The organism is Neorhizobium sp. 05N33, from assembly GCF_056397445.1.
Genome location: NZ_JBFTNK010000013.1, coordinates 1 through 114,522 on the forward strand (window position 1 = coordinate 1; position 114,522 = coordinate 114,522).

Here is a 114,522-nt window from a genome sequence, read left to right on the forward strand (position 1 = left end):
CGCAATAAAGCCCGGCAACGCGATCATGGATGAASGAGAAGTCGATCACCGCATCAATCTTGCGAAGCAGGTGATCCTTCGGCACCAGACCCTCGAGCGTCACCATCTCAAGAGCCGTCTGGCAAGGGGCAGGTTTCTTCAACATGTCCYAATGAATCACAAACCCCCGGACCACGCCAGGGGTTTGTCAGCAGTCTGACCGCACTATTGTGCGGTTAATGTCACCGGCCTGAGCAGATCGGTCGGCGCGCAGTCGAACAGATCCTTGAAGCTGCGATTGAAATAGGAAATATCATTGAAGCCGGCCGAATAGGCGACTTCCGCGATCGTCCTTGGGCTTCTTTGATCTTTGATCTGCGCGATCTTTTCACGCACGAGGCGCAACCGCTTGTCACGGATGACCGTGGTGCAGGTCATGCCAATACCTTGAAAATCCTGCTGCAACGTGCGGATGGATACCCCGATCCGTGTCGCCAGCCACTTGGCGCTGAGATCGCTCTCGGTCAGGTGTCGGTCGATCAGTATGTCGACCATTTCCAGCCGCCGCGAAGCGCTGTCGTTGAGAGCGGACATGGCGTCGCCGTTTGAGACGAAGGCCTGTCGCGTTGCATTGAACATCAGGTGCCGCAGATTGGCAGACGCTGCATCCGATGCCGAATTGGACATGATCTTCGCCACCAGCGCACGCAGCATCATTGCCATCGGGTCAAAGGCCTCGAGTTTGCGGGCGATGTCGAAATCGATCGGGCTTTCGGCATACATGATCTGGCGTGGCAGATGCAGCGACAGATGATTACTGAACTGTCCACCGAAATGAAATGTCGTGGGCCGGGTCGAGTCGACGAGAATGCAATCACCGACATCCAGGACTGCCTGGTGGCCGACGTGCTCGAGACCACAGGACCCTTCCAGTTGCATGATGAGAAAAAGGTGTTCATTGGCGTCTCGGCGAATGTCATCCCAATCCCGATGGACGCGATCGAGATCATTGGAAACATGGGCGAACTCCATCCCGCAGACATCGATACGTCGGGCTGCCCCCGTTACGGCCTTGCCGCTCTCCATTGCTTTCGGATTGAAGTTGCCGCAGATCGATTGGAGATCACTGGTCCATTGATCATAGGGAACGGTAGCCCATGCGTGTTGCATCAGGGCCTGATTGTTCAAGAGCTCCAACTCTGCCTCCCAACAGGGTCAGTCAACGACATGTCCGTCTCGCGCGGCTCTCCCACAAGCGCAAAAAGGCGGCAACACCTGAGACCGGTAGATGAAAGAGTGTCGAAGATCGATCGCCCTGTCAATATATTTCACATGTTAACTAGAAGTCGTCATCCCGACTCTTCTCACCAGCTATGTTTTGCCGCCGCCATTCACTGGGCGGCATACCGGTCCGCGCGCGGAAAAAGCGCGAAAAATAAGCGGCATCCTTCAAGCCCACCTCGTAGGCTATGTCCTCGAGCGATCGGATGGTGAAAAGCAACAGCCGCTTGGCCTCGAGCAGACGGCGCTCGGCAATCATGTCCTTGACGCCCTGGCCGAAAGCCATGTGCCCGGCCTTGGCAAGAAGATGCGGCGTGGTGCCGAGGCTCGAAACGTAGCGCGCAACCGGCCAGTTCTCACGAAAATGCCGGTCGATCAGCCGTCGAAGGTCACCAGCAAGCAGGCGTTGTGGCGATTGTGCCAGCATCGGCGCGTCGGACGCCAGGCGTCCGATCTGGGTCAGCATGGCGGCAACCAATGGTGAAAGGATCGTATCGGCCTGGCCTCTCCCCTCGGCGTACTCCTCCAGGATCAATTGCATGGTCCGCCGAAGTCTCTCCCATAGCGCCTCCGCGCCCTGCCCCGTTACCATCACCGGGCGATCCAGCGGCAGCGTCGTCTGACCGGCGATCGACGGCAGCAGACTGTCTGCGATCGACACGACGACCGCGTCTGAAACAAGCGGATCGACGTTGAAGCCGTGGATGACGCCGCTCGGCACGAAGCTGGCGGCAGGCGCCAAAAAGTCCAAACGTTGATCTTCTATGAAATAGGATCCGCTGCCGTTGGTCCAGAAAGTGACCTGTATCATCCGATCATGTTTATGGGCTCGAACCTGGCCGGAATGGAGATTTGCTCGCGCCATCACTGTTTCGACATGAAGAAACCCGATCTCCAAAGGGCGATCCGGCTCGCCGTAGACAAAGAAATTTGGGACGATGTCGTTCATGCTGGCCGCCGTAAAAAGTACAAGTGATTTCCCCATTCTGTCCATGGTGGAAGGCGAATGCAAGGACTAGCATTTGTCTCATATCAAGGGAGGACGACATGCGATCAGAAAATTTCCGGGCCGATACCAAGCGGCCCTTCACCGGTGAGGAATATCTGGCATCCCTGCGTGACGGGCGGGAGGTGTACATCAATGGTGAGCGTGTCAAGGACGTGACCGCGCATCCCTCGATGCGCAATTCCGCCCGCTCGCTCGCCAGGCTTTACGATGCGCTGCATGCGGAAAAGACCAAGGAAAGGTTGACATCGCCGACCGACACCGGCTCGGGAGGCTACACCCACAAATATTTCCGCGTCGCAAAATCCTGCGCTGATCTTGTCGCCCAGCAGGGCGCGATCGCCGACTGGGCCCGAATGTCCTATGGATGGATGGGCCGGACCGCTGACTACAAGGCGGCATTGATGAATACGCTGGGCGCCAATGCCGACTGGTATGGTCCCTTCAAGGACAATGCGCTCGCCTGGCACAAGCGCGCCCAGGAAGCGGCCCTTTTCATGAACCACGCAATCGTCAACCCGCCGATTGACCGCCACAAGCCGTCCGACGCGGTGAAGGACGTGTTCGTTCATATCACCAAGGAAACCGATGCAGGCATCTATGTCTCGGGCGCCAAGGTGGTCGCGACGTCCTCGGCGCTGACACACTACAATTTCCTGGCGCAAAGCTCGGCGACGGTTACGGAAGACCCGTCGCTATCGGTGATGTTCATCGTCCCGATGAATGCGCCCGGCATCAAGATGTTCTGCCGCGTCTCCTATGAGGAAACGGCAAATCGTGTCGGCACGCCGTTCGACTACCCGCTCTCTTCCCGCTTCGATGAGAACGATGCCATCCTGGTTCTGGACAACGTCTTCATCCCTTGGGAGGACGTGCTGGTTCTGCGCGATGCGCCGAAAATCCTGTCCTTCCATCCCGCTTCCGGCTTCATGCACGGCTACTGCTTCCAGGGCTGCACGCGTTTCGCCGTCAAACTGGATTTCCTGGCAGGCCTGCTCGCCAAGGCTTTGCGGGCGACCGGCGGCGATGCCTTCCGCGGCAATCAGGCCGCGCTTGGTGAGGTCATTGCATTGCGTCACATGTTCTGGAGCTTCTCCAACGCGATGGCCTACAATCCGATCCCGTGGGCAAACGGCTCGGTGCTGCCCAATCTGGAGGCGGCTCTTGCCTATCGCACCTTCATGTCGGAAGCCTATCCCCGCGTCATCGAGACGGTGCGCAAGGTCGTTGCCTCGGGCCTGATCTACCTGCCATCCTCGGCCAAGGATTTCGGCAATCCGGAGATCGACCGTTATCTCGGCCAGTATGTGCGCGGCTCCAACGACATGGGCCATATTGAACGCATCAAGATCATGAAACTGCTCTGGGATGCGACCGGAACCGAGTTCGGCGGACGGCATGCGCTATATGAGCTGAATTATGCCGGTGCGCCGGAAGAAGTCCGACTTCAGGTGCTGAAGGGGGCCGAGCGTGGTGGACGGTTGCGCGAAATGGAGGCCCTGGTTGACACCTGCATGAGCGACTACGACGAAAACGGCTGGACCGGCGATACCTGGCTGCCGCCGATCGGTGCTGCAGACCCGTTCAAGTCTGCCGCTGAATAGGAGGCGACCATGGAGGAGGCCTTTTCCAAAACCGAGTTCCGCAACGCCATGGCGCGCGTCTGCGCGCCGGTCAACGTCATCACCACCAACGGACCCGCCGGTCGCGGCGGGTTCACCGCCACGGCCATGTGCAGCGTGACGGACGAGCCGCCGACGCTTCTCGTCTGCATGAACAACCGTTCAGCCCAGACCGCCCTCTTCGTCGAGAACCGCCGCTTCTGCGTCAATGTGCTGACCGGCGAGCACAAGGACCTTGCCGGATATTTCGCGGGCCAGCAGGCCGACATGGAGGCTCGTTATGCCGCCGCGGAGTGGATCAACCTTCGCTCCGGCAACCACGCGCTTGCCGATGCGATTGTTTCCTTCGACTGCCGGCTGGTCGATGCGCGCCTCGTCGGCACCCACAACATCTTCATCGGCGAGGTCGTTGAAATCCGGACACGCAAGGATGGCCATGCGCTTCTCTATTTCGATCGCAACTACGTGCACGTGCCGACCCAGACGGGAAGCTTCGGTGGCTGAGGCGCGCTCGATGTCAGCCGCCCAGCCTGATATCGAGCGAGACCGGGTCCCGGAATTCCCAGCCCTTGACGACCACAGGCCCGACATCGCGAAGGGCGATGTCGGGCGCATTCTCGATAAGATAACGAAGCGCAACGGTGATCTGCTGGCGGGCAAACCAGCGGCCGGCACAGAAATGATGGCCGAAACCAAAAGCGGCGTGCGAACCTTCGGAGTGGCGGATATCGAAGCGTCCAGGATCGGTGAAGCGGCTCTCGCAATGGGACGCCGATGCAAGCACCGCCGCCACCGCCTGCCCGGCCGGGATCGTAACGCCGCCAAGACCGACGTCGTGCGTCGTCTGCCGCGTCTGGGTGCCGATCGGGGTGACCCAGCGCAGGCCCTCGTCGACGGCGCGCGGTAACAAATTGGCAATGTCCGCCTTCACCGCCGCGAACTGTTCGGCATTCTGCAGAAGCCCGGCCATGATCGAGCCTGCTCCGTGCCCGGGCTCCTGCATACCGCCGAGGAGAAGAACCTTGATGGTCGGCAGCAGGAATTCGAGGGCGCGCGTCTCGCCCTCGGGCATACCATCGTGCAGCATATGAGACAGGGCAGAACCGTCCGGCTCTGCGATAATGCGTGCCATGATCGGCTCTACGACCCTGCTGATCTCGGCGCTGACGGCATCGGCGATTTCCTGGCGTTCGGGATCGCACTCGAAATTGATCGCGCCTTGTGCCAACCCAAAGAACCAGCGGCGCAGGGTTTCGAGGTCCACATCCTGCAGACCGAGCGAGCGAGTGAGGCTGAGAATGGAGATCGGTTCGAAATAGTCCGCCATCAGATTGCCGCCCCGGGCTTCGCGCAGGCGCGATAGACGATCCTGCGCGATGGGAAGCACGAGATCATCCATATAGGTGGCGACCCGTTTCGGGTGATATTTTGGATCGACGCCGCTGCGCAGGTTCTTGTGAACCGGACCGTCGGTCGTGAGGATCGTGGGCTTCCCCCAGGTCCGGTCGAGCGGCGAACTCGCCACTTCGGCCGAGAACAGCTCAGGGCTTCTGGAGACCAGCTCGACATCCTTGAAGCGTGTCACGAACCAGAGGTTTACTGCGCGGGAACATAGGCGATCGGTGCCTCCCTTCGCAGTCGCTCGTAGATGGGATAAGGATCGGCCTCCAGTGCCTCAACTGTGATCTCCTTTGCGAATGTCATGGCGTGCTCTCCTCCCCCGAATGCTTTGCTCCGCACGAAGTCCTAGAGCTGGATCCAGGCCGTCTTCAGATTGTGATATTTGCCCATGGCATGCAGCGACTTGTCGTGTCCGTTGCCTGACTGGCGGATGCCGCCGAGCGGCACGGTGTTGTCGGCGCCGCCATAGGTGTTGACGTGGACGACGCCGGCCTTGACCCCTCGCACCATGCGATGGGCGCGCGACAGATTGCCGGTCCACACGGCTGAAGCGAGGCCATAGGGCGTGGCGTTCGCAATGTTGAGTGCATCCGTCTCGTCATCGAACGGGATAATGGCGAGGATCGGCCCGAAAACTTCCTCTTTGGCCAGCGTCATCTCCGGCGTCACGTCGAAAACGGTCGGCTGCATATAGAAACCGCCGGTTTCCTGAAGAATGCGCCCGCCGCCGGTTCTCAGTCTTGCCCCTTCGGACAGCGCCTGGTCGGCGAAACCGAGGTCCTTCTCGAGTTGGATGTCGCTGGAGATGGCGCCGGATTCCGTCGAGAGCAACAGCGGATCACCAACCTTTATCTTCGCGGCAATCGCTGAAACCCGTTCTGCGAAGGCTTCGTGGATCGACCGCTCGACCAGGAGCCTCGACCCGGCAACGCAAACCTGTCCCGAGTTTCTGAAGATGCCGAACGCCGACACCTTTGCGGCCTGTTCGAGGTCCGGAGCATCTGCGAAGACGATATTGGGGGATTTGCCGCCCAGTTCGAGATAGACCCGTTTCAGGTTGGAGCGCGCCGAATATTCGAGTAACCGGCGTCCGACGCCACCGGAGCCGGTGAAGACGAGAACATCGATATCGCCATGGAGGCCGATCGCTTCGCCGGCGACCGTGCCGCGGCCGGTGACGACATTGAACACTCCCTCCGGCAGGTCGGCTTCAGCGCACAGTGCCGCCAGTTTCAGAAGGCTGAGCGATGCGCCTTCGGCCGGCTTCAGCACGACCGAGTTGCCGGCCGCCAGCGCTGGCGCGATTTTCCAGGCGCCAATCATCATCGGGAAATTCCACGGCACGATAGCGGCGACGACGCCAACGGGCTCGCGGTGAATGAGGCCGAGAACACTTTCGGAGGTGGGCGCAATCTCCCCATAGACCTTATCAAGCGCTTCGGCGTAATAGCGGAAGGTGGCGGCCGCGCTGCCGGGCTCGGCCTTCAGGGCCATGCTGATTTCCGTCCCGTTGTCGCGCACGCCGAGCACCGCCAATTCAAGCGCATCGCGCTCTATCAGCTCGGCGATCCGGAAGAGGATTTTCTTGCGCTCGGCGGGCGCTGCCTTCGACCACGTGCCTTTCTCGAAAGCGGCGCGCGCAGCCTTGACGGCCAGATCGACATCGACTGCGCCGGCATCGCCAATGGTCGTCAATTTCGCTCCGTCGATCGGTGAGATGACATCCATTGTCGCGTCGCTTAACGGTGCACGCCATTCGCCGCCAATGAACAGCGATTGCGGCGAGACGACGCCCGAGCGGAGTTGGTCGATCTTGTCCTGCATCTCAATCTCCTCACGAAAGAAAAATGGCGGACCAGCGTCCGCCATCATGATCCTGATATGTCAGGCTTCCTGTCCGGCGCCGAGCCGGGCAAAACCGGCAGCATCTTCCGACTTCAAACGGGCAGCCGCAATCAAGCCGACAATGGCGGCAATCCCCACCAGGCCCGGCAGAAGCACGGCGAGCACGCCGCTTGCGCCGGCGATCGCGCCGAAATTCACAGTGATATAGTAGACTAGTCCCAGAAGGATGATTCCTGTGATCACCGGCAGGACCTTGGTCACCAGAACATTGCCTTCGAGGCCGGGATTGCGGCTGAAGAAGGCGACGATGGCGAATGCGGTGAACGCCATCAGCAGGATGATTGCAAGCGTGCCGACATTGGTGAGCCACGAGAAGAGGGCAAGCACCGGATCCTGCCTGGTAAAGGCGAAGAGCGCGATGACCAGAGCGGCGATAATCGTCTGGATCACCGAACCGACATGCGGGCTCTGGAAGACGGGGTGGGTCACACCAACAGATTTCGGCAGCAAGCCTTCACGACCGGCGACATACATGTAGCGGGCGACACCGTTGTGAAAGGCGAGAACGCCGGCAAACAAGCTGGTGACGAAGAGGACGTTCATGACCAAGACGACCCAGTTGCCGACATAGCGTTCAGCGAGGCCGAACAAGAACGTCGTCGGATCGGCAAGGCCCTGCAGTTCGGGAACGAGCTTGTCGGCGCCGGCGCCGCTCACCATCAACCAGGAGGTCAGCATGTAAAAAAGGCCGATGATCACCACCGAGATGTAGGTCGCACGCGGTACCGTCTTGTGTGGCTCACGGGCTTCTTCGCTGTAGATGGTAGTGGCTTCGAAGCCGATGAAGGCGGCAAAGCAGAAGAGGATACCGATGGCCGGCGTGCCGCTCACAAACGCGGTGGGTGTGAAGGCGGCGGCCGAGAGGCCGCTGTCGCCGCCCTTGAAGAAGATTGCGGCGTCAATGATCAGCACCACGAGATATTCTAGAATGACGAGAACCGTTAGCACCTTGGCCGAAAGATCGACGCGGCGATAGCCGAAAACGGCGACGATCGCGATGCCGATATAGGTCCAAACCCACCAGGGGAGTGTTAGGCCGAGGCCTGCAAAGAGACCCGAAGTCGCTGCGCCGAACAGGCCGAATACGCCGATCTGCATGGCATTATACGCGAGAATGGCGATCAGCGCCGCGGCACCTCCCATCATGCCGCCCAGGCCCTGGGCCGTATAGGCATAGAATGCGCCGGCGTTGCGGATGTGGCGGGCCATGGCAACATAGCCGATCGAAAAAAGCAGCAGGATCAGCGTGACCAGCAGAAAGGTCAGCGGAATGCCCGCGCCGTTGCCTAGCATCATCGACAGAGGCACACCGCCGGCGACCGCCGTGAGCGGTGCTGCGGCTGAAACCACCAGAAACGTCACGGCGCCTACACCGAGACTGTTTTTGCGCAGCTGGTTTTCACCTGCGCCTGTTGAGAGTTGATTGCCCATTTTGCTTAAGTTCCCCTTGTTTCAACTATCCGATTGCGCTTCGGGAAAACGCGTTCTCCCAAAATCGCCGTCATTCGAACCGGACTGATCTGCCGCGTTTTTCTTTTGCTCCTGGCCGCTCGCAGGTCAGCGCATATGAATGGTTCATATATTGAACCAATGCTTCAAATATAGACTTGCAAAAATGCGCTCCACCTGTCAAGTTATTTCGCGTGTTAAGTAGTTTGGCCAGAATGGAGGATCCGGCATCGACGGCGATGACCCGGACAGGTGCCAGTAACGCTGACCGGCATCGAACGACGACCGAGTAAAAGAGGAAACCACATGAGCACCGTCGGAAAAGCACTGTCCTTGCTGGACAGCCTGTCGCAGCTCAACCAGGAAGCGGGATTGACGGACATCGCCCGTCTCTGCGACCTCGACAAGGCGACAGCCCGCCGCCTGCTTGTCGAGTTGGAAAAGCATGGCTTCGTCGAGCAGGATCTCGAGACGCGCAGGTACCGGATCGGTTCAGCGCCGGTTCGTCTGGCGCGGATTCGCGAGGCCCGCTATCCGTTCCTGCGAGTCGCCATCCCTCTCGTAAGGGAGCTCGCTGAAAAGTCTGAGGAAACTGTTCATCTCGCCGAATTCAGCGGCAGCACACTTTCGACGATCCATGTCGAGGACTCACCGCGCGCTCACCGGGTCATCGTCGAGATCGGCACGCGCCTGCCTTTCCACGCTACGGCATCAGGCCTCGCCTATCTGGCTTTCTCCGATGAGAAATACATCGAGTCGGCCCTGTCGCAACCACTGAAAGCCTTTACCGAGCACACCGTGACTGATCCGGCCGCCGTCCGCAAAATGATAGACGAAACGCTCGCGCGCGGATTTTCGATCAGCAGCCAGGGCCTCGAGGTCGGTGTCGTCAGCACTGGCGCTCCCATTCTTTCGCCGACCGGACAACCGATCGGCTCCGTCACCATCGCGGCGCCGCTGGTGCGTGCGCGCGCGGCCACTCTGGCTAGCTTCGGAGCAGCCGTCGCCGACGCAGCCAAACGCATCTCAGAAAAATACTACGGCCCCGAACGGCCTTCAGGAACAAGAACGCAAACAAAGAGGACCGGTTGAATGCGCCCAGCAGAGTCTTTGCCAGAACAAACACGCCTGCCCAGCATCCTTGTGATTGGAACCGGTGACACCAAATCCGACGAGCTTCAGTTCATGGCGGGCATCATCCGCGACGCTGGCGCAAAACCGGTCATGGTCGACGTCAGTATTCTGTCAGATCCGCCTTACACACCTGATTATTCCAGGCACGACATCGCCAAATCGGCGGGAAGTTCGATTGAAGCGATCATCAACAGCGGCGACGAAAATTCAGCGATGGGGCTGATGTCAGCCGGCGCTACGGCTCTTGTTGGAAGGCTGCATGCGACGGGAAAGGCCGATGGCATCATTGTTCTCGGCGGCTCCATGGGTACGGACCTGGCGCTTGATGTGGCGGCCGCTCTGCCGCTCGGCGTTCCCAAATTCGTGGTCTCGACGATTGCCTATTCGCATCTCGTGCCGCCGGAGCGCATTGCTCCGGACCTGATGATGATACTGTGGGCCGGTGGGCTTTACGGATTGAACGATATCTGCCGCGCCGTGCTTTCCCAGGCCTGCGGCGCCGTCGTTGGGGCCGCCCGCTCCAGCGTGAAGCCCAAGGCAGACCGGCCATTGATCGGAGTGACTTCCCTCGGTTCCACCTGCCTCAAATACATGAAACATCTGAAGCCGGAGCTCGAAAAGCGCGGCTATGAGGTCGCAGTATTCCACTCGACCGGCATGGGCGGACGGGCCTTCGAGGCGATTGCCGCGCAGAAAGGCTTTGCCGCGGTGTTCGACTTCTGCATGCAGGAAGTCGTCAACCACCAGAATGGCACCGTGGTCACCTCCGGTCCTGACCGCATGGAAAATGCGGGCCGCGCAGGCATACCGCAGATCGTCGCGCCCGGCGCGGTCGATATGGTGGACCTGCCCGCATGGCAGCCCCTGCCGGCAGCACTTGCCGACCGACCTTATCACGCACACAACCGGCTGATCGGCTCAGTCACCACCTCGCCGGAAGGACGCCGGGCGACGGCTGCGCTGATCGGAGAAAAACTTGGCGGAGCGAAGGCGCCGGTCGCCCTGATCCTGCCGCTTGCAGGCATACAGGAATGGGACCAGCCAGGCGAACCATTGCATGATCCGGAAGGCCTTTCAGCCTTTATCGACGCGATGCGCCTGGCCCTCCCCCAATCCGTCGACTTGCATGAGGTCGATGGCCACATCAACTCCCCCCAATTCTCCACAAAAGCCCTTGCCGTATTCGATGCGTGGGTTGCACAGGGCATCATCCCGGAAGGCAGGCCATGACAGGTGATCGCGCACTCATCCTCGATTTCGGCGGCGTCGTCACCCGCACGCTGTTCGAAACGCACGACGTCACCGAGCGGGCGCTTGGCCTTGCCGCCGGCACACTCACCTGGCGCGGTCCGTTCGACACAACCACCGATCCACTCTGGGTATCGATGCAGAACCGTGAGATCACCGAACGCGACTACTGGATGACACGGACCGCAGAAGTCGGCCGGCTGGTCGGTGAGGATTGGACCGACATGAAGACCTTCGTCCAGCGGGCGCGCGGCGCCGATGCCGATCTCGTGCTGCGTCCGGAGGCGGCAGACGCCATCACCCGCGCCAAGGCCGCCGGCCTGCGGCTCGCCATCCTTTCGAATGAACTCGATCTTTTCTACGGTGTCGAATTTCGCAAGCGCTTCCCGCTGATTGATCTCTTCGACGTTATCGTCGATGCCACCTACACCAAGATCCTGAAACCGGATCCGCGCGCCTATGAACAGGTGATCGCCGAGGTCGGGCTTCCGCGCGAAGCCTGCGTCTTCGTCGACGATCAGCCGAAGAACATTGAGGGCGCCACCGCCGTCAAACTTCCCAACGTCCATTTCGACGTTACTCGCCCCGCGGACGGCTATGCCCGCGCCCTTTCCATGCTTGGACTTTGAACGAAGAGGACTGCGATATGCGCGAAACCAATTTTTTGACCGAAAACAACGCCCGTCATGTCTGGCACCCGATGGCGCACCCGGCCGACATGTTGGCCAACCCGCCACGCATCATCAGGGCGGCTTCCGGTGTCGAAATCACTGATATCGACGGCAAGACGGTGCTCGATGGCGTCGGGGGGCTCTGGAACGTCAACCTCGGCTATTCCTGCGATCCGATCAAACAGGCCATCCGTGACCAGCTCGAGGAACTCCCTTATTATTCCGCCTTTCGCGGCACCACTAATCCGCCGCTGATCGAACTGTCTTACGAACTGGCTGAGTGGTTCAAGGAAGACGGCCTCAGCCGATCCTTCTTCACCTCGGGCGGCTCGGATTCCGTGGAGACGTGCCTGCGGCTTGCCCGCCAATACCACAAGGTCAACGGCCAGCCGGAGCGCACCAAATTCGTGGCGCTGAAGAAAGGCTATCATGGGACCCATTTCGGCGGCGCCTCCGTCAACGGCAATGCCAACAACCGTCGCAACTACGAGCCGCTGCTCCCGGGCGTTTCGCACCTGGCGGCTCCCTATGGCTACCGCAATCCCTTCGGCACCGACGATCCGGCTGAAATCGCCGCGGCCATCGGTCGTCAGTTCGAAGACGAGATCGCCTTCCAGGGCGCCGATACGATCGCCGCCTTCATCATGGAGCCAGTTCTGGGTGCCGGCGGCATCATGGTGCCGCACGAAACCTTCATGCCGCTGATGCGTACCATCTGCGACAGGAACGGCATTCTTCTGATCGCCGACGAGGTCATCACGGCCTTTGGCCGCACCGGCGCCTGGACGGGATCACGCCTGTGGGGCACCAGGCCCGACCTGATGTCGACCGCCAAGGCGATTACCAACGGCTATTATCCCTTCGGTGCAGTAATGATTTCCGACAAGATCGCGGAAGCCTTCGAGGCAAACAAGAACACCGTCGGCACCATCGGCCATGGCTACACCTATTCCGGCCACCCTGTGGGTGCAGCGGCGGCGCTGGCGACGCTCAAGGAAACCAAGCGCCTCAACGTGGCCGCCAATGCAGGCGCACGCGGCTACGAACTGCTGGCCGGTCTGAACAGACTGAAGGAAAAACACGAACTCATCGGCGACGTGCGCGGCAAAGGGCTGATGTGCGCGCTGGAACTGGTGACGGATCGCGCGGCAAAGACCGGCGCGCCGAAGGATGTGGTCCAGCGCCTGCAAGACGCGGCCTACGACGCCGGCGTGATGGTGCGTACCTCCGGCTCCAACGTCATCATCTCGCCGCCGCTTATCATCACCACGGCCGGTGTAGATCGGATCCTCGCCGCACTCGAGGCAGGCCTGACAGCTGCCGCGGGAGGCAAATGACATGGCCGAAAACGCAGCACTTCTCGCCCGTCGCGAGCGCCTTCTTGGCCGAAACATGTCCACCTTTTATGACGAGCCCGTGCAACTGGTGCGTGGAGAAGGTGTCTGGCTGTGGGACGCGGCCGGCCGGAAATATCTCGATTGCTACAACAATGTGCCGCACGTCGGCCATTGCCACCCGCGCGTGGTGGACGCGATCACCCGGCAAGCGTCGACGCTGAATACCCACACGCGATACCTGCATGAGGGCATCCTCGACTATGTCGAGCGGCTGACATCGACGTTCGACAAGAGCCTCGATACTGCGATCATGACCTGCACCGGCAGCGAAGCCAATGACATCGCGTTGCGCATGGCACAGGCGGTCACGGGAAAGACCGGTGTTATCGCGACCAACCACACCTACCACGGCAATACCGCGGCCGTGTCGCAGCTCTCTACCCGTATGCCCCCCGTCGGCGGCTTCGGCGGTCATGTCCGCCACGTGCCGGCGCCCGACAGCTATCGGCCACTGGGTGGCATGCCCGGCGAAGCCTTTGCCGAGGCTTTCGCCGCTGAAGTGGAAAAAGCGATCGCTTCGCTACAGAGCAGCCCGCACGGCTTTTCGGCGCTCATCATCTGCCCGTTCTTTGCCAATGAGGGATTTCCCGACCTGCCCACGGGCTTTCTCGACAAGGCAATCACTGCCGTGCGCAAGGCGGGAGGGCTTGTCATATCCGACGAGGTGCAGCCGGGTTTCGGGCGCACTGGGGGCCATATGTGGGGCCACCAGCGCGCAGGCTTCGTGCCCGACGTGGTGACGCTCGGCAAGCCGATGGCCAACGGCCATCCGGTCGGCGGCGTCGTCGCCAATGCCGACACGCTGAACGCCTTCCGCAAGGCCTTTCGCTATTTCAATACCTTTGGCGGCAATCCGGTTTCCTGTGCTGCGGCCTTGGCGGTTCTCGATGCGATCGAAGATGAAGGGCTAATGGAAAACGCCCGGACCGTCGGCGCCTATGCGCAAGACGGACTCAAGCGCCTGTCCGAGAAACATGACGTCATCGGCAACGTGCGTGGCAGCGGCCTGTTCTTCGGGGCGGAGCTGGTTCTTGACCGTGAGAGAAAGACCCCGGCGCCGGACATCGCCACGAAGGTCATCAATGACATGCGGGCGCGCGGCGTCCTGATGGGCAAGATCGGGGTGCATCAATGCGCGACCAAGATCCGACCACCCATGCCATTTTCGAAGGGGAATGCCGATTTGATGCTTTCCACGCTCGACGACGTTTTGTCCGGATTGTGACGGTGGCCATGTCGGAACATGAATCCATCCCTTTCATGGAGGCGCTGCGTGCGCGCGCATGCGAAGCCCTTGGCAGCTGGGAGCTGGGAGCCCAGACACCCCAGCTCCTGAAATACCGGGAGAATGCGGTGTTCCGGGTGACGCTCAGGAACGGCGAGCCTGCAGCCCTGCGGCTGCACCGGCCCGGCTATCGCAACGAAATTGCATTGGTTTCGGAACTCTCCTGGATGGCAGCCCTAGGCGAGGCGGGCTTGCGCGTTCCGGCACCTGTTCCCACGCCGGATGGACGCCAAATCGTTGCACTTGCGGGAAATTCTGAGTTCGGTGACCAATACGCAGACATCGTCAGCTGGATGACCGGCAGCCCGCTCGGCCAATCGGGTGTTCTTCTAGCACATTCCGCGGAACGCCTCGCCGTTATTTTCCGCCTGCTGGGCGCAGCGATAGCCCGGATGCACGCAGCCACCGATGCTTGGAGACCACCGGCCGATTTCCGACGCCCGGCATGGGACGGCGATGGTTTGCTTGGAGGGCAGCCGCTTTGGGGCCGATTCTGGGATTGTGCGGGACTGTCCCCGGAGCAGGCAATGCGACTATCGGATCTCAGGCTCTTTCTGCGGGAGAAAACCGATGCACTCTGCCATCTCGATTATGGTCTCATCCATGCCGATCTCGTTAGGGAAAACGTCCTCATAGACGGCGATCATGTCGGATTGATCGACTTTGACGATGGTGGCTACGGCTGGCGGATGTTCGACATCGCCACAGCCTTGTTCAAGAATCGCGGCGAGCCGCACTACGAACTCATCAAGGCCGCGCTGATAGAGGGCTATCGCGGCGTGCGGTCGCTGCCGGACAGCGCCCTTGAAACCTTGTCACTCTTCATGGTTGTGCGCAGCATCACTTATATCGGCTGGATCGGCGAGCGAGTTGGCGCGCCGGATGCGGCGAAGCGGCTTCAGCGCTATGTCGCCGATGCTCTGGCGCTGGCAGATGGCCTCGGCGCCAGCAGATAGGAGCGGAGGCCGTGCTATTTATTCAGCCTCGCCAGTTCGTCGAGCATATCGAGCAAGGTATCGATGCGCTCGCGGCCGAACCGCTGCTCAAGCGCGGTATAAATCATCCGACTGTCGGGACTGACCTCGTTGATGATCTTCAGTCCCGCGGCGGTGATCTGCAACAGTATCCGACGACCGTCTTCAGCATCTTTGCTCTTGGTAATGAAGCCGCGCTCCTCGAGAGACCGGATGATCCGCGTCAGGCTCGGAGCAAGGATAAAGGCCCGTTCCGACATTTCCGATGCATCCAGTGTTCCGGCCTCTGCCAGAATGCGAATAACGCGCCATTGCTGTTCCGTCACATCATGCAGCGCCAGCATGGGCCGGAAGTGCCCCATCACCGCTTCACGCGCCCGAAGCAACGCAATCGGCAGCGAGCGGCGTGTATCGCGGGGCAGCAAGGCATCCTGCATTATGCCGTTATTGTCAGGGGATTGTTTGGTCATACGGGTTCTATGGATCAATTTCTTGAATCGCGCAACGTGGCCGCGAGCCGCAATGCTCTTGACAGAGCCTTCAAAATATTTAACATGTTAAATATAGTGAGAACGCCGTGGCGCGGGAGGAACGATGCCGCATTTCACCATGGAATATTCGGCTAATCTCGACGGAAAAGTGGACTTCGACGCACTGTGCCGTGTCGTCCACGCCGAGATTCTCGGCACGGGTCTGTTCGAGACCGGTGCCGTGCGGGTGCGCGCCATCCGGTGCGAAGCCTATGCGATTGCCGACCTGCTTGATGCAAATGGCTTCATCGATATGTCGTTTCGCATTGGAGAAGGTCGTAGCCAGCAAGACAAGCGAAGGACTGGCGAAGCGATCTTTACCGCCGTCACGGAACACCTCTGCAAGCTGTTCGAGACGCCGCACTTCGCCCTCACCCTCGAAATCCGCGAAATCGACCCGGCGCTGAGCTGGAAGAAAAACGCCATCCACCCGCGCCTGCGCAAGACAGACGGTTAGCGCCGCAGTGATTGACCGCAAGCTGGACACATCGGAGAAAAGCATGTCGACACTGGAAGAAAACATCGCAAAGGCCGAAGCCTATTTGGCTCGCTTTCGCAAAGGCGGCGTCCTGAACCATATCGCTGGCGAAGCAATCTCTGCAGCCGATGGCACCACGTTCGACATCATCTCTCCGGTCGATCTGAAGGTCTTGGCAAAGGTGGCACACGGCAAGGCGGCGGATGTGGACCGGGCGGCGCAAGCCGCAAAAGCTGCCTTTCCTGCCTGGGCCGCGATGTCGGGCGACGCGCGCAAGAAACTTCTCCATAAGATTGCCGACGCGATCGTAGCACGTTCCGAAGAGATCGCGTTCGTCGAATGCATGGATACCGGTCAATCGCTGAAATTCATGGCGAAGGCAGCCCTTCGCGGAGCCGAGAACTTCCGCTTCTTCGCTGACCGCGCCGTGGAAGCCCGTGACGGCAAAACGCTGCGTGCGGATGGGCAAGTCAACTTTACCAGCCGTGCACCGATCGGGCCAGTCGGCGTCATTACGCCATGGAATACACCCTTCATGCTGTCGACCTGGAAGATCGCGCCGGCGCTCGCTGCCGGCTGCACCATCGTCCACAAGCCGGCGGAGTTTTCACCGCTGACGGCACGGCTGTTGGTCGAGATCGCCGAAGAGGCGGGCTTGCCGAAGGGTGTCTGGAATCTCGTCAACGGCCTCGGCGAGGACGCCGGCAAGGCGCTGACCGAGCATCCCGCCATCAGAGCGATCGGCTTCGTCGGCGAAAGCCGCACCGGCTCGATGATCATGAAACAAGGCGCCGACACGCTGAAACGGGTACATTTCGAACTCGGCGGCAAGAATCCCGTCATCGTTTTTGCCGATGCCGATCTTGAACGCGCTGCCGATGCTGCCGTCTTCATGATCTATTCGCTGAATGGCGAGCGCTGTACCTCGTCTTCCCGCTTGCTGGTGGAGGAAAACATCTACGACCGATTCACGGCGATGGTCGCCGAGAAGGCCAAGCGCATCAAGGTCGGCCACCCCCTTGATCCAGAAACTGTGGTCGGTCCGCTGATCCACCCGGTTCATGAAAAGAAGGTGCTGGAATATATCGCGATCGGCAAAGAGGACGGTGCCACGCTTGCCGCTGGCGGTGAGAAATTCGATGGGCCGGGTGGCGGATGTTACGTATCCCCCACCCTCTTCACCGGCGCCAACAACCAAATGCGTATCGCGCAGGAAGAAATCTTCGGACCGGTTCTGACCGCGATCCCCTTCAAGGACGAGGCCGATGCGCTGGCGCTTGCCAACGACGTGCAATACGGCCTCACCGGCTACCTCTGGACCTCGGACGTCACCCGCGCTTTCCGCTTCACCGATGCGCTGGAGGCCGGAATGATCTGGGTGAACTCGGAAAATGTGCGCCACCTGCCGACCCCTTTCGGAGGCGTCAAGAATTCCGGCATCGGCCGTGACGGCGGCGATTGGTCCTTCGATTTCTACATGGAGACCAAGAACGTTGCTTTCGCCACCAAGGCGCATGCGATCCAGAAACTCGGCGGCTGAGTGCACCGGACACCCTATTGAATTTGGAGGAGAACCCCATGCCCCTGCCCACCCCCAATCTTTATCCGCCCTTCAACATCGTGCGCCTCAGCCATGTCGAGCTTGCCGTCACCGACCTTGCGAAATCGCGCGCTTTCTACGTCGACACGCTCGGCTTGCAGGTGACCGACGAGACGGCAGACACGATCTATCTGCGTGCGCTTGAAGAGCGCGGCCATCACTGCATCGTCCTGAAGAAAGACGCCGCCGCCGAAGCACGCGATCTCGGCTTCAAGGTTTTTTCCGACGAGGACCTCGACAAGGCCGAGCATTTCTTCAAGGGCAAGGGCCTGCCAATCGAATGGGTCGAGCGGCCCTACCAGTCGCGTACCTTCCGCACGCGCGATCCGCACGGCATTCCGCTGGAATTCTATTCAAAGATGGACCGCCTGCCGCCGATCCACCAGAAATATGCCCTCTACAGAGGCGTAAAGCCACTCCGCATCGATCACTTCAACTGCTTCTCACCGAATGTCGACGAAAGTGTTGCCTTTTACAATGAGATCGGCTTCCGGGTGACGGAATACACGGCCGACGAGGAAACCGGCAAGCTCTGGGCTGCATGGACGCACCGCAAGGGTGGCGTCCACGACATTGCGTTTACCAATGGTCGCGGCCCGCGGTTGCATCACACCGCGTTCTGGGTTCCAACGCCGCTCAATATCATCGACCTGCTCGATTTGATGGCGACCACCGGTTGGCTGCCCAATGTCGAGCGCGGACCGGGCCGGCACGGCATTTCGAATGCTTTCTTCCTCTATATCCGGGATCCGGATGGCCATCGTATCGAGATCTATTGCTCGGATTATCAGACGGTCGATCCGGATCTCGAGCCGATCAAATGGGATCTCAAGGATCCACAGCGCCAGACGCTTTGGGGAGCTCCCGCGCCGAAATCCTGGTTCGAGGAAGGCAGCACCTTTGCCGGCACCGAGGTGCGCGATTCCGTGCTGAAGGCCCAGCCGATCGTTGCACCCTGAGTTTCCCCAACTGGGCGGGCGCGAAAGCGTCCGCCGTCTTTTTAATGCTTGAGGAGCCAGCCATGAAATTGCAAGATCCTTCCCTGTTCCGCCAAGCCGCTCTTGTCGGTGATAATTGGATCGAGGCCGATCCGAACAACGCCATCGAGGTGAACAACCCGGCGACTGGCGAGATCATCGGTCTCGTGCCGAAGCTGGGTGCCGCCGAGACCAGGACGGCCATCGAGGTCGCTCGCCTGGCGCAGAAGGGTTGGGCTGCCCGCACCGCGAAGGACCGCTGCGCCGTCCTTCGTAAATGGTTCGATCTGATGATCGAGAACAAGGAAGACCTCGGCCGCATCCTGACGCTCGAACAGGGCAAGCCGTTGGCCGAAGCGACTGGCGAGATCGTCTATGGTGCAAGCTTCATCGAATGGTTCGCCGAGGAAGGCCGTCGCATCTATGGCGACTTGATCCCCGGCCACCAGCCCGACAAGCGCATCATGGTGATGAAGCAACCAATCGGCGTCGTCGCGGCAATCACGCCGTGGAACTTCCCCAATGCGATGATCACCCGCAAGGCCGGTCCCGCCTTTGCCGCCGGCTGCGCCATGGTCTTGAAGCCCGCCTCGCAGACGCCGTTTTCGGCGATCGCCATTGCGGTTCTCGCCGAGCGCGCCGGCCTGCCGAAGGGTCTCTTCAGCGTCATCACCGGCTCGGCCGCGGCCATCGGCGGCGAGATGACCTCGAACCCGGTGGTGCGCAAGCTGACCTTTACCGGTTCGACCGAAATCGGCACCGAACTCTACAAGCAGAGCGCCACGACCATCAAAAAACTCGGCCTCGAGCTCGGCGGCAACGCGCCGTTCATCGTTTTCGACGATGCTGATCTCGACGCGGCGGTCGAAGGCGCGCTGATTGCCAAATACCGCAATAACGGCCAGACCTGTGTTTGCGCCAACCGTATCTATGTGCAGGACGGCGTCTATGATGCCTTCGCCGCGAAGCTGGTGGCGGCCGTCGGCAAGCTGAAAACCGGCAACGGCTTTGACGAAGGCGTCATCCTCGGACCGCTGATCGACAAGGCGGCCCTTGCCAAGGTCGAGGAGCATATCGCCGATGCCTTGGGCAAGGGTGCGCGTATCCTGCAGGGTGGCAAGCCACATGCGCTTGGCGGCACCTTCTTCGAAGCGACCATCCTGGGCGATGTCACCAAGGACATGGCGGTGGCGCGCGAAGAAACCTTCGGGCCGCTGGCGCCGCTGTTCCGCTTCAAGGACGAGGCCGACGTCATCGAGCAGGCGAACGATACCGAGTTCGGCCTTGCCTCCTACTTCTACGCCAAGGATCTCGCCCGGGTATTTCGCGTGGCCGAGGCGTTGGAATACGGCATGGTCGGCGTCAACACCGGGCTGATCTCGACAGCCGAAGCGCCGTTTGGCGGCGTCAAACTGTCGGGTCTCGGCCGCGAGGGCTCGAAATACGGCATCGAGGAATTCACCGAAGTCAAATATGTCTGCCTCGGCGGCATCGGCTGAACTGAACAGGAAGAAAAACGATGTCGCACCCGAAGTTTGTCAGCTTTACCCGCAACGGCCACAGTGGATACGGCCTTCTTACGGGAGATGGAATTGTTGACCTTTCCGCCCGCCATGGCACGAAGTGGCCAACGCTGCGCGAGGTGATCGCGGATAGCGCACTGTTGAGGCTCGCGGAGGAAACAGCCGGTGTGCAGCCCGATTTCCCGGTGTCGGACATCCGTTATGAAATCCCTGTTCCGGCCCCGGAGAAAATCATCTGCGTCGGCGTGAACTTCCCCGACCGCAACGAGGAATACAAGGATGGGCAGGCCGCGCCTTCCAATCCTTCCCTGTTCATCCGCTTTCCGCGCTCGCTTACCGGCCACGGCCAGCCGCTGATCCGCCCACCGGAAAGCCCGCAGCTCGATTACGAAGGCGAGATCGTCATCGTCATCGGCAAGGGCGGCCGCCGGATTCCGGAAGCAGAGGCGCTATCCCATATCGCAGCGCTGTCGCTCTGCAATGAGGGCACGATCCGCGACTGGGTCCGCCATGCCAAGTTCAACGTCACCCAGGGCAAGAATTTCGACCGCACCGGCTCGATCGGCCCCTGGCTGATCCCGTTCACGGACGAGGCGCAGATCGCCGACATCAGACTCGAAACCCGCGTCAACGGCGAAGTGCGCCAGAGCGACCGCACCAGCCGGATGATCTTTTCCTTCCGCAAGATCATCAACTACATCTCGACCTTCACTACGCTGGTTCCCGGCGATGTGATCGTCACCGGCACGCCGACCGGCGCCGGTGCCCGCTTCGATCCGCCGATCTGGCTGAAGCCGGGCGATGCCGTCGAGGTCGAGGCCGATGGTATCGGCATCTTGCGCAACACGATCGCAGATGAGGTTTGACTGTGTTGACACCCGATGAAATCCGCCAAGCGGCCGAACAGCTTGACATCGCAGAGAGGACACGCGCACAGACCGGTCTTTTGTCGCTGCAATACCCCGGTATGACGATGGACGACGCCTATGCGGTGCAATCGGCCTGGGTCAAGAAGAAGGTTGCGTCAGGTCGCAGAGTGATCGGCTGGAAGATTGGCCTTACCTCCAAGGCGATGCAGTATGCGCTGAATATCGACATTCCGGATTCCGGCGTCCTCTTCGACGACATGCTGTTCGAGGACGGCGCGACGGTACCTGCGGACCGCTTCATCCAGCCGCGGATCGAGGCAGAGATCGCCTTCATAATGAAGGCTCCGCTGAAGGGGCCCGGCGTCACCGTATTCGATGTGCTGAACGCTACCGACTATATCACCCCAGCGCTGGAAATCCTCGATACGCGCATCCTTAGGGCCGATCCCGGAACAAATAAGGCTCGCACCATCGTCGACACGATTTCCGATAACGCGGCCAATGCCGGCATCGTGCTCGGCGGGCGCATGGCGCGACCCGAGACTGTCGACATGCGCTGGATGGGCGCAATTGTCAGTCGCAACGCCGAAGTCGAGGAAACCGGTCTGGGTGCCGGGGTTCTCAACCAGCCGGCGCGCGGCGTTGCCTGGCTTGCCAATCGGTTGGCTGAATATGGCGACCGCATCGAGGCGGGCCACATCGTCCTTGCCGGCTCTTTCGTTCGCCCGATCGAAGCACGCCACGGCGACACCGTCGTCGCCGATTTCGGACCCTACGGCACCGTTAGCAGCTATTTCGCATAGGAGAGATGCCCATGCCGGCGCCCAAAAACACCTTCAAAGCGGCCTTGATGGAAAAGCGTCCGCAGATCGGACTGTGGCTCGCGCTCGCCAATCCCTATACGGCCGAAATACTGGGTGATGCCGGCTATGATTGGCTGCTGATCGACGGCGAGCATGCCCCGAACGATATCCCTCTGATGACGACGCAATTGCAGGCGCTCAAGGGTTCGCCGAGCCACCCGGTCATCCGGGCACCGATCGGCGAGGCTTGGCTCCTGAAGCAGATCCTCGATATCGGCGCACAGACGGTGCTGGTGCCGATGATCGAGAGCGGCGACCAGGCGAAAGCCATGGTGCGCGCGGTGCGCTACCCGCCGCACGGCGTGCGCGGCGTCGGGGCAGCGCTTGCCCGTGCGTCGGCGTTTAATCGCGTTCCCGACTACCTGCAGACCGCCAATGACGAGGTCTGCCTGTTGCTGCAGATTGAGAGCCGCGCTGGACTGGCCGCACTCGATGACATCGCGGCCACCGACGGCGTAGATGGTGTTTTCATCGGGCCGGCTGATCTTGCCGCCGACATGGGCCATCTCGGTCGGCCCGGCGATGCCGAGGTACAACAGGCGGTGGAAGCGGCGCTGATCCGTATCCGGGCGCTTGGCAAGGCCGCCGGCATCCTGACCGCCGATCAGTCGCTGGCCAAACGCTATCTGGGACTCGGCGCCACCTTCGTCGCTATCGGCAACGATGTCGCCCTCTTGGCAAACGGTGCTTCACGCCAGCTCTCCGATTTTCGAAACGCTGGCGCGACCACCGCCGGAAGTTCGGGCGCGGCAAAGGTCTACTAAAGCGCCTCCCAAATCCTCCAAATTCCCTGCTGCCGCTTTAATGTTTTGGTTTTCCGCATGTCGTGATCGAACCGCTGCACGGTTTGAGGGACATGCTTAAGACGCCGCTACCCTCTGGATAAGCCCCTGAAGCGCGACGAACTGTTCTGCGATCAACTGCCGCGTTGCTCGGTCAGTAAGCTCGCCCTGCGCCGAGATCTTGCTGGCTGCATCTGCGATCATGATCTCGGGCCTGTTCAACACGAATGCATCGAGATAGAGCAGCACCTGTCTCAGGTGGTATTGCGCCCGCGCACCGCCGAGCATGCCGATCGAAGCCGTCTGGATTGCCACCGGCTTGCCCGAAAACGGCGCCGGAGACAGCCGTGATAACCAATCGAGCGCATTCTTCAAAACACCGGGGATCGAGTAATTGTATTCGGGTGTGATGAACACAACGGCATCCGAAGACCGGATGATGTCGGCCCAGTCGAGCACAATGGCAGGACAACCCTCAGAGTGGATATCCGCATTGTAGTGCGGAATACGTTCCATGCCGTCCAGCGGACGGAAGGAGATTCCGGTGGGCGCAAGCGCCGAAAATTCCCGTGCGATTGCCGCATTGAACGATCCTTGGCGAAGACTTCCGCAGATTACCGCGATGCTGATTGTTTTAGTCATTTTCCCTCGCTTTATAGCCTGTTCCGGGGTGAGATTGCCTGTTTCGCGCTCTTGCTTTGATGACAGCGTTCATATAAAGAACATATATGTTCAATTAACGGATATTGTAAAGGAGAGTCATCGCATGGAGGTTCGCGTTGTCAGGCTTGGTCACGTTGGGCTCACGGTCAGGGATATCGATCGCACGATCGATTTTTATTCGACGTATCTCGGGATGCGTCTGACGGAAAAGTTCGAATATCCGGAAGAGAAGATCGGCCACGGCGTTGCCGTTGCCGCGGGAGCTTTCCTGCGGTGTGACGTCACGCATCACGAAATGTCGATCTTCCGGATGCGTCGCAACATTCTCGCCGCCGATGCGCCGGATGCGCCGCGCTTTGGCTTCGGGTTGCACCACATCGCGTTCGAGCTGAACACGCCGGAAGACCTGAAGGGGCTCTTTACGAAAATGCGGGACGGGGGCGTCGAGATCGTCAACAGCCGGAAAGGCGGACCCGGTAACCAGCCGCGCTTCTATGCCCGTGACCCCGATGGGAATCTGCTGGAATTCTACTGGGGTATCGACAAGATCGGTTGGGAGGGCGCATCGCGCGCATACGACCCGATCGAGGAAATCGATCTTCTCAACTTCGATTTCGAAGCCTTTGTCGACCGGCGCGAACGCGATGCAGCCGAGGCGCGCAAGGGCATTCGCTCCGGTCTTAATACCTGACCACTGAACAGAGAGCCTCAACGCTTCGCGCGCTTCGCCAACAGCCGGTCATTGTGCCGTCCGTCTCCAGCCATCTCGATTGGGGTTCTTCACGCTGTTCAAGACGGAAACCAAGGCGCCGCTTTCAGAAGACAGCTGGGATGGTGGCGTCGGCGTGTTGCGCTCCAAGGCCAGGCTGGCGACAGCAACACCTGGTGGGACCTGCAAAGGCTGCTTCTGTCGTCAAGGCGGACGCCTACGGCCCGGGCGTGGGCCGTGTCGCTCCGGCACTCTACGACGCCGGGTGTCGAGATTTTTATGTCGCCCATTTCGCCGAAGCGGTGGCGCTGAAACCCTGCATCGGATCGGATGCCCGTATATTCGTTCTCAACGGTTTGCAGCCAGGCAATGAGATCCGATGTGCCGACGGCGGTTTCATTCCGGTATTGAACTCTCTGGAGCAGGTCGCCAACTGGGCATCGGCAGCGCGCGAGCTGGGCCGGCGTCTGCCGGCCGCCCTGCAGTTCGACACCGGCATGTCGCGGCTCGGCCTTTCTCCTGACGAGGCTCGTCTGCTGTCGACGAACAGGGCGCTTCTCGGCGACATCGATCACCTGTTAGGCCAAGCTGATTCTAACCTATCCCGCAGATGATGATGCTGTGCTCTTCTGGTTCAAGCAGGTTGTCGACAAATACGGCTGGGATTATGTCGACGCATTGGCGAAACAGGAGCCGATTTATGTGCGTGGCACGCAGGCTCCGGCAGACATGGTGGAAAGCGGCGCCGCGACCGCTACCTTCTCCACCGATGGCGGTCTGGTGCCATTCGACGGCACGGTCTCTCGTTTCGTGCTGCCCAAGGAAGATCCCTTTGTTGCATGCCCTCAGCAAGCCGCAATCCTAAAGGGCTCTCAGCACCCCCAAGCAGCAAAGCTTTATCTCGATCATAGGTCAGCGGGGTGCTCAACAGGCGAATAGGGTTTGCGATCAGCTTCACGTCGCCAGTCCGTTCGTTCGGTACCTCGACCACCATTTGGCGATGGCGGATCTGCGGGTTGCCAAGCATTTGCGGAATCGTGTTGATGGGGCTGCAAGGAATGTCGGCGGCTGTAAGACCCTCCACCCAATCCGCGACCCGCGCACCCGCGAATGCCTCATCGAGCCGCGGCAACAGCACGGCGCTGTTCGCCATCCGATCGCGGTTGGTGCGGAAGCGCGGATCGTCCGCGACGTCCGGGATATCCAGCACCTCGCAAAGTCGGTTGAACTGCCGGTCGTTCCCGACGGCAATCATGATGTCCACGTCGGCACGCCCGAAGGCCTGCCACGGACACGTGATCTGCGAAGCGGAGCCGGCGCGCACCGGCGCCTCCCCTGACACAAGATAGTTCATCGCAATATGCGACATGCTGGAGACCTGGGCATCGAGAAGAGCAAGATCGATCTGTTGCCCGCCTCCTCCGCGATCACGGTGGCTGAGAGCGGCAAGAATGGCGATCGTCGCGTAGAGACCGGCCGTGATGTCGGAGACGCTGTAGCCGACGAGGTTCGGCCCCGCTCCTGGCAAACCGTCGGGGACACCGGTGATGCTCATGAGACCGCTCAGGGCCTGAAACAACGGGTCGTAGCCAGGCAGATCCGCATTGGGTCCTGTCTGGCCGAAGCCGGTGATAGAACAATAGACGACGTCGGGATTGACCTGGCGGATATCCTCGTAACCGAGCCCGTAGCGCGCCAACGTGCCGACCTTGAAGTTCTCGATGACGACATCGGCGTTCACTGCAAGTTCCCGGACGATCTTCTGCCCTTCCGGCGCCTTCAGATCGACGGCAACTGATTTTTTTCCACGGTTCGTGGCCAGGAAAGACGAGGTCTCTCCGGTTTCGCGACCCTGCGCGTCCTTGCGGTTGATACCGAGATGGCGAACGTCGTCACCATATACGGGATGCTCGATCTTGATCACCTCGGCACCTAGATCGGCCAGGATCTGACCGGCCAACGGACCGGCGAATACACGGCTGAGGTCGAGCACTGTCAGGTGAGAAAGGCAACCGCTCGCTACAGGTGGAGCGCTGGGCGACGGGGCTTCTGTCGTTGTCATAAGCGTCTTTCGTCTCGTCAGGAGGGCAGATCTAGCACCGACCTTGCCAGCACGTTTCGCAATATTTCGTTGGAACCACCGAAGATTGTCGTCGGGCGTGCCATCAGATAGGTCCCGGCGGCATGCAGTTTGGGATCATTTTCAAGAGGTGCCAGCAGGGCCGAACTCGCGCCGCCGATCGCCATCATTTCCTCAGAGACGCGCTGGTAGAGTTCGCTCTGGAAAATCTTCATGACCGAAACCTCGGGGCCGATCGCTTCGCCCTGGCGTAGCTTCTCGACATAGGTCTCGAACAGCGCCGTCAGATCCGCCACGTCGAGCCGCAGCCTGGTGAACCGGTCCTGGAAGTCCGGATCCCGATCGACCCCGACCTTGCAGGCGAGAAGGTGCAGGCGGCTCAGCGCCTGAGCCGAAAGCCGCGGCGCTCCGATGAAGACCCGTTCATGTCCGAGTAGCGCCTTAGCCATGGTCCAGCCCTGGTTGACCTCTCCCACCAGGTTGGCTGCAGGCACCCGGACATCATCGAAAAACACCTCGCAGAACTCGTCGTGCATCTCGAGGTTCTCGATTGGGCGCACGGTGATACCGGGCAGGTCCATCGGCATGAGGATGAAGCTGATTCCGGCCTGCTTCTTTGCGTTCTTGTCGGTGCGGGCAAGAATGAAGATCCAGTTCGCGTCGTTTCCTAGAGTCGTCCAGGTCTTCTGGCCGTTGATGATCCATTCTTCACCGTCCAGCACCGCTTCGGTGCGCACGGCGGCGAGATCGGAGCCCGCATTCGGCTCGCTATAGCCTTGCGCCCAGATGTGTTTGCCGCTCAGGATCGGCGGAAGAAACCTGGCTTTCTGCTCGTCAGTTCCGAACCGGATCAGCAGCGGCCCGAGCATGACAGGCCCGATATCGTTGATGCGCACCGCACCGAAGCGCTCGTTTTCCTCGATCCAGATCAATTGCTTTGTGGCGGAAAGCCCCATGCCGCCATACTCGACCGGCCATGCGGGAGCGATCCATCCCTTCTGAGCTAAGGCCATGTACCACGGTCGGCTTTGGCTGAAATGCAGACGCCTCTGCGAGAAGCGAGGAATGTCGGGATAATTTGCCTCGATGAAGGCGCGGGCTTCGCTGCGGAAGTCCGCATCGCTCATAGTGCGATAAATTTCGTTTCGGGTATTGCAACTCATTTTCTCTCCCGGCGGCTAAGCAGCCTGGACAAAGGGCTGGGTGGCGGCAAAGCGCTTCCGGTGAAAGTTGGCACTGCCGAACTGGTTGGCCCAAACAATCGCCTTGCGGACATAAAGGCCAATATCGTGTTCGTCCGTAAAGCCGATCGCGCCGTGCATTTGCACACCTTCTCTGGCAACGAGCATGGCGGTGTCCGATGCGCGCGTCTTGACCTGCGACACAAGCGCGGCGCGGCGCGGCGCCGGCACACCGGCGTCAAGAGCCGCCGCAGCCATGGCGATGCTGGCGGCAAGCAATTCCACTTGGATCTTCACGTCCGCGGCTCGGTGCTGCAAGGCCTGGAAGCTGCCGATCGGCTTGCCGAACTGATGACRCACCCTCAGATAATCGAGCGTCATTGACAGCGCCGTCTCGCACAGTCCAAGCAAATAGGCGCCGCTCGCGAGAACGGCTTCGTCGAATGCGGCAGCCGGGTCGTCGAGAGGCAAGATCGCGGCAGGCGCGGCTTCTATCACGAGATCGCCGAAATGACCGCCGTCCTGCGTTCCCTCATTGTCGATGCGAAGACCCTGTGCACCCGCCTCGACCAGGCCGGCCTTATCGGCCGCAGTCACCAGAAACGCGTCCGCACCTCCTGCGCCAGGGACGAAACGCTTTCTACCGGATGCCTTGCCGGCTATGAGCTTGATCGTGGCGGCCCAATCGAGGCCGTCCCAATCTTCCTGCCAGGCGGGAAGAACGATACGTCGGCCGGACAGTACGGCCTCATCGGCCGCTTCGCCCATCAGCCTCACGGCGAGCGCCCCGTGGATCAAGGGTTCCGGAACGAGGCCGCTGCCAAGGACGCGGGCCAGTGCACAATAGGCATCCATTCCCAGTCCGAGGCCGCCGGCCGCCTCAGGCAGGCGCAACATCAGCCAGCCCATTTCAGCCATCTGTTGATAGACGTTGCGATCAAAACCTTTATCTGTGAACCGCAATCCGCGGATACGCCGCAGCCCGCTTCCGGCGGGCACAAAAGCGCGCGCGCTATCACGGATCATTTCTATTTCCAAAGGATCGGACACGGCTCTCCTCCCAACCCTATCAATCTATAAATCAACTTATTGCGTTTTATGGGATCGTCAAGGACCGAGGAGTGAGCCTCGCGGCAATCCAACCGGAGGCAGTTGCCGGCCCCGACAACGAGAATCGCAATAGACTTGAATATATCATAGATATAGTTTTATGCTTTTCAAGGCAAAGATGGACCGCTCGCTCGGCTTCGGGCGGTACGGTCAATCGCGACAGAGGAAAATTCGTAATGACATTCCAGCCTTCAGACCGGCTCAGGATCGAGAAGACCGATAAGGTCGCAACGATCACGCTCGACAATCCGCCCGTGAACGTCGTCACCTTGGCGCTCTATCAGGAGCTTGCCGATCTGTTTCAGGACGCAAGCAACTGGACGGACGTCAACTGCATCATCCTGACCGGGTCCGGCAGCAAGGCTTTCTGTGCCGGGCTGGACCTGAACGAGTTTCTAGCAGCCACGGTCGAGGACGACCCCTACCGCGCCCGCATCATACGCCGATGCTTCGAAACCATCCGCAAATGCGGCTTGCCGACGATCGCTGCGGTCAACGGGCCGGCACTCGGTGCCGGCGCGGTCATTGCTTCCGTATGCGATATCCGCATCGCCTCGCAAAATGCTCGTTTCGGACTGCCGGAAATCAATGTCGGCCGCTGCGGTGCGACAGCGCACATGGGACGCCATCTGCCGCAGAGCGTTCTGCGGCGCATGTTCTTTACGGGGCAGCCGATCAGCGTCGAGGAGGCGGAACGCTGGGGCTTTGTCGACCGCATTGTGCCGTTGGAGCAACTGATGGACGAGGCCAATGCGCTGGCCGCGGTGATTGCCACCAAGTCTCCGCTCGGCCTGCGGCTCGGCAAAGAGGCATTGAACGCCGTGGAGTTCATGGTGGTCGAGGACGGCTATCAGTTGGAGCAGGGTTTCAGCACCAGACTAATGATGACGGAGGACGCCCGGGAGGCAACGAGGGCGGTCGTCGAGAAGCGTGCGCCCGTTTTCAAGGGGCGGTGATCGGGCGATGGAGGATCAGATGAAAGCAGATGCCGAAGCAAACTTTGTCGCTATCGAGATCGAGGATGGGGTGCTTGTCGCAACGATCGACAACCCCCCGGTCAATGCGGGCTCCTGGGGTGTTCGCAAGGGGCTCGCCGACGCCATGGCGCGCGCGGCGGGTGACAGCTCCATCGAGGCGGTGGTGATCATCGGCGGAGGCAAGACGTTCATTTCCGGCTCCGACATCCGCGAATTCGGCAAGCCGCTGCGGGAACCGCTGGTTCCGCAAGTCAATGCAGCCATCGAACAATGCCCGAAGCCGGTGGTAGCCGCCATTCATGGCGTAGCTCTCGGCGGTGGTTATGAGATCGCCCTGGCATGCGATCGCCGTATTGCGAGCCCGGATGCGGTGGTCGGCCTGCCGGAAGTCCGGCTCGGCATCATTCCCGGCGCCGGCGGAACACAGCGCCTGCCCCGGCTCACGGGCATGAGCAGGGCGATTGACCTGATCACCTCCGGGCGTCGGGTCCCGGCACCGGAAGCGGCGGAGCTTGGCATGATCGATGCGATCGCGGATGAGGATCTGCTCAGGCACGCGGTAGCGGCGGCGAAGTCGATGGCCGGAGGAAAGCGCCGTCTGCGGGACATGTCACCCCCCGTCGAGCCGGCGGAACCCTTGGATGAGGCCAAGGCGAAGGCGCTAAAAGGCGCCAAGGGACTCAACTCGATCGCGATCGTGCTGGATGTGCTGGACCGCACTGCGTCGATGGATTTCGATGCGGCGCTTGCCGTCGAGCGTGCGGCCTTCGACAAGCTTCGCTGTGGCGAGCAGGCAACCGCGCTACGCTATCAGTTCTTCGCGGAGCGACAGGCGCTGCAGATCCCCGAGATCGAGGGGATTCAGCCAGCGGCTGTCCGGAATGTCGGCATCCTCGGCGCCGGAACGATGGGATCTGGCATAGCGATCGCATTCCTGGATGCGGGCTATGGCGTGACGCTGATCGACAGGACCGATGAGGCGCTGGCCGCCGGCATTAGCCGCATCCGCGAAAACTACAAGAAGTCGGTGGAGGCCGGGCGTATTGCCGAGGGCAAGGCCGCTGCGACGATTGAGCGGCTGACGACAACGATCGATGTGGATACCCTTTCCGGCTGCGATCTTCTGCTTGAGGCGGTGTTCGAGGATTACGACGTCAAATTGCCGGTGATGCGGCAACTCGGCGAACTGGCCGGACCGGGCGCGGTGATCGCATCGAACACATCCTATCTCGATCTTGACAGGCTCGCCGAAGCAAGTGGCCGCCCGCAGGACGTCGTCGGCCTGCATTTCTTCAGCCCGGCACATATCATGAAACTTCTGGAGGTGGTTCGCGGCAGGGAGACCTCGGCTCGTGCGCTGGCGACCGCGCTTCAGATCGCCAAACGTCTGAAGAAAACCGCTGTCGTCGCCGGCGTCGGGGAAGGGTTCATCGGCAACCGCATCTATGCCGCCTACCGGCGACACTGCGAGTTCATGGTCGAGGACGGCGCCTCGCCCGAACAGGTGGATCGCGCGCTCGAAAGTTTCGGCTTTGCTATGGGACCCTTTGCCGTTTCCGACTTGTCCGGCCTCGACATCGCCTGGAAGACACGCCAGCGGCAGGCCGCAAGCCGCGATCCGCGCGAGCGCTATGTTAGGATTGCCGACCGGCTGTGCGAGGCCGGACGCCTCGGCCGCAAAACCGGCGCCGGTTGGTATGCCTATGGGGCGGTGGGCGGACGCCGGACGCCCGATCCCGAAACGCAGCGCGTCATCGAGGCTTGCCGAACCGAGGCCGGCCGTGCCGGCCACAGCTTCGCGGAACAGGACATCGTCCGCAGGGCGTTGGCAGCCATGGTCAACGAAGCGGCGCTGCTGCTGGAGGAAGGTATTGCCCAGCGTGTCTCGGACGTCGATCTCGCAATGGTGAACGGCTATGGTTTTCCGGCCTATCGCGGCGGTCCGCTGTTCTGGGCGGATCGGCAGCCTCGCGCGCATCTCGAAAGCGCTATGGACGAGCTTGCGGAGGCGGCCGGCCACGGTTTCAGGCGGGGCGACCTTGGTCGCGTGCTTAGCCGATAGCAATAGGAAGGCGCAAGCTCGGCTGAAGCCGGAAGTGACGATAGTGTCCTCGGGGAGGAAAATTACAATGAATGATCAGGAAGCCGCTCCGGCCGGTCCACTGGCAGGCGTCCTCGTCGTCGACCTGACGCGGGTGATGGCCGGCCCCTATGCGACAATGATCCTGAATGATCTCGGAGCTCGCGTGATCAAGGTCGAAGATCCGGACGGAGGCGACGATTCTCGCGGCTTCGGGCCGATCCACGGGCACACGTCCACCTACTTCGCCTCGGTCAACCGCGGCAAACAGTCGATTGCTCTTAACCTGAAATCCGAGGCGGACCGAAAGATTCTGTTCGACCTTCTCGCGGGTGCCGACGTGCTTGTCGAAAACTTCCGCCCCGGCGTCATGGACCGGTTAGGCATGAGTACCCGACTACTGAGCGAGCGGTTCCCGCGCCTGATCTACGCTTCGCTTTCCGGATTCGGTCAGACCGGGCCGTACCGCGACCGTGCGGCCTATGACATCGTCGTCCAGGCGATGGGCGGCATGATGAGCGTCACCGGCTTTCCCGATGGACCGCCGGCCCGCATCGGCACGTCGATTGGCGACATAGGTGCCGGTGTCTTCACCGCGCTCGGCATCTGTGGCGCACTTTTCAGCCGGCAGAACTCTGGAAAAGGTTGCACGATAGACGTCGGCATGCTCGATTGTCAGATCGCCCTGCACGAGAACGCGATTACCCGGCATGTGGCGACCGGCGAGATACCGGGGCCGATGGGCAGCAAGCATCCGCTGATCGCGCCGTTCCAGGCTTTTCAGACCGCAGATGCCTGGATCGTGATCGCCGCCGGCAACGACACGCTTTTTGCCCGCTTCGTCCATGCCATAGGCCGGCCGGATCTGTCCGAAAACCCGCTGTTCAACGGCCGGTTGATGCGGCAACGGCATCATCAGGCCCTCGAAATCGAAGTCGAAATCACGCTTGCCCATAAAACCGCGGCGGACTGGTTGTCGTTGCTGCAGGAGGCGGGCATCCCCTGCGGTCCGATCAACACCGTCGCCGACCTGATAAATGATCCGCAGCTTCGGGCGCGCAACATGTTGTGCAGCACTCGCAATAAAGCCGGCGAGTTGTTCACGGTCGTCGGCAATCCGATGAAGTTCTCGGCATTCGCGGATACGGCCGAACGCCAGCCCGTTCCGGAGCTTGACCAGGACCGTGCGGACATCCTCGCGGAACTATACTCGCGGGAGGCTGACCAGAACGATCAGCCTCCCGCGAGTATGCCGCGAACCTGAGTTACTTCGGGAGCGTGTCAGCCCAGTCCGCGATCGCGTCGGCGGTCTCGACCGGCTTTTCTGCGGGCAATGCATGGCTCGCATTCGGGATGACGGCTACAGTCACTCTATCACCGAACTCATCCTTGGCCTCCAACCGCGAGCTTTCGGGTCGAAAAGGGTCCGCCCCGGCCTGCAGATCAAGCAACGGTGCCTTCCCCGCTGCCCACCAGTCGGCCTGGTTGGTGAGCTTGCGGGCCTCGCGCTGAGACTTCGTCACATCCTGGTGCCAGCCTTCCAGCCACTCAGTGGGGTCGTTGCCTTCGGCAAAGAAAGCCAGACGCAATCCGGCCAGTTTCTGTTCGCGCGAGGATGCCGGATCATTGATCATGGTAATGGCATCGGAGAGTTCCTGCGGCCACTTCTTTGCGCCGCCGGCAACAAGAACAACGCCCCGCGCCATCTCGGGGTAGTCCGACGCAATCGTCTTTGCGATCCATTGCCCATAGGCGTGGCCAGCAACCACAGCGCGGCCACCTTCCGCCTTGATCACCGCAGCGAAGTCGCGTGCGAAATCGTGGAACGTCACATCGTTCATGGGGCCGCGCGAGCCGCCGATGCCGCGGGGTTCGGGAAGCGCTACCCTGTAGCCGCGCTTGGCCAGCCGGTCGGCCAATGGCCCAAACTCTGACGTACCACGGCCGGTCGATGCAATGATCACGACGAGCGGACCGTCGCCACGTACCGAATAGGAAATCGTGGCGTTACCGTTGACGACAGTTTTTTCTTCGGCGGCCAATGCAGCCAGATTGCCGCTGAAGACGAATGAACCCGCCATGCAGGCGGCCAGTGCAAACTTTCCAATATTCATGGTGCTCCTCCCGTTGACACGCCCTCAGGCGTCAATAAAGCAATAACATGCTTTATTGATTTATCCAATGCGGCAAGCGCACTATCAGGATGGTAGGAGCACCGAAAAGATCGCTATTTGATCAGTTTCATGTCAATACGCACCATATCGCCGCGGTAAAGGCCGTTGGCGACCAGCAGCAGAGCCCCGTCCTCGTTGACCGCCAGTCTCTGGACCTTGGCGATCGGCTCGGCCAGCCCGATGTCAAGCAAAGTGGCGGTCTCGAGATCAGCGGAATCGATCGTCAATATTTGTCGGGCGTCGACCACTCTGTACCCGGGCAGTTCCGACACTAGCCGCATGGCGGTGGTCTTCGAAAAGTTCTCTTCCGGGATGAGACCCCGCAGCCGCTCGTCAACGAAAACGTCAGCGACAAGAAAAGGCACGCCACCGCGACTGTGAAGGCGGCGGAGATGGCGATAAGCGGGGACGACTTTACCGACATCGAACCCGGACTGGTCGAGGCTCTGATTGGCCACGTCGGAAAGAATTTTGATGTCAGCGTCTAAGCGGGACATCAAGAGCCCGTTCCAATCCGTCTGCACCTCGCACCATAGATCACGGCGAGGTTTCTGGCGCACGAATGTACCCTTGGCGCGAAACCGTTCGATCAGACCTTCCTTCTCGAGAATATCGAGCGCCTGACGAATGGTCATACCGGCAACGCCACATTCTCTTGCCAGCATCTCGACCGTGGGAATCTGGGATCCGACCGGCCATGTCCCGTTTTCCACCCACTTCCGGAACAGGGATGCAAGCTGTATGTAGCGAGCAACGGAACTTTTGTCTAAGGCGGTTGCGGTCTGAGATCTCGAGGTGGCTTCGGACATGTTATCTTTCCTCATACCGATCAAGGTCGGTGACGTCCGGCGTTTCCGTTCCGGGTGAAGTTCAAGCTCATCATATAGAGTTTTGATTTTTTGTCGAAAAGCCTCTTTCGCCTGAATGCCCCTCAGAATATTTGCGCGATGGACTCCTCAACCACAAGACGTTCCACCGCCTGGACAAGATCGGCGACGTAGCGCTCGGTGACGGCGGCCGAGTGCGGCGTCAAAAGGACATTTGCAAGCGTCATGAACCTCCGATCCGGATTTGGCTCATTTTCGAAAACATCGAGCGCGGCTCCCGCTATCTCCCCCCGTGAGAGCGTTCCGATAAGTGCTTCCTCATCGACAACGGAGCCCCGTGAGATATTCACAAGGTAGCCTCGTGGTCCCAAAGCGGAGAGAACCGGCGAGCCTACCAGATGGCGGGTCTCCGGCCCGCCCGGGCATGTGAGCACCAAGAAATCCGACCATTCGGCAAGCCTCACCACGTCCGGCTGGAATTCCCAGATCCTCGCCGGACGTGGGTGGCGCGCGCTGTACGCGATCTTGCAGCCGAGAGCTTCCAGCCTCGCGGCCACCAGCGAACCGATCCGCCCCAAGCCGACAATCCCGACGCGGCTGCCGGCAAGCCGCGGGGTTGGCGTGAAACGCCTCCCGGACCAGTCTCCGGAACGGACGAAACGATCCGCAGCCATGAGGTTGCGTGCAAGCGCCAGTGTTAGCGCCACCCCCATCTCGGCCGCGTCGGAAATGACAACCTCGGCGGTGTCCCTGAGCTTGATGCCTCGCGCTGCCAAAATATCGAAATCATATCTGTCCCGCCCGGCGCCGCAGCTGATGATCGTTTTCAGTGCCGGCAGGCGGTCGAGATCCGCCTGATCCACGCCGCGCATCGCGCTGGTCACCAGCAGGCGGAGCTGCTGAAGGACCTCTGCGGACTGCTCTTCCAGCCCCGGCATAGGAACAACATTTCCAAGCGTATGCAGCAGGTCCCTTACCGCCGGCTGGACCTGATCATAGACGCCAATGGTCAAGGAGTGGCTCATCTTATCGACTCTTGCGCGCTGCCGCTTACGGCGCTCGGTTTTCGGAGCGTTCGCGCGACATCGCCGTGAGAATTTCCTCACGGCGCGCACGCGCTACCTCGTCGATTTGCTGGTAGAGGCTATTGCCTTGAGAATCGATGCCGACTGTCAGGGGTCCGAGCCTTTTCACCTTGAGCCGGACGATGCGGTAATGGGACACGAGTTCCGGCCATGCGACCCCGAGGACCTCCTCCACCGCATCCGTGAGGATCGGTGCCCCGCCGCCCTGGAAGGACACATAGATCCCTCCGGTTTCAGCGAGCGCCGCAGCACTTTCGGGAGCTAGGCCGCCTTTGCCACCCGTTAGTAACAGCTTATGGGCGCGGATCAGTTGCGGCATCAGCGGATCGAAGCGCGTGCTGGTGGTCGGGTTGAGATAATGCAGATGCCAGCCGCCCTCCTTCTCTTCGAGCGAAGCGCCGAGATGGAAGATGCATCCGTCCTGCAGGACGACAGGTGGCTCGATCCCCTCCCGGGCTTCGCGTTCAAGCCGCTGATAGGTGGGCAGCCCGGCGCTCGAAACGATCTCTCCGGTCAGGTAGACGCGGGCACCGACACGAAGATGGAAAAGGTCCTCAGGCCGGACAGGAAGGGTCAGTTCGTAATCGCGGCTCATTCGACCCACTCCACCAGGCCGCCGGGATGGATGCGCACCCGCGACCGGCGGTTGATCCAGCAGTTGAAGGCGACCGCGACCGGCGTGAACCCGTGGCCGGAACACCATTCGACATGGACGCCGAGCGTGGTCGTGTCGCCGCCTGTTCCCATCGGCCCGTAACCGAGCGCATTAATGGCCCTCGTCAGTCGGCCTTCGAGCGCGGCCACTTCCGGCTCGGGATGCGGCTGGCCGAGCGGTCGCAGCGTCGCCTCCTTGGCCATCTTAGCTGCATAGTCAAAAGTGCCGCCGATACCGACGCCGATCGCGACGGGAGGGCAATGCTGGCCGCCCGCCTTGATCGCCACGTCCAGCACATAGGCCTCGATTTCCTCGATGGACGGAAAGGTGAACAGTTCGAGCGCCRCCCAGCGGCCCGAGCCGAGCGCCTTGGGCGAACAGATGATCTCGACCCAGTCTGCGCCGCTCACCTGGTCGAATGTGACGATCGGCATGCCCTTGCCGGTGAGCGATCGCTCCCGCGTCAGCGGATTGGTGACATGCGGCAGGAAAGGCGGATCGACCGTCGCTACCAGCGCCTCGTAGCCCGCCTTCAACGACGCCTTGAAATCGGCGCGGATCGGGCTCTCGGTCCCCAGCTTGACGAAATAGACCGGGATGCCGTTATCGGAACAGACATAGGTATTACGTTCGGCGGCGAGTTCGGCGCTCCGCAACTGCATTGCCAACGTCTTGCGCGCCACTTCCACCTTTTCTCGCTCCATCGCTCCCCGGATCGTCCGTATCGTGTCGTCTGGCACACGGCGAACGGCACGATCCAGGAGTTCACCGCCGAGCTTCTGGATCAGGGCATCATCCGACATTGCTGGCAGTCCTTTCCAACGGCTCCGTGAGGGGACGCATCAGTTCGAAAATCGGCCCCAGGCCCGCATAATCCATGTAGCCGAGGCGCGACAACGGCCGGATCAGCGAGAGATCCACCCTGCCCTCGCGAACAACAGCATCGTCGACATGGATGCCGACGACCTCTCCAAAGATCACCATCGATCGCACGTCGCCGCCTTCGGCGGTCTTCAGTTCGACGATCTCCGACAGCCGGCATTCGAGCGATACCGGCGACTCCGCCACCCGCGGGGCATGGATGAGATTTTTCGCTGGCTCGGCCGTCAGGCCGATCCGCTCAAACTCGTCCACATCCGGCCCAAAGCTGAAACAGCTGTCGTTCAGTTCCGAAACCAGCGCCTCCGTCGCCATGTTGACGACGAACTCGCCGGTCTCCTCGATATTGCGCTGAGTATCCTTCCGTCCGGCCGAGGAGAACATCACGAAGGGCGGCGCACCGGAGACCGCGTTGAAAAAGGAATACGGCGCGAGATTGGCTATTCCTGCGGCCGAACGACTGGAAATCCAGGCGATCGGCCGGGGGGACACGAGCGCGTTCCAAGGATTGTGGGCAAAACCGAATTGCCGCGGATCGTCGCTGCGGGGGTCATAGAACATGTCAGGTTACCGGCAGAACACGACCGTGACGCGGAGCGAAACTGAGCACGACTTCGCTCCCGGGCTCAAATCGCCGATCGGGATTGCTCTCCACCTGCATTATCTGCCCCCCGACCTCGACCACGTAATGAAGGACGTTTCCTAGGAAGCTCACCGAGCCAACCCGGCCGGTCAGGTTGTTGGTGTTTTCGTTCGCAGCGGTTTCGCGCGCACTCGCAAGCGAGATATTCTCCGGTCTGACCGACACCGACACCGTATCGCCTCCGCTCTGGTCCTTGTCTGCGCAACAGCGGATGTTGACGCCCCCGCCGACTTCCACCGTGACCGCCTCGGCGGCGCCGCCGAGGCTTTTTCCGCGCAGGATATTGGTATGTCCGATAAACCCGGCGACGAACTCGTTGGCGGGTCGGCAATAGATGTCCTGCGGTGTGCCGAACTGCTGGACTTTGCCCTTGTCGATGACTGCTATGACATCGGACATGGCGAGCGCCTCGCTCTGGTCATGCGTCACATAGACGGCCGTGATCCCCAGTTCCGATTGCAGCCGTTTCAACTCAATGCGCATGCCTTCGCGCAAGGTTGCGTCGAGATTGGAGAGCGGCTCGTCGAGCAGCAGCAGCTTTGGCCGGTGAACGATTGCGCGGGCAAGCGCGATGCGCTGCTGCTGGCCGCCGGAAAGCTGTGTGGCCGAGCGGGCGCCGTAGCCGCCGAGGCCGACGACCTCGAGCGCCGCGTTGACGGCCTTGTCGATCTCGGCGCGGCTGTAGCGGTGTGTCTTCGAGACCTTGAGCGGAAAGGCAACGTTTTCGAACACGGTCATATGCGGCCAGATCGCATAGGACTGGAAGACCATGCCGATATCGCGCCTGTGCATCGGCACGGAAATATCAGCCTTTCCGTCGAATATCGGACGACCATCAAGCAGGATACGCCCTTGGTCGGGTTCTTCCAGGCCCGCGATGCAGCGCAAGGTCGTCGTCTTGCCGCAACCCGACGGGCCGAGCATAGTGAAGAATGTGCCCGGCTCGAGGTCGAAGTCCGCATTCCGAATGCCCCCGGCATATTCGTTGCGGCCTGCGGGGTAAACTTTGCTGATGTTTTCGAGCTTCAACATGGGGTTCTCCTCCCGGTCGGGTGCAGCTACGCCTTATCTTTGGCGACGATATAGAAAACGAAAGAAAGGCAGGTCATCACGGCTGCCCATATGAGGCCGAAGGCCGCAAGTTCTCCTCCTTGGCCGTTGACCCAGAGGTCGTACATGCTGACCGCCACGACCTGGCTGTTCGGACCGGCCAGCAGCGCCGCGACCGCAAGCTCCTTGGTCGCGATCAGGAAGATGAACAGCCAGGCGGAGATCAGTGCCGGCGACAGCAGCGGCGCCATGACCTTGCGCAGCATGGTGATCGGTCCGGCACCGGCCACGCCGGCGGCCTCCTCAAGCTCCTGGTGTATCTGGAGAACGCCTGCATAACTGTAGCGAAGCCCGTATGGCAGGTAACGGACGGTATAGGTCAGGGCCAGCGCCCACAGCGTGCCGTAGAGCGGCAATGGCATCGACAGGAAAATCATCATAAATGCGACCCCCATGACGATGCCGGGAAAGATCAACGGCGCCGTCGCCAGCTGATCGAGCAGGACACCGCCGGGCTTGCGTCTGGCGCTCAACCAGCCGACGAAGAAGGTCAGGACCACGGCGACAGTTGCAGCGATCGCGCCGACAAAAACCGTGTTGAGCGCCAGCTCGCGGTAATGTTCCGAAGCGAGTACCGTCTGGAAGTTCTTGAGCGACATGACCGGCAAGGCGGAGATCCGGATCGCTCGCATGAAGGGCTGTAACGCAAGCCATAACAGCGCCAACAAGGGTAGTAGAAGAAGCAGGACGAAATTGAAAATGACTAACGCCTCTGCGACCCAGCGATAGGGTCCCAGATTGAACGGCCGCGGGCGAAAGCTCTTGCCGGTGATTGAGCTGTACTTGCCGGCATTCTTGGCGAGCTTGCCGTAGAAATACAGAAGGATGCCGACCACGATGAGAAGGATGACCGAATAAGCGCTGGCATATCCAAGGTCCGGCGGGATTGTTTCCTTGATCGACTTGTAGACGTCGGTGGTCAGCACGTTGATGCCGCCCGGTATGCCCACCATGGCCGGCACTTCGAAAGCCTCGATGGCACGGATGAATACGAACAGGGCAAGCGCGAGTATGGCCGGCATCGACATCTTGATCGAGACAGTCCAGATCGTCTGGAAGATGTTGGCACCGCTCATCCGGGCAGCCTCTTCCAAATCGGCATTGGCAACGCGGAAGGTCGCCGACAGCAGCAGGAAAACCAGCGGCGACCAGAGAAATCCCTCGATCAGGATCATCCCGGTCATGGAATAGACGTCGAGCAGCACGTCCCGCTGGCCCGTAAGGGTCCGATAAAGATCGTTCAGCGGTCCCGCACGGCCCAGCAGAAACAGCCATGCTCCGACATAGAGGATATAGGGCGTTCCAAGGGAAATGATCGTGGTGAGATAGGCAAGCGGCTTGAAGCGCATATTGGTGCGCTCGACAAGCCAGGCCTGCACTCCACCGAACACCAGCGCCACGACGGTCGAAAATGCAGCAAAGACGACCGAATTATAGACACTGGTGAAGACCCCGGACGCGGTCAGGAACCTTGTGAAATGAACGATCGTAAAGCCGCCGAAGCTCGCATCCGGACTGGTAACGGAGAGCGAACGCGCGATCAGGATGACGACCGGAGGCACGACGAGGATAGCCAGAACGGCCCCGATGACGATACTCAGCCATAAGGTCGGATTGCGGGTCGTGCGCCGGGTCGAGATCGTTTTCGAAGGGGTGGAATGTACGCTTGTCTGGTGGGTCATAGCCATCCATCGGGCTCCGGCATGTAAAACGCCGGTCCGGTTCGCTGAGGAACAGGAGCCGGTGCAATGTACTGGGTGCGTGCGGAAGCTTGCCCGCCGCAGGCTGCGATCACATGAAGGTCTTGTTCACGACATCGATCCACTTCTTCAGATTTTTATCAATGGTATCCGGCGTAATAAAATTGATCTTGAAGGGCTGCGGACCGGTCGGAAGCAGCTCGGGGTGGCTGACCTTGGCATTGGGATTGGCGGGCAGATAGCCGGCATCGGCGACCGCCTGCTGGCCCTCAGCCGATTCCATGAAGTCGATGAACAGTTTGGCGGCATTCGGATGCGGCGCGTCCTTCACCAGTCCGATCACGCTGGCGCTTGCGATCAGGGGCTCCATACGGATCCACTCCACCGGAGCGCCTTTTTCCTGGCTGATGGGAACGTGATGGTTGAAGATCATCAGCGCGATGGGGGATTCCCCCAGAATCGTGCGGTCGAGCACCGTGCGCTGGCTGGAGGTGATGTTGGTTATTTTCTGGGTGGCGAGCTTCTTGAGATATTCCATCCCCTTTTCTTCGCCCATCGTCATCAGCATCGTGCCGACGAAACCCGCGGCGCCGGTCGGCTCGGGCGTGACCGCCCATGCCATCTGGCCTTTCCACTTCGGGTCGAGCAGATCCTCGAAGGTTTTTGGCGCTTCTTCTTTGGAAACCAGATCCGTGTTATAGGCTGCCGTCAGATAGTAGAAGTTCTCGGCATGCCAATAGCCTTCGGGATCCTTGGCCTCTGCCGGAAGGCTGGCGGCGGAATCCGGTATGTAGGGGGCGACCATTCCGGCTGCCTTGATCGAAGAATAACTGCCGGTACCATCGAACACGTCGCCGACACGATTGCCGGCCTGCCCTTCGTTGATCACCTTGAGCGCCACGTCACCACTGTTGCCGCGCGAATACTCGACCTTGATGCCTGGGTACCTGGCCTCGAAGGCGGCGGCGATGGGCCGAACGGCCTGATCAACGATCATCGTTGTATACCAGACGACCTTGCCTTCCTTCTTGGCGGCCTCGATGAGTTGGTTACTCGCGGCATTGGCCACACTGCTCCACAACAGGGCACCGGCAAGACCCGTAAACAGCATTGTTCTTCTGCTGGGCATACTCTTTCCTCCTCAAGCGTGTGCGATGGCTCCTCCAGTCGCACAGTTATAAAAGCTATAAACCATGTTTATGATTTATACAAGCTGAGACACCCTCATGCAGCCTGACCGCTGTGGTCTCCCAGAGGCGGCAGGGTGAACACGCCGGCCTCCGAATGCGGCAGTTCGTCGGTCATGCCGTCCGGCAACGGTACGCGATGCGCGTTCAGCGTCATCGCCACCATCGAATAGTATCCCGCTACCGCCGTCAGTTCTACGACACCGACTTCTCCCCAGCGTGCCTGCACCGCCGCATAAGCCGCGTCGGGAACATCGCCCTCGGCTAACAGCAGCCGCACGTATTCGTAAACTGCCGCGGCATCTGCATGATTGGCGAGATCTGGGCGGCGTCCACAGCGGAGATCTTCGATCACGGTCTCCTCCACCCCCGCCCTTCGCGCCTCGTTCGCATGGATGGCGAACTCAGCCAGACTGCTCCAGTGACGTGCAGTCACGAGAATGGCAATTTCTGTCAGCGCAAACGGGATGCTCGTTTCATAGCGAAGCACCTGTCCCAACCTCTGCCAACGGTCGGCCAGGACCGGATTGTGAAGTGCCGCACGTAAGGGCCCGACAAGCGCGCCACGAGGCCCTGAAACGATATCGTTGAAAACGGCAAGCTGATCCTCGGACATTACGTCCGGGGTCGGAAAGCTTATTCTTCCCATACTCATATCTCCTTCTGAAAAATTCCAAGTTCTGCGAGAACGGCCTCCGTATCCGCACCAAGCAAGGGCGGCGCCTTGTTGAAAACGAGCCCGGACCGTTTGAAGCGCAAAGGGGAGACCACCTGGGCAACTTCGCCGACGAGCGGATGCGGCAGCGAGCGCAGCATCTGGCGATGCTTCACCTGCGGTTCCTCGAAAACCATGGGGACGGTATTGATTGGCCCGCAGGGAATCTTTCTTGCGCCGAGGAGGGCAAGCCAGTCGGCAAGGTCACGGCTGAGCAGGCGCTCGGCGATCAGCGGATGCAGGACATCGAGATTGCGAACACGGTCGACATTCTTTGCATAGCGGGGATCGCGCGCCAGTTCCGGCATGTCGAGTGCATCGGCAAAGCGGGCGAACTGTTCGTCATTGCCGACCGCAAGCACCATGTGACCGTCGCGGACCGCGAACACGTCTTGGGGCTGGATGTTCGGGTGCTTGTTACCGCGCCGTTGCGGAGCCTTGCCTGAAACCAGATAATTCATCGCCTGGTTGGCCAGCATAGCGGTCGCGACATCGAGCATGGCCAGATCGATATAATCGCCCTTGCCGCTGGTGTTGCGCTCCGAGAGCGCTGCCAGCACAGATATCGCGGCATACATCCCAGTCATGATGTCGATAATCGGAATGCCGACCTTCTGTGGGCCGCCGCCCTCCTCGCCGTCGGGCGCGCCGGTGACGCTCATCAGCCCGCCCATGCCCTGGATCATGAAATCGTAAGCGGCATCTTCAGCCATTGGACCATCCTGGCCGAAGCCGGTGATCGAGCAGTAGATCAGCCGAGGATTAATCTCCCGCAGTTGAGCCTCGCCAAGTCCGTAACGATCCAGCGTCCCGACCTTGAAATTCTCGAGCACGATGTCCGAGCGCTTCGCGAGTTCGCGAACAACATTCTGGCCTTCCGGCGAGGCAAGGTCGAGTTCGACGGAACGCTTGCCCCGATTGACCGAAAGATAGTAGCCGGATTCGGCGGTCGGATTGCCATTGGCATCGGCCAGATAAGGCGGGCCCCAGCGACGCGTATCGTCACCCTCACCCTTCCGTTCGACCTTGATGACCTCCGCACCAAGGTCGGCGAGGATCTGTCCCGCCCATGGGCCGGCCATGATACGGCTGAGATCCAGAACGCGGATATTCGAAAGCGGACCTGCCATCGTCAAGCCTTTCCAAACGTGAAAACGGCCTGCTGCGCGGCGACCTCTGGAACGGATGCCGGCCCATCGTCAACAACGGCGGTCGAAGCGAAAGACGGGCACGCCTCCAACATCTCGAACCAGGCGGCCAGCCTTGGGAACGCTTGCTTCCAGCCAGTCCCCGGCCAACGGAACTCAAGCTGGCCAAGCGCGCAGAAGACTGCCACCTGGCCGAGCCCGAGGGTCGTTGCCGAAAGCTCTGCCGCTTCCGTTTCCAGGCGCGCCATCGTGGCGCGCACCTTCGTCTCGAAGGCGTCGCAGATGACCGGGTCGGCCCTGTCTCCACGCACGCGCTCGATGCGCCAGAGCAGCAGGATATCGATCAGCCCGTCACCGAGCGCTTCCCAGCGCAACTGGCGGAGCCGAACCGGCGCATCCTCCGGCACCAGCATCCCTGCCCGTTCCGTCAGATAGGCGCAGATGACCCGACTGTCGAACAGCGCCTCGCCGTTCTCCGTCACCAGGACGGGGATCTTGCCAAGTGGATTGTCCGCAAGGACCGAGGGATTGGGCTCCGCGGCCATCGCCACGGCCGAGCGAACCCGCACGACCTGATCGACCAGGCCAGTCTCGTTCAGAACGATCATCACCTTTCGCACGAAGGGCGAACGGGGTGACCAATGCAACTTCATCATGAAAGGCCCCTAAGAAAACTGCTCATAACGGCGTTGAAGGCGTCCGGCCGTTCGAAGCAGGGCACATGACCTGCGTCCGGAACAGATTCGAAACGGCCGTTCGGGATCATCCCGGACAGGTTGCGCATGGTCTCCGGCAGGTTGCCGTCCCTTTCGCCCGCCACCAGCAGTACCGGACAGGCTATAGACCCGAGACCGGCGCTGACATCGAAGTCGGACAGGGCTTGCGCGCAGGCGATGAAGCCCTCCATCGGGGTGGCGGCGATCATCGCTTCCAGCCGGTCGACGACGGGCGACTGCGGGTTCGCCAGCCAGCGAGCGGCGGTACCCTTGGCAAACGCAGCGATCCCGCCCCTGCGCACTACGGCGATCCGCTCCTGCCATTGCTCGCGACCGCCCGACGCCGTCTTGGCCTGGCCGTCAACCAGCATGAGGCCTGTAAAGCGGGCCGGCGCCTGCGCGACTGCGGCAAGTCCCGTCGGAACCCCGATCGACAGCCCGACATAGGCGGCGCGATCGATGCCAATGCAGTCGAGTAGTTCAACGACATCGCCGCCAAGCACGCGGAAATCAACAGGCCGGGTTGGAATTGCGGAGCCACCGTGGCCACGCTGATCGTAGCGAAGTACGTTAAAACGACCTTCCAAGGCGACGACCTGCGCATCCCAGATCGAAAGATCTGTGGCAAGCGAGTTCGAGAACACAACCCAAGGAGCGGAGCGATCAGCGACCGTCAGGCGGACGGTAAGCTCCTGGCCATCGCTCAATTCCACCTGTTGAAGTGCGGCGCTGTCCCACTTTTTTCTCCCATCGGTAGAATCGTCCGCCATCGTCATTCCTGTAAACTTTTCAATCTTGTCACCGTTCACAATAAGCTAGTCTTATGACTTTTCGAAAGCAAGCTGTTTGTGCAGGACCCTGCCGCACAGGCCTTGCATCCAGGGTCCCGAACAAGAGCGGTGCGAAATCGTACGAGGTCTTTATGAACCAAAGACAGCGAAGTTTTTGTAATACAGCGTCTTTCGTGCGACTCTTCGGTCAGCCCGAGGGAGACAACTATGTCTGAAATGGTGCTGGCAATACTTTCCAATATTCGGACAGTTGAAGCCATGGTCGCCGCGTTCCGGGACGAGGAGCATTGCCGCCATTTGCCGGAAGGCATGGTATGGCGGGATGGCAGGGTCTGCCCCGCCTGTGGTTATAAACGCTCGATCAGCTGGCCGCGATATGGGCAAGCGCCGCGCGCGGCCGGGTCTCTATCAATGCTCCGGCGGTGATTGCCGGTTCCAGTTCACGGTGAGAACGCACTCGCCCCTGCACGCCACGAAACTTCCCTTGCGCGTAAGCGTTGCCATATGTGCATCGACGTCGGCATTCTCCGCCCGGAGCGAGGCATGGATACTCTCGGTCATCTCGAATCCGCTATAACCGGCGGCAGAGGCGCTGCCGCATCGCAGCCTGACATCGTCAACAGCGTACGCCCGGGGTCGACCGAATTGGCCGGTCGGGAAGCATCCCTTTTACCGTTTCGGCAGCCTCGCTAAATATCTTGGCACCGAAGGCCTCGAAAACCGGTCCGTGCTGACGCCGGTGCAACAGGAAGTTTATGACGTTGCACGTGGGAAGCAGCTTCCTTTGTGGAAAGCGGACGGCCCACCACTTTTTTCGCATCCACCACCCGCTAGCGGCATGTCTTGGATGGGGCGCCCCACCTTCGCCGATATCGGGCGTGACGGCGGCGATGGCGAGCAAAAGGCGCTCACGCTCCGGCAATAGTCCTCGTGCGGACATGCCGAGATCGAGAACCTTCGCGTATCCGCCAACCAGATGCTCGCCGCGCCTGGCGATGATCAAAATATGCGCAAAGCCGGCTCAGCCTGGCGCGGCTCTCGTACTGCGTGCGTGGGTTGGGGCTCGCGATCCGCGCCAATGAGATCCCCCGAACACGCATGCCGTTGCAAGGCGTCCGGAGAACCACTGGTCGATCACCTGATCAATCTCAAACAGCCGGCACCAATGATCGAGGCCCGCTCGGCTGTCGATCATCGTGGTTGTTCCTTCTTTTTGGTTTGGGATCAAAACATAGTGTTTTGGTTGGCTGCTTCGGCGGGAACAGGCTGCGAGACGTCCCAATGCTCGGCAATGTGTCCGTCTTTCACACGGAAGATGTCCATGATGGCCAGACCTCCGGTGCCGTCCTCTTTGCCCCCTGCATGAACATGCAGCCAGACGAGATCGCCTTGGGCCGCACTGCGTATGATGCGGCCGCTGGCGTGGGGGGTTGCTGCCAGAAGGCCGGTAGCGAACTTCACAAACCCCGCCTTGCCGGTCGCCACCCTCGGGTTGTGCTGAATGTAGTCATCGGCCACGATTTCGCTTGCGCCTGCCACGTCATGCTCATTGAAGACCTGGTTGTAGAAATGGATAACCAACTCGCGGTTCGCTTCCTCAGCCGTGAGATCGCGTGAAGCCGTTTGGGCCAGAGCTGGGGCAGCCGCAGCGAGGGTCACCGCAACGGTTGCAGCGGCAAGCAGTTTGATTGGATCGAACATGAGTTCTCCTTTTGGTTTGACGTCAGTAGCCAACGGTGAAGGGCTGGCGGATGTGCTTTGGGTCTTCGATCTCGTCTGCCATGGCCACGGCGTAGTTCTCTAACGAGTTGCAGGAGCGAACTCGCCGCGCAGGAGCTGGCCCGTCCTTGCTGAGCTGGAATTTGCCGGTGCGTACGATCCACCGAACACGTATGCCATTGCAAAGCGTCCGAAGAAGCACCGGTYGATCACGAAGGTGTCGACTTCTGCTCGCGGAAAATCTGATCGATCTCAAACAGTCGGAACCAATGATCGACTGGCACGGCTCTGACCGCCGGCCAAGCCTCCGCTCAGTTCCCATTCAAGGCTTTCACGACCGATTTGAAGAGATCAACCCGCTTGGGAGGACTGTTGTAGCCGGCAATAACCATAACGGTGCGTGTTTGACGATCGACATAGACACTTTGGCCGCCTACGCCCTGAGCGGCGAAGCCGTCTAGTCCGGGAACCGCCCACCAGAAATAGAAATAGTTCTTTTCCGGAAAGCTGGTACTGGTCGATTCATTCACCCAAGCGGGCGGTACGATCTGCTTGCCGTTGGCCTTGCCGTCGTCAAGCATAATCTGGCCCAACCGCGCAAAGTCGCGTAGCGTTGCTGCAAATCCCGCACCATACCATTCATGCTGGCGTCCGCGTGGCCCTTGCATGATCCAATATCCCGGCGCCTCCATGCCCGCCGGCTGCCAGATCGCCTCGGTCATAAGCTGCGCAATGCTCTTTCCTGTCGCGGCCACTATGACCTTTCCGGCGAGCTCCGTCTCGAGCGTCGAGTAGTTGAACTTCGCCCCTGGATTGGCGACCGGCTTTAGTTCGCGCGCGACATCTTCGTAGTACGACTTTTCTGTGTTGGTGGACGCATCACGAACGCCATCAAGGAAGCTTCCGGGAGAATAGTCTTCCACCCAGGACGTGCCCGTCCGCATTGTTAGAAGGTTACGCAGTGTCACCTTATCGTAGGCGGTTCCTTTGAGATCCGGCAAATATTTGACCACCGGATCGTCGACATGGATCTTCCCCTGTTCCTGCACAATGCCGAACAGCATGGAAGTCCAGGACTTCGACATCGAGAATCCAATGTAGCGGCTGCTCTCACTGCCGCCGTTGCGGTGTACTTCCCGCACGATCTTCCCGTCTCGCATCACAACAATGCCGTTGATGCGCAAATCCTGCAGCGCCGCAAGCAATGTCGTCTCTTTTCCCTCGATTTGGACCGGCGTGTCGTCCGGCAGCTTCAGTGTGGACGATGGCAAGGCCCATTTATTCGGTCCCGGTTCGACGGAACGCGTGTCGAAAAGTTCGTCAAGGTGACGGTAGGTCAGCAAGTTGAACGTGTCGCTGGTCTTGTTACGTCTCGCCTCCACAAGCGCAGGATCGAGCGGCTCCGCCAAGGCCGTAATCGAGCCCGCCGACAGTGCAATTGCCACACCGAGAATTGCGAATCTGGATAGAGAGAACCCGGTTGTCATTTCATTTCCTCCCAGCGATTGTCCAATGCGTTGCAGAAAATTCCAGACATAAAAGTCTATAGATTAGCTTATTAGCACATTACGTTGCACCCGCAGAATTGCAAGTCAAATTTTGCGCGCGATAGGCCCCACGTGCGGCGGCTTGCGGTCAGCAACCCAGGCACAGTATGAACACACCGGCGCGGCATCTTTGTCGTTGCGGAGCAGACAATGACCATCGGAACGACAGCCGAATTGCAGCACATGCCGCTCATCCTTACCCGGCCCACCAATGTCCATCGTCGGGCGATCGAGATTAAGTGATATGCAGCCCCTCAGTCGCGGCGGCCGCCCCCGTTGGGAACCGCCGCGTCCGTTAGCAATCAGTTCTTCAACTGATCAGCCCAGTCGGCGATCGCGTCGGCGACCTCGGCCGGTTTCTCGGCGGGTAACGCGTGGCTTGCCCCCTCGACCACCTTGACGGTTACGCGCTCGCCCAACTCGTCCTTCAGCTCCTGCCGCGACGATGCAGGCCGGAAGGGGTCGGAGCCCCCTTCAAGGTCGAGCATCGGAGCCGTTCCGCCTGCCCACCAGTCTGCCTGGTTCGTCAGCTTCATCGCCGCCCTCTGGCCTTGGGTGACGTCGGCATGCCACCCCTCAAGCCAAGGTGTCGGATCATTGCCTTCCGCGAAGAAAGCGAGTCGCAAGCCTCCTAGGCGTTGTTCACGGGTGGAGGCTGGGTCATTGATCATGACGATTGCATCGCTAAGTTCCTTCGGCCATTTCCTCGCCCCGGCTGCCACCAGCACCACACCGCGCGTCAGATCTGGATGGTCGGATGCGATGGTGCGGGCGATCCAGTTGCCGTACGCATGGCCCGCCACGATTGCCTGTCCACCCTCCTTGCGAATGACGGCTGCATAATCATCGGCGAAGTCATGGAAAGACACCGCCTCCATTGGCCCCTTGCTTGCGCCGATGCCCCGCGGATCCACCCACAGCCCGCGATAGCCACGGGCAGCCAATCGCTCCGCAAGCGCGCCGAACTCTTCAGTCCCCCGGCCCTGCGAGGGAATAAACAGGATAAGCGGCCCGTCTCCTTGCGTGCGATAGCTGATGGTGGCTTTGCCGTTCGTCACGGATTTGATGACCGCCTCCTCCGCATGCGCGGCACTCGCCGCCGAAACGGCCGCAAGGACGAGTGCGATGAGGAGACCTTTTCCCCGGTTCGTCATGTCAGTTCCTCCTTCTTTAGTGGTGAAAGGACATTAAGCTGACCTATTAGCTTTTTCAAGCTAAAGCTGATAGTCTAGCATTTTGACTGATCCGCGCAGCCTGTAGGCCGTGTCGATCCGTTGCAGCGGACTGCAGCAAACTCGTGTGGTGAATTTGTCACCGGCATCGCCAATATTGATGGGTTCAGCACCGGGCTCTCAATGGACTCATGGGTTGGAACATCCAGGTATGCGGAGACACGGAACTCGACGAACTCGATGCCCTTCGGCCTGCCTTGATCCAACGGTCGGTTCAAAGCCGCAGACCGGCAAAGAGGGCATTCACGTCACCCCGCAGGAAGCCGGGACCTTCCGCGTTGGCTACCTCTGCGATCATCCTCTTCAGGTCCTGATCCGCCAGATGCGCCGCCCACCAGACCGGACCGCCGGTCCAGCGCGGAAAGCCGTAGCCATGGATCAGCGCGACATCGATATCCGACGCCCGGCGCGCGACGTCTTCGGCTAGCAGCCGGGCACCTTCGTTCACCATCGCCCCAATGCACCGTGCGCGGATTTCGTCGTCGGTGATGAGGCGGGGACGTATTCCCGCCGACTTTCGCGACGCTTCGAGATAGGCCTCAAGCGCGGTGTCCGCTTTAGCGTGGCCGCTCGCGTAATCATAATAACCTGCTCCCGTCTTGCGAGCGAAGCGGCTCGCCTCGCACAACCGGTCCAGGACGTCGACATATCGCACTGACTGGTCGTACGAAGTTGCCCGCGCCTTGCGCATGCGCCACGCAATGTCGAGCCCAGACAGGTCGGCCACCGCGAAAGGGCCCATCGCCATGCCGAAATCCGTCATGACGAGATCGACTGCCTGCGGCGAAGCCCCGTCCTGGATCAGGAACTCGGCATGACGCCGATAGGCGTTGTAAACGCGGTTCCCGATGAAGCCGTTGGCGTTGCGAGCGATCACGACCTGCTTGCCGAGCCTTTTCGCCAACGCGAGCGCCGTTGCCAGCGTTTGCGCGTCAGATCGAGTGCCTCTGACCACTTCGAGCAGCTTCATGACGTGGGCGGGAGCGAAGAAATGCAGCCCCAGGAAGCGTTCAGGAATGGGAAGAGCCTCGGCCATCTCATCGATGTCGAGATAGGACGTGTTCGTCGCAACGATCGCTTCGGGAGCGATGATAGCGCCGAGATGGCCGAGCAGCTCCCGTTTAACCGCGATATCCTCGAATACGGCTTCGATGACCAAATCCGCGCCAGCAGCATCGGACAGGTTTACCGACGCCGTCAGTGCGGCGGCTTGGCGGGCGGCCGCGGCGTCGTCAATGCGCCTGCGCCTGAGATCGTCGCTGCGCAGTCCCGCGACCCGCCCCACGCCGGTCGTGAGTGCGTCCCCGCTCCGCTCAAGGAGGATCACTTGATAGCCGCTCGAAAGAAGCGCGTGCGCAATCGCGGCGCCCATGGTTCCGCCACCGACGACGCCCACGCAGCCAATCGGCAACGCAACGGCACCGGTGCTTTCCGAGCGGCTCGCATCCCGCTCGGCAAAGAAGACATGGCGAAGCGCGAAGGCTTCAGGCGACATACGGATGTCCTGGAAAGCAGCCCGCTCTTCCGCCAAGGTCTGCCGGAAGGGTTTTTCCGCGGCACACAGGACTAGCTCCGCTGCCTTGACGGCCGCTGGTCTGCGTCGCGCACGGGCGACGATGTTGTCGCGCACCACGCGCGCCTCGCCGCCATCGAAATCCGGTACCGGCATCTCAGCGACGCGGCGTTTGCCGGAACAGCGACGAAGCACCGCCATCGTATCATCGAGCAGGTCGCCTTCGCTGATGGCGTCGATAAATGCCGAATGACAGCGCCTCCTCGGCTTTTACGCGCCGTGCGGAGACAGCAAGCTCCAAGGCGACCGGAACGCCTGTCAGCCGCGGCAAGCGCTGGGTGCCACCAGCGCCGGGAACCAGCCCAAGGCCGACTTCCGGCAACCCAAGGACCGCGTTACGGTCAGCGACGCGAACATCGCAGCCGAGCGCCAATTTAAACCCGCGCCTAGGGCCGCCCCGTGGATGGCGGCCGCAACGGGGATCTCGAGATTTTCGATCGCCTCAATTACAGCCGGGAGCTACGGCTCGGAGAGCGGTTCGCCGAACTCCTTTATGTCCGATCCGGACACAAAGGTTTTACCTGCCCCGATCAGCACCACGCCCTTAAGCGCCGTATCCAACGCGATAGCGGCGATCGCCGCGACCAGCCCCTTGCGCACGGCGTGAGAACCAGCATTCACAGGAGGGTTGTCGATGGTAACAATCGCCAACTCCTCAACTTTTCTCCAACTGATCACGCTAGATAGACCTCTTAGGCCTTTAGGTCTTCGGAGTTGATCGGCAATGTCCGGACACGCTTCCCTGTTGCTAGGAAGATCGCATTGGTGACGGCTGGAAACGCCGCCGAGGTTGCCGCTTCACCTATACCTCCTGGCGGCTCCGCGCTCGGGACGATATACGTTTCAACGTGGGGTGCCTCGTCGATGCGGAGCGGCAGATAATTGTCGAAATTGCTTTGTTCGACGCGGCCATCCTTGAAGGTAATCGCGCCATACAGTGCGGCAGTGAGTCCGTAGAGCGCGCCGCCTTCCATCTGGGCCGCAATCGTGTCGGGATTTACCGTTAGTCCGCAGTCCACAGCTGTGACGATCCGTGTCACCTTGACGGCACCGTTCGGCGCGACAGTTGCTTCAGCAATGATCGCGAGATAGGAGCCGAATGCGAACTGCACAGCGACACCCCTGCCCTGCCTGGCTGATAATGGCCTACCCCATCCGGCCTTTTCTGCAGCCAGCTCCAAGACCTTCAGCGCACGCGGATTTTCCGTCAATAGCCGTTTGCGGTACTCGACGGGATCGATTTTCGCTGCAGCGGCAAGCTCATCCACGAAACTTTCGACCATGAACACGTTATGCGAGGGGCCAACACCGCGCCACCAACTCGTGAGAACACCAGGTGGCTCAACCTGGTTGAATTCAATTTGAATCGCGGGAAGCTTGTACGGTGGATGGGCTGCCCCTTCCACGCCATCGGGATCCACGCCGTTCTTCATTGCGGGTGGGAAGATCCGGGCAAAAATCGACGATCCGGAGACACGATGCGTCTAGGCGACCGGGTTTCCCTGGGCATCAATTCCGCGGCGGCCAAAGCCGCCGCCGACTATATGATTGTTGATTATGATCTTCTCGGGGGCGAGACCGGTGACGGCGGCGGCGGCCTCTTTGGCTGCGGAAAGGTTCTGAGTTCCGACCCAAAGTTCGCACGCATCCTTGGGCACGTGAACCGTGCAGTTCATCGGCTCCATTGCGGCGTGGGAAAGAAAAGGCAATTGATAAACGGCGTCGATCCGCTGCGCGGCACTCGCCAGCGCCGCTATCACATCGCCTTCGCTACGTGCAATGGCGCCGGCTTTGCGGGATTCCTGATCCAGATGCTCGACGATATCGGAGCTGGAAACGTGTGCGTTCGGGCCGTCGTCCCACTCGATCGCCGCCGCCTCAAGCCCTTTGGCAGCTCCGGTGTGATCCGCCACGACCGCTACTGCGCTGTCGGTCTGCACGACCTGATGCACGCCCTTGATCGCCAGCGCAGCCTGCTCATTGACAGACTTCGGCTTGCCACCGAGAACCGGCGAAATGGCGATCGCCGCGATTTTGGTACCGGCAGGGGATGCGTCGATGCCATACTTGAGCGATCCGTCCACTTTGCCTGGTGTGTCCAGACGTTTCGCCGAGGTTCCCAGGAGTTTGAAGTCCTTCGGAGATTTGAGCGTTACGGTTTCCGGTGGAGGTACAGGCAGTGACGCAGCAATATCGACCAACTCACCATAAGCCCGCTTCCGTTTTCCACTCTCATCGATAACGAAGCCATCTTCGGCCCGACACGTTGCGGCGTCTACTTTCCACTCGTTTGCTGCGGCGTGAATGAGCATGATGCGGCCCCTCGCACCGGCGGTGCGCAAGGGTGTCCAGAACGCGCGTATTGAAGTGGAGCCGCCCGTCATTTGACGCCCGAGCATTGGATTAGCATAGAGTGCCTCTTTAAGCGGCGCATGTTCGAACTTTACATCATCAAGTGCGACTTCCAGCTCTTCAGCGAGCAGCATGGCTTGGGCGGTGTAGATTCCTTGACCCATTTCCACTTGCGGCATGACCAGAGTGACAAGCCCTCTCCGGTCGATGCGAACGAATGCGTTGGGAGCGAAGCCCGCGCCTGCCGCAACAGAAAAGTCTGGGCCAAGAGCCAGATTGACGACGAGACCACCGCCAACGACAATGCTTGCCTTCAGGAAGAGGCGGCGGTTCAATTGCGGGCCGTGAGTACAGTTCGACATGACCTGCTTTTCCTTTACGCGCTTGCACGCTTAATGGCGGCCCGAACGCGCTGATAGGTACCGCAGCGACAGACGTTGCCCGACATTGCATTGTTTATCTCGTCGTCGGTGGGTTTTGGCATTTCGTTCAGCAACGCGGCGGCTGACATCAGCGGGGCACTGCGGAACTCAGTTGAGGCCCTTCACGATCTCTGCGGCCGCATCGAGGAGTGGCTTTTGCACGGACAAAAGCAAATGGGCACGTGTACTTGGCACAAGAACGCCAAGGCTTGCTTCGCAACGCCCGCTCCTTTCGAGAAGGGGCGCGGCGATCCCGTGAACGCCCATCTGCAGTTCGTCATGAGAAATGGACCAGCCATCGGCCTTCGTCGTTTCGATCCGCGCCAGGGCCGCAACCAGGTCGTCGGTTTTTTTCAGGATGCGAGTGATCGCCTTTTCGCCCTGGAACGCCAGGATAGACCAGCCGCTGGCTCCTTTGTAGAGCGGGTGGCGCGAACCGGGACTGTGTTCGACGCGGACCAGATGCCGCTGGCCGACCGCCTGGTCGATGACGACGGCCTCCCAATTGTCCAGCCCGTGCAGAACGACAGTCTCGCCTATTTCCGCCGCCAGCCTCTGCATGACGGGTTTGGCGACGCTGCGCAGATCCGTGCCGGTCTGTCGTGCAAGACGGAAGACGGCAGGCCCGACGATATAGCCCTCGTCACTTCGGCGGACATAAGCGCGTTGCGCCAGCGTCACGAGCAGACGATGGGCCACCGTGCGGTTGATGGCGCACATTCGCGCCACGTCGGACGCGCTGACGGGCCCTTGCCCCGCTACCGTTTCGAGAACGGTCAGCATCTGGTCTCCCGTCGATGAGATTTCCGCCAATTTCAACTCCTGTGAAGGTCAAGCCGCACATTCCGCTGCTTAGGTCATACCGGTTTCTGGCCGGAGGTGGCCAAAAGCCTACTACTCCGACACTGATTTTGTAGCAAGCCGATCATTGACGAATATCGCACGATATGATCTAAATACGAACATAAATGTTCATATAACGGAATAGAAAATGAAACTCGTTAGTTACGATGAAAATGACACCCCACGCTTTGGCGCCCTCTGTGGCGATCATGTGATCGACCTTGCCCGCAGCAGTGAACTTTACGCCGCAGGCGACGGGGCGATCGAGCTCATCCCTTCGCGCATCGAGGCGTTCTTCGAGAAGCCGGATGTTTTCTCTGAATCGGCGCGTGCAGTAATTGCTCGTTTCGAAGCGGACCATGTTGCGAACGATACGATCTCGAAGCTGCGTTCGGACGTGAAGTTGCTGCCGCCGATCGCCCGCCCGCCCAAGATCATCTGCATAGCACGAAATTACGCTGAGCACGCCAAGGAAGCCGGCCTCGACATCTCGCCGATTCCGATTATCTTCGCGCGCTTCGCCAACACCTTCGTCGCTGACGGCGGCCCGGTCATCGTGCCGTCCGTCTCCAGCCATCTCGATTGGGAAGGTGAGCTGGCCATCATCATCGGCAAAAATACCAATGGTCGCCGCCTGAAAAAGGAAGAGGCCATGGACTACGTCTTCGGCTACTCCATTTTCAACGACGTGACCGTGCGCGACTATCAGTTCCGGGTTACCCAATACACGGCGGGCAAGAACTTCCGCGCCTCCGGACCTTTCGGCCCGATTATCGTCACGGCCGACGAGATTGCGGATCCGCACAAGCTGGACATCCGCACGACGCTGAACGGCGAAGTGATGCAATTCGCCAACACCGAAACGATGATCTACGACATTCCGACGATCCTCGAGCACATCTCGGACTTCATCGATCTGGAAGCCGGCGACGTGATCCCGACGGGGACACCTGCCGGTGTCGGTTTCAAACGCAAACCACCGATTTTTTTGAAGCATGGAGACCGGATCACTGTTGAAATCCCCGGTATCGGTACATTGTCGAATCCTGTTATCGATGAAGGAACTGCGTAGTGGGACAGGACGTCTTTGAACGGGGCCTCGACATTCGCAAGGCTGTGCTGGGCGCGTCCTATGTCGAGAAATCGCTAAGCGCGGCCGATGACTTCAACCTCGACTTCCAGAATCTCGTCACGGAATATTGCTGGGGCGCCGGCTGGGGGCGCACTGCGCTCAGTCTGCGCGACAAAAGCCTGCTGAACCTGGTCATGCTCGGGACACTCAACCGAAGCACGGAGTTCAAGCTGCACCTGAAAGGCGCGTTGACGAACGGCTGCAGCCGGGATGAAATCAAGGACGCACTGATCCAGCTTGCCATCTATGCCGGCATACCGGCCGGTGTGGAGGCATTTCGTCTCGCACGCGAAGTCTTTGCCGAAATCGAGGCCGCCGGTTGATCGTCTGACGCCGAACACCGGAAGGCAGACGGATTCCAGCAGCTCAACCCAAAGGGAACCACCTATGCAAATGCATAAAGCCAGAGTTCATCCTACGGAAGCCCGGTTGTCCGCGTGGCCCGCCGTGGGCCTGAGGTCGCACTGATGGCGCTTGCAACGGCGAACCAGATCGTCCGCTTTAGCGGGGTCTCCAAAAACTATGGAATCTACAAGGCCATCGACGGGATCGATCTCGATATTGTTCCGGGGGAGTTCATCACGTTTCTTGGCCCGTCGGGATCGGGCAAGACCACGACGCTGATGATGCTGGCGGGGTTCGAAACGCCGAGCGAAGGCACAATCGAGATGGATGGCCGCCGTATCGAGGGGTTGCCGGCTCATAAGCGCAACATTGGCGTCGTCTTCCAGAATTATGCGCTCTTCCCTCACATGTCGGTGCGTGAAAACCTGGCATTTCCGCTCAGTGTACGCCGGGTAGACGCCACAGAAATTCGAAGCAGGGTGGACGCCGCGCTGGCCATGGTGCATCTGGAGGGGTTGGGCGACCGAAAGCCGGTGCAGCTTTCCGGTGGACAGCAACAGCGCGTGGCACTTGCCCGCGCCATCATCTTCAAGCCGCGCCTGATCGTTCTTGACGAACCGCTCGGCGCGCTCGACAAAAATCTACGCGAGCACTTGCAGGCGGAACTAAAGACGCTCCACCGCGACCTCGGCACGACCATGGTTTTCGTCACCCACGATCAATCCGAGGCCCTGACGCTCTCCGATCGTGTCGCCGTATTCAACAAGGGGCGGATCGAGCAGATCGACACACCGCAAGCTCTCTATGAACGGCCTGCGACACCGTTCGTCGCCTCCTTCATCGGCGAAAACAACATGCTGTCGGGCCGCATTGAAGCCAAGGACGGCGATGAGTTTGCTATCCGCTTTTCAGGCGGAGGCCTGTTGCGGGCTCGCTCCCAGACTTCGTGCAGGTCCGGCGACGAAATCATCATCAGCGTCCGACCAGAAAACATTCGCCGTGCCTCAGCGGATGCCGGCCAGCACCTCTCCGCCGCCGTCATAGACATCGTCTATCTTGGCGACCAGAGGCGCATTCTTGTCGAGGCCGACGGCATCGGCCGGCTGGTCTTCAAGACGAGTGCTAGCGACGAAAAACCGATCGCGCAAGGAGAGCGGATCGACATCGAACTCTCGGCCGACGCCTGCCGGGTCCTGCCGAAGCAATAGGCATGGCGACAACCGGTACCGGTGCCGTGCGATCTCAAGTGTGAAAATGAACCAGAAAACAAGGGGAATGCCGCCGTGAAAAAATATTTCATCTGGCCTCACTGGTGGCCGCACTTGCCATACCTGGGATGGTGGTCGCGCGTGACCTGGGCGGCGCAGTAGATGTGGGCCCCTAGTACATCCAGAGCCCGGGGCTTCCATGCGCCAAAGATCCTCCTTATCCGGAGCTGTCTTGCGGCCATTCCCTTGCAACAAAAGCAGCCGATGCCATGAGCGAGACGACGACGACTGGGATTTCCATCAAGGCTGCAGGCCTCCTTCTCGTCCTGCCGCTTGTTCTGTTTTTGCTGGCAGTGTTTTTCGTGCCGCTGGCCGGGATGTTACGGCTGTCGGTGGAGGACAGAGACCTGTCCAGCGTCATGCCTTTGACAGCGGAGGCGATAAAGCAATGGGACGGAAACGGCCTTCCGGCACCGGCTGCCTACGATGCGGTTGCATTGGATTTGATGGTCGCCAAGAAGACACGCACCGCAGGGGTCGTCGCAAGGCGGCTCAACTACGATACTCCCTCGCTACGGACCGTTATCACAGCGACAGCGCGTGGCCTGCCGGAAACAGCCGGCACGGGAGCCGACTGGGCGACCGAACTTCACGTCATCGACCCGGCTTGGGGCAGGCCCGAGATTTGGCAGGCAATTGCCCGGGCACGGGGACCCTGGAGTGATTTCTACCTGCTCTCTGCCTTCGACTTGCGCCGTGACCCCGCTGGTCGAATCCACGCGGCGCGCGATGAAGGCCGCCTCTATGTCGATGTCTTGGTTCGCACTTTTACCATTGCCTTGACCGTCACGGTCATCTGCATCGTCCTTGCCCTCCCTGCCGCACTTCTATTGATGTCGACCGGTGCCGGCGTGTCCAGTTTGCTGATGATCGTCCTGCTGCTGCCCCTGTGGACCTCCGTTCTGGTGCGCTCTGCCGCCTGGATGGTGATTCTGCAGAAAAATGGGCTCATCAACACGCTGCTCATCAACATCGGCCTGATCGGACAGCCGCTGGAGCTGATCTACAATCGGACGGGTGTGTTGATCGCGCTCACCCATATTCTCCTGCCCTATGCCGTCCTGCCGATCCTCGGCGCGATGCGCAACGTTCCCAAAAATCAGACGCTGGCGGCGAACTCGCTTGGCGCCGGCCCAATCAGAACCTTCTTCTCCGTCTACTTGCCTCAAATTCTCCCGGGCATTTCCGCCGGTGGACTTCTCGTCTTCATTCTTTCGCTCGGCTACTATATCACCCCCTTGCTTCTCGGCGGTGCGGGCGATCAGTTGCTGCCCTACTACATCGCGTTCAACACCACCCAGACCGTCAACTGGGGCCTGGCTGCCGCGCTCGGCTCGGTGCTGCTGGCAGCGACTTTCCTGCTCTATGCGGCCTATATCCGGCTGGTCGGCGTCCAGCGCATCGGATTGGGATAGGAACCCGTCATGACCGACAGCACATATTGGTGGAAACTGGCGGGCAAGGCATTTGGCTTCATCGTCTTGCTTTTCCTGATCGCACCGATCATCGCGATCATCCCGCTTTCCTTCAACACGTCGAGCATTCTCGCCTATCCGTTGGAAGGCTTCTCGCTCAAATGGTACGCCAAGTTCTTCGGCGACCCGCGTTGGTGGATCGCCATCAAAAACAGCCTGATCGTCGGGATCGCTACCGTCTGCATCGCCACGCCGCTCGGCACGCTGGCAGCGCTCGGGCTGTCCGTCTCCAGCTTTCGCGGCAAATCTTTCCTCATCGCGAGCATCATGTCACCGATGGTCGTTCCGACCGTGATTACCGCCGTCGGCATCTATTTCCTCTTCGCGCGGCTTGGCCTCGCCAACAGCCTGAGTGGACTGGTGCTCGCCCATACAGCCCTTGCCGTGCCTTTTGTCGTGATCACCGTCAGCGCCGCGCTGAGCCAGCTTGACCGGGTCTTGTTGCGGGCATCCGCCAGCCTTGGCGCCGACGGGTTGACGACATTCCGGCGCGTGACCATGCCATTGATCATGCCCGGTATCGTTTCGGGCGCAATCTTCGCCTTCACCACATCCTTTGACGAGGTGGTGGTGGCGATCCTGCTCACCGGCCCTGAACAGCGCACTCTGCCACGCGCGCTGCTAAGCGGCACGCGCGAGAACCTCGACCCGACGGTCATGGCCGTGGCAACGCTGCTGATTACACTTTCGGTCATCCTGCTTCTGGTTTTCACTGCCCTTCAGCAGCGTGGCAACAGGCTGGTCGACAAAGACGAATAGGTTCTCTGGCCACAGATCTTTTGTTAGCGGCATAAGGGGTGCTGGCGGAAAACTGTCAACCTTCCAGTGCCATGGACGCTGCGGCGTCTCGCAACCTGCCTTCCAGCCCGCCGTTTCTAAAGAAGTTCGGGCGAAGGCGACGGAGAGGAGGTCGACAAATTGTCGCGGGCTCGTAACGGCATCGATCACGGTATGATCGCGATAGGCGAACACGAGGACCAGAGAACCGACCTTCAATGTCGGTCAGGTGCGATGGACCGTAGCCGTTGACCAGGTAAGGTCCATTGAGGCGCCCTCACCGTTGGGTTCCGCCTCGGGTTGGAAGAAATCGGCGTTGCCGCCGATGAAGAACAGGCCGTAGCGGTCACGTCGCCGAAACGCGAGCATCGAGCCCAGCACGATCGTGCAATCGCCGCCGAGTACTCCCCGGAAACTGGCCGGAAATCGGATGAGAGTAGCATTGCTGAGAAGCGCGCGTCACAATCCACTGGCTCTTTTTCGCTCCGCGGCCAGCATCATCTCGATGAATCGTTGCACCTTTGCCGGCCGGAAGCGTGCTGCCGGGAATACCGCATGGATCCCACCGGGCGGCAGTGTCCATTCAGGCACCAACCGCACCAGCCGTCCGGTGGCAATGTCATCTCCCAGCATGTAGTCCGGAAACACGGATACGCCGGCGCCGGCAAGAACGCAGGCGTAGGCGGTAGGGGTCTTGTCGGTCCGAATTGCGGACCGCGCTTCAATGATCTCGGTCTCATAACCAGTGCGCGAAAACATCCAGCGGAGAGGATGACGTAGAACCGCATTCTCGATCCAAGGCAGGAGCCCCACGTCAACTGGCGTCGAGCATTGAGGGAAGGTCAACGCGAGCGCGGGCGCGGCGACGAGATATTGTTCGAAAGTCCCGAGACGCCGTGCCTGGTTGCTGGTATCCGTCAACCAGCCGACCCGGATGGCAAGGTCGAACTGGCCGCTCACGAGATCGATGATATCGTCGTCGAACACAATGTCGACGCACATCTGCGGAAACTGCTTGAGATAGGCGGCGATCACCGGCGCTACCATGGTTGAACCGTAGTCAAGCGGCGCCGTCAGCGTCAGGGTTCCTGAAGGCTCGTTGGTGAGATGCGACATCTCTCCATAAGCTGCCTCCGCCTCCCGGAGAATGAGGGCGCAACGATCATAAAAGCGCCGCCCTTCTTCTGTGGTGTGCAGCCGGCGCGTCGTCCGCGCCAGGAGCGTCACCCCTAGCTCCTGTTCTAGTTTTCCGACCTGATGGCTAATGACGGCCTTGGCCACGCCAAGCCGCTCGGCGGCGGCGGTAAAGGAGCCACTTTCGACGACAGACGTAAAAAAAACCAACCGATTGAGGTTGAGAAGATCGCTCATTCATTTGTCTTATCAGATCAGACAGTCTGTACGATTGGCCGACATTTATCTCCTTTGCAAGCCCTGACAATGTGTATCCGTTCCAATCAAGGAGTGCCGGATGGCGCAGACCGGTTCTATCATCTATCTCTTCGATCCATTGTGCGGCTGGTGCTACGGCGCGGCTCCCGTGCTCGAACGTCTTCGTATTGACGGCTTCCGTGTCGAAGCCTTGGCGACCGGTCTGTTTTCGGGATACGGTGCACGACCGATGGATGCGGCTTTCGCTGCCTATGCCTGGACCAATGATCAACGGATCCACCGACTCAGCGGCCAACCGTTTTCGGCGGAGTATCGTGCAAATGTGCTGAACCGGCCAAATTCGCTGCTCGACTCAAGTGCCGCCACACTGGCCATCACCGCGGCTGGACTGGACGATGCGAATTTGCGTTTCGACGCGCTGAAGATCATCCAGCATGCCCGCTATGTGGATGGGCTCGACGTCACGAGCCCCGCCGTTCTCATCGAACTCCTCGATCAGGCAGACATGACATCGACGGCGGACCTACTGCGGGAGCCCTCCGAGGCTGTCTTCGAGGCCAACCGGGCGCTTGTCGGCAAGGCGCAGCACCTGTTCCGGCAGGCGCGTGCGGACGGCGTTCCCGTGCTGGTTGTCGAATCCGGAGCCGGGCCGCATCTCCTGAATTCGAGCGCGCTCTTCGGCAGTTACGGCAACCTGATGCCTCATCTCGAAGCAGCTTGAAATTTCTCCCAACCGAGGAAAATCCATGATCACAAGACGCGCCACCCTCAAGCTCTCCATCGCAGCCGCAACGTTCGCCTCTGCCCGGTTCGCCCGCGCCGCGGCGAGGCCGATCGAATGGACTTCTTTCCAGGCAGATGAGGCAGGCTTTCGCCGCGCACCCGTGCTGCTGACCGGCGCCAAGGAAGCCATCCTCATAGACGGCGGCTTTACGCTCTTGGATGGTCGCATACTCGCCGACGCCATCCGCAAGACCGGCAAGACCCTGACTACCATTTATGTAACCTGCAACGACCCGGACTATTATTTCGGCCTCCGTCCCGTCGTCGAGGCTTTCCCGGACGCAAAAGTCATCGCCAAGCCGGCGACCGTCGACGCGATCAAGGGCAATGTCGAGGGTAAGCTCGCAGTCTGGGGTCCGCAGTTGAAGGAGAACGGCCCGCAGGCGCTTGCCCATGTCGTCATCCCCACGGCCTCGGATGCAAGCTCGGTCGATCTCGAGGGCAACAGCATCGACATTATCGATGTACCTGACATGCATGACCGCCACTATCTCTGGGTGCCCGCACTCGAGGCCGTTTTCGGCGGCGTGCTTGTCTACTCAGGCATCCATGTCTGGGTTGCCGACGAGGCGACGCCGGAAAAGCGTGCCGCCTGGATCAAAGCGCTGGACGCCATTGCCGCACGTAACCCGAAAATCGTGCTTCCGGGCCATCAGGCCGAAGGCGCTCCTCAAGGGCTAGCGGCCGTCGAGTTCACCCGCGACTACCTCCGCGTATTTGATGAGGAAGCGGCCAAGGCCAAGGACAGCGCAGCGCTGATCGTCGCGATAACCAAGCGCTATCCGGACCTCAAGGATGCCGGCTCGTTGGAACTCGGCGCCAAGGTCGCAAAAGGCGAGATGAAATGGGGCTGAACGGTTCCACCAAAGTTAAACAAGAAAGGAATATTCGATGGCAATCATCGCTCTCATCGGCGCCTCCGGCAATGCCGGCTCGCGCATTCTAAAGGAACTCTCCGACCGCGGTCATACGGTGACGGCCATCGCCCGCAATCCCGAGAAAATCCCCGCACTTCCGGGCGTTACCGCGGTCAAGGGTGACGTTTTCGACAAGGCTTGCCTGGCAGAACTCATCAGCGGGCATGACGCCGTTATCAGCGCGGTCCATTTCACGGCAAGCGACCCTGAGATCTTGATCGACGCGGTGAGGAGTTCCGGCGTTAAACGCTACGTCGTCGTCGGCGGAGCCGGCAGCCTCGAAATCGCGCCGGGCATCCGGCTGGTCACGACGCCGAACTTTCCCGCCGCCTACAAGGCTGAAGCGTCGAAGGGCGCCGACTTCCTCGATCTCTTGAAGACGGTCGATGACCTCGATTGGACGTTTTTGTCGCCGTCCGCCATGTTCGTTCCCGGCGAGCGGACCGGCAAATTCCGCCTCGGCCGCGACCAACTCATCAACAATGAAAACGGTAGCAGCATTTCTTTCGAAGACTACGCGATCGCCCTCGTGGACGAAATCGAACGCCCCCAGCATGTGAAACAGCGCTTCACAGTCGGCTACTGACAGAGTGGTGTCGAGCAGGCGTGTCGCGTCGTCGTATCACTGACCAAACGAGATACATTCCGAGGCCGATCACCAATCTTGAAATATGAAGGCGTCCGCCAGGGAGCAAATGATGCTGATAATCATGGATCACTTGCTCCCTTATTGGCTGACGACCAAGACGATGCCTTCTTGCGAATGCCGCGACGAACACGGACCGCGTGCATAGCCTACATTGCGGCCTTGGAGCCGCTTGCAGAGCAGTGCCAAAAGATTCGACTGTGAGAAAACAGATGACTGACAAGACCTTTCCCGCCCTCGGCCATGTCTACAAAGCTGACTACGGCGACCTCGTTTTTCGCGTCGCCTTCGCCTCCGAGGGCAATTCACTTCGCTGGGCGCCGTTCGCCGCCACGGATTTCAACGCCGAAGCGAAGAGTGAAACCTACCGCGCCACGTTTATTCGCACTGGCGTGTTCATGGTGACGTGGAAAGAGGCCGACGGCATCACCGTAACTCATGTCGAAGACTTCGAGAATTCGGTCGTGCATGCCGCAATCACATTGGCCGATCGCAAGTTCTTGACTCTGAAAGGACATTGGACCCGATTGGCCGAATAAACTGAAATAAGAAGACGCTGCTCGGCCACTTCCATCCAATGCGGGATTCGCCTGGTAGCTACCTGGGCAACGAGGCTATCGACGCCCGGGATGCGGCGGCCAAGCACTGACTCGCGGGACCGCGATTTGGTCTCGATCGAGCTGGGCCGACTAGCGGTCTGGGCGCGAAATGGAACTCCAGGCCCTTGCGCCCGCGCCTGACATCTACTGAGGCCTTCTTGAGCGCGGCGGGCGAGTTGGCCGCCAGCTTGAGTCAGAAAAAGCTCCCTCCTTGCTCTCCGCCGACGAGTAGTTTTTCGCTGGTGCGGCTTCCACGTTCACTCAACGTGCAGTTTCTCGGAGATGCCAGGCTCTTTGCCGTAACCATCGACTTGTACGAACATTGAGCCTGGTCAGCATCCCGCGAGGGCAATGTTTTAGTCGAGCCCGTGGCTGTCGCTCATGAACGTTGCGAAGCTTACCTCTGCCATCCGAGAACCCCACCAGCGATCAAAAGGATCCGCTGGCATTGCAATTGCGTCGCCGCGACCGTCGTCTACCCGGAAGGACGAGTTTGTCGTAGAACGCTGAGGCAGAAGTCCCGGAGCCTATCACCTCTGCGCGAAGACCTGAGATTCCGGGAGCGTGCCATCATCACCTTGTAGCGGACATTCAGTCTGGCGATGGGCTTGACCACAAGTGGCTTGCCCTCGTAGCTCAGATGGGTCGGCGGGTGATGCAAGAGGATCGCGTAGCCTAGCCCGTGGCCGACCATCGCACGCACGAGTTCGATGCTTCTGGCCCTCATTTGATATTTCGCCGTGGTGCCGAGCTGCCGGAGAATCTGCTGTGTATTGCTTAGCGCGGGCTCGACGTCGAACAGGACGTTGGTTTCATCCTCCAGATCCTTGAGTTCGACCTCGTCCTTATCCGCCAGCTTGTGATCCGCCGGTAGGACCACCCGCGGCTGCACCCAGTAGAGTTCGTCGCAGATCATGTCGGGTGTGGTGCTGTAGTCGTAGAGAATCGCGAGATCGCACTCACCGAGATGAAGACGTTCGGCAATCGCCTCTCCAGAGTCCTGGAAGAGGTCCAGTACGGCGCTGGGATGCTGACTCTGGAAGGCGGAAACGAGTCTGGGTAACAGAAAGGGCGCCAGCGTCATGTAGCAGCCGATCACCATCCGTCCCGAAAGACCCACCTGTCTATCCTTGACGGCCGTCTGCAGGTCCTCGGCAGACGACAAGGTTGCTCGGGCATAGGCAAGAAGGTCGCGGCCCTCCACCGTCAGCACAACGCCATGTGCCCGGCGCCTAACGAAAAGCTGAACGGAGAGCTGATTCTCCAGTTCGCCGATCGCTTCCGTCAGCGCGCCTTGCGAGATGTTGAGCCGATCGGCCGCCGCCGATATCGTGCGCTGCTCGGCTACGGCGAGGAAATAGCCAAGTTGCCGGAGGGTGAAACGCGGTATCGTCACGCGACCATTCCCTGGATTCTCCGATAAATTTGGTTGGAGATATCTGTTTTACAATTCATCTGCAACACGCAAGACTTGATGCATGGCTTTGAGAGGAGACCGCCGCGCGGGAGGTTTGCGCGCCATCTTGAGGAGATAAAATGAATATCCATCCCACAATTGCATCATCGGGCCAGACGCTCGGCGAACAGGTCCGGCTGACTGACCTGCACGTCGACCCATATCCGACATACCAACGCCTGCGTGCGGAGGAGCCGATTAGCTTCGTTCCAGCAGCCAACCGCTATTTGGTCACGCGGTACGAGGACATCGTCTATCTCGAACGCAATCCGGAGATCTTCAGCGCAGACGAGGCGAAATCATTGATGAAACGGGTGATGGGCCATAGCATGCTGCGCAAGGACGGCGTGGCCCATAAGCGCGAGCGGATGGCCGCGGAACCCGCCCTTCGGCCCGGCGTCGTGAAGAACCACTGGGTGCCGGTGTTCAAGGCTATTGTCAACGACCTCATCGACGACATTGTCGCCGACGGCCAGGGCGATCTTTTCCATTCCTTCGCCGCACCCTGCGCCTCGCGCTGTCTCGGCGCTCTGCTTGGGCTGCCCAACGTGCCTTGGCAGGATCTCGCCATGTGGTCCCAGGCCATGATGGACGGCACCGGAAATTATGCGGACGACCCGGAAGTCTGGCGCCGCTCGGAAGCAGCTTCGGCCGGCGTCGATGCTGCGCTTGCCGAAATGATACCACGTTTAAAAGAGAAGCCCGACAACAGCATCATCTCTGCGATGCTGCACGCGGTCGATCCGCTGACCCCGGAAGAGATTGCTCCCAACGTCAAGGTCATCATCGGCGGCGGCCTCAACGAACCACGCGACGCGATCCTCACTGGTGCCATCGGACTGCTCGAGAATCCGGAGCAACGCGCCGATGTCGAAGCTGATCCGACGCTCTGGCGATCAGTCTTCGAGGAGGCCGTTCGTTGGGTGTCACCGATCGGCATGTATCCGCGCCAGACGACTTGCAAGACCGAGATCGCCGGAGTCACGCTCCCTCAGGGAGCCCGCCTCGGTGTCGTGCTCGCTTCGGGCAACCGCGACGAATCCGTGTTCGACCACGCCGAACGGTTCGATATCAATCGCGAGAAAAGACCCCATATCGCATTTGGTGGCGGACCGCATTTCTGTCTCGGCACCTGGGCCGCGCGCGTTCAGGTCGGCGAAGTCGCGCTGCCGACGCTGTTTTCCCGTCTCAGGAATCTTCGGCTCAACGGCACGCCGCAATGGGCAGGCTGGGTTTTCCGCGGGCCGGTTCACCTGCCCGTCGCCTGGGACGACTGAGACCGGATAAAGGACATCGCCATGACTATCTTCACCTACCGTCTTCCTGACGGGTCAGAACGCATTGTCGATGCGAAAAAAGGCCTTAATGCCATGCAGGCGGCCATCCTCAATCAGGTGCCTGGCATCATCGGAGAGTGCGGCGGTTCGGCGATGTGCGCCACATGCCACGTCTATGTGGAGGAGGGCGCCGACACCCTGCCTCCCGTCAGCGACATCGAAAGCGACATGCTGGATTGTACTGCGAGCGACCGTGACAGCTGCTCGCGCCTGAGCTGTCAGATCGTCGCGGACGACGGCGATCAGACCGTCGTGCTTCGGCTTCCCGACCGGCAAGTTTGAGCCACGCCCGCTTCCGTCGTTGACACATCGGTAGAAAATGAACATGTTAAGTAAATGAAGCGAATGCTAGCCCCGCGGGGGAGATACTGGTGCTAGGCATTTCGCGAATTAAAAACGGGGCTACCGGCCTCACAATCCATGGACGCATTTCGGGAGGATTTTCATGCGTTTTTCGTGTTTCACCCATCGTGCCGGCGTGCTGGCATTCACGCTCCTTACTGCCACGGCCGCGTCGGCTGAAATCAAGATCGGGGCTATTCTATCGCTGACCGGACCAGCTGCCTCACTCGGTATTCCTGAGAAGAACACACTCGACATCCTGCCGAAGAAGATCGGCGACGAGGATGTCAGCTACATCATCCTCGATGATGCCAGCGATCCCTCGGCGGCGGTTCGCGCTGCCAAAAAGCTGATGGACGAGGGCAAGGTCGACATCATCCTCGGGCCTTCGATCACCCCGACGTCGCTTGCTGTCATCGAAGCGGTTGCCGTCAACCAGACGGCCATGATCTCCGCTGCGGGCTCAGCCGTGATCGCGAGCCCGGTCGAAGGCAACAAGAAATGGGCCTTTAAGATCACGCCGGAAGAGCCGACGATGGCCGCCTATGTATTCAAGCAGATCGAGAACGACAACGGCAAGAAGATCGCCTTTATCGGCTTCAACGACGCATTCGGCGACAGTTTCATCGGCGCTTTTAAGAAGGTCGCGGTAAAGAGGGGCCTGGAAGTGGTCGCCGACGAGCGCTTCAATTCGAAGGACACGAGCGTCACCGCGCAGGCGCTTGCCGTTCTGAGCGCGGCTCCCGATGCCGTCATCATCGGCGCGTCCGGCACTCCGGGCGTTGCACCCATACTCGAGCTACGCAATGTCGGCTTTGACGGCCCGATCTACATGAACCAGGGAATGGCTAATCCCGACGTGCTGCGCGTCGGCAAGGCTGGGCTCGAAGGCGTGATGTTTGCCGTTCCGCCTGCCCTCATCGCCGAACAACTGCCCGCAGACAATCCGATTAAGGCAGAGGCGCTGAAATACGTGACCGCCTACGAAGGCAAGTACGGTCCCGAGAGCCGATCGCTCTTCGGCGCGACGATCTGGGACGCGTTCCTGATTACCGCCAATGCCGTACCGTTTGCGCTGGAAAAGGCCAGACCCGGCACGCCTGAATTCCGCACGGCGCTGCGCGACGCTATCGAGGAAACCAAGGAGTTAGTCGGCTCACAGGGAGTGTTCAACCTGTCGAAGACGAACCACAATGGCACCGATCTCAGGGCCGAGACGCTTGTGCGGATCAAGAACGGCAAATGGGTTTATATCCCCCTCAAAGCCGAGTGAACCGAAATGGGGTGAGTTCGCCCCCTTTCACCTGTTCACGCGCTTTGCCGCATCCCTGAAACTCCGAGAGCTCCTCTTATGAATGCAACGGTTGCCGTTCTTCTCGCGCAGGACGCACTGATCAACGCCGCGATCTATGCCCTGCTTGCGCTGACGCTGGTGATGGTGTTCTCGGTCACACGGGTCATCCTCCTGCCGCAGGGTGAAATCGTCTCGCTTGCAGCACTCACCCTCGCTGCGATGGAAACCGGCGTGGTGCCCGGGACCATCTATCTGCTCTGCGCCGGCGGTGGCGCTTGCGCGCTTCTCGAGCTCTGGACCTTCGTTCGGACACGTCAGACCATGGCGCTCAGGAGCGCCGCCGGATATGTCCTCTACGCTGCCCTGGTGACGGCAGCGACGCTGCTTGTTGTGCCGGCCGCCTCGGCCGCCCCAATCAGGATCCTGCTGTCCATCCTCATCGTCGCACCGTTCGGGCTTTTCATGTATCGGATAGCCTTTCGGCCGCTTGCCCATGCCTCGGTCCTGGTGCTGCTGATCGTGGCGATGGCGATCCATTTCGTCATGCTCGGATTTGGTCTGATGGCGTTCGGGGCAGAAGGTGTGCGCACCGAACCGATCGTGTCGGGCACGCTGCGGATGGCGGGCTTCGTGCTGAAGACCCAGGCTCTTTTCGTCATCGCTGTCACGATCGTGCTGATCGGTATCATGGCCTGGTTCTTCGGTCGTACGCTGGCGGGAAAGGCGTTGCGTGCCACCGCGTACAACCGTACTGGCGCCCGCCTGGTCGGGATCCGCCCCCAATCGTCCGGCGGGCTGGCCTTCATCCTGGCCGGCGTGATCGGCACCGCCTCGGGCCTCCTTATCGCCCCGGTGACCACGGTCTATTTTGACACCGGATTCCTGATCGGGCTCAAGGGCTTTATCGCGGCGATCGTCGGCGGGCTCGGTTCTTATCCCCTCGCCGCTCTGGGTGCGGTGCTGATCGGCATCATTGAATCGTATTCGTCCTTCTGGGCCAGCGCCTTCAAGGACTCGATCGTCTTTGCCCTGATCATTCCGGTCCTGCTTTGGCGCAATATCGGCCATGCCCTGTTCAGTGAAGAGGAAGAAGAATGAGGCGAACCATCGTAATCGCTTTCCCGTTCGTCATCGCGCTGCTGCCGCTGGTATTGCCGGCCTACCAGTTGACTTTGATGAATTTCATCGGCTTGGCGAGCCTCGTTGCGATCGGACTGGTTCTGATCACGGGCATCGCAGGGCTTACGTCCTTCGGTCAAGCGGCTTTCGTCGGCTTGGGCGCCTATGCCACGGCCTGGGCCACGGTCAAGCTCGGCGTCTCGCCCTGGCTCTCCGTCTTCTTTAGCCTACTGGTTGCGGGTGCGGCGTCCCTGGTCATCGGCCTGCTGACGCTGAGGCTTTCCGGGCACTATCTGCCGCTGTCGACTATTGCTTGGAGTCTCAGCCTTTTCTTTCTCGTGGGCAATATTCCGGCCTTGGGCGGCCACAACGGTATTCCCGACATCCCGGGCCTTTCGGTCTTTGGCCAGCAGGTGACGGGTGCCGGCTATACGCTGCTAATCTGGGTCTTGGTTGGCGTCGCCTTCGTCAGCGTGGCAAATCTTCTCGACAGCCGGACCGGCCGCGCGGTTCGATGCCTCCGGGGCCGGGGCATCATGCTGGAAGCCTTTGGTGTCGACACCGCCCGCCTGAAGATCGCAATCTTCATCCATGCCGCCTTGCTCGCAAGCATGTCCGGTTGGCTCTATGCGCATCTGCTGCGTTTCATCGCCCCGACACCATTCGGACTCAATGCCAGCATTGAATACGTGTTCATGGCGGTGATCGGCGGCGTTTCAAGCCTCTGGGGCGCGATCCTCGGCTCTGCAATCCTGATCGCGATTCGCGATGGACTACAGGATCTCATTCCCGGCCTCGTCGGTTCGGGCGGAGCGGCTGAAAGCATCGTCTTCGGCGTCGTCATGGTGCTGATCCTGCAGAGAGCAAGCGGTGGGCTGATGCCGTTTCTTTCGCGCCTGGTGCCCGACACAGGACGTTTGGCGCCGGGCGTGGAGCAGCCCCTGCCACGCCGGACCATGCCCGCCGCCAGAACGCCGCTGCTCTCGGTCGCCGCCGCTACTCGCCGCTTCGGCGGACTGGTCGCCGTCAACTGCGTCTCGTTCGAACTCGCCGCAGGCGAAATTCTGGGCGTGATTGGTCCCAACGGCGCCGGAAAGTCCACACTCTTCAATCTGCTCACCGGGGTGCTGCCGGTCTCCGAGGGCGAGATCAGGCTGTCCGGCAAGACGATCAGCGGCAGTTCCTCGCGTCGCATCGCTTCCTTGGGCATCGCACGCAGCTTCCAACATCCGATGCTGCGCAGCACGATGACGGCAATCGAGAACGTCGCCGTCGGCGCCCATCTCAGAGGCTGCAAGGGAATGCTGCATTCGATTCTCCGACTCGATCGTGCCGAAGACAGGATAATTCTCGCCGAGGCAGCGCGGCAGATGGAGCGCGTCGGCCTCGGTGGGGAACTGTTCGCGCCTGCCGGAAACCTGGCGCTCGGTCAACAGCGTCTGCTGGAGATTGCACGCGCGCTCGCAGCAGATCCTCAGATTCTCCTTCTCGATGAGCCTGCTGCGGGGTTGCGCTATCACGAGAAACAGAAACTGGCGGCCGTTCTCTCTCAGCTTCGTGCCGAGGGCGTGACTATACTTCTCGTCGAGCACGACATGGAATTCGTCATGAATCTCGTCGACCGTCTGGTGGTGATGAATTTCGGCCAGAAGATCGCGGATGGCACCGCGCCGCAGGTGCAGGCGAATGTCCAGGTCCAGGAAGCTTATCTTGGAGTCGCTGCATGACCGAACTCCTGGAAATCAGCGGCTTTTGCGCGGGTTACGGCAAAATAGAGGTTGTTCGCGATCTCACCCTAAAAGTACGAGAGGGATCTATCGTAACGGTCATCGGTCCGAATGGCGCCGGCAAGACCACCCTTCTCAACGGGCTGATGGGGCTGCTTCCCGCGCGGGGCGTGCTGCGATTTGCCGGCAGGGACGTTCTCAGGCTGCCGGTCGAAGATCGCCTCGGTGCTGGACTGTGTCTGGTGTCCGAAAAACGCGAGCTCTTTGGCGAGATGAGCGTGGAGGACAACCTGCTGCTGGGCGGCTACATCAGACGCAAGTTGCGGGACGGCAGCCAGAAGGAGGACATGGCGTCCGCCTTCCAGCTGTTCCCCCGCCTGAGGGAGAGAAAGCTGCAGATGGCGGCGACATTGTCGGGCGGCGAGCGGCAGATGCTGGCGATCGCGCGGGCGCTGATGTCCCGGCCGAAACTTCTCATGCTCGACGAGCCGAGCCTTGGTCTGGCACCGCTGGTCGTTCGGGAAGTACTAGAGACCGTGAGCCGGCTCCGGGACCGAGGCGTCTCTATCCTGATCATCGAGCAGAACGCGCGCGCAGCGCTCAACATCGCAGACTATGGCTATGTGCTGGAGTCGGGCGCGGTCGCGATGGAGGGGGGCGCGACGAAGCTGCAGGCCGATGATCATGTGACGTCGGCCTATCTCGGCGCAAAGTCGAAGGCGTCGTAACGATATCTTGAGCGGAAACACGGCATGAAGACAGTGATCATCGGTGGCAGCCACGCGTCGCTTTCGCTTGCGGCCCAGCTTCGTCACTTGTCGCCCAAGTCCGAAATCACCATCATCAGCGCTGATCCCGAAACGCCCTACCAGCGGCCACCGCTGTCCAAGGGCTACATGTCGGGCAAGGTCACCTTCGACCAGGTCGTGCTGCGGCCCGAGGACTGGTACGGGCCCAACCGCATCGAAATGCTGAAGAACACTCGCGCCGAGGCCGTGGACTGTTGCGAGAAAATCGTCGCCGTCACCGACGGCCGCAAGATCCCCTACAATAAGCTGGTCTTCGCCACGGGTGCCCGCCCGCGCCGCCTGCCGGCCACGATCGGCGGCCATCTGCCGAACGTCTATGTAATGCGCGATCACAGCGACGCGCTCGCGCTGATGGAGCAGATGAAGGAAGGCCAGAAGCTCGTCGTCATCGGCGGCGGCTATATCGGCCTCGAAGCCGCCTCGGAGGCCGTCAAGAAGGGCGTAACGGTCACCGTGATCGAGGCCGCCGACCGCATCCTCAAGCGCGTGGCCTGCGCCGAGACAGCCGATGACATTCGCACGCTGCACAAGGCCCACAAAGTCACCATCCTCGAAAACGCCCAAATCCACGAGATCCATGAAATGAACGGCCTGGCCGATGGTGTGATCCTCGCAGACCAGACCGTCATCCCGGCCGACTTCATCGTCACCGGCATCGGGGTCTATCCCGATATCGAACTGGCCAGCACGGCGGGCCTGACCTGCGACAACGGCGTCGTCGTCAACGAGCGGCTGGAGACCTCCGATCCCGCCATCTACGCCATCGGTGATTGCGCGATCTTTCCCTATCACGGCCGCATGATCCGGCTGGAATCTGTGCAGAATGCCAATGACATGGGTATTATCGTCGCCCACAACATCCTCGGCGAAGGCAGATCCTACAAACCGGTGCCATGGTTCTGGTCGGATCAGTTTGAGCTCAAGCTGCAGATCGCCGGTCTCAATACCGGGTTCGACCTCGTGGTGACCCGCAAAGGCATGCGCGAGGGCGCCAAGTCACATTTCTACTTTCGCGACGGCACCTTCCTCGCTGCCGACTGCCTCAACGATGGTGCCGCCTACATGATGGCCCGCAAGATCCTCGAAGGCGGCGAGATGCTGACACCGGCCCAGGTGGCGGATGAGAGCTTCAATCTGAAATCGCTAGCTAAACCGTAACCCCACTCATCAAATAGCAAGATTGGCGTTCAGTTTAGCTGCGTGAGATCGCCCTGTCGAAAGTATCGTCTTTAACCGGGCCGAGTACGTCCCGCGTCATTGTCATGCGAATCCCCTGCGAAACGGCCGGGCGTCGGCCCGGATAGACATCACTTCACCCCGCGGACTGCAGAATTCGATACCGACCCATTCATTTCGTCAACTGTAGAAGGCGGAATTGGCAACCTACGTATGTCCAAAACCCGTCGAAAACCTCGCCGAGGGGTCGGTCGAAAACCAGCATTGTGGGCGATGATAGGTTCGGTTCGATCATCGATCACTCTTCCCGAAAACCATGGCTGATCTGGTCGGAAACGGTTTCACAAAATATGAAAGCGCTGCCCGTTCGCCCGTCTGGGTAAGAGCCTCGGCGGGCATGCCCGGAACCAGCCTGAGGTCGCCAGGCTTTTGCAATTCCTCAGCGGGAACCGACAACTCTCGATGGGATTTATATTGTGAAGAATCCGCGCCTACATTGAGTATTGCGAGTTCACGCGAGTTTTCTGTTGGATTCTATCCCTCAGATCGTTCAAACGGAGGCGGTATCGGGGCTTTGTACTGGCTCAAGATGTATGTCGCCCTCTGGAACACAGGCCGATCAATCATTTTGCCCTCGAACTGAATTACATTGTTGCCCGCCGCCTCGACGGCCGCGAGTATGGCCTTGGCCCAAATGATCTCTTCGTCACTGGGGCCAAAAAAAGCATTGACGGTAGCGACCTGTTTTGGATGGATACACAGTTTCCCACCGAACCCGAACTCGCGGGCGTGCTTGACATCACTGACGAGGACTGCATCGTCGTCAAACGCGACGGTCACGCCGTCAATAGGCGATGGCAGGCAGGCGGCGCGCGATGCCATTGCAATCAGGAATCTTGCTTGGTCCAGGGCCGCACTGGCCACAGGCAGTCTGGCGTCGGTGCTGAAGTCGATATTGCCAAAAGCGATCCGCGAGACCCCCTTCATCCTCGCGATCTCGTTCACCTGCATGAGACCAGCCACAGTCTCGATCAGCGCGATCACCGGACGATCGATGAGATAGTGTAGAACGCGTTCCAGTGAAGCCACATCGGCCTTGGGAAGCATTATCTCCGCAACCGGAAAAGTGGCGGCGACAGCGAGGTCGGCGTCGAACCAGAAGCTATCGGCCCCGTTGATGCGCAAAACGGCGGAATTGCCGGCTTTGAACCAACGGCCTGCAGCATTTCGAGCGTCTTCTTTTTCACCTGGAGCGACTGCGTCCTCAAGGTCTATGATGATACGATGGGCTCCCGAATCCAACGCTTTTTGAAATCTCTCAGGGCGGTTACCTGGAACAAAAAGGTAGCTTCGGACATCCTGCGTGTATTTGTTTTCATCGGAAGCGCCGTTGGTCATTCGAACTCGGCCTCCGCCGTCATGGCAAGATTGCCCGCTGGCCCCTTCGCCCATAGCCGCAGCACGCGCGGGGCATCGCCCTCCAACCCCTCTACACAAAACGGCCGGTCCACGAACAGGGGAGAAACAGCGCGGAAATCAAAGCGAACCAGCCGACTGTCAGGTTTGGCCCGTTGAGCAAGTCCTTGAAGGAGACTCGAAATCAGAGGGCCATGGACGACGAGATCGGGGTACCCCTCTTCGACCTGCGCATAGGGCCTGTCGTAATGGATCCTGTGGCCATTGGAGGTGAGCGCCGAGTACCTGAAGAGCAGAACCGGATCGGGCGCTACGATCTCGGACCAAACTGCATCCTGCGGTGCGGGTGGCGCGACAGGTGCAGCCGAACCCGGTTGCGGCGGTTCGCGGTAGACGATGTCCTGCTCTTCGTCGATGCAGATACTCTCGCCAGCCATCACCCGATGTCGAACAGTCACGAAGACCAGCCGCCCAGCCTTGCCGGACTTGGATGTCACGCTCAGGATCTCGCTGACGCGCTCTGCCTTGCCTCCGATCGACAACGGCGTATGGTACCGCAAGCGGCCGCCTGCCCACATGCGTCGCGGGAGCCCGACGTCAGGCAGAAAGCCCCCTTTCTTGGGATGGCCATCGATCCCCAGTTCGCTGCGGCGGACGAAGGGATTGAAGAAGATCCAGTGCCATGCCGCCGGGAGGGCTTCACCTACGCCCGGCGCGGATTGCAGGTCGAGCGTGCTGGCAAGGGCTGCCACGCGATCAGGATGGATCAGGGCAGAGCGCCGCTCCGAGCGCCCCACATATTCCGAATAGTTCTCCGCAATTCCAATTGCCGGATCTGCTGACATCAAAACCTCCCTGACACTCAGAAGATGACTTCCCGATCGACGAGTTCATCGATTTCACGTTGCGACATCCTGAGAAGCTCGCCGTAGACGAAACCCTCGTGCTCGCCGAGTTTCGGCGTACCCCTGTCGATCGCCGGCGCTGCGCTCACAGAAAAGCGCCCGGGAAAACCGACTGCAGCCCGCTGGCCGCCCTCGTGGTCATCCACATCGACGATGGCACCTCGCTGTCGCAGATGGTCGTCATGGACGAGATCATAGGTGTTGAAGGATACATGGGCCGGAACGCCGAGATTTTGGAGGCACTCGGCCGCCGCTTCGGCATTCTGCCGGACGCTCCATGCGGAAACTGCGCCATCGAGTTCGCGCCTGTTGGAATGACGTGCCTCCGCATTGCGGAACCGCGTATCCGATATCAAAGGCGAGAGCCCGGCAAATTCGACAAACGTCCGCCACTGTTCTTCACTGCCGACCGCTATGCTGAGCCACCGATCTGGCTTATCGGTTGGATAAAGGCCGTGGGGGGCCATCCGGTAGTCGTCATTGCCCAACCGTTCCACATGTCCGCCTGCCGACACAGCCATCAGGGAATCTCCTATGAGCGACGAGGCTACTTCGCGCGCGGCGATGTCGACGTGCGATCCCTGCCCGGTCCGGCGCTTTCGGTGAAGGGCGGCGACTGTCGCCAGTGCGGCATGCAACCCCACCGAATGATCCATGACATGCCGCATTTCCATCGGCGGACCGTCGCTGTAGCCCGACAGGAAACCGAGGCCGCCCCATGCCCCGAACAGGGGCGCATATCCTGCGAAGTGGGATTCCGGACCCGTCTGCCCCGACGAGGAGACGGACACCATCACGATGTCGGACTTCACTTCCTTCAAGGACGCATACCCGAGCCCGAGCCTGTTCATCACGCCTGCCCGGAAGCTTTCCGCCGCAACATCGGAGACAGCCACCAGCCGCTTCGCAAGTGCCACTCCCTGCGGATGCTTCATGTTCAGGCGGATCGAGAGCTTATTGGAAGCAACCTGATCGAAGCTCGCAGGCCCATTCCGCCCATAGACCGCGTGCGATTTTCGAAAGATGTCAGGACGGAGCGCGCTCTCGACCTTGATGCACTCGGCACCCAGTTGCGAAAGCATGTGCGTGCAGAAGGGTCCTGCGGCATGCACCGTAAAGTCCGCGATCCGCACGCCTTCGAGAGGTTTCATGCTCTCTCCTTCCATGAATCCATCTCCCGCTCTGCACATTTGCTTCCAGCATCGAACTTCGAAGACGTCTCGGGCAAAGAGGGCCACGATCGTGCAGGAAGGGGCTCGTTGTCGAAGCGAAATGGGGCCGACTGTATGCTGCACGTGCCACCGTCCCGGAGGTCTACGGCTGAGAACAAGTGGCGTGCGTGCTCGTGCTGACCGGAAAGGATCTGCTCCGGCCCGTTGTAGCGCGCCATCGGCACGCCGAGGCGCTGCGCCGCCGCGACAATCTCCTCGACGGGATGTCGTGCGGCCCATTTACGGATTTCCCCGTTGATGAAGTCCCCCCGCTGACTGCGGACGACGGCGTCCTCGAGTGCAGCATCGCGCGCCCATTCGGGATATCCCATCAGTTCCACGAGACCGTGCCACTGGTGCTGTTCCAGGGTGAGGAGTTCGACGAAGCCATCACGGCATTCAATTACACCACCATACCGGAACGAGCGAGACAGCCTGTGTTCGAGTGATCCGTCACCATAGCGCTGCACGGTGAATGCGCCGACCGCGAGATTGGCATCTTGAACGGCCACATCGACATATTGGCCCTTCCCGGTCCAGAGGGCGGCGAGCGCACCCAGGGCGCCGGCGACCCCGCCCTGCATCTCTGCGAAATGTCCTGCGATCTTCAATGGCGGGCGGTCCGGGAAGAGCGTTGCCGAAAGGCCATTGGGAAGAAGGAAACCTTCTCCCGCCGAATGGATGAGGTTGAGTTCGGTGCCGACCCAGTCGCGTTTAGGGCCATAGGAACCGAATGGCAGGACCGACAGGTGAATGAGCTCGGGCCACGAGTGGGACATCTCGTCCGGATCGAGCCCGAGCCGCTTCTTGTCGGACGTAGCTGTATCCTCGATCAGGATATGCGCCGCCTTGATCAGAGCCCTGAACTCCAGCTTGCCGTGATCCGTGTCGAGATCGAGGGCTACAGACCGCTTTCCTGCCGAAACGTATGCAAACAGGGCGCTTTCGTCGCTGTCCGCCCCGAGGAACGGAGGCTCCCGCCTGAGCGGAGAGCCTTCCGTCGGTTCGATCAGGATAACCTCGGCGCCCATCGCAGCCAGAAGGCGTCCGGCGTAAGCCGCCGCGACGCCGGTCGTGCACTCGACGCATCGAATTCCCGCAAGAGGCAGCGACGTTTCCATGATTGCGCCCCTGCCCTTACCGGACGACCGAAAGATCGAGGTCGAGACTACTGCCGTCGAAATGAACCGGAATGTTCGGATCGCGGCTTGGGAGAATGACGGTCGCCAGGCCCGGTGTGGTGATCTCACCGCGCTGGTTCTCGCCCCAGATCTCGAGGTCTACCAGAGTGTGGCGATCCTTGATGTACTTGCGGGCCACCTTCCCCTTGCACCATGTAGAGTCACCCATGGTGTTGAAACGACGCATCTCGGTCCGGACACGCTTGAGGAAGGCCGCGTCGCCCATCCAGTTCGTCACCAGCGAGCACATCCAGGAAGAGCGTTGGGGGCCGTAATCGTAGACACCAGGAACGCCGACTTCCTTCGCCGTAGATTCGCGATGATGCCCGATGCCCGTATATTCGATCCCGCCGCCAGCTTCCGGATTGCGGAAGAAATGGCCGGGATGCTTCATCGCCGCCTTGAACACTACGCCGTGGGTGTGGCCGCGGCCGCAACCAACCAGGAAGCCCATGGTGTCCATCAGGGACAGAGGGCCGCGAACGATCGGGTCGAGTTCTTCGCCTTCGGTCACGTCTTCCCAGTAGCGAACATTGGCACCGCGCATGCGAGATTCTTCGCGGACGATAGCCTCATCGATCTTCTCGAATTCCTCGGGCGTGTACTCGTGGGTTACGATGTCCTTGTACTTGCCAGCGTCACGGGCAGCCTTGCGCTCGTGGCGGGTGCAGGTGCCCAGTGCTCGTGCAACGATCTCGCCGCGCTGGTTGCTGTAGGTCGCCTCGACATATTGCAGCACGAGACGCCCGGAGAACTTGCTTTCCTTCTCCTCCACACCGACCACGCGTTCGATGGCGCTGATCCGGTCGCCGGGGCGGATGTGGCGAAACAACTCCCAGTCATTGCCGGCATAGAAGCCGTGAACGCCCGGAAGGCCCCAGCGCGTGCGGCCGACCCAGCCGAATGCCATGGGAAACATTGGATGCGCAATCTGTCCGCCATAACGCGAATTGCGGCCATATTCCTGCTCGCGATAGAGCGGGTTGAGATCGCCGATACCATTGCACCAGTTTCTGAGCGTGTCAGGCGTCGCGTCCTGAAGGTAGGGTCCCTCCGGCCGCAGTTGAAGACCGATCATGCTGCGGGCGGCTGCGACAGCCTCATCCGTGATGCGGCCCTCTGCAGGTGCGCCACCCACATCCTGCTTGGACTTGTCGATAACCTCAACGTTCATGTCATCCTCCAACTTATGTCGACGCTGCGCCAATCGAGTGGGCGCCACCGCCGATAATGCATTTTATATTATCGCGGTCAATATCGTTCAGAAGCGGAAACGGCTTAATTTGTTGATTCGACGCACCATTTCATAGACGCAGGTACGCCTCCCGAAAAGAGCCGGGCGATGCCAAGGATGGATTTAATGCATTTTCCTACAGGGCGACGTCTACGGCGCGTGAAACCGTGGCAAAGCGGCGGACACCGGCCACCGCATATTCATGCTCCTCGTCGGTCGCCCCCGCACAGCAGTCTTCAAGCACCACGCATTCGAAATCTCTATCGTGTCCTTCACGGGCGGCGGCCTGTACCACGCCATTGGTTGATACACCCGCGAGAAGAAGCCGTTTCGCGCCTATGGCACTCAGCAAAGGCATCAGCTTCGTGCCATAGAAGGGGCTGACGCGATGTTTGATGATGTCGATGTCTCCGTCCCGCGGCGCGAACCCCCCGTAGATTTCTGTGCCCCACTGCCCCAGCTTGAAGAATCCATTGTCTCTTGCCTTTGAGAAGACGGGGGAATTCGGCGGGCATTCCCGATAATCCGGGGAAAAGCCCACCCTGACATAGCCGATCGGCACACCGGAGCTACGGGCGCGCTCTATTATCGACTTCGTGTTTTCGTATACGTTCCTCTCGTGGCATTTGACCACATAGGTCTTGGCACCCATCCCATCGGGATGGACGAGGTCGTTGATCATATCCATGACGAGCAGAATCGTGTCAGCGGCCATTGCAATACTCCTGGATTGACTTTCCGGTGATGGGATTGGTCAGGGCCGGGAGAGCGGGCGCTGGCGTACCGGCAGAGAGCCTTACGAGGTGTAGCCAGCCTTGAACTCGTCCCACCCGGCGCGGATGTGCATGCGCAACGCGGAGAGCATCGCCGCTTCGTCGCGGACGATGATGGCACTGAGCATCTCGCGATGCTCGGCCGACGCCCGCTCGATGCGGTTCTCGAGCTTGTTGATTAGGTCGAACGGGTAACGCGCCCAAAGAATTCGAACGAACTGCAGTGTCTGCGGCAGTTCCGACGTCATGTAGATCGTCTCGTGGAAACGGTAGTTGATGAGGCGAACCGCCTCCCGGTCTCCGTCCGCCGCCGCCTTTTCGATCTGCCGCTGCAGGTCGCGCAACTCCTCGACGGTCTGCGGCGTCAAGCGTTTGATGGCGGCGAGAGCGAGCTTCGATTCCAGCGTCACACGCAGGTCGACGATCTCGTCGGTGGCATCCATGTCGAACGGCGCGACGACCGCACCACGATGAGAATCGCCAAGTACGAAGCCCTCCGCTTCGAGTAGCTTTATCGCCTCCCGGACCGGGGTGATGCTCGTCCCAATCATCTGGGCCAGTTCCGCCTGCTTGAGCTTGGATCCACGCGCGAAACGGCCCGAGATGATCCCTTCCCTCAGGAAGTCGGCAACGAATTCTTCTTTCGTACGATGTTTCACGCGCAGGCCTTTCATGACCGAGTCCCACTTCCGGATTACCTCGGAGATGGTGCACAATGCAATATCCAATCATGGAAGTGTCCTCCCGGCCGTGGGCGGCAGGTCGACGCGATACACCGATCCAGGTGGGTAATCGTGCGAGGCCGGGTAGATCCGTGCTATACGGGGATCGTGAGCGGGGACGACATGGTCGTCGCTGTCGGCAAGTTCGCGGATGCGTTCGTGCCCGGCAATCATGTCGGAAAGATTGAAAGCGACGGCGAAGGGAATGCCCCGCTCGTATTCCTCGTAGTAGTGCAGTGCGTCGGAGGCCAGCACCACCCAACCCCGCGCTGTCCGGACGCGGACAATCTCCTGGCCCGCACAGTGGCCGCCCACCCAATGCACCGAGACGCCGTCCGCGATTTCCTGATCGCGGCCATGCAGGGTCAGACGCCCAGAATGTAGAAGGTGCACCAGACGCGAGATTTCGTCGGGTTCATAGGCGCGGCGGAACCATGCCCTCTGCATCCATCGTCCCGTAACATAACCCATCTCCTCTGCCTGCATGTGAAAATGCGCGTTCTCGAGCGCATCCAGATGACCGAGATGGTCATAGTGGGCGTGGGTAAGGATCACAGTAGTGACCGCTGCCGGATCGATCCCAAGCGAGCGCCAGATTGCGACTGGGCTATGCTCGATGTGATGGCCGTGCCGCGCGGCTTTCCCGGCGTCCATCCCGGTGTCCACGACGATTACCTGATCAGACGCCCGCAGGACCCAGCAATAAAAATCCATTGGCATCGTCTCGGCGGGACGTTTCTCAAGGATGAAATTGTCGCCCCGCGTGCGGTTCTGGTTGGTGCCGTAGCGGATCGCGTGGATCTCCCAGAGCGCGGTTGTCTCTGTCATGGCTCTAGTCTCCCGCAATTGTCTCGTCATCGACGTCGTGTAAGGCATGTGCCCTGGCAGCGTTGACCTCAGAGACCGATGTCGCGCCGAGATAGGCGTCGATAGCCTGCTGTCGGGCAGCGTCGTCTTTGAGTTCTTCGGCGCGACGGTATCCGACGATCCGGCCGCCCCTTAGGAAGTGTAGTTCGTCGCAGAGACGCATCGTCATTCTGAGGTTCTGTTCGACGAGAACGATGGCGAGATCGCCGTCGCCTCGAATCGCCCCCAGCCTTTCGAACACACGCCGGACGAGAAGCGGTGCAAGGCCGAGCGACGGCTCATCCAGAAGCAAAAGCCTCGGACCCGACATCAATCCGCGTCCGATCGCCAACATTTGCTGCTCTCCACCGCTCAGTCGCCATGCGCCTCCGTTCACCTTGTTGGCGATTTCGGGGAAAAGCTCGAGGATCGCATCCATTCGGGTTCGACGTTCGCCGGCGGAAGCCTGATAGCCCCCGAGCACGAGATTTTCCCGGACACTGAGATCGCCGACGACTTCGCGCCGCTCCGGAACATAGACGATGCCTCGCCTGACCCGCTCACGCGTCGGCAGGTTGCTGATTTCCTCACCCTCGAAGACGATCTGTCCCTTGGATTTGGTCAGCCCAGCCACCGCCTGCATGATGGAAGATTTGCCAGCCCCATTCGCGCCCAGGAGAGCCGTGACCTTAGCGGGCTCCACGTCGAAGCTGACATTTTCAACGGCCTGCGCTCCCGCGCCATAGAAGACCGAAAGGTTCTTGACGGAAAGGAGGCTAGTCATCGTCGCTCCCCAGATACACGGAAACCACCCTTTCATCGCTGCGCACAGCGTCGGGCGGTCCGCAAGTGATCACCTCACCGAAGTTGATCACGTAGATCCGATCGCAGAGCGACATGACGAGATCCATGTCGTGCTCGACGACAACCATAACCAGATCCGGAGAGGCAATGGTCCGCAATGTATGCGTCAGGTCCCGCGTCTCGGCATTGTTGAGCCCTGCGGCGGGTTCGTCGAGCAGCAAAACCGAGGGCTTTCCGACGATGGCCCGGGCAATCTCGATCAGCCGCTGCATGCCCGGAGGCAGTTGTTGCGGGAACAGATCTGCCGCATCGGCAAGCCCCAGATTGGACAACGCCCCAAGTGCGGCCTGTCTCATCTCGGCGGTTTCGCGGCGGCCGCGTGCCAAGGGCAAAAAAGCGCTGGCCCAGCCGGCGCGATAATTGCGGGCGAGCCCCATCATGGTGTTTTCGACGACCGTCAGGTCCGGACACAACGCCACCGTCTGAAAACTGCGCACGACACCGCGCGCCGCCCGCGCCGCCGGTGACAACCCATCGAGCGGACTGCCATCATACGTGATCGAGCCACCCTGAGGCTGGTATGCTCCCGTCAAGCAGTTGAACAGGCTGGTCTTGCCTGCGCCGTTTGGCCCGATCAGACCTGTGATTTCGCCTGATCTGAACTCGACATCCAGTCCTCGGAGGACTTTGATCCCACCGAAAGATAGAGCAATCCGTTCCCCCTTGAGCGATCTGCTGCGCGCGTCCATCATTTCGCCTCCCGCCGTCTGGCGGCCAGTTCGGCGATCCTCGGCGAAAAATGCCCGATCAGTACGACGGCGACGAGTGCGACTCCGTAGAACACCGGGATCCAGGCGCCTGACCCCGACAGAAGCTGCGGGACGAGGGTGAGGAAGGCACCGCCGATCAGCGCTCGTGTCAGCGTCAGCCCGTAGAAGCTAACTACGGATCCGACGAGAAGGAAGATTGACGACCAAAACGTGTATCCCGTAGGCGAGACGGCGGAGCTTGCGAAGGCGAGCATTGCACCGGAGATTGCGGCGATCCCGCCGCTGATCCCCATGACGCTCACTCGCGCCCAGGCGCGACGGGTGCCGAAGGCCTCGGCAGCGGCCGGATGAGTCCGGGCGAGCAGCAGAGCGCGTCCCTGTCTCGAATGGCGGAGTTGGACGAGCGCGTAGACGACGGTAGCCAGAGCGATCAGCGTTACATAGTACCGTTGCGGTTCGATCGGCAGACCGGGAATAAGCGGCTTCGACACGTAGAGACCTTCGAAGCCTCCTGTCCATCGGTCTGCACAAATGATGATCTCCGGCAGGGCAAGGGCGAGTGCCATGGTCGAGACCGCAAGATAGATGCCGGAAAGGCGGCGGGACGGCCAGGCGAAGAGAATGCCGAACACGGTGCCAGCAACCACGGCGACCGGAAGAGAAATAACGAGCGGCACATCGAGATGCGATTCCAGTATCGCCACCGAATACGCGCCGATGGCGGCAAAGAAGCTGTGACCGATGGATACCTCTCCGCCGTAGCGGACAAGCAAGCTCACGGCGAGCACGCCGAGGCTGTTGGCGAAGCAGAGCCCGAGCGCATAATTCCAGGACCCGGAGATGACGAGCGGCAGGACCAGGAGCACCATCAGGACGACGAAGTCGATTCTGCCCTCGGTCATCATCGACCGAAGCGCTGTCGGACTGGACCGTTGCACGTGGAGAGTCATAGCGCTGTCAGACACGGGTGCCTCCTGCCCGGGCGAAGAGCCCATTCGGGAAAATGTTTAATGCAAGAAGGATGACGACGAGCAGGAACGTGTTGGTGAACTCCGGCGACACATAAAATGTGAACAGGTTCATGAGGATGCCGATGAGGATGCCTCCCACGAGCGCTCCGGGCAGACTGCCGAAACCTCCCAGCACTGCTGCAGCGAACGCCTGCAGCATGAAGGTCGCCACAGTGGTCGAACTGAGGAATGTCGTCGGCACAATCAGCAGGGCACCGACTACGCCTAGCACGGCCGAAACGATCCAGGCGAACAAGTGGATGGAGCGAAGGTTCAGCCCGCAGATTTCCGCGGCGATGGAATTGGCTGATATGGCCCGGAAAGCCACGCCGAGTTTGGTGTAATCGATCACCAGAAAGAGTGCGACGATCGTCACGACAGCGACCGCTAGAACGGTGAGATCATAGCCCGTGATGCGCAAGCCGAGGATCGAGGCGCTGAATCGCGGCAGCGGCAGATCGAGCGGTACAATGTCGGCTCCGAACACGAGAAGCGTGGCACCCTGGGCGATGAGGCCGATACCGAGCGTAGTGATCGTCGCGGTCAGTTCGGAGGCGACCATGATGGGCGCGATGATTGCGTAGCTGAGGAACGCGATGGCCACGACGATTAGCACGGAAAGAAGGACGGCGCTTCCCCATGACAGGCTCAGGAGTGTACCGCTGGAGAAACCGTAGATCAGGAAGGCGGCCAGCCCGGCCACATTGCCGTGCGAGAAGTTCACGACACGCGAACTCTTGAAGATCATCACGAGACCGAGTGCGCCCAGCGCGTAGAGACAGCCGGTGACGATGCCCGACCACATGAGGGGAAAGAGATCGAGGGTAACGTCGTATAGCCCGCTCATGTCGACGCCTCCGCCATGCTGCCGTCCTCGACGAGGCGGATGACGCCTGGGAAGTATTCTCCACCAAGTCCCTTCTCCACCGCCATCTCGTAGTAGCGGCGCACCGTTTCCGCAGCCTTGAGAGGGACCCCAGTCTCGGCCGCGAGCTGGAATACGTAGTCGATGTCCTTGAGGACATATTCCGGCGGAAACGACCGTTCAGGGAAGTCCCGTGGAAGCATGGCCTTGCGACCGTGATTGCGCAACACGAAGCTGTCGCCGGACCCCTTCGAGACAGCATCGAGCAGGGTTTCGCCCTTCACCCCTGCCCGCTCGCCGAGCACGATCATCTCGGCAAGCGTCACAACATGTTCGAACACGAGCATGTTGTTGATCAACTTGAGCACCTGGCCCGCGCCGACATCGCCGCCATGGGTGACGTCGGTCGCCATGTAGTCGAGGATGGGCCTGATGCTGTCGAAGACCGGCTGAGTTGCTCCGACCATGATGCTGAGTTCGCCGCGCTGTGCCGCCTCGCGGGTGCGTGCGACCGGAGCGTCTGAGAACTTGATTCCTTGCGGATCGAGGGCCGTCGCGACCTCGCGCGCCAGCGCGACGGGCGTGGTCGAGAGATCTACGATCGTGGCTCCCGGTCTCGCGTGCAGGGCGATCTCGGCCGCGACGGCCTTCACCTGTGGGCCTCCGGGCAGCGAGAGTAGTACGAAGTCAGCAACCGCGGAAAGCGCCGCCAAGGACGTGGCCCGTTCGCCCTTCGTGTCGTCGAGAATGGAGAACGCCTGTCCGTTCATGTCGTAGGCGATGACGCGACCTTGATGTTTGAGAGCGACGTTGTGGCACATGGGGCCTCCCATGACGCCGAGCCCGATGAAACCGATCGTGGATGTGTTTGTCATTGGTTCAATCCATCAGCATGCCGCCGTTCACATCGAGCACCGTTCCGGTGATCCAGTTCGATGCCGGCGAGCAGAGGAAAAGAATAGCCTGGGCGATGTCTTCCGGCTGACCGTACCTGCCGAGCGGAACATTGCCATTTGCGGAGGGCGGCGCGCGCTGGGTGACAGTGTTCCACATCGGTGTCTCGACCGGACCCGGCGCGATAACGCTGGCATAGACCCCCTTCGCTGCCCCAGCCTTGGCGACCCATTTAATCAGACCATGGACGGCGGATTTCGCAGCGACATAGGCAGGTCCGGACGCAACGCCACCGATCTTCGCCGCGATAGAGCCAACCGCGACAATCTTGCCGCCGCCGTTCTCCGCCATGATCGGATAGATTTCCCGGACAGGGTTGACGACGCCCATGAGATTGACGTCGAGCATCGCGCGCCATTCATCGTCGGTCGATTCACTCAGCGATCGATGGGTGATCGTGCCCGCGCATAGGACCAGTACGTCGAGTTGGCCGTGACGTTGAATGATGTCGGCGATGACCGCCTTGGTCTGCGCGGATGAGGTGACGTCATATTTCGCGTACCGAATGGCAGGGTTTCCGAACTCTGCATGATCGGCGATATCAGTCGCAATCACCGTGGCGCCTGCTTCTGCGAGTGCGAGAGCTGTTGCCTTGCCAATTCCCCCGGTGGCGCCCGTTATGAGGGCGATGCGTCCGTCGAGACGAGCGGAGGTACTGATCGGTATGTTCATCAAAGGCTCCTTAAGGCATGTCGGTTCCTCCCGCCCAAAACGGGCGGGAGTGGCTCGAGGACGAGGAGCTTATTGAGCAGGCGCGTCGAAGACGGCCGGCGGATAGGGGCGGAATTCACGGATGAGCTCGAACTTGCCATCCCTCGCCTGGATGATGCCTTCCTTGCGCGTTCCGCGGTGATCCCCTGACTTGAACGATACGCCCTGCGCTCCTCCCACCGAGGCGTTGTTCAAGGTCTCAAGCGCCGCGATCAGATTTTCTCCGGTCAACGGCTTACCGCTATCCAACAACGCTTCGAAGCCCTTTGCAAACAGTGCTGCATTGCTCCAGCCGTTGAGGCCGAAAACGCCGACCGGATCGCTTGGATAGTGTTTCGCGACGGAATCGCGATAGGCCTTTACGTCCGGTTCGTTGCTGCTCACTGGCAGCAGCCAGGACGAGAAGTATGTTCCGTTCAGGAGATCCCCCGCCAGCTTGACCGTCGATGGATCTGCTGTGAAGAACGGCGCGAACCATTTCACCTTGAGAGCCTGAAGATCTGCGGCCTTGAGCGCCGCGGCGAGATTGGCGTTCGACCCGAACAGGATCACAGCCTCCGCACCGGAATTCGCAACGCGACGGATATGGGGACTGAAGCTCGTCGTCTTAACATCGAAGGGCACCGACTCCGCGGGTTCCAGACCCAGTTCCTTCATGTAAAGGTCAAAGCCGCGCTTCGCCGATTTGCCCAGCTCGTCGTTCTCCCAGAGGAGCGCGATCTTCTTGAGACCGAGATCCTTCACGGCATAGTCGACGTTCGCGGCCGCCGACCAGCCGTAGTCGGGAAGAAGCGGAAACACGTTCGGCTGTACGAAGAAGGCGCTAGCACCGCCGATCGGGCCGATCATCGGAACCTTCTTTTCTTTTGCATAGGGAATTGCGGCGACGTTGGTCGCGGTGCCGACCGGCGCCGCCAGCGCGAAGGCACCGTCCTCTTCGACCAGCTTGCGGCTGACTGCGACGCTGCGCGCGGGATCGTAACCGTCGTCGTAGGTGATGTAGTTGACTTTCCAACCCTTGATGCCGCCGTTCTCGTTGATGTGCTTGAAGTAAGCGTCGGCGGCATGAGTAAGCACCGAATAGAATGGAACAGGACCCGTTACCGGGGTGAATGCCCCAACTGTCACAATCTTCTTTTCTGTATCTATTCCCTTCGTCTGCGCGAGGGCTGTGGCGGACCCGACCAGCGCCATCGTAACGGCGCCCGCGGTAATTCCGACCAGTCTTGCGATATCTGGCAACATCTCGATCCTCCCATCGAATTCGACCATTATCATTTCAATCGGGACCGTATGTCAGAGACAAAACGGGGTCAACATAAAATGCATTATGCAGTGCAGCATTCCCTTGATGATCAAGATAAATCCCGCTCGCCTCCGCCGAATTCTGGCTGTTCGGATGGCATTTATATGTAAAATAACAGAGAATTAGGCAGTCACCCGCAGTCAAGTGATGGTTTATGAGATAAACAGCTTGTACGCGATATAAAATGCATTATCATCTCTCCGAACCTCGGAGGGTATTATGAACGGCGTATTGGCAGGCAGGACTGTACTCGAACTGGGAAGTATGATCGCAGCACCCTTCGCGACGCATATTCTTCAACAATTGGGCGCGAAGGTTATCAAGATCGAACCACCTGGAGGAGAGACCACGCGCAGGTTGGTGCGAGGTGGCCCGAGTGGGACTTACATCGCGTACAACAGAGGAAAGAGCAGCATCTGTCTCAATCTGCAGACGGAGGACGGGTCCCGCATTTTCAGTAATCTCGTTGCCGGAGCGGACATCGTTCTGCACAACCTTTCCCCGAGCGCGGCCCGCAAGATGAAGGTGACCTTCGAGGATTGCGAAGCCATCAGGCCCGGGATCGTCTTCTGCCACATCAAAGGCTATGGCCCCGGCCCGCAATCCGAGGAAATCGCATCGAATCCTATAGCGGAAGCCGCGACAGGGGTCATGTTCGCCAACCGCTCGACAGGAAAGCCATCGCGACTGGGGCCGTCTTACCACGACCAGTTCGCCGGGTGTTATGCAGTCATCGGCGTTCTGTCCGCTCTCCTCGATCCCGACGCATCAGCGGAGCGTCGGAACATCCAGCTCGGTCTATACGAAACCGGGCTTCATATCGCTGCCAGGGAACTTGTTGGCGTCCAGCTCAAATCCCAGATCACCGGGAATCCTGAGCAGGAACCATCTCCTGAATTCAGTATGCCCGGATATGGGGCGTACGAGACTTCCGACGATCGATGGATCTATTTGGTCATGCTCACGGACGAACACTGGCGAAAATTCTGCCTCGCCGCAAGGATCGAACTCGATCCCGAACTGGCCACGCTCCGACAACGGCGGAAGCACAGACCTGTTGTCGAGGACATCGTTGCGGGCGCGGTAAAGGATAGATCTTACGAGGCGCTCAGTGCCACGCTGGCAGCAGCCGGCGTAGGCTTTACGGAGGTGCTTTCGGGCGACAAGGTGCTTGATGTCGAGCAAGCACAGAATCCCCCCAAATACACGAAGGTTCCATTCGCGTCCTTCACGTTCGACGCGCCTGATTTTCCCGTGTCGGCAGCGGCCTCCCCGGAGGGACGCGAGGCGCCGCCTCCGTTGCTCGGGGAGCACACCGTAACGCTGCTCCGTCAATCCGGCTACTCCGAAGAGGCGATCGCCGAACTTCTCGCAGTTGGCGCCGTGAGCGACGCGAGCGACGACGGCGATCTATGGAACACCAAGATTGAGAGGCTCGCCGTCGCGCGTTGAAAACGCTGCGCTTCTGTCCGGGCGAGATCAATAGGCGTCCTGATCATCCCTCGGATGGCAGCCTCGGCAGGTGGCGGCGTGGTCACGCCACCTGCCGAACTATTCCAGGCGTGCCAGCAAGCTGGACGTAGAAGTCTGCTTTGGGAGGAGCAAGAATGAACATGACATCGGTCAACGTCACAGCGGCCAATTTCGTGGCTGCACAATTCAACAGCGTGGACAAGGTATTCGAGTCACGAGGACAGCGCTTCGAGGTTCTCAGGGGTTTCGACCTCACAGTTCGAGAGGGCGAGTTTTTGGCGGTCGTCGGCCCAAGCGGCAGCGGAAAATCGACACTTCTGAACCTACTTTCCGGGCTTGATGACGCGAGTGCCGGAACAGTGGTCTGTAACGGCAGGATCGTCGATGGGATCAATACCCATGTCGGATATATCACGCAGCAGGATAACCTTCTCCCGTGGCTGACGGTGCAGCAGAACATCTCTATCTCCCTCGAAATAAGAGGGGTCGCACCAGCCGAGCGGGCGGACCGAGTTGCCGCGATGATCGCCAAGGTGGGGCTCAAAGGATTTGAGCATCATCATCCTAGCAAGCTTTCGGGTGGGATGCGCAAGCGCGCGATGCTGGCGCGCACCCTCGTTTACGATCCGCAGATCATTCTGATGGACGAACCGTTCGGCCCACTCGACGCCCAGCTCAAGGTCGTGCTCCAAGCAGAGCTTCTCAAACTTTGGAGTGCAACCGGAAAGACGGTCGTGTTCGTGACGCACGACATCGTAGAGGCGATCACGCTCGCCGACCGGGTGGTGGTTCTTTCCCACAGGCCGTCCAGGATCAAGCTTGAGGAGCACATCACGATCGGACGCCCGCGCGAGGTCCACGACGTTCGCTTCACTCCCGGTTTCGAGGAGCATTACCGACGGCTCTGGGCCGCAATCGAAATTCACGGAGCCGGAGGGACAGACCAGTGACCATGCCTGAAACCACCGTCGCCACATTGGTCCCTACTGTCGCCAAACGAAAGCTTGATCCCGTATGGCTGTACCGAGCCCTGTTTCTCGCAGGATTCCTTGGCCTCTGGCAGCTTGCGTCCGGACGACTTGTCGATCCCTTCTGGATCAGTAGCCCTTCGGATATCGGACTTACCCTGTTCCAATGGAGCAGTTCCGGCCTCCTGCAGCGTCATCTTTTCGTGACTTTCCAGGAAACGATTATAGGCTTCTGCATCGGATCAACGTTTGGCGTCATATCCGCGCTGATCGTTGGTTCCAACGATATGCTTCGCCGGACCGTCGATCCCTTTCTTACGGCCGTCTACGGCGTTCCGAAGGTCGCCCTGGCCCCGCTGTTCATCATGTGGTTTGGCATCGGGTTGGCACCCAAGATCGTCCTTGCAGCAGTCAGCGTCTTTTTCCTCGTGTTCTTCAGCACAATTAGCGGCATCGCCCAGGTCGATAGAAGGATGGTCGACGGGCTGCGGATAATGGGAGCGAGCCCGATCGTCGTTCAGCGAAAGGTGGTCTTCCCCGCGTCGCTGCCCTGGATCTTCACTGGCCTCAAGCTCGGCCTTCCCTACGGCTTCGTCGGCGCAGTCGCTGCTGAGATGATGGCGTCGAACGCGGGGATCGGCTTCCTCACTCAGGATGCTGCGGGACAGCTGAACTCGGCCGGAGTTTTCTCGGCACTCTTCGCCTTGATGGTTGTGACCTCCCTTCTCAACGAAGGGCTCGGGCACCTCGAGAAATGGATCTTCCGCTGGAAGTAGGGCGGAACTTGACAACCCGTAGCGGTTCAATCTGGGAGGATGACATGATCGATAGACGACACCTGTTTCGCATGATGGGGGCGGTGGGCCTCGGTGCCGCGGTAGCACCGCAACTGGTCCTGCCCGGACGCGCCGCTGCCCAGGAAAAGGACCTTATGAAGCTCAATGTCGGGGTCGGCGGAATCACTTTTGCCTACCTGCCTCTTCTCGTGGCGAAGGCAGCCGGCTTTTTCGAAGAGGAAGGCCTGGACCTCACCTTCGTGAACGCAAACGGTGGGGCCAACGCCCTCGCCGCCGCCCTTGGCGGCAGCGTCGACATATGCGGCCTCGTGATGAGCGACATCATCCTGGCCTCGGCCAAAAAACAGAAACTGCACGCCTTCGCGCCTCTGATGTCACAGTATGCCAGCGATGCGATAATCAGCACTGCCGCGGCACAAAAGGCAGGCATCACCTCCGACATGCCTTTGACGGAGCGGATGGCGCGCCTCAGGGGAATGACGCTCGCAATCTCCAGCCGTGGTAGCGGCATCGATAAGCTCTGGCGCTATCTCATCGGCCTCGGCGGCCTGGATCCGGATAAGGACGTGACCCTGACTGTAGTCAAGCTCGATCAGATGTACCCGGCATTGATCTCCGGGCAAATCGACGGCTTCAACACCACGGCGCCTTCAAACAACCGCGCCGTTGAAGAAGGGCGGGCGATCTGGGTCGCCAGGCCCTCCCAGGGCGAAGTACCAGGCCTTGAGAACTTTCTCTACACGGTTCTGGGTGCCAAGCCCGAGTATCTCGCCGCCAATCCGGACGTCCCCAGGAAGCTGGTGAACGGTCTGGTCAAGGGCGCGAAGCTGATCCGTTCGGACGCCGCCAAGGCGGGTGCTCTCATGCAGAAGGAGTTCTTTGCCCAGACCGACGGTCAACTCGTCATTGACACCGTCAAGGATCAAGCGACGACGGTGGCATCTCCTCCGACCCTGTCGGAGGGGCAGTTCAAGCAGAATGTCGAGTTCATGCTCAAGTTCGGGCACGAGGTCGACAAGGTGGCGTTCTCGGACACCATCAACGGCAAATGGCTGACCAGCTAGAAGTCCTCGAAACGCATCCCGCAGGCAAGGATCGGCGGGGTGCGTGACGCTGTTTGATCGACGCCCGGAGACTATACACCGGGGGACACCTCAGCACTGGTCGAAGTCCGCTGACGGCTTGAGCTGGGAGACTGCCTCTAAATATTCCGAGATTACGTCGAGCTCTTGATCTGAAAACCTTTCGGTCACTTGTTGGTAGCTGCCGCGCAACTCGCCTAACAGGGCCAACGGGCCGCTCGCAGCAGCACGGTCGAGCTGGATCAGGACGCTCCGTCGGTCTTCACTGTTCGGGATCCTTTCGGTGAAACCTAGTCGTTCCAACCGATCGAACAGCGCTGTCCCGGAACCAGAGGTCAGACCGAGTGTCTTAGTAATCTCCTTGGGGCTCATGGGGACCGATGAAGAGGCAAGCAGCGAGATGCACCGCAGATCTGTCGGATGCATCTTGCCTTGGCGAGCCGCAGATTCCAGCGCCTCCTCGGCCTTATGAAGCATTCGGCCCAATGCTTGAGCCAACCGCTCTTGTCGTCTTTCTCGGTTCATTCCAGAGCCTTATCACGCCAAAACGTTTAATGTTTGGCTGATGACTGCCGGTTTGACATCCCCGCTTGATGTTGGAGACCATGGTAGCAACCACCTCCTAGCATGAGGATTGACTGATGGAGGCGAAAGCTGGCGGACGCTGAGCCAAGGATGCCCGCATCTTCGGCAGCTTTCACGCGAACGCTCGCCGCCAGGCCGCCGCCAGCAAACTTCGATATTTCCGGCAATTTAAGCTGGTGTTGATCCGTGCGGAACACAGGCGGATGGGAACCGCTTAGAGAACCGTCCGGACTTCCCACAACTCGGGAAACAACACGACATCCAGCATCTTGCGTAAATAGGATGCGCCACCGGTTCCACCGGTACCGCGTTTCAGGCCAATCACCCGTTCAACCGTCGTGACGTGATTAAAGCGCCAACGGCGAAAGTAATCTTCGAAATCGACGAGCTTTTCCCCGAGTTGATAAAGAGACCAATATCGCTCCGGCTCTTGGTAGATCTGACGCCATGCTTCGATCACCTTAGCATTAGAACTCCGCGTGGTGCGCCAGTCTCGGCGGTCGGCCTCATCGCCGAGGTCGAAGCCGTGGCGCGCGAGCAACATCAGAGACTCGTCGTAGAGGCTGGGTTCAGTCAGAATTGTTTCGAGCAGCGTGCTGATATCCTCGCGATGGCTATGCGGGCGCAGCATTGCCAGATTGCGGTTGCCGACAAGATACTCGATCGCCCGATATTGATACGACTGAAAGCCAGACGACTGGCCAAGGGCGCTGCGGAATTGAGTATATTCGCTGGGCGTCATCGTGCGGAGGACATCCCATGCGCTGTTAAGCTGCTCGAATATCCTCGACACCCGTGTCAGCATCTTGAACGCCAATTGCACTTCATCGGAGCGGATGCAAGCGAGCGTCGACCGGATCTCTATGATCGCGAGCTTCATCCAAAGTTCCGACACCTGGTGCTGCACGATGAACAGCATCTCGTCGTGTGCGGAGGAAAGCGGCACCTGGGCATCAAGTATACGCTCCAAATGCAGATAGTCGCTGTACGACATCCGCGACTCGAAAGCCATATGAGCCCCCTCGCTGGAGGGATCGTAAGATGTCGTCACGTTACTGCTGCCTTTTTCTGGTACCGAGGATCGAGCCACAACTGCTTGCGCATCACGTCTTCGAGGATGGCAACCGCACCCAAAACATCCTCATGACCGATATAAAGCGGCGTGAACCCGAACCGGATTGCCTCGGGAGCCCGGAAATCCCCGATCACGTCGCGATCGATCAATGCCTGCATGATTGCATAGCCTTCCGGATGACCGAACGACACCTGACTGCCCCGGGATTGCGGGTCACGTGGGGAAAGCAGGGTCAGATCGGGGCATCGTCGCTCGACTTCTTCGATAAAGCGTTCCGAAAGCTGGATGGACATGGCGCGGACGTCTTCCAACGCGATGCCGTCCCACACGTCCAGCGCCGCATCCAAGGCCGCCAGTGCGACGATCGGCGGAGTGCCGACCCTCATACGGTCTATACCCGCTCCGGGCCGATAGTCCTGCCGGAATTCGAACGGCGTTTCGTGACCCAACCAACCCGAGAGAGCCGGGCGTGCACGGTCGACCAGTCTGGGCGCTAGGTAGATGAAGGCTGGGGAACCGGGGCCGCCGTTTAAATACTTGTAGGTGCATCCGACTGCAAAATCCACGTCAGCGCAAGCCAGATGCACAGGAAGCGCCCCGGCAGAATGCGCTAGGTCCCAAATGACCAGCGCGCCGGCTTCATGCGCCTTGGCAGTCAGCCGGCGCATGTCGTGAAGGCGGCCCGTGCGATAATCGACCTCGGTCAGCATCACCACCGCGACATCCTGATTGATGGCGTCTTCGACCTCTTCCGGGGCAACGATCCGGAGCCGGTGTCCCTGGCCCAGCATTCCGATCAGGCCCTGGGCCATATAGATATCGGACGGGAAATTGCCACTATCTGTAAGAACGACCTTCCGCTCACCTTGCAGTTCGAGCGCGGACGCCAGAGCCTGATAGACCTTGATCGAAAGAGTGTCACCGGTCACGACAGTGCCGGCTGGGGCGCCCACCAGCTTGCCGATGCGGTCGCCGACCCGGCGGGGCATATCCATCCATCCAGAGGTATTCCAAGCTCGTATCAGCTGTGTGCCCCACTGCTGCTTCATGACATCGAGCACCCGCTCCGCCGAGCCGAAAGCCATTGGCCCGAGCGAGTTGCCGTCCAGATAGATAAGGCCTGGGGGAAGATCGAACTTCGTTCGGGTGGCGGCGAATTTTTCTGTTAAACCCATGTTCCAACTTTGCTCCTGGAGAACGCGTCGTGCTTCCAATGGATGCTATTCGACCCAGCCGCTTAGGGGCACGAAACGGCCGTTTCTGATCTCAGAGACCAGGCCGGCGCGTTGCGCGTGATGGTCGCTTTTCGACAGCGAAACCGGAGGAATGATGCCGCCCGATTGCCAGTGCGTTGTGGCTTCCATCGCCGCTATGAAAGTTTCGCGGGTAAGGTACCGCCCCGCCCGCTCGAGCGCATCCAAAATCAGCTTGCCGTATACATATCCGTACAACGTATATCGGTTCGGCTGACCACCCGGATGATGCCTGGCGAGTACCGCCCGGTAGTCCCGCATGCCAGGCTCTTCGCTAAACTCGGGGTCGGGAAAATGGCAGAGACCGATGGTGCCTTCCGCCGAGGCACCGCCACCGCCGAGATATTGCTCGTCGGCCAGCGGACCGGAGGCAATCATATGGCCCGACCAACCGGATTTTGCTTTCGCGACCATGGCAGCCTTCGCCTGGACCGGATACAGCGCCATGAACACCGCATCCGCGTCATGCGCAACCGACTCGAATTCCTGCGTCAGATCGGAAGGATCACGGGTTTTTACGGTGGCGGTCCCGCTGAGAGAATAACCGAACTCCGGGCCATGGTGCTCCATGAACTCCTGATACAGGTCGCCGTACTCGTTTTGATCGCGTATCAACGCTATACGTTTGAAACCACGTTCTTTTCCGGCATATTCACTGATTTTCCGTAGTTCGCCGATGTAGTGAGGAAGCGAGGTGAAGACGTAGCGGCTGTCTTGGCTGGCGAACAGGGTCGTATGGGGAAAGAGAAATGGTACGCGGTGGGTCTCCGCGAGGTCGGCGATTGACATCGCCTCCGGGCCGCCGAAATTGACGAGTGCAAATACATTGTCGAGAAGGACTAGCTTCTTCGCGTTCGCAACCGCCGCTTCGGCATCTCCGCCGCCCGATCGCGTGTATCCTTTCCAGACAATCCTGCGGCCATGAACAGGTCCGAGTTCGTTGCGCTCATCGAACGCCATGCGGAAGCCCCGGTTTTCCTCGTCAAGGGAGAAGGTGTTGGTAACGTCTTCCATTCCCATCAGGATCATGTCATCGGTGATACCTTTGGCGGGCATGTCCAAAGCCGGTTGTGATGACATCATCTCGTTTGAGCGGGTTTGGCTGTAAGCAGACACCTGATTCTCCTCGGTGTGGATAAGCGTGCTTCTAATGAACTCTCTCGGCCTTGAAGCGGCGCTCAAGAAGCGCGACGAGGCGGACCATTGGCCAGAGAAACAGAAGGTAGACGATCGCGGCGCCGATCAGCGGCGACGGGTTCGCATAGAAGGCTTGCGCGTCGGTTGCCGCTTTCAACAATTCCGGCAAGGCGACGGTTGACGCCAAAGCGGTTTCCTTGAACATTGAAACGCAGTTGCTTGTGATGGGCGGAATGACGATCCTGATCGCTTGCGGCAGCACCACCTTGCGCAACGTCAGAAGGAACGGAAGGCCGAGAGCGGAGGCAGCTTCGAATTGACCTTTCGGGACACTTTCGATGCCGGAGCGGAACACTTCTGCAGAATAGGCTCCGAACACGAACGAAAACGCGAGAATGGCGGAAGACCACGACGTCAACCTTATCCCCACAAACGGCAGGGCGTAATAGATCAGGATAAGGACAACCAGCGCAGGTATGGATCGAAAGATGTCGATGAATCCGATCGCGAGCAGACGCAACGGGATCGGCGCGTAAAGACGCAGCAGACTGATCACCAGGCCAAGTGGAATGCCGATAAGAATGCTGAGTATGCCCAGTAGCAAGGTATTGATGAAGCCGCGCATGAGGGCCGGAAGGCTTGCCGCGAGAACTTCAGGACTGAAGAAGGTTTCAAACAGGCCCACAACGGCTCCTCAGATCAGGTAGCGACGCAAGGGGTGGAACAGACACCCCAAAGTCCCGCAAGGTTCGATAGCGCGGCAGCCGGAAAATCATCTGACTGGCCTCGCACCGCTCTCGATACCAACTCGAGAGATGCGAGGCCGGAAAGGTTTGCTAGGTGATGCCCTGCAAAGGCGTCAGGGTGTGGGAAGCGGCACCACGTTCACGGTCGTCGAGTCCGGGGACGGGTCCTGGTTGAACCACTTCCTGTAAAGCGCCGCCATGGTGCCGTCCTTCTTGATTGCTCCAATGGCATCGTTGATAGGTCCCAGCATCGGATGATCCTTCGTCATCATCATTCCCAGCCGATCCGCCGACTTCATGCTGTACTTCACTTCGAGGTCGGGATTTTTTGCCAGTCCGAAACGCATGCTGTCATTCACCACGGCATCAACCCGGCCGGCGATCAGATCGAGCAGCATATCCTGCTTGGCGTTATATGACCTTATGTCTGTAATCCCGTATTGGGATCTATTGGCATTGGCCCACTTCTCCCCGACAGTGCCGGAGATCACCCCGATGGTTTTACCCTTGAGGTCCGCGTCGGTTTTGATGGGGCTGTCTTTTCTGGCCGCGATATCGGTTGTCGGATCATAATAAGGCTGAGTGAAAGACTGCGATTTCAAACGCTCACTGGTGATGGTGATGGACGAAACCGCTACGTCGATGCGCTTCGAGGTGGTCGCAGCAAACAATGCCTGGAAGCCGTAGTCCGAAATTTCCAGCTTTGCCCCGACACGCTTGGCGATATCCGTGATGAGGTCGATTTCGAATCCCTCGAAGCTCCCATCGGCATTCTTGTATTCGAAGGGGGGGTTGGCCGGATAGGCGCCTACGTTCAAAACAGTCTGGGAATGCGCGGCAAGAGGCGTGAGAAGGAGGCTCATCGCCGATGCCGACAGCATGAGAAAACGTCTAGTGACCATAAGAAAACTCCCAGTATGCTACGGCCAAATGTCGCCGACTAGCGTCGTTAGCGTTCCACTGACGGACTTATTGTTTTTTGTGACCGTCATTGTCTTTTTGTACGCATAATCATACAATAGGTCAAGCGGTGAGTGCCGATTTCAAGCAAGGCTCGGAAATGACTAAACAAAAGCAGGCTGCGGTCCAACCGGACGTCACTCCGTTGAGAAGCGACGTGTTGCCAAGATACCGCCAGGTCGAAGCCATCCTCCGCGATCAGATCTGGCTTGGAGAACTCGGCCCCGGCGATCAGTTGCCGACCGAGGAGGAACTGTGTCGGCGGTTTGCCGTGAGTAGAGCCACGGTAAGACAGGCGCTGAAGATCCTGGAGCAGGAGAACCTCATTCACAAGGCAGTACCTCGGGGAACGTTTGTAAACCCGACCCTGGAGCAGGTTCGCCGAGGGTTGATCGACGTTACCCGCGCGGATCTACTCGACATGCGAGGCTTCGAGATCCAGGCGCCCCGGACGGGTTTCTATACGGCAAGGGGCGATGTCCAGACAGCGCTGAAGGTCGCGTCCGGCTCAAAGGTGTTCTTCTTTCTGCGGGTGTTCAACCTGAATGGCGAACCCGTCGGAGGCGAGCAGGTCTATCTGGCTGCAGACAACGAGAAGCTCCTCTCCGGCGACGACATGATTGCGCCGTCGATCTCGAAGCGTATCTCCCAGCGGCTGAACAGGTTGGTGGCGCGAACCGATATTCGCGTGAGCGCAATAACAGCAGATGCCCGGCACGCTATCCGCTTCGATACATTTTCCGGAGCGCCGTTGATTTCCGTGACGCGCACCTCATACGGCTCAGATGGCGATCCCTATGAATACGGCCACACGGTCCTTCGATGCGACCGGTGCCAGCTCATTCTCGATTAACTAAACTAGCAACAATAGGAGAGCTTTGATGGAAGTCATTAGCACCGACAACGCGCCGCAGGCGGTCGGACCTTATTCGCAGGCCATCGTTCAAGGTGACTTTATATTCGTTTCGGGCCAGCTTCCGTTCGATCCAAAGTCTGGCGCCTTTAACTCGGATGATCCGATCGAGCAGCTTGCTCAGTGCCTCGCCAACATCTCGGCGATAGCTGACGCGGCTGGAAGCTCGATTCAGAGAACCGTCAAGACGACCATCCTCGTTACCGACCTGAAGCGGTTTGACGAGCTGAACGCGGAATATGCCAAGATCTTCAAAACCCACAAACCCGCTCGCGCTTGTTACCAGGTGTCGGCCCTTCCCAAGGGTGCGCAGGTCGAAATCGAAGCGATCATCGCGCGCTGACGTCTTGAGTCGCCGCCAGTTCTTCTGGCAGCGGTCTCGCCGCGAAAACCCTGTACAAGCCCTTTCGCAAGGAGAGAACGTGATTTTGGGAACCGGACCAATTTTAGACTACCCGCATGACGCCCAACCCAAAAAAATGACCGTCTCGGCTACCGACGTTGCCGTCGAAATCATCGGCATGAACAAGTGGTACGGCGATTTCCACGTGCTGCGCGACATCAATCTGAAGGTGATGAAGGGCGAACGCATCGTCATCGCCGGCCCGTCCGGCTCCGGCAAATCGACGATGATCCGCTGCATCAATCGCCTTGAGGAACACCAGGCCGGCAACATCATCGTCGACGGCATCGAGCTTACCAACGACCTGAAGAAAATCGACGAAGTGCGCCGAGAAGTCGGCATGGTGTTCCAGCACTTCAACCTCTTCCCGCACCTGACGATCCTGGAAAACTGCACGCTCGCGCCGATCTGGGTCCGCAAGATGCCGAAGAAGCAGGCGGAAGAGATCGCCATGCATTATCTCGCCCGCGTCAAAATCCCGGAACAGGCCCATAAATATCCGGGCCAGCTTTCGGGCGGCCAGCAGCAGCGCGTGGCGATCGCCCGCTCGCTCTGCATGAAACCGAAGATCATGCTGTTCGACGAGCCGACCTCGGCGCTCGACCCGGAAATGGTCAAGGAAGTGCTGGATACGATGGTGAGCCTTGCGGAAGAAGGCATGACCATGCTGTGCGTCACCCATGAAATGGGCTTTGCCCGCCAGGTCGCCCACCGGGTGATCTTCATGGACCAGGGCCAGATCGTCGAACAGAACTCGCCGGCGGAATTCTTCGACAACCCGCAGCACGAGCGCACGAGGCTCTTCCTGAGCCAGATTCTGCATTAGCAGAAGGCCGGGACGTGCCGCCGGCTGCGCGTAGGACATCCGTCGCCACATCCTTTCCAATCTATCTGAATTGGAAACCGCTTATGTCGTCTTGGATTTAACCGGGTTCATCCTCAATTTCGGTGCTTTAGCACCAGCGTTCTCGCCCTCATCAGTTCTGGGCCGCCGTACATTGATCGCCTCAGCATCTTGAGGCGGTTGATCTAACGACGGTCCTGATGGATTTGACCGTCCACACGCGTACAAGAGATCAGGGCGGGCCTAACGTCCGCTTCAATCGCATGCAGACGAAGGCTACCCCGTGAGTCCACCACCCAAACCGACGACCCAGCAGCAGACACGCTACTGGAGGCACGCGTCTACGCGATTTATTCCATGCTCTCGCCGGCTGAAAAGCGGCTTGCCGACATCCTGCTGCAATACCAGATAGACCTGCCGAGCTAGAGCTATACGGCGGGCGAGCTTGCAGAAAAGGCGCAGGTGTCGAAAGCGACGGCGGCACGGCTGATCCGCTTGCTGGGCTATGCGACCTATCCCGATGCCAAGCGGCAGATCCGGGCCGACCAGCACGGGGGATCGCCCCGGGCAGGTCTGGAAGACCCCGATCGCGCGCCGTCAGGCAAAGTCTCGCTGAGCAGCACGGTCCAGATGGACCTCGACAATATTCGAACCACCGCCGAAAGCCTGTCCGAAGCCACGCTGAGCGAGGTAAGCCAGGCAATCGTCGGCGCCCCAGATTGCTGCCGACGATCATCAAGGAGGCGCGTGCCGCAGGAGCGATAACGGCGCTGATTACCGATCTCAGCGCCGCGGCAAGCGCCAAGGCCACCAACCATGTGCTGCGATGCCGCTGCCGGTCGCCCTCACCCTTCAATTCCCTCGTCGCCGCCGTCACCATCATCAATTATCTCGCCTGGAGCGTATCGACGGCGATGGGCGAGGCAAGCCTTGCCCGGTTCGAAAAGATCGACCGACTGGTGAAACTGCTCGACGACGTATCGCCCCCCAGACCAGTATCGGCCGGTGGGCCGGCAAAGGCGGGCTTCGGTCAGGAAAATTTTTCGAGCACGTGCAGACGCGTCGGCGATGCCCAGACGCCGGACTTGGATGTGGTCAGCCCGCACCTGACGAGCGTCTCGGCGAGACCGACGGCCGTCGAGACGCCATCGAGTTCACCCTTTTGAATCAGCGGGATAAATTATCGTTTGAACTTAGGTCGAGGGCAAAAAAAGCAACCGCGCACATAAAAACTCCGGACGCGCGGTGAGTGAGAGTGCCTGCCCTTTGGTCACGCAACAACATGTTCTCGTGCAAAGGCAACACCAGAGGGATGAAAGAAAGTTCCACACCAACGGCTCTGGGACAGCGTCTCGAGGGCTTGATCCGTCCTCCGATAGCTCGATAGAGCGGCCTCCAGCTGTAGCCAATCTCTCGCTCCTTGATTGCGCCAACCGCGTCAGAAATCTCAGCGCCGGGATGGCGGGTCACAACATTGTCGATCGCTCGATCGTCAGGGGACGAAATTGCTGTTTTAAAGCCAGGAAATTTGCCTACGAGAATTCGGTTTTGGACAAGCTCATGGTCGCAACTGACCCGAGTGCAAGCGAGTGATCTGTTAATCACCTAAGGAAAGCGGCCGTAGATCCGCACAAACACAAAGGCGCGTCCGGCGTCGCTACCTCAACAGCATTATCAGCCCACGACCTGGCCTCTCTCAAGAAGTCGGCCCCGTCGCAGTATCCGGAAAATTCAAGGGAACGTCACTACATAAATCTGGAGGGATAAAGCATGTCGACTACAGACAGACTGCGAAGCATAGATCCGGCGGTATTCTGGCCGGCCCTAGCAATAACGGCCGGGTTCATCTCATGGGGAGCATTGGCCCCGGATAGCCTCGCCTCGGTCACACAAGCCACGCTTTCGGCGATCATCAACGGTTTCGGATGGGGCTTTGTTGTCTCGACGGCGTTGTTCCTGGTCTTTGCCGGCTTCCTGGCGATCAGCCGTTTTGGCAAGATCAGGCTTGGGGCGGATGACGAGCTTCCGGAATTCCGGACGGTTTCGTGGGTATGCATGATGTTCAGTGTCGGCATGGGCATCGGCCTGATGTTCTGGGGCGTTGCCGAGCCGGTTTTCCATTTTGGCGCCCCGCCTCACGGGCTGGCGGTCGCGCAATCCAAGGAAGCCGCTCTGCTCGCGATGAAATATTCCTATTTTCACTGGGCCCTGCACCCTTGGGCCATCTATGCGATTGTCGGTCTGGCGATCGCCTACTTTACCTACCGCAAGGGCTTGCCCATCCTGATTTCAAGCGCGTTTACCCCCCTGCTGGGCAAGGCGGTGAATGGACCGATCGGTAAAACGATTGATATTCTCGCCGTCATCGCCACACTGTTCGGCACGGCGACGTCGCTTGGACTTGGTGCACAGCAGATCAACAGCGGTCTGAATTTCCTCTGGGGAACTGGTGAAGGGACAGGCATTGCCCTTGCGATCATCGCGGTGCTGTCGATGCTGTTTATCCTGTCGGCAGTGTCCGGGGTGGGCAGGGGCGTACAATTCCTGAGCAATATGAATATGGTGGTAGCCGCCGCGTTGCTGGCGTTCCTGGCTATCGTTGGACCGACCATCTTCATCCTCAACACCTTCACCGAAGCGCTCGGCGACTACCTGGCCGATCTCGTCACAATGTCGTTCCGCACCGCCGCCTTCAGCGACGGCAAGTGGCTGGGGAGTTGGACGATCTTCTACTGGGCCTGGTGGGTGTCCTGGGCGCCTTTCGTCGGCGTCTTTATCGCGCGCATCTCAAAAGGGCGCACCATCCGCGAATTTGTCATTGGCGTTCTGCTCATTCCGAGCGGCGTAACCTTCCTTTGGTTCACCATCATGGGTGGTACGGCGCTGCATTCGGAATTGATGGGGGCTGGTGGTCTTGTCGAGGCGGTCAACAATCAGGGTGCCGCCATCTCACTGTTTGCGCTACTCGAACAATATCCGGGAACCGCGGTCACTTCGTTCCTCGCGATATTCCTTGTTGCGATCTTCTTCATCTCGGGAGCGGATGCCGCCTCGATTGTGATGGGCATGCTGTCGTCTCACGGCACACTTGAGCCCGCACGCGGCGTCGTCGTCCTCTGGGGCGTCCTTGCCGGCGCGTCGGCCTGCGTGTTGCTGGTGATGGGAGGTTTGCAAGGCCTGCAGACCGCGTCGATCATCGCGGCAGCACCCTTCCTCGTCGTTATGGTCGGGTTGTGCATCTCCCTATGGATCGCGCTGTTGGACGACCTCGAAGGGCGCAGCAAACTGGCCCCACCCCTGCCCGAAGGCCCGCCCTTAGGCGAAGCACTCGCGGCTCAGTAGGTCACCGCGTTGCCACCCAAGCAACTAACCAATCGCACCCTAAACTGAGTTTCAGGTGCGATTGGCAGGAAGCCTCGGCGACAGGTGCGGGGAAAGGGTTGGCGCAGGCGGATCTTCTGGTCAAAAAATAGAGCATGTGCAGCGTTTCTCCTTTCACGCTGTATTTTCGTGCTCCCATCTCGGGGGGGAAATAGCCGAGGCATTCCAGGCGGCTCGCAACTCATCGCGTCGCCCGGCATGGAAATGAATGCGGATTAGAAAAGAACCGAAGCTGCAGCGCTGCAGTTGCCCAAAAACACAACATGTCCAATATGCGCCTCCGTCCTACCGGGGCCAAACGATGCACGGTCGCCGCCGTTCCACCGGCGAGATCTCAGGACGGCTTATACTTAACCAGGCGTTACAGATGATAAATCATCTGCGTCTGCTCTTCCGGGAATGCTGCAAGGTTCCGACCGTCGACAGCCAAGAGCCGCGCTTCGTAGGGCTGCGCCCTGCCGCCTTCGGTTACTTTTGCGTTCGCCAGCGGCCTCGATGCGTTTGCGCGTCAGCGAACCGCATGGAAGAGCCCTTTCGCATCCGCGCTCCGGCCGCCCTGAAGGGAGCCGGCTCGGCAGCACCTCACATGTTGGCTTAACCTGTTGGAAAAACGGCTTTGAGGCGTAACGCCAATGGAACGCAGAGAACTACATTTGGCCGCGCCAAACCGGGTCGTCGCCATCTCAAAGACAGGCCCCGGATAGATGTCTGTCATTTTGAAATCCAGTTGGATGACTTCTTATGCAGTAGGCGGTGCGGGATGGATGAAGGGCCAGGGGCTTGCTTCGGATCCCTTCTCGATTGGCACTTCAATGAGAACGGGAGCGTTCAGTTCCAGAGCCTCGCTGACAGCCGATTTCAGTTCACCTGGGGACGACACGCGATATGTTTTCACGCCAAAACTCTCGCCGAGTTTTACGAAATCAGGATTGGTGAGGTCTGAGCCAATGTACCGGCCGGAATAGACTTGCTTCTGATCGCGCAATACGTTTCCGTAGGCATTGTTGTTGAACACGATTGCGACGACCGCGATATTATGCTGCACGGCTGTAGCCAGCTCCTGCACACCGAACATGAAACCACCATCGCCCGACACTGAAACGACTGCCTTATCCGGATTGCCGACCTTGACACCGAGGGCGGTATTGAAGCCGAACCCGAGGTTGTCTTGATAGCCGCAAGTCACATACTGTCGGGGGCCGTAGACGGGGAAGGCAAACCGGGCGGTGAAGCCCATTTGACTGACCTCTTCGACGAAGAAACCATCGCGCGGCAGTGCCTCCCGGATCGCATTCAAATAATCGACCTGAGGCTGAACGGCCGAGAACCGCTCTTTCGCGTTGCGATTCAGGGCCGCGAACTCATCAGTACGCGACGCTCTGCCTGGTGTTCCCACTGCTTTGGTCAAAGCTGCAGTGCCGGCCTTTGCGTCCGCGACAATTCCAACGTCCGGCTTCAACCGGACCATTTCCGTTGGATCGATATCGATCCGAATAACCTTGAGTCCCTTGGGAAGCCACTTCCACCGCATGAATTCGAGTTCAAGACGGCTCCCGATACCGATGAGCACATCGGTATCTTTCCAGTAATCGAACGCGGCGACAAAATTCAGATAGTTGGGATGCTCGTCGCTTACGACGCCCTTTCCCGATCGATGGGACGTAACCGGCGCTTTAAGCGCTTTGGCCAATTCAGCAACTTCCGCACCCGCATCAACAGCGCCGCCGCCCACCATAATCAGAGGGTTCTTGGCGTTTGCCAGGATAGCAGCCGCAGCCTGAATACTGTCAGGATTGACTTGGGGGTCCGCGGCGCGTCTGGTTTCAGGAAGATCGAGCTCCGGGCCTGTCATTCCAAAGACATCCCAAGGCGCCTCGACCGCTCCGGGTCCCTGACGTCCGGAAAGCATTTTTCCGATCACCTCGGCCACGACCGTTCCGGTCTGGGACTGATGATCAATCCGCTCTGCGACCTTCGTGATCCCACGCATGGTCGCCAGCTGGTCGGGCAGCTCGTGGAGCTGGCCCCGACCCTGACCGATCAAGTGCGACATGATATTGCCCGTCAAACACAAGACAGGGGAATTCGCTCCATAGGCAGTGCAGAGGGCGGCGCCGGAATTGAGCACACCTGGACCAGGCACAACCGTATAGGCGCCAATGCGTCCAGTGGACTTCGCGTAACCGTATGCCATGTAGCCCGCACCCTGCTCGTGGCGGGTATGGATAAAACGGATCTCGTCGCGCTTTTCATAGAGAGCATCGTTGAAGTCGTACATATGGGCGCCGGGGATGCCGAAGACAGTGTCCACACCGTTTTCGACGAGTGAACGAGCGATGGCCTGCCCTGTGGTCTCTTTGTTTTTCATGATGATGTCCAAACCTGGCTTTTGGGGATGCTCAGGCCGCCGAGCGGGCGCTCAGCGTGCCTTCCGCCGACAGAGCCTTGACGATCACGCCCGCATCAGAAGGCTGCATCCCCGCCAAATTCATGCGACCGGAATCGGCCATGTAGATCCCGTGTTTGTGGCGCAATGCGACTGCCGTGTCTTTCGACATCGCCAGGTTCGAGAAGAGCCCTCGCTGGTTTGCGATAAAGCTCAGTTCCGGATGGGCAGCTGCAAGGGCGGCGCGGTTACCATTGACCCGAGCACACATTTCAACCAGCTCCTGCTTCCAGATTTGGGTAAGCTCCATGCTCTCCAGAATCACGCGTACGATGGCAGCGCCGTGGTCCGGGGGCATCGACCAGTTGACACGTGCCAACGACGCCATGTTGCCATCGGCGATTTTGAGCTGCTCTGCATTGCGGCTCACAAGGTAAAGGGCACCAACACGCTCGCGATAAAGACCAAAATTCTTGTCACACGAGTAGGCAACAAGCGCTTCGTCTACTGCCTCGAGGATAAGGCGGGTTGGCTCCGCGTCCGCTTCGAGGCCGTTGCCCAGACCTTGGTAGGCAAGATCGATAAAGGGAAGGAGCTTGCGCTCGACGAGCTTTGCAGCGATCTGCTCCCACTGGCCGATATCAAAATCAATGCCAGTTGGGTTGTGGCAGCAGCCGTGTAGCAGGATCACATCACCAGTCTCGGCCGCGTCGAGAGCCTCCAGAACACGATCGAAGTCGATTTGCTGCTTGGCAAGGTCGACGAAACGATAGTCTTTGACGGTCAAGCGCGCCGACTCGAAAATCGGAGCATGATTGGGCCAGCTGGGTGTGCCAAGCCAGACCTTCGCACCGGGTGTGGCTGAGGCGATAAGTTCAGCGCCCAGTCGCAGAGCGCCGCTTCCACCTGGCGTCTGAATGCCTACAACCTTGCCGGCATAATGATTTGCGCCGAAAATAATCGGTTTCAGGAGATTGACGAAATTCAGGTCCCCTTCCGGCCCGAGATAGCGCTTGCTGTCCTGGGTCTCGAGCAGCTGCCTTTCAGCGAGCTTGACGGCCCGCATGACCGGTGTTCGCCCTTGTTCGTCTCTGTAGACGCCGACGCCGAGGTCGACTTTGTAGCCTCTGGGATCGGCCTGAAACGCTTTGATGAGCGCAAGTAGGCTGTCGGCTGGTTGCGCAGTGAGTTTCTCAAACATGTTGTCTACCTCCTAAGAACGTGGCGTAAGCCTACAGGCGCTTTAGTGAGGCATGTTTGCAATTTTCAGCATATAGAGATATTATCTTACATGAAAATCACCAACTTTCCGCAAATTATGCAGATATTTTGACATGACCTCAAAATTACATACCCTAGATCAATTCGATATCCGTCTTCTCGCGGCTATTCAAAGCAATGCTGAGCTGACGCAGACTGAACTGTCGCAAGTCGTCAATCTGTCAGCAGCTCAATGCTCGCGGCGGCTTGACCGGCTGAGAAGCGAGGGTCTGATCCAGAACGTTGTAGCGATTTTGAACCCGGAAAAACTCGGCTTTTCCGTTGTTGCGCACACGCTGGTTAGCCTTCGGTCCCACACAGAGGAAGGGAATGCTCAACTGCACCGCTTCATCGAAACGGCGCCAGAGATCCTGGAATGCTACTCCCAGACGGGCGATGCGGATTTCCTGATGAAGATTGTGGCCAGCGATCTTGACCACCTCAGCATCTTTTTGGAGCGTATGATCAAGGTGACGGGTGGACTGGCGTCGGTCACCTCCAGCATCGTGCTACGGACCCTTAAGAAGAGTACCGAACTCCCGTTGCAGATTATTCAGACCTAGCGGGATTAACTACAACGCCAAAAGCAGGCTATCGGCTACCTTCGATATCGCGGCTCGGTCGACGATTGCAATGACGGAACCTGAGGCTATGACCATTCCTCCAACTGAGGCTGTCAGACGAATATAGCGACTTCTCCACCAAACCGACGCTTCAAGCTCGAATTTGGTGAACGCACTCGCTACAAAAATCATCCCAACGACCGCGGGAGCGGTCGCTACGGATAAAGCATCCGGACGATAGGCCAGGATGAGCGAGCATATCGTAAGGGTGACCGACCCGAGGACCGCCAGAAAGTAACATACCCACCAGTCTTGCCGGGCGCGTACACGGTCTGCCCTGGTTTTTCCCAGATATGACATCAGTATACGCTGCCTGAGCTCGCAGTACCGGGGCTGGAAGCGGTACGACCGAATTCCTCAATCAGCCGTGTCGTGGCGTTCGCAAATAAAGTGACATCATTTCCAATGGCAACGAATGTTGCACCGAGATCGACGTAGCGCCTGGCAAGCGACAGATCGGCGGTCAAGATTCCTGCAGCTTTTCCATGGGACTGGATGCGCAAGAGAGCCTTCTCAACTTCTTCTTGGACTTCCGGGGCTCCCGGCTTACCAAGATAGCCCATGTCAGCTGCGAGATCAGCCGGGCCGATGAACACGCCATCGACGCCGTCGATCGATGCGATTTCATCTAGCGCGGCCAAACCTGCGCGGCTTTCGATCTGAAGCAAGAGACAGATTTCGTCGTTTGCCGTCTGGAGGTAGTCCGGAATCCGGTTGAAGCGTGAGGCACGAGCCAGCGCTGCACCAACGCCCCGGACCCCGCGCGGGGGATAAGACACGGCCTTTACCAAATTCTCGGCGACCTCTTTGCTGTCAACCATCGGGATCAGGAGTGTTTGCGCGCCGATGTCGAGCAGCTGTTTTATGATGTATGTCTCGCCGATTGGCGGCCTGATAACCGCGTGACTGGCTGAACCTTTCATCGCCTGTAACTGGGCGACCAGGAGCGGGATGTCGTTTGGCGCATGTTCGGCATCGAGAAGGAGCCAGTCGAAGCCGGCGTCCGCTGATATTTCGACCGTGTAAGGATTTGCCAGAGCTTGCCAAAATCCGGTTTGAAGCCGCTTTTCCTGAAGCGCCCTTTTGAAGGTGTTGGTTGGAGCTGGCATGGTTTTCCCCTATTCGAAATACAGGCTTACAGTTCCGTAGGGCCCGAAATCGCCTACGATCGTGTCTCCATGACGTGCCTCAATCGGTCGAATGAACGACCCGGCAAGAACGACCTGCCCTGCTTCTATTCCGTCTCCATATTGCGACAGCCGATTGGCAAGCCACGCAACACCACGAGCAGGTTGATTGAGGACGCCCGCGCCAAGCCCAGTCTCTTCGACCTCCGCGTTGCGAGACACTATGGCACCCATCCAACGCATATCCAGTTGATCCGGGCGCACAGCGCGGCCGCCCGTTACGATGCCGGCGTTCGCAGCATTGTCAGAGATCGTATCGAGGACGTTACGGTTTTTCTTCGTCTGGGGATCCACCCGAAGAATCCGCGTGTCGAGAATTTCGAGGGCTGGAGTGACATAATCGGTGGCATTGAGCACATCGACGACGGTCACGTTCGGCCCCTTTAGGGGCGCTTTCATGATGAAGGCGATTTCAGCTTCGATCCTCGGCTGAATAAACCGGTCTTTTGGAACGACCGAACTGTCCTCAAAGACCATGTCGTCCAGCAAGACCCCTGAGTCTGGAATGTTGATGTTGAGGGCATATTGCATCGCCTTGGATGTGAGACCAATTTTCCAGCCCACCACCTGACGTCCGTCGGAAACTTTCTTTTTCACCCACGCAGACTGGATCGCATAGGCATCATCCATCACCATGTCCGGATGCTGAAGTGACAAAAGCCCGGTCTGAACGCGAGTCCGTTCGGCTTCGTCCAGCGCGGCAACAGCTGTTTCTATGTCTGCGGTGGACAGCATCTCAGATCCTCTCGTCGGCAATGGTGTTGCGCAACAGACCGATACCGTCGGCCTCGACCTCAACGATATCGCCCGGCTTCAACCAAATTGGCGGATCGAAGCGTGCTCCAGCGCCAGTAGGTGTTCCGCAGACGATCACGTCGCCTGGCACGAGTGTCGTAAAGGTTGAGACGTAATTGATGATCTTCCGGAATGAGAAAATCATTCGACTGGTCCGATCACTCTGGCGGACCTCGCCATTGACCCGCGTCTCCAGCTTGATGTCCGCTAGCTGACTTTCGTCAGTATAAGGAACTATCCATGGCCCAATCGAGCCCGAGGCATCGAAATTCTTGCCTTGGGTAACGTTGAACTTGGCGTGCCGGACCCAATCCCGCAGCGTCCCTTCGTTGCAGAGCGACAGAGCCGCTATGTGTGAGAGAGCCTCGCTTTCTGGAATGCGTCGGCCTTCTTTTCCGATGACGACAACTATTTCCCCCTCATAATCGAGTTGAGGGCTCTCCGGTGGCCGGATCAGCGGCTGATCGTGACCCGTGAAGGATCGCGGGAAGCGGATAAACAGCGACGGATTGGTGGGCGCTGTCTGCCCATCTTTGTATTCCTCGTTACGGTCCGGAAAATTGACGCCGACGCAGATGATCTTTTCCGGCGACGGGATTGGAATGTCCAATGTAACCGCAGCCAGGGGATAGTCGACGGGGGCCGATTGACCTTTCTCGGCCAGCATGTCCAAAGCACCTGCGGCGATAACTTCGCGCAGGGTCGGAAAACGCGGGCGGAACCTGACGGACAGGTCCACCACGCCATCTTCGCGGATTAGGCCGTAACCCTGGCGACCGGAATTGGAAAAAGATGCAAAACGGGGATGCATACGGACTTTCCTTTATTGTTCTTTTGTTGTGATGCCACCAAGGCATACGTATTTGAGCTCGAGGTAGTCATCGATGCCGTATTTGGAGCCTTCACGGCCTAGCCCGGACGACTTTACGCCGCCGAACGGTGCTTCAGCAGTGGATATCAGGCCGGTATTCACGCCAACCATTCCATATTCGAGGGCCTCGGCAACTCGAAACACCCGCGACAGATCCTTCGCGTAGAAATAGGAAGCGAGACCGAATTCCGTGTCGTTCGCCTTTTCAACCACATCAGTCTCGTTCTCGAAGCGAAAGAGCGGCGCGATAGGCCCGAAGGTTTCTTCGGATGCCACGGCCATGTCTTGCGTGACGCCTGTGAGAACAGTCGCTTCGTAGAAGGTGCCGCCAAGTTCATGCGCTTTTCCGCCTTGAATGACGATTGCGCCCTTCGATACGGCATCCTGAACGTGCTCTTCGACTTTCTTGAGAGCCGCTTCATCGATCAAGGGTCCGAGCGCAACGCCCTCCTCGAACCCGTTTCCGGTCCGAAGCTTACTAACGGCTTTGGCCAGCTTTTCAGCGAACGCGTCATAGACCGTATCCTGGACGTACAGGCGATTGGCGCAAACGCAGGTCTGACCATTGTTCCTGAACTTCGCGATCAAGGCGCCTTCGACGGCTGCGTCGAGATCTGCATCATCGAACACGATGAAGGGCGCATTGCCGCCCAGCTCCAGACCAAGTTTTTTGATCGTGGGAGCAGACTGACGGTAAAGTTCGGCACCAACTTCCGTCGACCCAGTGAATGTGAGTTTACGTACGATGGGATTTGAGGTCATCTCGGCGCCGATTTCGCGAGATGAACCGGTAATCACGCTGAACAATCCTGCCGGCAATCCTGCCCGCTCCCCCAGTACCGCCAAAGCGATCGCGGAAAATGGCGTCTGAGCAGCGGGTTTCAATACCATTGCACATCCGGCTGCGAGCGCCGGGCCAGCTTTTCGTGTAATCATCGCGTTCGGAAAATTCCACGGCGTGATGGCCGCGACGACGCCAATCGGCTGCTTCATCACCAGAATGCGTTTGTCTCGCTGATGGCCGGATATAATGTCGCCGTTGATGCGTCTGGCTTCTTCGGCGAACCACTCGATGAAACTTGCCCCATAGGCGATCTCACCCTTTGCTTCGAGGAGCGGCTTTCCCTGTTCGAGTGTGAGAATGTGCGCCAAGTCATCCTGGTTGGACATTATCAACTCAAACCACTTGCGCAGGATTACGCTACGCTCCTTCGCGGTTCGCGCTGCCCATTCCTTCTGCGTTTCTTCGGCATGCGCGATCGCCGCACGTGCTTCTGCCGCCCCCAGCTTGGGAACGGAGCCGATCTTCTCACCAGTTGCGGGGTTTGTGACCGCAATGGCATCCGTATCGTTTGCTTCGATCCAGTCGCCACCAATGTAAGCGGCCTGGCGGAATAACGTTGGGTCTTTCGGGTGCATCGCTTGGTCACTCCGTGTGGGCTAAGAGAAAAGGGACACAGGGACTTGCCAATGTCCCTCGCCGTCTGTGTTCGCAACGAGATCAGGGCGCGATGATCGGTTGAGCCTTTAGAAGTGGCTCCTGGGTTGGAAGGTCGGTGAACAAACTGCCGTGTTCGAACCAAGACCTCGGCGCAGGTGCCCCCCACAATGTCTGACGCTGTGGATCCTTCAGGTCCCATTTGATCGGCTCGAGATCGGGATCGACAGTCTGGTAGTCCGAGCAGTAAATCTCGATGCGGTGGCCGTCCGGATCAAGGATGTAGAGGAAAAATGCATTAGAGATGCCGTGACGGCCTGGACCCCGTTCGATGTTTGCGAGGTATCCAGTGGTTGACATAAGATCGAGGAGATCGATGATGTTCAAAGGTGTTGGAACCCAGAATGCTGTGTGATGCAGTCGCGGGCCGACGCCGTTTGTGAACGCCATGTCGTGGACGCCACCCTTGCGATGCAACCAGGCGGCAAACAGTTTTTTGCTTTCTGCATCCTCAGTGTATTCCGTAACACGGAAACCAATGTCGTTGTAAAAGGCCACGGATGCGTCAACGTCTGGCGTGAAGCAGTTGAAGTGGTCGATCCGGAGTGGTTTGACCCCGTGATAAAGCGCGTACTTTTGATGGATAGGCGTCAGGCGATCCATTTTGAAGTAAAATTCAAGCGGGATGCCGAAGTTGTCATGGGTGCGCAGGGTGCGTCCCTGGAAAGGGCGCTCCACCCATTCCGTCTTGTGACTTTTTGTATCGAAATAGACCTTGGCTTTGTCGAGATCTTCCTCGGAATAGACCTTCAAGGCGAGGTAGCTGATTGCCGAAGTATCGCTCTTCTTGAGCACCATGCAGTGATGGCCGCGTTCTTCCATGGCACGCAGGTAGACAGTATCAGAGTCTTCGTCTGTTACCTGAAGGCCGAGCATGTCCACATAGAAGGCACGGCTGGCAGCAAGATTCTTAACAAGGAATTCGACATGGCTAAGCCGAACCGTGTTGAACGCTGGATAGAGATTGAATTGCGGGAGCGGCATGGTTTCCTCCTCGGGGCCGAAACAGCCCGTGTTCGGCGCTTTGTTGTTACGAAGCGGCCGCGTCTTTTGTTGACGCAGCCAGAGTGTCGCGAAATCCTGTCAGCCGCCCAATTTCTGGATCGCATGGGCAGTCGTGGCGAAAGCGATGTTCTTGGTTTCCATGTAGAAATCGAACGACCAGTCTCCACCGTCGCGGCCGATACCGGAATTCTTGACGCCGCCGAACGGGGTCGGCAGGTGGCGGACATTCTCTGAATTGACCCAGATCATGCCAGCCTCAAGTTGGTCGGTCAGCCTGAAAGCCCGCGTCACGTCGGAAGTCCAAAGATAACCGGTCAAACCGTACTGCACATCGTTGGCGATCTTCAAAGCATCCGCTTCGTCTTTGAACGGGATTGCGGTCAGAACCGGACCAAAGATCTCTTCCTGGGCGATCCGCATTTCATTGTTGGCACCGGTAAAGAGTGTTGGAGCGACGTAGCATCCGCCACCTGGTCCTTCGACCTTGTGGCCACCAGCGGCGACAGTTGCGCCTTCGGCTTTGCCGATCTCGACGTATTCCAATACCTTCCGTTCGTGGACAGGGTGAATCAGAGGTCCGACGACCGTCTGCGGATCGAGCGGGTGGCCGACCTTGATACGTTTTGCCCTCTCGGCAACCATTTCCGTGAACTTGCCGTAGATGCTTTCTTCGACCAACAATCGGGATGAGGACGTGCATCGTTCGCCGTTGAGCGAATAGATCATGAATACGGCAGCATCCGCCGCTCGCTCCAGGTCAGCGTCAGCGAAAACAATGACCGGGTTTTTGCCACCGAGCTCGAAGTGGACGCGCTTGAGCGTGTCGGCACCCTGCTTCATGATCATTGAGCCCGTCCGGCTTTCGCCAACAAAACCGATCGCCTTG

Annotated in this window: 110 protein-coding genes and 4 pseudogenes (1 of these 114 only partly in view); 48 read left to right on the forward strand and 66 right to left on the reverse strand. The window is 59.7% G+C overall.

Going from position 1 to position 114,522, the window contains the following annotated elements; translation table 11 throughout:
- From AC1DLT_RS24655 to AC1DLT_RS24665, 3 genes are all read right to left on the reverse strand, one after another.
- On the reverse strand, window positions 1-145 hold a 145-nt coding region (locus AC1DLT_RS24655; protein ID WP_477488565.1), incomplete at its 3' end, for a transposase.
- A gap of 59 nt (window positions 146-204) precedes the next feature.
- Window positions 205-1,149 (reverse strand): helix-turn-helix domain-containing protein, encoded by a 945-nt coding sequence (locus tag AC1DLT_RS24660; protein ID WP_436113232.1) that lies wholly within the window; start codon window positions 1,147-1,149, stop codon window positions 205-207.
- A gap of 169 nt (window positions 1,150-1,318) precedes the next feature.
- Window positions 1,319-2,254: a helix-turn-helix domain-containing protein gene (locus tag AC1DLT_RS24665; protein ID WP_436113233.1), complete on the reverse strand. Its 936-nt coding sequence runs from the start codon at window positions 2,252-2,254 to the stop codon at window positions 1,319-1,321.
- Between the two features lie 53 nt (window positions 2,255-2,307).
- Here AC1DLT_RS24665 and AC1DLT_RS24670 point away from each other — a divergent pair, with 53 nt between their 5' ends.
- Both AC1DLT_RS24670 and AC1DLT_RS24675 read left to right on the forward strand, forming a co-directional pair.
- Window positions 2,308-3,870, forward strand: coding sequence for a 4-hydroxyphenylacetate 3-hydroxylase N-terminal domain-containing protein (locus AC1DLT_RS24670; RefSeq protein WP_436112851.1), 1,563 nt, complete (start codon window positions 2,308-2,310; stop codon window positions 3,868-3,870).
- 9 nt (window positions 3,871-3,879) lie between these two features.
- Window positions 3,880-4,392: a flavin reductase gene (locus AC1DLT_RS24675; protein WP_477488511.1), complete on the forward strand. Its 513-nt coding sequence runs from the start codon at window positions 3,880-3,882 to the stop codon at window positions 4,390-4,392.
- Between the two features lie 13 nt (window positions 4,393-4,405).
- On the opposite strand, the gene AC1DLT_RS24680 is transcribed toward AC1DLT_RS24675, so the two are convergent.
- The 3 genes from AC1DLT_RS24680 to AC1DLT_RS24690 form a co-directional block, all read right to left on the reverse strand.
- Complete coding sequence (locus AC1DLT_RS24680) at window positions 4,406-5,473, reverse strand: cytochrome P450 (protein WP_436112853.1); 1,068 nt, start codon at window positions 5,471-5,473, stop codon at window positions 4,406-4,408.
- A 161-nt stretch (window positions 5,474-5,634) separates the two neighbouring features.
- Window positions 5,635-7,113: an aldehyde dehydrogenase gene (locus AC1DLT_RS24685; protein WP_477488512.1), complete on the reverse strand. Its 1,479-nt coding sequence runs from the start codon at window positions 7,111-7,113 to the stop codon at window positions 5,635-5,637.
- Between the two features lie 60 nt (window positions 7,114-7,173).
- Window positions 7,174-8,625, reverse strand: a complete 1,452-nt coding sequence (locus AC1DLT_RS24690; protein WP_477488513.1) for an APC family permease — start codon at window positions 8,623-8,625, stop codon at window positions 7,174-7,176.
- Window positions 8,626-8,949: 324 nt separating this feature from the next.
- Here AC1DLT_RS24690 and AC1DLT_RS24695 point away from each other — a divergent pair, with 324 nt between their 5' ends.
- Genes AC1DLT_RS24695 through AC1DLT_RS24720 form a run of 6 tightly spaced genes read left to right on the forward strand, consistent with a single transcriptional unit; the run spans window position 8,950 to window position 15,334 of the window.
- Window positions 8,950-9,735: an IclR family transcriptional regulator gene (locus tag AC1DLT_RS24695; RefSeq protein WP_436112856.1), complete on the forward strand. Its 786-nt coding sequence runs from the start codon at window positions 8,950-8,952 to the stop codon at window positions 9,733-9,735.
- Window positions 9,736-11,007, forward strand: a complete 1,272-nt coding sequence (locus AC1DLT_RS24700; protein ID WP_477488514.1) for a Tm-1-like ATP-binding domain-containing protein — start codon at window positions 9,736-9,738, stop codon at window positions 11,005-11,007. It abuts the gene before it with no gap.
- The gene (locus AC1DLT_RS24705; RefSeq protein ID WP_168293681.1) at window positions 11,004-11,654 is read left to right on the forward strand and encodes an HAD family hydrolase; all 651 of its coding nucleotides are present in this window, start codon (window positions 11,004-11,006) and stop codon (window positions 11,652-11,654) included. The genes AC1DLT_RS24700 and AC1DLT_RS24705 overlap by 4 nt, the downstream gene beginning before the upstream one ends.
- A 17-nt stretch (window positions 11,655-11,671) precedes the next feature.
- Window positions 11,672-13,033 (forward strand): aspartate aminotransferase family protein, encoded by a 1,362-nt coding sequence (locus AC1DLT_RS24710; RefSeq protein WP_436112858.1) that lies wholly within the window; start codon window positions 11,672-11,674, stop codon window positions 13,031-13,033.
- Window position 13,034: 1 nt separating this feature from the next.
- On the forward strand, window positions 13,035-14,318 hold the full coding sequence (locus AC1DLT_RS24715) for an aspartate aminotransferase family protein (RefSeq protein WP_436112859.1): 1,284 nt from the start codon (window positions 13,035-13,037) through the stop codon (window positions 14,316-14,318).
- Between the two features lie 8 nt (window positions 14,319-14,326).
- Window positions 14,327-15,334 (forward strand): phosphotransferase enzyme family protein, encoded by a 1,008-nt coding sequence (locus tag AC1DLT_RS24720; RefSeq protein ID WP_436112860.1) that lies wholly within the window; start codon window positions 14,327-14,329, stop codon window positions 15,332-15,334.
- A 14-nt stretch (window positions 15,335-15,348) separates the two neighbouring features.
- Here AC1DLT_RS24720 and hpaR read toward each other — a convergent pair whose 3' ends face one another.
- Window positions 15,349-15,822 carry a homoprotocatechuate degradation operon regulator HpaR gene (hpaR, locus tag AC1DLT_RS24725; protein ID WP_436112861.1) on the reverse strand — a complete coding sequence of 158 codons (474 nt, stop codon included), beginning with the start codon at window positions 15,820-15,822 and terminating at the stop codon, window positions 15,349-15,351.
- Window positions 15,823-15,946: 124 nt separating this feature from the next.
- Here hpaR and AC1DLT_RS24730 point away from each other — a divergent pair, with 124 nt between their 5' ends.
- From AC1DLT_RS24730 to hpaI (AC1DLT_RS24760), 7 genes are all read left to right on the forward strand, one after another.
- On the forward strand, window positions 15,947-16,339 hold the full coding sequence (locus tag AC1DLT_RS24730; RefSeq protein WP_436112862.1) for a 5-carboxymethyl-2-hydroxymuconate Delta-isomerase: 393 nt from the start codon (window positions 15,947-15,949) through the stop codon (window positions 16,337-16,339).
- 43 nt (window positions 16,340-16,382) lie between these two features.
- Complete coding sequence (hpaE, locus tag AC1DLT_RS24735; protein WP_436112863.1) at window positions 16,383-17,900, forward strand: 5-carboxymethyl-2-hydroxymuconate semialdehyde dehydrogenase; 1,518 nt, start codon at window positions 16,383-16,385, stop codon at window positions 17,898-17,900.
- Between the two features lie 38 nt (window positions 17,901-17,938).
- Window positions 17,939-18,919 (forward strand): 3,4-dihydroxyphenylacetate 2,3-dioxygenase, encoded by a 981-nt coding sequence (hpaD, locus tag AC1DLT_RS24740; RefSeq protein ID WP_477488515.1) that lies wholly within the window; start codon window positions 17,939-17,941, stop codon window positions 18,917-18,919.
- Window positions 18,920-18,981: 62 nt separating this feature from the next.
- Entirely contained in the window at window positions 18,982-20,436 is a 1,455-nt protein-coding gene (gabD, locus tag AC1DLT_RS24745; RefSeq protein WP_436112865.1) for an NADP-dependent succinate-semialdehyde dehydrogenase, read from the forward strand.
- A gap of 20 nt (window positions 20,437-20,456) precedes the next feature.
- A complete protein-coding gene (locus tag AC1DLT_RS24750) occupies window positions 20,457-21,326 on the forward strand; it encodes a fumarylacetoacetate hydrolase family protein (RefSeq protein WP_436112866.1) in 870 nt (289 codons plus the stop codon).
- Between the two features lie 2 nt (window positions 21,327-21,328).
- The gene (gene hpaH / locus AC1DLT_RS24755; protein WP_436112867.1) at window positions 21,329-22,132 is read left to right on the forward strand and encodes a 2-oxo-hept-4-ene-1,7-dioate hydratase; all 804 of its coding nucleotides are present in this window, start codon (window positions 21,329-21,331) and stop codon (window positions 22,130-22,132) included.
- An 11-nt stretch (window positions 22,133-22,143) separates the two neighbouring features.
- Window positions 22,144-22,956: a 4-hydroxy-2-oxoheptanedioate aldolase gene (gene hpaI / locus AC1DLT_RS24760; RefSeq protein ID WP_436112868.1), complete on the forward strand. Its 813-nt coding sequence runs from the start codon at window positions 22,144-22,146 to the stop codon at window positions 22,954-22,956.
- 96 nt (window positions 22,957-23,052) lie between these two features.
- On the opposite strand, the gene AC1DLT_RS24765 is transcribed toward hpaI (AC1DLT_RS24760), so the two are convergent.
- Complete coding sequence (locus AC1DLT_RS24765) at window positions 23,053-23,616, reverse strand: NADPH-dependent FMN reductase (RefSeq protein WP_477488516.1); 564 nt, start codon at window positions 23,614-23,616, stop codon at window positions 23,053-23,055.
- On the opposite strand from AC1DLT_RS24765, the gene AC1DLT_RS24770 reads away from it, so the two are divergent.
- Window positions 23,519-24,328, forward strand: coding sequence for a VOC family protein (locus AC1DLT_RS24770; RefSeq protein WP_477488517.1), 810 nt, complete (start codon window positions 23,519-23,521; stop codon window positions 24,326-24,328). The genes AC1DLT_RS24765 and AC1DLT_RS24770 overlap by 98 nt on opposite strands.
- Window positions 24,329-24,537: 209 nt before the next feature.
- Window positions 24,538-24,918: pseudogene (locus tag AC1DLT_RS24775) on the forward strand (alanine racemase); the annotation flags it as partial.
- A gap of 182 nt (window positions 24,919-25,100) precedes the next feature.
- Here the strand turns inward: AC1DLT_RS24775 and AC1DLT_RS24780 are convergent.
- The 3 genes from AC1DLT_RS24780 to AC1DLT_RS24790 are packed head-to-tail and all read right to left on the reverse strand — an operon-like array spanning window position 25,101 to window position 28,633.
- On the reverse strand, window positions 25,101-26,408 hold the full coding sequence (locus AC1DLT_RS24780; protein ID WP_477488518.1) for a CaiB/BaiF CoA transferase family protein: 1,308 nt from the start codon (window positions 26,406-26,408) through the stop codon (window positions 25,101-25,103).
- 17 nt (window positions 26,409-26,425) lie between these two features.
- On the reverse strand, window positions 26,426-27,589 hold the full coding sequence (locus AC1DLT_RS24785) for an acyl-CoA dehydrogenase family protein (RefSeq protein WP_436112872.1): 1,164 nt from the start codon (window positions 27,587-27,589) through the stop codon (window positions 26,426-26,428).
- Between the two features lie 15 nt (window positions 27,590-27,604).
- Window positions 27,605-28,633 carry an acyl-CoA dehydrogenase family protein gene (locus AC1DLT_RS24790; RefSeq protein WP_477488519.1) on the reverse strand — a complete coding sequence of 343 codons (1,029 nt, stop codon included), beginning with the start codon at window positions 28,631-28,633 and terminating at the stop codon, window positions 27,605-27,607.
- Window positions 28,634-28,893: 260 nt separating this feature from the next.
- Between AC1DLT_RS24790 and AC1DLT_RS24795 the strand changes: the two genes are divergently transcribed.
- The 3 genes from AC1DLT_RS24795 to AC1DLT_RS24805 all read left to right on the forward strand — a co-directional run bounded on the left by AC1DLT_RS24795 (window position 28,894) and on the right by AC1DLT_RS24805 (window position 33,038).
- A complete protein-coding gene (locus AC1DLT_RS24795; protein ID WP_436112874.1) occupies window positions 28,894-29,673 on the forward strand; it encodes an enoyl-CoA hydratase-related protein in 780 nt (259 codons plus the stop codon).
- Window positions 29,674-29,692: 19 nt separating this feature from the next.
- Entirely contained in the window at window positions 29,693-31,756 is a 2,064-nt protein-coding gene (locus AC1DLT_RS24800; protein WP_477488520.1) for a 3-hydroxyacyl-CoA dehydrogenase NAD-binding domain-containing protein, read from the forward strand.
- A 67-nt stretch (window positions 31,757-31,823) separates the two neighbouring features.
- Entirely contained in the window at window positions 31,824-33,038 is a 1,215-nt protein-coding gene (locus AC1DLT_RS24805; protein WP_477488521.1) for a CaiB/BaiF CoA transferase family protein, read from the forward strand.
- Window position 33,039: 1 nt separating this feature from the next.
- On the opposite strand, the gene AC1DLT_RS24810 is transcribed toward AC1DLT_RS24805, so the two are convergent.
- From AC1DLT_RS24810 to AC1DLT_RS24870, 13 genes are all read right to left on the reverse strand, one after another.
- Entirely contained in the window at window positions 33,040-33,888 is an 849-nt protein-coding gene (locus tag AC1DLT_RS24810; RefSeq protein WP_436112877.1) for an alpha/beta fold hydrolase, read from the reverse strand.
- A gap of 113 nt (window positions 33,889-34,001) precedes the next feature.
- Window positions 34,002-34,757, reverse strand: coding sequence for a GntR family transcriptional regulator (locus tag AC1DLT_RS24815; protein ID WP_436112878.1), 756 nt, complete (start codon window positions 34,755-34,757; stop codon window positions 34,002-34,004).
- Between the two features lie 122 nt (window positions 34,758-34,879).
- Window positions 34,880-35,788 carry an NAD(P)-dependent oxidoreductase gene (locus tag AC1DLT_RS24820; RefSeq protein WP_477488522.1) on the reverse strand — a complete coding sequence of 303 codons (909 nt, stop codon included), beginning with the start codon at window positions 35,786-35,788 and terminating at the stop codon, window positions 34,880-34,882.
- A gap of 37 nt (window positions 35,789-35,825) precedes the next feature.
- Window positions 35,826-36,455, reverse strand: coding sequence for a fumarate hydratase C-terminal domain-containing protein (locus AC1DLT_RS24825; protein WP_477488523.1), 630 nt, complete (start codon window positions 36,453-36,455; stop codon window positions 35,826-35,828).
- Window positions 36,452-37,318: a fumarate hydratase gene (locus tag AC1DLT_RS24830; RefSeq protein ID WP_477488524.1), complete on the reverse strand. Its 867-nt coding sequence runs from the start codon at window positions 37,316-37,318 to the stop codon at window positions 36,452-36,454. The genes AC1DLT_RS24825 and AC1DLT_RS24830 overlap by 4 nt, the downstream gene beginning before the upstream one ends.
- The gene (locus AC1DLT_RS24835) at window positions 37,308-37,955 is read right to left on the reverse strand and encodes a flavin reductase family protein (RefSeq protein WP_436112881.1); all 648 of its coding nucleotides are present in this window, start codon (window positions 37,953-37,955) and stop codon (window positions 37,308-37,310) included. The genes AC1DLT_RS24830 and AC1DLT_RS24835 overlap by 11 nt, the downstream gene beginning before the upstream one ends.
- Before the next feature lies 1 nt (window position 37,956).
- The gene (locus tag AC1DLT_RS24840) at window positions 37,957-39,069 is read right to left on the reverse strand and encodes an ABC transporter ATP-binding protein (protein ID WP_436112882.1); all 1,113 of its coding nucleotides are present in this window, start codon (window positions 39,067-39,069) and stop codon (window positions 37,957-37,959) included.
- A gap of 26 nt (window positions 39,070-39,095) precedes the next feature.
- Window positions 39,096-40,835: an ABC transporter permease gene (locus AC1DLT_RS24845; protein ID WP_436112883.1), complete on the reverse strand. Its 1,740-nt coding sequence runs from the start codon at window positions 40,833-40,835 to the stop codon at window positions 39,096-39,098.
- A 103-nt stretch (window positions 40,836-40,938) separates the two neighbouring features.
- Window positions 40,939-41,976, reverse strand: coding sequence for an ABC transporter substrate-binding protein (locus AC1DLT_RS24850; RefSeq protein WP_477488525.1), 1,038 nt, complete (start codon window positions 41,974-41,976; stop codon window positions 40,939-40,941).
- Window positions 41,977-42,071: 95 nt separating this feature from the next.
- The gene (locus tag AC1DLT_RS24855; protein WP_436112885.1) at window positions 42,072-42,683 is read right to left on the reverse strand and encodes a carboxymuconolactone decarboxylase family protein; all 612 of its coding nucleotides are present in this window, start codon (window positions 42,681-42,683) and stop codon (window positions 42,072-42,074) included.
- A gap of 2 nt (window positions 42,684-42,685) precedes the next feature.
- Window positions 42,686-43,879, reverse strand: a complete 1,194-nt coding sequence (locus AC1DLT_RS24860; protein ID WP_436112886.1) for a CaiB/BaiF CoA transferase family protein — start codon at window positions 43,877-43,879, stop codon at window positions 42,686-42,688.
- Window positions 43,880-43,881: 2 nt separating this feature from the next.
- A complete protein-coding gene (locus AC1DLT_RS24865; protein WP_436112887.1) occupies window positions 43,882-44,553 on the reverse strand; it encodes a glutathione S-transferase family protein in 672 nt (223 codons plus the stop codon).
- Window positions 44,550-45,383, reverse strand: a complete 834-nt coding sequence (locus AC1DLT_RS24870) for an alpha/beta fold hydrolase (RefSeq protein WP_477488526.1) — start codon at window positions 45,381-45,383, stop codon at window positions 44,550-44,552. Before AC1DLT_RS24870 ends, AC1DLT_RS24865 begins: the two co-directional genes overlap by 4 nt.
- Before the next feature lie 228 nt (window positions 45,384-45,611).
- On the opposite strand from AC1DLT_RS24870, the pseudogene AC1DLT_RS24875 reads away from it, so the two are divergent.
- Window positions 45,612-45,897: pseudogene (locus AC1DLT_RS24875) on the forward strand (transposase); the annotation flags it as partial.
- A gap of 731 nt (window positions 45,898-46,628) precedes the next feature.
- Here AC1DLT_RS24875 and AC1DLT_RS24880 read toward each other — a convergent pair.
- From AC1DLT_RS24880 to AC1DLT_RS24925, 10 genes and pseudogenes are all read right to left on the reverse strand, one after another.
- Entirely contained in the window at window positions 46,629-47,105 is a 477-nt protein-coding gene (locus AC1DLT_RS24880; RefSeq protein WP_436112889.1) for a nuclear transport factor 2 family protein, read from the reverse strand.
- A 329-nt stretch (window positions 47,106-47,434) separates the two neighbouring features.
- A complete protein-coding gene (locus AC1DLT_RS24885) occupies window positions 47,435-48,610 on the reverse strand; it encodes a serine hydrolase domain-containing protein (RefSeq protein ID WP_436112890.1) in 1,176 nt (391 codons plus the stop codon).
- Window positions 48,611-48,972: 362 nt separating this feature from the next.
- A complete protein-coding gene (locus AC1DLT_RS24890) occupies window positions 48,973-49,824 on the reverse strand; it encodes an alpha/beta fold hydrolase (protein ID WP_436112891.1) in 852 nt (283 codons plus the stop codon).
- A 292-nt stretch (window positions 49,825-50,116) separates the two neighbouring features.
- Window positions 50,117-51,616, reverse strand: a complete 1,500-nt coding sequence (locus tag AC1DLT_RS24895; protein WP_477488527.1) for a 3-hydroxyacyl-CoA dehydrogenase family protein — start codon at window positions 51,614-51,616, stop codon at window positions 50,117-50,119.
- A gap of 4 nt (window positions 51,617-51,620) precedes the next feature.
- Window positions 51,621-51,848, reverse strand: a complete 228-nt coding sequence (locus tag AC1DLT_RS24900) for an enoyl-CoA hydratase/isomerase family protein (protein WP_436112893.1) — start codon at window positions 51,846-51,848, stop codon at window positions 51,621-51,623.
- A gap of 86 nt (window positions 51,849-51,934) precedes the next feature.
- Complete coding sequence (locus AC1DLT_RS24905) at window positions 51,935-52,126, reverse strand: enoyl-CoA hydratase-related protein (protein WP_436112894.1); 192 nt, start codon at window positions 52,124-52,126, stop codon at window positions 51,935-51,937.
- 41 nt (window positions 52,127-52,167) lie between these two features.
- On the reverse strand, window positions 52,168-52,908 hold the full coding sequence (locus AC1DLT_RS24910) for a molybdopterin cofactor-binding domain-containing protein (RefSeq protein ID WP_477488528.1): 741 nt from the start codon (window positions 52,906-52,908) through the stop codon (window positions 52,168-52,170).
- Window positions 52,909-52,959: 51 nt separating this feature from the next.
- Window positions 52,960-54,189, reverse strand: coding sequence for a molybdopterin cofactor-binding domain-containing protein (locus AC1DLT_RS24915; RefSeq protein ID WP_436112896.1), 1,230 nt, complete (start codon window positions 54,187-54,189; stop codon window positions 52,960-52,962).
- Window positions 54,190-54,203: 14 nt separating this feature from the next.
- Window positions 54,204-54,353 (reverse strand): annotated as a pseudogene (locus AC1DLT_RS24920) (2Fe-2S iron-sulfur cluster-binding protein); the annotation flags it as partial.
- Window positions 54,354-54,357: 4 nt separating this feature from the next.
- Window positions 54,358-55,062 carry an IclR family transcriptional regulator gene (locus AC1DLT_RS24925; protein WP_436112897.1) on the reverse strand — a complete coding sequence of 235 codons (705 nt, stop codon included), beginning with the start codon at window positions 55,060-55,062 and terminating at the stop codon, window positions 54,358-54,360.
- 178 nt (window positions 55,063-55,240) lie between these two features.
- Here AC1DLT_RS24925 and AC1DLT_RS24930 point away from each other — a divergent pair, with 178 nt between their 5' ends.
- From AC1DLT_RS24930 to AC1DLT_RS24950, 5 genes are all read left to right on the forward strand, one after another.
- Complete coding sequence (locus tag AC1DLT_RS24930; protein ID WP_436112898.1) at window positions 55,241-56,164, forward strand: fumarylacetoacetate hydrolase family protein; 924 nt, start codon at window positions 55,241-55,243, stop codon at window positions 56,162-56,164.
- Entirely contained in the window at window positions 56,164-56,547 is a 384-nt protein-coding gene (locus AC1DLT_RS24935; protein ID WP_436112899.1) for a carboxymuconolactone decarboxylase family protein, read from the forward strand. Before AC1DLT_RS24930 ends, AC1DLT_RS24935 begins: the two co-directional genes overlap by 1 nt.
- Window positions 56,548-56,691: 144 nt before the next feature.
- Window positions 56,692-57,777 carry an ABC transporter ATP-binding protein gene (locus AC1DLT_RS24940; RefSeq protein ID WP_477488529.1) on the forward strand — a complete coding sequence of 362 codons (1,086 nt, stop codon included), beginning with the start codon at window positions 56,692-56,694 and terminating at the stop codon, window positions 57,775-57,777.
- A gap of 269 nt (window positions 57,778-58,046) precedes the next feature.
- Window positions 58,047-59,252 (forward strand): ABC transporter permease, encoded by a 1,206-nt coding sequence (locus AC1DLT_RS24945; protein WP_436112901.1) that lies wholly within the window; start codon window positions 58,047-58,049, stop codon window positions 59,250-59,252.
- A 9-nt stretch (window positions 59,253-59,261) separates the two neighbouring features.
- Entirely contained in the window at window positions 59,262-60,071 is an 810-nt protein-coding gene (locus tag AC1DLT_RS24950; protein WP_436112902.1) for an ABC transporter permease, read from the forward strand.
- A 184-nt stretch (window positions 60,072-60,255) separates the two neighbouring features.
- Here AC1DLT_RS24950 and AC1DLT_RS24955 read toward each other — a convergent pair.
- Together AC1DLT_RS24955 and AC1DLT_RS24960 are read right to left on the reverse strand one after the other, a co-directional pair.
- Window positions 60,256-60,503 (reverse strand): annotated as a pseudogene (locus AC1DLT_RS24955) (arginase family protein); the annotation flags it as partial.
- Window positions 60,504-60,548: 45 nt separating this feature from the next.
- Window positions 60,549-61,460: a LysR family transcriptional regulator gene (locus AC1DLT_RS24960; RefSeq protein ID WP_436112903.1), complete on the reverse strand. Its 912-nt coding sequence runs from the start codon at window positions 61,458-61,460 to the stop codon at window positions 60,549-60,551.
- Between the two features lie 100 nt (window positions 61,461-61,560).
- Between AC1DLT_RS24960 and AC1DLT_RS24965 the strand changes: the two genes are divergently transcribed.
- The 4 genes from AC1DLT_RS24965 to AC1DLT_RS24980 all read left to right on the forward strand — a co-directional run bounded on the left by AC1DLT_RS24965 (window position 61,561) and on the right by AC1DLT_RS24980 (window position 64,366).
- On the forward strand, window positions 61,561-62,202 hold the full coding sequence (locus tag AC1DLT_RS24965) for a DsbA family protein (protein WP_436112904.1): 642 nt from the start codon (window positions 61,561-61,563) through the stop codon (window positions 62,200-62,202).
- 25 nt (window positions 62,203-62,227) lie between these two features.
- Window positions 62,228-63,118: an MBL fold metallo-hydrolase gene (locus tag AC1DLT_RS24970; RefSeq protein ID WP_436112905.1), complete on the forward strand. Its 891-nt coding sequence runs from the start codon at window positions 62,228-62,230 to the stop codon at window positions 63,116-63,118.
- A 37-nt stretch (window positions 63,119-63,155) separates the two neighbouring features.
- Window positions 63,156-63,767, forward strand: coding sequence for an NAD(P)-dependent oxidoreductase (locus tag AC1DLT_RS24975; RefSeq protein WP_436112906.1), 612 nt, complete (start codon window positions 63,156-63,158; stop codon window positions 63,765-63,767).
- 272 nt (window positions 63,768-64,039) lie between these two features.
- A complete protein-coding gene (locus tag AC1DLT_RS24980; RefSeq protein WP_436112907.1) occupies window positions 64,040-64,366 on the forward strand; it encodes a MoaF-related domain-containing protein in 327 nt (108 codons plus the stop codon).
- Between the two features lie 535 nt (window positions 64,367-64,901).
- Here the strand turns inward: AC1DLT_RS24980 and AC1DLT_RS24985 are convergent.
- Entirely contained in the window at window positions 64,902-65,822 is a 921-nt protein-coding gene (locus tag AC1DLT_RS24985; protein WP_436112908.1) for a LysR family transcriptional regulator, read from the reverse strand.
- A gap of 140 nt (window positions 65,823-65,962) precedes the next feature.
- Here AC1DLT_RS24985 and AC1DLT_RS24990 point away from each other — a divergent pair, with 140 nt between their 5' ends.
- The 7 genes from AC1DLT_RS24990 (at window position 65,963) to AC1DLT_RS25020 (ending at window position 73,668) form a co-directional block, all read left to right on the forward strand.
- Window positions 65,963-67,159, forward strand: coding sequence for a cytochrome P450 (locus AC1DLT_RS24990; RefSeq protein WP_436112909.1), 1,197 nt, complete (start codon window positions 65,963-65,965; stop codon window positions 67,157-67,159).
- 21 nt (window positions 67,160-67,180) lie between these two features.
- A complete protein-coding gene (locus AC1DLT_RS24995) occupies window positions 67,181-67,501 on the forward strand; it encodes a 2Fe-2S iron-sulfur cluster-binding protein (protein WP_436112910.1) in 321 nt (106 codons plus the stop codon).
- Window positions 67,502-67,664: 163 nt separating this feature from the next.
- Window positions 67,665-68,834 (forward strand): ABC transporter substrate-binding protein, encoded by a 1,170-nt coding sequence (locus AC1DLT_RS25000; protein ID WP_436112911.1) that lies wholly within the window; start codon window positions 67,665-67,667, stop codon window positions 68,832-68,834.
- Window positions 68,835-68,912: 78 nt separating this feature from the next.
- Window positions 68,913-69,953 (forward strand): branched-chain amino acid ABC transporter permease, encoded by a 1,041-nt coding sequence (locus tag AC1DLT_RS25005; protein WP_436112912.1) that lies wholly within the window; start codon window positions 68,913-68,915, stop codon window positions 69,951-69,953.
- On the forward strand, window positions 69,950-71,701 hold the full coding sequence (locus AC1DLT_RS25010; RefSeq protein ID WP_477488530.1) for a branched-chain amino acid ABC transporter ATP-binding protein/permease: 1,752 nt from the start codon (window positions 69,950-69,952) through the stop codon (window positions 71,699-71,701). The genes AC1DLT_RS25005 and AC1DLT_RS25010 overlap by 4 nt, the downstream gene beginning before the upstream one ends.
- A complete protein-coding gene (locus AC1DLT_RS25015; protein ID WP_436112914.1) occupies window positions 71,698-72,429 on the forward strand; it encodes an ABC transporter ATP-binding protein in 732 nt (243 codons plus the stop codon). Before AC1DLT_RS25010 ends, AC1DLT_RS25015 begins: the two co-directional genes overlap by 4 nt.
- Before the next feature lie 24 nt (window positions 72,430-72,453).
- Window positions 72,454-73,668, forward strand: coding sequence for an NAD(P)/FAD-dependent oxidoreductase (locus AC1DLT_RS25020; RefSeq protein WP_477488531.1), 1,215 nt, complete (start codon window positions 72,454-72,456; stop codon window positions 73,666-73,668).
- A 552-nt stretch (window positions 73,669-74,220) separates the two neighbouring features.
- Here AC1DLT_RS25020 and AC1DLT_RS25025 read toward each other — a convergent pair.
- The 15 genes from AC1DLT_RS25025 to AC1DLT_RS25095 all read right to left on the reverse strand — a co-directional run bounded on the left by AC1DLT_RS25025 (window position 74,221) and on the right by AC1DLT_RS25095 (window position 88,333).
- Entirely contained in the window at window positions 74,221-75,084 is an 864-nt protein-coding gene (locus AC1DLT_RS25025) for an HpcH/HpaI aldolase/citrate lyase family protein (protein WP_436112916.1), read from the reverse strand.
- Complete coding sequence (locus AC1DLT_RS25030; RefSeq protein WP_436112917.1) at window positions 75,081-75,947, reverse strand: HTD2 family dehydratase; 867 nt, start codon at window positions 75,945-75,947, stop codon at window positions 75,081-75,083. The genes AC1DLT_RS25025 and AC1DLT_RS25030 overlap by 4 nt, the downstream gene beginning before the upstream one ends.
- A 17-nt stretch (window positions 75,948-75,964) precedes the next feature.
- Window positions 75,965-77,158 carry a CaiB/BaiF CoA transferase family protein gene (locus AC1DLT_RS25035; RefSeq protein ID WP_477488532.1) on the reverse strand — a complete coding sequence of 398 codons (1,194 nt, stop codon included), beginning with the start codon at window positions 77,156-77,158 and terminating at the stop codon, window positions 75,965-75,967.
- Window positions 77,155-78,339, reverse strand: coding sequence for a CaiB/BaiF CoA transferase family protein (locus tag AC1DLT_RS25040; RefSeq protein ID WP_477488533.1), 1,185 nt, complete (start codon window positions 78,337-78,339; stop codon window positions 77,155-77,157). The genes AC1DLT_RS25035 and AC1DLT_RS25040 overlap by 4 nt, the downstream gene beginning before the upstream one ends.
- Before the next feature lie 16 nt (window positions 78,340-78,355).
- The gene (locus AC1DLT_RS25045) at window positions 78,356-79,573 is read right to left on the reverse strand and encodes an FAS1-like dehydratase domain-containing protein (RefSeq protein ID WP_477488534.1); all 1,218 of its coding nucleotides are present in this window, start codon (window positions 79,571-79,573) and stop codon (window positions 78,356-78,358) included.
- A gap of 196 nt (window positions 79,574-79,769) precedes the next feature.
- Window positions 79,770-80,348, reverse strand: a complete 579-nt coding sequence (locus tag AC1DLT_RS25050; RefSeq protein ID WP_436112921.1) for a cysteine hydrolase family protein — start codon at window positions 80,346-80,348, stop codon at window positions 79,770-79,772.
- Between the two features lie 81 nt (window positions 80,349-80,429).
- The gene (locus tag AC1DLT_RS25055; protein ID WP_477488535.1) at window positions 80,430-81,080 is read right to left on the reverse strand and encodes a GntR family transcriptional regulator; all 651 of its coding nucleotides are present in this window, start codon (window positions 81,078-81,080) and stop codon (window positions 80,430-80,432) included.
- A gap of 54 nt (window positions 81,081-81,134) precedes the next feature.
- Window positions 81,135-81,956: an N-acyl homoserine lactonase family protein gene (locus AC1DLT_RS25060; protein WP_477488536.1), complete on the reverse strand. Its 822-nt coding sequence runs from the start codon at window positions 81,954-81,956 to the stop codon at window positions 81,135-81,137.
- A 4-nt stretch (window positions 81,957-81,960) separates the two neighbouring features.
- Window positions 81,961-82,758, reverse strand: coding sequence for an ABC transporter ATP-binding protein (locus tag AC1DLT_RS25065; protein WP_477488537.1), 798 nt, complete (start codon window positions 82,756-82,758; stop codon window positions 81,961-81,963).
- Window positions 82,751-83,530 carry an ABC transporter ATP-binding protein gene (locus AC1DLT_RS25070; RefSeq protein ID WP_477488538.1) on the reverse strand — a complete coding sequence of 260 codons (780 nt, stop codon included), beginning with the start codon at window positions 83,528-83,530 and terminating at the stop codon, window positions 82,751-82,753. The genes AC1DLT_RS25065 and AC1DLT_RS25070 overlap by 8 nt, the downstream gene beginning before the upstream one ends.
- The gene (locus AC1DLT_RS25075; protein WP_436112926.1) at window positions 83,527-84,513 is read right to left on the reverse strand and encodes a branched-chain amino acid ABC transporter permease; all 987 of its coding nucleotides are present in this window, start codon (window positions 84,511-84,513) and stop codon (window positions 83,527-83,529) included. Before AC1DLT_RS25075 ends, AC1DLT_RS25070 begins: the two co-directional genes overlap by 4 nt.
- Window positions 84,506-85,405 (reverse strand): branched-chain amino acid ABC transporter permease, encoded by a 900-nt coding sequence (locus tag AC1DLT_RS25080; protein WP_436112927.1) that lies wholly within the window; start codon window positions 85,403-85,405, stop codon window positions 84,506-84,508. Before AC1DLT_RS25080 ends, AC1DLT_RS25075 begins: the two co-directional genes overlap by 8 nt.
- Window positions 85,402-86,298, reverse strand: coding sequence for an NAD(P)-dependent oxidoreductase (locus AC1DLT_RS25085; RefSeq protein ID WP_477488539.1), 897 nt, complete (start codon window positions 86,296-86,298; stop codon window positions 85,402-85,404). The genes AC1DLT_RS25080 and AC1DLT_RS25085 overlap by 4 nt, the downstream gene beginning before the upstream one ends.
- Window positions 86,299-86,302: 4 nt before the next feature.
- A complete protein-coding gene (locus tag AC1DLT_RS25090) occupies window positions 86,303-87,049 on the reverse strand; it encodes an SDR family NAD(P)-dependent oxidoreductase (RefSeq protein WP_477488540.1) in 747 nt (248 codons plus the stop codon).
- 69 nt (window positions 87,050-87,118) lie between these two features.
- A complete protein-coding gene (locus AC1DLT_RS25095; RefSeq protein ID WP_477488541.1) occupies window positions 87,119-88,333 on the reverse strand; it encodes an ABC transporter substrate-binding protein in 1,215 nt (404 codons plus the stop codon).
- Between the two features lie 280 nt (window positions 88,334-88,613).
- On the opposite strand from AC1DLT_RS25095, the gene AC1DLT_RS25100 reads away from it, so the two are divergent.
- The 4 genes from AC1DLT_RS25100 to AC1DLT_RS25115 all read left to right on the forward strand — a co-directional run bounded on the left by AC1DLT_RS25100 (window position 88,614) and on the right by AC1DLT_RS25115 (window position 92,696).
- Window positions 88,614-89,846 (forward strand): CaiB/BaiF CoA transferase family protein, encoded by a 1,233-nt coding sequence (locus AC1DLT_RS25100; RefSeq protein WP_477488542.1) that lies wholly within the window; start codon window positions 88,614-88,616, stop codon window positions 89,844-89,846.
- A gap of 155 nt (window positions 89,847-90,001) precedes the next feature.
- Window positions 90,002-90,817: an ABC transporter ATP-binding protein gene (locus tag AC1DLT_RS25105; protein ID WP_477488543.1), complete on the forward strand. Its 816-nt coding sequence runs from the start codon at window positions 90,002-90,004 to the stop codon at window positions 90,815-90,817.
- 2 nt (window positions 90,818-90,819) lie between these two features.
- The gene (locus AC1DLT_RS25110; protein WP_436113236.1) at window positions 90,820-91,611 is read left to right on the forward strand and encodes an ABC transporter permease; all 792 of its coding nucleotides are present in this window, start codon (window positions 90,820-90,822) and stop codon (window positions 91,609-91,611) included.
- Window positions 91,612-91,619: 8 nt separating this feature from the next.
- Window positions 91,620-92,696: an ABC transporter substrate-binding protein gene (locus AC1DLT_RS25115; RefSeq protein WP_477488544.1), complete on the forward strand. Its 1,077-nt coding sequence runs from the start codon at window positions 91,620-91,622 to the stop codon at window positions 92,694-92,696.
- A 90-nt stretch (window positions 92,697-92,786) separates the two neighbouring features.
- Here the strand turns inward: AC1DLT_RS25115 and AC1DLT_RS25120 are convergent, their stop codons facing one another.
- From AC1DLT_RS25120 to AC1DLT_RS25145, 6 genes are all read right to left on the reverse strand, one after another.
- Complete coding sequence (locus AC1DLT_RS25120; RefSeq protein WP_477488545.1) at window positions 92,787-93,239, reverse strand: MarR family winged helix-turn-helix transcriptional regulator; 453 nt, start codon at window positions 93,237-93,239, stop codon at window positions 92,787-92,789.
- Window positions 93,240-93,513: 274 nt separating this feature from the next.
- Entirely contained in the window at window positions 93,514-94,350 is an 837-nt protein-coding gene (gene kynA / locus AC1DLT_RS25125; RefSeq protein ID WP_436112935.1) for a tryptophan 2,3-dioxygenase, read from the reverse strand.
- A complete protein-coding gene (gene kynU / locus AC1DLT_RS25130; protein WP_436112936.1) occupies window positions 94,347-95,549 on the reverse strand; it encodes a kynureninase in 1,203 nt (400 codons plus the stop codon). Before kynU ends, kynA begins: the two co-directional genes overlap by 4 nt.
- Window positions 95,550-95,594: 45 nt before the next feature.
- Window positions 95,595-96,743, reverse strand: coding sequence for an ABC transporter substrate-binding protein (locus AC1DLT_RS25135; RefSeq protein ID WP_436112937.1), 1,149 nt, complete (start codon window positions 96,741-96,743; stop codon window positions 95,595-95,597).
- A 31-nt stretch (window positions 96,744-96,774) separates the two neighbouring features.
- Window positions 96,775-97,449, reverse strand: a complete 675-nt coding sequence (locus AC1DLT_RS25140) for an amino acid ABC transporter permease (protein WP_436112938.1) — start codon at window positions 97,447-97,449, stop codon at window positions 96,775-96,777.
- A 174-nt stretch (window positions 97,450-97,623) separates the two neighbouring features.
- Window positions 97,624-98,412: an ABC transporter substrate-binding protein gene (locus tag AC1DLT_RS25145; RefSeq protein ID WP_477488546.1), complete on the reverse strand. Its 789-nt coding sequence runs from the start codon at window positions 98,410-98,412 to the stop codon at window positions 97,624-97,626.
- A gap of 128 nt (window positions 98,413-98,540) precedes the next feature.
- On the opposite strand from AC1DLT_RS25145, the gene AC1DLT_RS25150 reads away from it, so the two are divergent.
- The 6 genes from AC1DLT_RS25150 to AC1DLT_RS25175 all read left to right on the forward strand — a co-directional run bounded on the left by AC1DLT_RS25150 (window position 98,541) and on the right by AC1DLT_RS25175 (window position 103,972).
- A complete protein-coding gene (locus AC1DLT_RS25150; protein ID WP_436112940.1) occupies window positions 98,541-99,323 on the forward strand; it encodes a GntR family transcriptional regulator in 783 nt (260 codons plus the stop codon).
- A gap of 25 nt (window positions 99,324-99,348) precedes the next feature.
- A complete protein-coding gene (locus AC1DLT_RS25155) occupies window positions 99,349-99,726 on the forward strand; it encodes a Rid family detoxifying hydrolase (RefSeq protein WP_436112941.1) in 378 nt (125 codons plus the stop codon).
- A 136-nt stretch (window positions 99,727-99,862) separates the two neighbouring features.
- Window positions 99,863-100,612, forward strand: coding sequence for an amino acid ABC transporter ATP-binding protein (locus AC1DLT_RS25160; protein WP_436112942.1), 750 nt, complete (start codon window positions 99,863-99,865; stop codon window positions 100,610-100,612).
- A 480-nt stretch (window positions 100,613-101,092) separates the two neighbouring features.
- Window positions 101,093-101,395, forward strand: a complete 303-nt coding sequence (locus AC1DLT_RS25165) for a hypothetical protein (protein WP_477488547.1) — start codon at window positions 101,093-101,095, stop codon at window positions 101,393-101,395.
- Window positions 101,350-101,796: a MurR/RpiR family transcriptional regulator gene (locus tag AC1DLT_RS25170; protein WP_436112944.1), complete on the forward strand. Its 447-nt coding sequence runs from the start codon at window positions 101,350-101,352 to the stop codon at window positions 101,794-101,796. The genes AC1DLT_RS25165 and AC1DLT_RS25170 overlap by 46 nt, the downstream gene beginning before the upstream one ends.
- A 604-nt stretch (window positions 101,797-102,400) precedes the next feature.
- On the forward strand, window positions 102,401-103,972 hold the full coding sequence (locus tag AC1DLT_RS25175) for a BCCT family transporter (RefSeq protein ID WP_477488548.1): 1,572 nt from the start codon (window positions 102,401-102,403) through the stop codon (window positions 103,970-103,972).
- Between the two features lie 778 nt (window positions 103,973-104,750).
- Here AC1DLT_RS25175 and AC1DLT_RS25180 read toward each other — a convergent pair.
- Window positions 104,751-106,379: a thiamine pyrophosphate-dependent enzyme gene (locus AC1DLT_RS25180; RefSeq protein WP_477488549.1), complete on the reverse strand. Its 1,629-nt coding sequence runs from the start codon at window positions 106,377-106,379 to the stop codon at window positions 104,751-104,753.
- A gap of 31 nt (window positions 106,380-106,410) precedes the next feature.
- Entirely contained in the window at window positions 106,411-107,598 is a 1,188-nt protein-coding gene (locus AC1DLT_RS25185; protein ID WP_477488550.1) for an amino acid aminotransferase, read from the reverse strand.
- Window positions 107,599-107,731: 133 nt separating this feature from the next.
- On the opposite strand from AC1DLT_RS25185, the gene AC1DLT_RS25190 reads away from it, so the two are divergent.
- Entirely contained in the window at window positions 107,732-108,220 is a 489-nt protein-coding gene (locus AC1DLT_RS25190; RefSeq protein ID WP_040124767.1) for an Lrp/AsnC family transcriptional regulator, read from the forward strand.
- Between the two features lie 359 nt (window positions 108,221-108,579).
- Here the strand turns inward: AC1DLT_RS25190 and hpaI (AC1DLT_RS25195) are convergent, their stop codons facing one another.
- From hpaI (AC1DLT_RS25195) to hpaE (AC1DLT_RS25220), 6 genes are all read right to left on the reverse strand, one after another.
- Entirely contained in the window at window positions 108,580-109,389 is an 810-nt protein-coding gene (hpaI, locus tag AC1DLT_RS25195) for a 4-hydroxy-2-oxoheptanedioate aldolase (RefSeq protein WP_040124765.1), read from the reverse strand.
- Between the two features lie 9 nt (window positions 109,390-109,398).
- Window positions 109,399-110,202, reverse strand: coding sequence for a 2-oxo-hept-4-ene-1,7-dioate hydratase (gene hpaH / locus AC1DLT_RS25200; RefSeq protein WP_105404662.1), 804 nt, complete (start codon window positions 110,200-110,202; stop codon window positions 109,399-109,401).
- Window position 110,203: 1 nt separating this feature from the next.
- A complete protein-coding gene (locus AC1DLT_RS25205; protein ID WP_247136722.1) occupies window positions 110,204-111,073 on the reverse strand; it encodes a fumarylacetoacetate hydrolase family protein in 870 nt (289 codons plus the stop codon).
- 12 nt (window positions 111,074-111,085) lie between these two features.
- Window positions 111,086-112,552, reverse strand: coding sequence for an NADP-dependent succinate-semialdehyde dehydrogenase (gene gabD / locus AC1DLT_RS25210; RefSeq protein ID WP_247034726.1), 1,467 nt, complete (start codon window positions 112,550-112,552; stop codon window positions 111,086-111,088).
- Between the two features lie 82 nt (window positions 112,553-112,634).
- Entirely contained in the window at window positions 112,635-113,615 is a 981-nt protein-coding gene (gene hpaD / locus AC1DLT_RS25215) for a 3,4-dihydroxyphenylacetate 2,3-dioxygenase (RefSeq protein ID WP_247136724.1), read from the reverse strand.
- Window positions 113,616-113,714: 99 nt separating this feature from the next.
- Window positions 113,715-114,522, reverse strand: the 3' portion of a protein-coding gene (gene hpaE / locus AC1DLT_RS25220; protein WP_477488551.1) for a 5-carboxymethyl-2-hydroxymuconate semialdehyde dehydrogenase. Its footprint extends 710 nt past the window's final position; 808 of the gene's 1,518 nt are visible here — the last part of the coding sequence; its start codon lies beyond the right edge, outside the window; the stop codon is at window positions 113,715-113,717.

Coding starts and splice junctions, on each gene's coding strand:
- AC1DLT_RS24890 (WP_436112891.1), bottom strand. CDS start 49,824: ATGACGAACCGGGGAAAAGGTCTCCTCATCGCACTCGTCCTTGCGGCC.
- AC1DLT_RS24750 (WP_436112866.1), top strand. CDS start 20,457: ATGTCGCACCCGAAGTTTGTCAGCTTTACCCGCAACGGCCACAGTGGA.
- AC1DLT_RS24895 (WP_477488527.1), bottom strand. CDS start 51,616: ATGGCGGTGCTTCGTCGCTGTTCCGGCAAACGCCGCGTCGCTGAGATG.
- kynU (WP_436112936.1), bottom strand. CDS start 95,549: ATGGGTTTAACAGAAAAATTCGCCGCCACCCGAACGAAGTTCGATCTT.
- AC1DLT_RS24945 (WP_436112901.1), top strand. CDS start 58,047: ATGAGCGAGACGACGACGACTGGGATTTCCATCAAGGCTGCAGGCCTC.
- AC1DLT_RS24980 (WP_436112907.1), top strand. CDS start 64,040: ATGACTGACAAGACCTTTCCCGCCCTCGGCCATGTCTACAAAGCTGAC.
- hpaE (WP_436112863.1), top strand. CDS start 16,383: ATGTCGACACTGGAAGAAAACATCGCAAAGGCCGAAGCCTATTTGGCT.
- AC1DLT_RS25065 (WP_477488537.1), bottom strand. CDS start 82,758: ATGACTAGCCTCCTTTCCGTCAAGAACCTTTCGGTCTTCTATGGCGCG.
- hpaI (WP_040124765.1), bottom strand. CDS start 109,389: ATGCCAGCTCCAACCAACACCTTCAAAAGGGCGCTTCAGGAAAAGCGG.
- AC1DLT_RS24805 (WP_477488521.1), top strand. CDS start 31,824: ATGAATGATCAGGAAGCCGCTCCGGCCGGTCCACTGGCAGGCGTCCTC.
- AC1DLT_RS24690 (WP_477488513.1), bottom strand. CDS start 8,625: ATGGGCAATCAACTCTCAACAGGCGCAGGTGAAAACCAGCTGCGCAAA.
- AC1DLT_RS24765 (WP_477488516.1), bottom strand. CDS start 23,616: ATGACTAAAACAATCAGCATCGCGGTAATCTGCGGAAGTCTTCGCCAA.
- AC1DLT_RS25100 (WP_477488542.1), top strand. CDS start 88,614: ATGAACGGCGTATTGGCAGGCAGGACTGTACTCGAACTGGGAAGTATG.
- AC1DLT_RS25105 (WP_477488543.1), top strand. CDS start 90,002: ATGAACATGACATCGGTCAACGTCACAGCGGCCAATTTCGTGGCTGCA.
- AC1DLT_RS25085 (WP_477488539.1), bottom strand. CDS start 86,298: ATGACAAACACATCCACGATCGGTTTCATCGGGCTCGGCGTCATGGGA.
- AC1DLT_RS24870 (WP_477488526.1), bottom strand. CDS start 45,383: ATGGCGGACGATTCTACCGATGGGAGAAAAAAGTGGGACAGCGCCGCA.
- AC1DLT_RS24840 (WP_436112882.1), bottom strand. CDS start 39,069: ATGTTGAAGCTCGAAAACATCAGCAAAGTTTACCCCGCAGGCCGCAAC.
- AC1DLT_RS24780 (WP_477488518.1), bottom strand. CDS start 26,408: ATGACAACGACAGAAGCCCCGTCGCCCAGCGCTCCACCTGTAGCGAGC.
- AC1DLT_RS25060 (WP_477488536.1), bottom strand. CDS start 81,956: ATGACAGAGACAACCGCGCTCTGGGAGATCCACGCGATCCGCTACGGC.
- AC1DLT_RS24700 (WP_477488514.1), top strand. CDS start 9,736: ATGCGCCCAGCAGAGTCTTTGCCAGAACAAACACGCCTGCCCAGCATC.
- AC1DLT_RS24865 (WP_436112887.1), bottom strand. CDS start 44,553: ATGATGAAGTTGCATTGGTCACCCCGTTCGCCCTTCGTGCGAAAGGTG.
- hpaI (WP_436112868.1), top strand. CDS start 22,144: ATGCCGGCGCCCAAAAACACCTTCAAAGCGGCCTTGATGGAAAAGCGT.
- AC1DLT_RS24965 (WP_436112904.1), top strand. CDS start 61,561: ATGGCGCAGACCGGTTCTATCATCTATCTCTTCGATCCATTGTGCGGC.
- AC1DLT_RS25030 (WP_436112917.1), bottom strand. CDS start 75,947: ATGTCAGCAGATCCGGCAATTGGAATTGCGGAGAACTATTCGGAATAT.
- hpaD (WP_247136724.1), bottom strand. CDS start 113,615: ATGCCGCTCCCGCAATTCAATCTCTATCCAGCGTTCAACACGGTTCGG.
- AC1DLT_RS25045 (WP_477488534.1), bottom strand. CDS start 79,573: ATGAACGTTGAGGTTATCGACAAGTCCAAGCAGGATGTGGGTGGCGCA.
- AC1DLT_RS24695 (WP_436112856.1), top strand. CDS start 8,950: ATGAGCACCGTCGGAAAAGCACTGTCCTTGCTGGACAGCCTGTCGCAG.
- AC1DLT_RS24815 (WP_436112878.1), bottom strand. CDS start 34,757: ATGTCCGAAGCCACCTCGAGATCTCAGACCGCAACCGCCTTAGACAAA.
- AC1DLT_RS24665 (WP_436113233.1), bottom strand. CDS start 2,254: ATGGACAGAATGGGGAAATCACTTGTACTTTTTACGGCGGCCAGCATG.
- AC1DLT_RS25110 (WP_436113236.1), top strand. CDS start 90,820: ATGCCTGAAACCACCGTCGCCACATTGGTCCCTACTGTCGCCAAACGA.
- AC1DLT_RS25175 (WP_477488548.1), top strand. CDS start 102,401: ATGTCGACTACAGACAGACTGCGAAGCATAGATCCGGCGGTATTCTGG.
- AC1DLT_RS24720 (WP_436112860.1), top strand. CDS start 14,327: ATGTCGGAACATGAATCCATCCCTTTCATGGAGGCGCTGCGTGCGCGC.
- hpaR (WP_436112861.1), bottom strand. CDS start 15,822: ATGACCAAACAATCCCCTGACAATAACGGCATAATGCAGGATGCCTTG.
- AC1DLT_RS24850 (WP_477488525.1), bottom strand. CDS start 41,976: ATGCCCAGCAGAAGAACAATGCTGTTTACGGGTCTTGCCGGTGCCCTG.
- AC1DLT_RS24685 (WP_477488512.1), bottom strand. CDS start 7,113: ATGCAGGACAAGATCGACCAACTCCGCTCGGGCGTCGTCTCGCCGCAA.
- AC1DLT_RS24715 (WP_436112859.1), top strand. CDS start 13,035: ATGGCCGAAAACGCAGCACTTCTCGCCCGTCGCGAGCGCCTTCTTGGC.
- AC1DLT_RS24970 (WP_436112905.1), top strand. CDS start 62,228: ATGATCACAAGACGCGCCACCCTCAAGCTCTCCATCGCAGCCGCAACG.
- AC1DLT_RS25050 (WP_436112921.1), bottom strand. CDS start 80,348: ATGGCCGCTGACACGATTCTGCTCGTCATGGATATGATCAACGACCTC.
- AC1DLT_RS24825 (WP_477488523.1), bottom strand. CDS start 36,455: ATGAGCCGCGATTACGAACTGACCCTTCCTGTCCGGCCTGAGGACCTT.
- AC1DLT_RS25040 (WP_477488533.1), bottom strand. CDS start 78,339: ATGGAAACGTCGCTGCCTCTTGCGGGAATTCGATGCGTCGAGTGCACG.
- AC1DLT_RS25190 (WP_040124767.1), top strand. CDS start 107,732: ATGACCTCAAAATTACATACCCTAGATCAATTCGATATCCGTCTTCTC.
- AC1DLT_RS24795 (WP_436112874.1), top strand. CDS start 28,894: ATGACATTCCAGCCTTCAGACCGGCTCAGGATCGAGAAGACCGATAAG.
- AC1DLT_RS24730 (WP_436112862.1), top strand. CDS start 15,947: ATGCCGCATTTCACCATGGAATATTCGGCTAATCTCGACGGAAAAGTG.
- AC1DLT_RS24975 (WP_436112906.1), top strand. CDS start 63,156: ATGGCAATCATCGCTCTCATCGGCGCCTCCGGCAATGCCGGCTCGCGC.
- AC1DLT_RS25005 (WP_436112912.1), top strand. CDS start 68,913: ATGAATGCAACGGTTGCCGTTCTTCTCGCGCAGGACGCACTGATCAAC.
- AC1DLT_RS24845 (WP_436112883.1), bottom strand. CDS start 40,835: ATGGCTATGACCCACCAGACAAGCGTACATTCCACCCCTTCGAAAACG.
- AC1DLT_RS24950 (WP_436112902.1), top strand. CDS start 59,262: ATGACCGACAGCACATATTGGTGGAAACTGGCGGGCAAGGCATTTGGC.
- AC1DLT_RS25095 (WP_477488541.1), bottom strand. CDS start 88,333: ATGTTGCCAGATATCGCAAGACTGGTCGGAATTACCGCGGGCGCCGTT.
- AC1DLT_RS24800 (WP_477488520.1), top strand. CDS start 29,693: ATGAAAGCAGATGCCGAAGCAAACTTTGTCGCTATCGAGATCGAGGAT.
- AC1DLT_RS25205 (WP_247136722.1), bottom strand. CDS start 111,073: ATGCATCCCCGTTTTGCATCTTTTTCCAATTCCGGTCGCCAGGGTTAC.
- AC1DLT_RS24855 (WP_436112885.1), bottom strand. CDS start 42,683: ATGGGAAGAATAAGCTTTCCGACCCCGGACGTAATGTCCGAGGATCAG.
- AC1DLT_RS25185 (WP_477488550.1), bottom strand. CDS start 107,598: ATGTTTGAGAAACTCACTGCGCAACCAGCCGACAGCCTACTTGCGCTC.
- AC1DLT_RS24910 (WP_477488528.1), bottom strand. CDS start 52,908: ATGAAGAACGGCGTGGATCCCGATGGCGTGGAAGGGGCAGCCCATCCA.
- AC1DLT_RS24995 (WP_436112910.1), top strand. CDS start 67,181: ATGACTATCTTCACCTACCGTCTTCCTGACGGGTCAGAACGCATTGTC.
- AC1DLT_RS24660 (WP_436113232.1), bottom strand. CDS start 1,149: ATGCAACACGCATGGGCTACCGTTCCCTATGATCAATGGACCAGTGAT.
- AC1DLT_RS24675 (WP_477488511.1), top strand. CDS start 3,880: ATGGAGGAGGCCTTTTCCAAAACCGAGTTCCGCAACGCCATGGCGCGC.
- AC1DLT_RS25180 (WP_477488549.1), bottom strand. CDS start 106,379: ATGAAAAACAAAGAGACCACAGGGCAGGCCATCGCTCGTTCACTCGTC.
- AC1DLT_RS24710 (WP_436112858.1), top strand. CDS start 11,672: ATGCGCGAAACCAATTTTTTGACCGAAAACAACGCCCGTCATGTCTGG.
- AC1DLT_RS25025 (WP_436112916.1), bottom strand. CDS start 75,084: ATGACCAACGGCGCTTCCGATGAAAACAAATACACGCAGGATGTCCGA.
- AC1DLT_RS25160 (WP_436112942.1), top strand. CDS start 99,863: ATGACCGTCTCGGCTACCGACGTTGCCGTCGAAATCATCGGCATGAAC.
- hpaD (WP_477488515.1), top strand. CDS start 17,939: ATGCCCCTGCCCACCCCCAATCTTTATCCGCCCTTCAACATCGTGCGC.
- AC1DLT_RS24915 (WP_436112896.1), bottom strand. CDS start 54,189: ATGTCGAACTGTACTCACGGCCCGCAATTGAACCGCCGCCTCTTCCTG.
- AC1DLT_RS24940 (WP_477488529.1), top strand. CDS start 56,692: ATGGCGCTTGCAACGGCGAACCAGATCGTCCGCTTTAGCGGGGTCTCC.
- AC1DLT_RS25010 (WP_477488530.1), top strand. CDS start 69,950: ATGAGGCGAACCATCGTAATCGCTTTCCCGTTCGTCATCGCGCTGCTG.
- AC1DLT_RS24885 (WP_436112890.1), bottom strand. CDS start 48,610: ATGACAACCGGGTTCTCTCTATCCAGATTCGCAATTCTCGGTGTGGCA.
- AC1DLT_RS25090 (WP_477488540.1), bottom strand. CDS start 87,049: ATGAACATACCGATCAGTACCTCCGCTCGTCTCGACGGACGCATCGCC.
- AC1DLT_RS25055 (WP_477488535.1), bottom strand. CDS start 81,080: ATGAAAGGCCTGCGCGTGAAACATCGTACGAAAGAAGAATTCGTTGCC.
- gabD (WP_247034726.1), bottom strand. CDS start 112,552: ATGCACCCGAAAGACCCAACGTTATTCCGCCAGGCCGCTTACATTGGT.
- AC1DLT_RS25020 (WP_477488531.1), top strand. CDS start 72,454: ATGAAGACAGTGATCATCGGTGGCAGCCACGCGTCGCTTTCGCTTGCG.
- AC1DLT_RS25070 (WP_477488538.1), bottom strand. CDS start 83,530: ATGATGGACGCGCGCAGCAGATCGCTCAAGGGGGAACGGATTGCTCTA.
- AC1DLT_RS25015 (WP_436112914.1), top strand. CDS start 71,698: ATGACCGAACTCCTGGAAATCAGCGGCTTTTGCGCGGGTTACGGCAAA.
- hpaH (WP_105404662.1), bottom strand. CDS start 110,202: ATGCTGTCCACCGCAGACATAGAAACAGCTGTTGCCGCGCTGGACGAA.
- AC1DLT_RS25080 (WP_436112927.1), bottom strand. CDS start 85,405: ATGAGCGGGCTATACGACGTTACCCTCGATCTCTTTCCCCTCATGTGG.
- AC1DLT_RS25035 (WP_477488532.1), bottom strand. CDS start 77,158: ATGAAACCTCTCGAAGGCGTGCGGATCGCGGACTTTACGGTGCATGCC.
- AC1DLT_RS25120 (WP_477488545.1), bottom strand. CDS start 93,239: ATGAACCGAGAAAGACGACAAGAGCGGTTGGCTCAAGCATTGGGCCGA.
- AC1DLT_RS25145 (WP_477488546.1), bottom strand. CDS start 98,412: ATGGTCACTAGACGTTTTCTCATGCTGTCGGCATCGGCGATGAGCCTC.
- AC1DLT_RS24670 (WP_436112851.1), top strand. CDS start 2,308: ATGCGATCAGAAAATTTCCGGGCCGATACCAAGCGGCCCTTCACCGGT.
- AC1DLT_RS24960 (WP_436112903.1), bottom strand. CDS start 61,460: ATGAGCGATCTTCTCAACCTCAATCGGTTGGTTTTTTTTACGTCTGTC.
- AC1DLT_RS24835 (WP_436112881.1), bottom strand. CDS start 37,955: ATGTTCTATGACCCCCGCAGCGACGATCCGCGGCAATTCGGTTTTGCC.
- AC1DLT_RS24880 (WP_436112889.1), bottom strand. CDS start 47,105: ATGTTCGATCCAATCAAACTGCTTGCCGCTGCAACCGTTGCGGTGACC.
- AC1DLT_RS24860 (WP_436112886.1), bottom strand. CDS start 43,879: ATGGCAGGTCCGCTTTCGAATATCCGCGTTCTGGATCTCAGCCGTATC.
- AC1DLT_RS24990 (WP_436112909.1), top strand. CDS start 65,963: ATGAATATCCATCCCACAATTGCATCATCGGGCCAGACGCTCGGCGAA.
- AC1DLT_RS25000 (WP_436112911.1), top strand. CDS start 67,665: ATGCGTTTTTCGTGTTTCACCCATCGTGCCGGCGTGCTGGCATTCACG.
- AC1DLT_RS24810 (WP_436112877.1), bottom strand. CDS start 33,888: ATGAATATTGGAAAGTTTGCACTGGCCGCCTGCATGGCGGGTTCATTC.
- AC1DLT_RS24785 (WP_436112872.1), bottom strand. CDS start 27,589: ATGAGTTGCAATACCCGAAACGAAATTTATCGCACTATGAGCGATGCG.
- AC1DLT_RS24930 (WP_436112898.1), top strand. CDS start 55,241: ATGAAACTCGTTAGTTACGATGAAAATGACACCCCACGCTTTGGCGCC.
- AC1DLT_RS24705 (WP_168293681.1), top strand. CDS start 11,004: ATGACAGGTGATCGCGCACTCATCCTCGATTTCGGCGGCGTCGTCACC.
- gabD (WP_436112865.1), top strand. CDS start 18,982: ATGAAATTGCAAGATCCTTCCCTGTTCCGCCAAGCCGCTCTTGTCGGT.